We start from the raw sequence: 115,343 nt of genomic DNA, 5'->3' as shown, positions 1-115,343 counted from the left end.
AACAAAAGTAAAAACAGCAACAATCGAAAAAATACCGATAGTTACGCCCAGAAGCGATAAAACAGTACGTAATAAATTAGTTCGAAGGGCTTGCCATGCGAAACGAATACTTTCAAGTAGTTGTCTGAGGAATTTCATACAATGAGATTAATATTTAACAAGATAAATTTAAAACCACAAATTTTGACAAACAACTACGATATGACAAGTGGAGTTTATTAATGGGTTGAATGGCAAAATGTGGGTAAGACTGGAAAAAAGTTTTACTCTTATCATTTTATGGAAGGTGAATACCTTAATTTTACAAGCAAATTACTCTTAACGATATGTCTTCTAAAATTACCATTTCTGATTTTAAGTATTTACAAGAAAGCTTTTCTGGTGAATTATATTATGATAATTCTGCTAGTCATAATGCTCAAAAAATCCTTTACTCTACCGATGCTTCGGTCTATCAAGAAAAACCTTTAGCGGCAGCAATTCCGAAAAATACAACAGATATAAAAGCATTAATTAAGCTTGCCAATGAGTTTGAAATTACTCTAATTCCACGTTCGGCAGGTACTTCTTTAGCTGGGCAAGTGGTTGGAAAAGGTATTGTGGTTGATATTTCAAAATACTTTACTAATGTTTTGGAAATCAATCAAGAAGAGCGTTGGGTGAGAGTACAGCCGGGCGTTATTAGAGATGATTTGAATGTGATTCTCAAACCTTATGGTTTACTTTTCGGGCCAGAAACTTCTACTTCAAACAGAGCGATGATTGGTGGAATGATTGGAAATAATTCTTGTGGATTACATTCAATCGTTTGGGGAACTACTCGTGATCATCTGATTTCAGCCAAAGTATTATTAAGTGATGGTTCGGAAGTAGAATTTGGAGCATTGACAAAAGCCGAATACTTCAAAAAAGTAAATGCTAAAACTTTAGAAGGAAAATTATATGGAGATATTTTTAGAACGCTAAACAATCCATTCAATCAAGAAGCGATTGAAAAAGCTTATCCAAAGAAAACGTTAAAACGCAGAAATACAGGCTATGCTTTGGATATGTTGGTGGATAGTGAATTATTTTTGCCAGAAAGTAACAAAACTTTTAATTTCTGTCAACTATTGGCAGGTTCAGAAGGAACATTAGCTTTTGTAACCGAGGCAAAACTGAATTTACTGCCTTTGCCACCCAAAGAAACGGCTTTGGTTTGCATTCACTGTACTTCCATTCAAGATTCTTTACAAGCAAATTTGGTTGCTCTGAAACATCAACCAATGGCTTCTGAATTGGTGGATAAGTATATTTTAGATTTTACGAAAGGGCATCATGTTTACGAGAGAAATCGCTTTTTCATACAAGGTGACCCAGCGGCGATTTTGATGGTGGAATTTATGGAAGAAAGTGACGAAGTTTTAAATCAAAAAACTTCTACCTTGATTGCCGACCTCCAAAAAGCCAACATCGGTTACGCTTATCCAGTTGTTAAAGGAGCAGAAACCACACCCGCATGGGATGTACGCAAAGCAGGTTTAGGATTAATAAGAAACTTAAAAGGCGATATTCAGCCTGTGAATTTGATTGAAGATTGTGCAGTTGCTCCAGAAGATTTACCAGCTTATATTGGTGATTTGCAGGCACTTTTGAAGAGACATCAGATCAATGCTTCGTATTATGCTCATGCAGGGGCAGGCGAACTGCACGTTGAACCGATGATAAATCTCAAAACGCAAGAAGGGAAAACTTTATTCAGAACAGTGTTGAAAGAAACGGCTGAATTGGTAAAAAAATACAATGGTTCATTGAGTGGCGAACATGGCGACGGGCGATTGAGAGGTGAATTTATCGAAAGCGTTTTGGGCAAGGAAGTTTTTACCTTGCTGAAAGAAGTAAAATCACTTTTCGATCCAAAGAGTATTTTCAATGCCAATAAAATTGTGAATACACCTCCGATGAATGAATTTTTGCGTTACGAAGCGGGCAAAGAAAATCCTACAATTGATACTTATTTTGATTTTAGTAATCAAGAAGGCATTTTGCGTTTGGCAGAAAAATGTTCAGGTTCAGGCGATTGTCGCAAAACGGAAGTAACAGGTGGAACCATGTGTCCGAGTTATATGGCAACTAAAAACGAAAAAGACACGACTCGTGCTAGAGCGAATATTTTACGTCAGTTTTTAACTAATTCTGAACAAGAAAATCGTTTTGACCATCAAGAAATTAAGGAAGTAATGGATTTATGTTTGTCGTGCAAAGGCTGTAAATCTGAATGTCCTTCAAAAGTAGATGTTGGTAAAATGAAAGCAGAGTTTTTGCAACATTATTATGATGTTCATGGCGTACCTTTCCGTACAAAAATGATTGGTAATTTTACCAAATCGCAGGCATTGGCATCGAATTTTCCCGCCTTATATAATTTTATTGTCAAAACACCAATTACCGCCAGCATTACCAAAAAAGTACTGGGATTTGCTCAGGAAAGGTCGATACCAACATTAGGAAAAACTACTTTAAGAGCTTGGAATAAAAAACGAGTTTCGACAAAAACTGACAAAAAAGTATATTTATTCTGCGATGAGTTTACCAATTATAACGATGTAGAAATTGGTAAAACAGCGATTTTATTACTCACAGCTTTGGGTTATGAAGTAATTCTTCCCGAACATTTAGAAAGTGGCAGAACTTATTTGTCAAAAGGTTTGGTAAAAGAAGCCAAGCAAATTGCGATTGAAAACGTAAAAAGTTTATCAAAAATAGTTGATGATAATACACCAATTTTGGGCATTGAACCTTCTGCCATTTTGACTTTAAGAGATGAATACTTAGAATTAGTACCAACAGAATTATTGGCTGATGCGGAAAAAGTAGCACAAAATGCCTTTTTGGTTGATGAATTTATTGCAAAGGAAATTGATAGAAAAGTATTGAGTAAATCATTATTTACTCAGGAAAAGAAACTGATAAAACTACACGGGCATTGTCATCAAAAAGCCTTATCGTCTTTAGTAGCCACAAAAAAAATGCTCTCATTGCCAGCAAATTATGAAGTACAACTGATTCCTTCAGGCTGTTGCGGAATGGCGGGTTCATTTGGCTATGAAGAAGAACATTATGAAGTCTCGATGAAAGTAGGCGAATTAGTACTTTTCCCAACGATTAGGAAACAATCAGCAGAAGTAATTATTGCCGCACCCGGCACAAGTTGTCGTCATCAAATCAAAGACGGCACAGGCAGAATTGCTCAGCATCCCGTAGAAATTTTGTGGGAAGCGTTGGTGAAGAATTAATTAATCATTTGAAAAAAGAAGCCTTCAAAACATCAATTGATTTTGAAGGCTTCTACATTTTAAGAGCTATTTCCTTTCTTTTATTTTCGAAATGTTTCTTTTTTATTCTCCTGTCAATATTATTCTTTGGTAACGAATTAAAGCAGGTTGTCCTCGGTCTTTTCCTTCTACAATAATATGAATCGTTTCTCCAGTTTTTAATCCAGCTGGAATGCTAATATTTGCTGCATTCGGTAAGGTTTGGTCAATATTTGCTTTTTCAGAAGAAGTTCCTGCTTCTTGATATTGCCAGAATTTAAAATCTACCGCATTTCCATCTGGGTCAATTGCCGAAGCTTCTAAAGTAATATTTGTACCCGCTTTTACTTTTTTGATGGTATTACCTTTAACTATAATTTTTGGGGCATGATTCGCTTCTTTAAATGGCTTGATGCACCAATTTGCTCTTGCAGCAAAGTCTAATTGCAAGGCTTCAATCCAACGGGTTTGAGGAAAAGAGGCGTCTTGTTTATTCGTAAAAGGGTTAAAGTCAGTTACATGTTTGCCATCCTCCCAACGATGAGGATTATCTTTTGATTGTACCATTCTTCCTCCCCAACCTCCATATTCTGGATGGTCTTTACTCATTAAACCAACATCCAATAACTGAAAATAAGCAGGAGAATCGCCTTCAGAAATAAAATCATACTGAGTCATTTTATATTTCTGAGCATCTGCCATGTTGCCATGAGTATGTTCTTCATCGCCAGCTTGTTTTTGTCCATCGCCCCAAGCATAATATTTTTCAAGCAAAGGTCCATGTTTTTGAATGATATTTTTTGCCATAAATTCACCACGTAAAAACGCTTGTAATTCATTTGGAACTACTCTTGGCCAAGGATAAGCAAAGCACCAAAATTGGTCTGAATTATAGAAAACCTTTATTTTGGGCCAATTCGGAGCGATATATTTTTTATAAGTAGCGTCTTGGTCGAGTACGGCATAAATAATGGCTTTTTTAGAAACCTTTTCGTAAATCTCTGCCCATTTACTGGTGTTTTTATAAGTATCTTCGATTGACTTTAAAGCACGGGCTACTGTATTGGTTCCACCCCAAATTTGTAAATATATTGGTTGAGGATTATTATCAAGTAATATATTTTTAATCCATTCAGAGCCTTCTGTTTCCTTATCCATTTCACCTTCAAAGTCAATATTACCCACTTTTACTAATTTTCGTAAAGCGGTTGCGCTTGGAAAAGTTTTGTCATGTTGTAATAAATTTGGATGCACTTTTTCATATTCGGCTAATAGTTCTTGTATCCAAGTAGTGCCTGGCCAGCGTAAAGCTGTGCGTTTTCCATACCTTTTGGCAGTATTTTCCATTTCAGAAATAAACATTGTGCCTTTTTCGTCGCCTTTATAATGCCATTGCGAGCTACTGTAAACCAAACCTTCAATCTTAAATTCATTGGCATACAATAACATTCTGATGAAAGAATCAACGTCATCTATTTCTCCATCGGTTGTAATGATGGTACGACTTTTTGTGTTTATATTGCTTTTTTGTGCCTGAATGGGCGAGTAACTCTGTACTACTAAAGAGAAACTAATCAAAAAGAATAGAATTGCTTTTGTTTTCATTTGTTTATTGTATTTTTGTAAATATATGAATAATAGAAGATTGAATTGGTATTAATTTATTTAACAAAGGTAAAAGTAAAATAAATATTTTCGATATTTTTCTTTTGTTTTTGTTTTTGTTTCGTTTAACTTTGTTTCAATATCAAGAATATGTTGCCAAATCAGCGCAGAGAAAAGATTTTAGACCTCTTAAAAGAAGATGGTTTAGCCAAAGTAACTGATCTTGCCAGATTGTTTAAAGTCACCGAAGTGACCATTCGTCAGGATTTAGAAAAGTTGGAAAAAGATGATTTAGTTATCAGAGAACACGGTGGAGCATATTTGAAAAATATTGAAGACCATGTGCGTGAATTTACTGTAGCTCATAATGATTTGAATGTTCAGCAAAAAGAGAAAATTGCTTTGAAATGTTTGGAGTTTATTTCGAGTGGCGATACCATTATTTTAGATTCTGGTTCAACTGTTACTGAAATTGCCAAGAAATTGAAAGGCTTTAGAAATCTGACTGTAATTACGAATGCTTTGAATATTGCCATGATGTTGGGAACTGAGCCAGGCATAGAAGTAATTATGACGGGAGGTGAATTTAAACCGCCAACCTTATCATTAACAGGACAAAAAGCAGCAGATTTTTTTAAAGGAATCAATGTTCAAAAGTTGTTTTTGGCAACGGCTGGAATTTCATTGAAAGCAGGGTTGACGTATCCAAGTATCAGTGATATTGTGGTGAAAAAAGCCATGATTGATGCCGCAGAAACTACTTATTTAGTAGCAGATTCTACCAAATTTGGAAAAAGTGCTTTTGCAAGTTTGGGTGCTTTGTCGCTGATTGATTATATCATTACCGACAACGAAATCAATCAGGATGATAAATTGCATTTCGAGAAAAATGAAATAGAAATTATTATTGCCGAATAGTGAAGTTTGTGAAAGTAAATTGTGAGTTAGTGTTTTTGAGTATTTCAAACACTAACTCGCAATGATTATCCAATACAAAAGCTCAATTTTATTTAAAATTTCAATCAAAAACATAAAAAAGCTTCGCACAAATTACGGATGCTGTCTTTGTCTTACACCACATTGAATACTCAAAATACTTGCTTTCAATTGTTCAATAGCTTAAAAAAGGAGAAAGTATTTCTTAGATTTTAGCATAAAAAACAACGGAACGCCAACATTTACTCGTTATCAGAGGATTATTGCCACATTAGTAAAATCGAAAACCCTTTGTGGATTTCAAAAAATAATAAACATTTTTTATAGAAAAAGATATGTCAAAAGCTGCATTAAGTTTGGGGATTATCATTGGGAATAGAGATTTTTTTCCTGATAGTTTGGTTGAAAAGGCTAGGGTAGAAGTAATTGACCTTTGCCATTCGCTTGGAATAAATCCAATTGTTTTAGACAGTAATACTTCTAAGTTGGGTGGAGTAGAAACTTTTCAAGAAGCCCAAAAATGTGCGAATTTATTCAAACAACATGCGGAAGAAATTATTGGGGTGTGGGTGGTACTTCCCAATTTTGGTGATGAAAAAGGTGTTGCCGATAGTTTGAAATTAGCGAATCTAAATGTTCCTGTTTTAGTACAAGCATATCCAGACGATTTGGATAAATTGGATGTTGCTCGTAGAAGAGATGCTTGGTGTGGTAAAATTTCGGTTTGTAATAATTTGTATCAATACGGTATCAAATACACACTTACGACCAAACACGTAATGCGTCCGAACGATGCAGAATTTATTAAGGATTTACAAGATTTCTTATCAGTTTGTAAAGTAGTTCGTGGTTTGAAAAATGTACGTATAGGGGCTATCGGTGCTAGACCGGGAGCATTCAATACGGTACGTTATAGCGAGAAAATCTTACAAAGAAATGGCATTTCTGTCGTTACTAGCGACCTTTCTGAAATTCTCGGAAATGCCAATAAATTGACAAAAGACGATGCCATCGTTAAAGACCGTTTAGAGAAAATTTTGGCTTACACGCCTATCGGCAAAACGCCAAGCGAAGCCATGATTCAGATTGCGAAATTAGATGCAGTATTGAATAATTTCATGCTAGAACACTCTTTGGATGCTACAGCTATTCAATGTTGGACTTCTCTACAGAAAAATTACGGCTGTAATGTTTGTACAAGTATGAGTATCATGAGCGAAAATATGCTACCAAGTGCTTGCGAAGTAGATGTGACAGGAACGCTCAGTATGTACGCTATGCAGTTGGCTTCGGGCTCGCCAAGTGCATTGGTTGACTGGAATAACAATTATGCAGATGATGACGAAAAATGCGTTTTATTCCACTGTGGAAACTGGGCGAAATCATTCTTACCTGATATTCAAATCAGCAATGCCCCAATATTGGGTACTTCGGTAGGTGTTGAAAATACTTATGGAGCTTTAGACGGACGCACGCCAGCAATGCCTTTGACTTTCGGAAGAATTAGTACAGATGACCCTAAAGGAATTATCAAAGCCTATATTGGTGAAGGTGAATTGACAGATGATGCCTTAAAAACTTTTGGTAATAGAGCTGTAGCGCAAATCAATGATTTACAGGGTTTAATGCAATACGTTTGTAGAAATGGTTTTGAACATCACGTTGTAATGAATGCTTCAAAAACAGCTGGCGTATTGAAAGAAGCATTAAGTAATTACATGGGCTGGGAAGTGTACCAACATTAGTCTAAAACGAAGGATTTGAAATAGTATCATTTGAACAATTTTTCCACATGAGAACAATCGCTATTTATTTTAAAAAATCAATGCTTTTCAGTTTAGTCGTACTGATGACTGTAATTGTTCTTCACAAAGAAGGATTTGCACAGACTTTAAGCAAAGAAAAAAAGCCGAGAATTGTTATTACGGCAGACCCTGAATTAGATGACAACAACTCGTTGATTCGCTTTTTGCTTTATAGTACTGACCTCGAAATAGAAGGCTTGATTTATGCAAGTAGCGGTTTTCACTGGACTGGTGATGGAAAAGGAACAAAATGGTCGGTGCCAAGAAGAGAATACAGTCGTTTTGGTTTAAACCTTTGTCCTTGTGAATCTTGGCGTTGGGCAAAAGACGAACATTTTATTCACGACATTGTGGGAGCTTATGAAAAATCATATCCGAATCTAAAAATTCACAATGCAAATTATCCAACCCCCGAATATCTAAAATCGAAAATTCGATTTGGGAATATTGAATTTGATGGAGATATTTCAAAGGATTCTCCGGGTTCTGAACTTATCAAATCGCTTATTTTGGATGATAAACCGGGTCAGTTATTTATCACTGCTTGGGGTGGACAAAGTACTATTGCTAGAGCATTAAAATCTATTCAGGAGCAATATCAATATACTGTTCAGTGGGAAGCCATTCAAAAAAAAATAGCCAGAAAAGTGGTATTACTTCCTTCTGGTGACCAAGACGATACTTATGCAACTTATATAAAGCCCAATTGGCCCAACATCGAATATCGCCAGTTCAAAAATAGTCCGAATTATGGATATGGTGCTCAATTGAATGCGAAAAAGGAAGACGCTACTTTTCTGACCGCTACTTGGATGAAGGAAAATATTAGTAGTCGTGGTTCATTGGGGAATTTATACAGAGTTTGGGGAGATGGAAAGCAAATGGTAAAAGGTGATATTTTAGATTACTTTGGCTTATCTGGTTATACAAACGAGGAACTAAAAAAGATGGGTTATGCCGTATGGATGCCTGTCCAAGAAAAAGGTTCATGGTTGGGCGAAGGCGACAATCATACTTTTATGAATATGCTTGGGAATGGCTTAAGAGCTTATGAAAATGGTGTTTATGGTGGTTGGGGTGGACGTTCAATTGCACAAAATGACGCTTCAATTTCTTTCTTCTCATTGACAGACACCAGTGCAAATGCGATGGCGAATGTGCTTACTAATGCAAATAATTCGTCTAAAGAAAAGGCATTTTATCCTAATTTTTTCCCACAAGCACAAAAAGATTTTGCGACAAGAATGCAATGGACTGTCACCTCGAAATTTTCAGGTGCAAATCATCAACCGATTGTTAGAGTAGAAGGTCCACTTAGTATCATGGCGGCACCGGGTGAAAAAATTCGATTGAATGGATTTGTTTCAGACCCTGATGGCAATAAAGTAGCTGTAAAATGGTGGCAATTTGAAGGAGGAGCATCGCAGCCTGTGGTGAATATCTTGAATACTAATGCAATTCAAACTGAAGTTCAAATACCCAAAGAAGCTTTGGCAGGACAAACCATTCATTTGATTCTTGAAGCAGTTGACAATGGAACACCAGAATTGACCAGTTATCAAAGAGTAATCATTACCATTAGAAAATAGTATGTGAAAAGGTTTGGATATTGGAAGAATCAAGCTTGATGATAACACAATCGAGCCAGCCAAACTATGCTAAGGTAATATTTTTCATTAAAAAGATTTCTTATGACAACCAAAGAGTTACAACTTAAATCAGTTGAATATCGCAAGAAAATACTGCAATACATTTATCAAGCAAAAGCTGGGCATACAGGTGGTTCACTTTCTTGTATTGATATTTTGAATGTATTGTATAATGATGTACTGAACGTAAATCCAGAGAATTTTAAATCTGGGCTTCGTGATAGATACATTCAAAGTAAAGGACATTGTGTAGAAGCTTTGTATGTCGTTTTAGCCGACAAAGGTTTCTTCCCAGAATCAGCCTTAGAAACACTTTGTCAGTACAAATCTTATTATATAGGTCATCCAACCAAAAAAGTAAATGGCGTTGAGCAAAATACTGGTGCTTTAGGTCACGGACTTTCGATGAGCTGTGGAAATGCCCTAGCTGCTAAATTAGATAATGTTGATTATAAAGTATTTACCCTTTTAGGTGATGGCGAATTGCCCGAAGGAAGTAATTGGGAAGCCGCACTTTCAGCAGCGCATTATAAATTAGATAATTTATGTGCCATTGTTGATTTGAATGGCTTACAAATTACTGCACCAACGCATGAAGTATGTAATACCGAACCACTAGACAAAAAGTTTGAAAGCTTCGGCTGGGCAGTTAGAATTATTGATGGTAATAATATTGAAGCCCTTCAAGAAGCTTTCAATGCTTTACCTTTTGAAGTTGGAAAACCAAGTGTAATTATTGCCAAAACCGTAAAAGGGAAAGGCGTTAGTTACATGGAAAATACCTTGAAATGGCATCATGGAGTACCTTCTCCAGAACAATATCAGCAAGCTATTGAAGAATTGACGAGCGTTCAAGAAAGTCTTTTAGAATTAGCTTAAACCCTTAAATCGCTTAAGAAATTGGGAGCAACAATTGATAATATCGCTACAAAAGATAAAGCCAATTTGGATGTTTTTTCAGAAGTACTCCAAACATTGGCAGAAACCGACAAGAATTTATTGGTAGTAACCAGTGACTCAAGAGGTTCAGGAAAGTTAGTCCCATTCGGACAAAAATATCCGAAACAAATCGTAGAAGTAGGCATTGCCGAACAGCATTTAGTAGGCATGGCGGCAGGTTTGGCTTCATCTGGCAAAAAAGTATTTGCCGTTTCGCCAGCTTGCTTTTTAGCGGCAAGAGCTTTAGAGCAAATCAAAAATGATGTGGCTTATTCCGATAATCCAGTAAAACTTATCGGTATCAGTGCTGGCGTAAGTTATGGCGCTTTAGGAAGTACGCACCACAGTTTGCACGATTTTGCCGTGATGCGTGCCATCAATAATCTTACGGTTGTTGCACCAGCCGATAATTTTGAAACCGCTGAAGCTATCAGCCAAGCTGCTGCAACTGATTCGCCTTTTTACATTCGTTTTGGCAAAAAAGTAATGCCATTGTTAAGCGAAACCAATACCAAATTTGAGTTTGGAAAAGGAAGAGTCATCAAAGAAGGAAAAGATATTGTAATCATTGCCACTGGCGAAGCAGTATATCCAGCTTTGCAAGCCGCAGAACAATTGGCAACTGAAAATATTCATGCCGCCGTGATAAGTATGCACACCATAAAACCACTTGATACAGAATTGATTGCTCAATACGCCCAACAATGTAAAGCAATTATTACGGTAGAAGAACACAGTGTTTATGGTGGTTTGGGCGAAGCTTGTGCTTCTTTTTTACTTCAAAATCAGTTAACTAAGCCTTTTAAAATTATTGGATTACCTGATGAATATACCGTAAGTGGCTCGCAAAATGAGATTTTTAATCATTATGGCATTTCGGGAATCGGAATCAAAAATGAGGCTTTAAAATTATTGAATAATCAGTAGCATTTAAATCATTATCGATTCAAGCGATGAAAGTTCTTTTGAAATATCTTTTAGCTTACTCTTTGTTTTTCTTTATTTTTCATTCAACCAATGCTCAATCAACAATTGAACAATGGGATAGATTTGAACTTACTTTAAAATATCAGTCAAAAGTAAATGCTTTCACGAATGTAAATTTGAAAGCAACATTTACAAGTAAAGATACTTCTTACACAATTGCTGGTTTTTATGATGGTAACGACAATTTTATCATTCGTTTTATGCCACAAAAAACCGGAACATGGAATTACGTTACCCAAAGTAATATTGCAGTTTTGAACAACAAAAAAGGAACGTTCGAGTGTGTAAAAGCGACAGGTAATAATCACGGAATGGTGAAAGTAAGTGATGTTTATGCTTTTAAATATGCCGATGGAAAACAGTATTTTCCGCTAGGAACTACGTCTTACGCTTGGACGCACATGACAAACGAAGTGCAAGAACAGACGCTTAGAACCTTGAAAAATACAGGTTTCAATAAAATCAGGATGGGTGTTTTTTCGAAAAATTATGATTTAGTGAAAGAAGAACCAACACTTTTTCCTTACGAATTGAAAGAAGTAAAAAAAGATGCTAATGGAAAAGAAGTAAAGGTTTGGGATTTTACAAAATTCAATCCAGCGTTTTTCCAACATTTAGAAAAGAGAATTGATAATCTGCGTGATTTAGGCATCGAAACGGATTTAATTATTTTTCATCCTTACGACAAAGGAAGATGGGGATTTGATGAAATGCCAATGGAAGCGAATCTCAATTATATTCAATACTTAACCGCTCGTTTGGCTTCCTTTCGAAATATTTGGTGGTCTTTAGCCAATGAATATGATTATGTGAAAAGTAAAACCGATGCCGATTGGTTGACTTTGACCAAAGCGGTTGTGAAAAATGACCCATATCGTCATTTATGTTCAATTCATGGAAGTACAGCAAAATACTTTGAATATTGGCGACCAGAATTTACGCATGTTTCTGTGCAAGACGAAGCACCAGTGATGAATTGGGGAGCTGCTTCTATCGCCCGAAATATTTACAATAAGCCAATTATTTACGATGAAGTGGGCTACGAAGGAAATTTGAAACAACGTTGGGGACGCTACAGCGGAGAGGAAATGAATCATTTGATTTGGATGGGCATTATCGGCGGTACTTATGTTACTCATGGCGAATCGTACATGTTCAAAGACCACAGAGATACTATTTTTTGGGCAAAAGGCGGAGAGTTTAAAGGGACAAGCTGGAAAAGAGTAGCTTTTCTGAGAACAATTTTAGAAGAAATTAATGCACCACTTGAACCCGCTGATATTAGCAGAGATAGTAAAATCGTCACCAATGGGAAAGGTGTTTATTTGATTTATTTTGGCAAAGAGATCAATCAGCAGTGGCTTTTTAATTTACCCAATAAAAATGCTGAATTTGAAAAACCTAAAAAAGGGAATCGCTACAAAGTTGAAATTATTGATACTTGGGAGATGACCACCAAAGTAGTTCCAAGCACTTTTGAGCTTTCAGAAGTAAATGATTATCGCCTCTACGATAAAGACCTGAAACAAGTAAGACTTCCCTTAAAGCCATATTTAGCTTTAAGAATCACTGAAATTCCTAATTAACATGAAAAAATATCTATCCCTAATGTTGTTGTTTTTGTTGACGATGGCTTGTCAGCAGAAAAAAACTTCGGAAGGTCCAAAGAAAATGGCGATTGTCGTTTCCACCCTAAACAATCCTTGGTTTGTGTTTTTGGCTGAAAATGCCGCTGCAAAAGCCAAAGAATTAGGCTATGAAACCAAAATATTTGATTCGCAAAATAATACTGCTTTGGAATCAGACCATTTCGAAAATGCCATTGTTTCGGGTTATCAAGCAATTTTATTTAATCCAACAGATGCCGACGGAAGTGTGGTGAATGTTCTGAAAGCCAAAGATGCAGGTATTCCAGTTTTTTGTATGGACAGAGAAATTAATTCTGCCAATGCCGCTACTTCACAAATTTTATCGGATAGTTTTTCTGGATGCGTAGCCATTGGAAAATTCTTTGTGCAGCAACTCAACAAAAAAGGCAATTATGTAGAATTACTTGGTTTGGTGGGCGATAACAATACTTGGGCTCGTTCAAAAGGCTTTCATAGTTTGGTCGATAATTACCCAAACCTCAAAATGGTGGCACAACAAAGTGCAGATTTCGACCGCAACAAAGCGATGGAAGTAATGGAATCTATTCTGCAAGCACAACCCAATATTGATGCCGTTTTTTGTGGAAATGATGCGATGGCAATGGGTGCTTATCAAGCCTTGGCGGGTGCTGGAAAAGCCAATAAAGTAAAAGTATTTGGTTTTGACGGAGCAGACGATGTAGTCGGAGCAATCAAAGACGGAAAAGTTGCCGCAACAGGCATGCAATTTCCGAAAGTAATGGCACAAATGGCAGCCGTTTATGCCGATGAATATTTGAAAGGCAAAAGAGATTTTCCTGCCAAAATTCCAGTAGCGGTAGAATTAGTGACCAAAGAAAACATTGCTCATTATACCGCTTTCGGTAAAAAATAATTGAAAATAAATGAATTGATTTTGTGTCAATTCAACCTCAAAATCATTTAAGTAGTCTTTGAAAAAACGACGTGAAGAGTAACTAATTTACGAAAAATAGGACTTTAAGTTCACAACTCATAATTCAAAACCATCACTATGAAAATCGTCAAAATTGTTGTTGCTAGCATTGCAGTACTTTTTATTGGCTATCATTCTATCGAAATAAAAAAACTGGACGAAGTAAAAAAAGCCTCAGCAGAAACCTTTGATGCTTTAGCTTTTGCTCATAACTTTTTAGAAAAAACACTTCCCCCAAGTTTCAGTAAAGCGCCTTCAGTAGCAACACTTTTAGCATTACTTGCTAAAGAACCTAAAAAAGCATTTCAAGAAATGTCAAATGCTGTAGCAATTGGCAATATCAGGTACTTTTTGGTAAAAGGAGAAGGGCAAATTACCAAGATTCAGGACGATGAAATACAAGTTTTGTTGCCCAATCAAACACAGCCAATCAGCGTGAAATTAGCCACAGAATTTATCTACGGAAATGCTATTCGTGATGCCGCTGGTGTGTTTGATATTAAACAATTTACCAATACTTCCGACATCAATAATATTTCTTCTGAAATCAATAAAATCATCAGAACCGAAAGAGTACCCGCTTTTAAAAAGCAAATAAAAGTAGGCGATTCTATTCAATTTGTGGGAGCTTTAGAAATGAACCAAGAGTATTTGAAGCTTCAAAAACTTGAGATTTTACCCATCGAATTCAATAAAATATAAGCAGGCTCAATGATGTTATCAGCGAAAAATATTACTAAAAAATTCTCGGGCGTTACTGCTCTTGATGCCGTTTGTATTGATTTACAGGCTGGCAAAGTAAATGCCATCATCGGTGAAAACGGAGCAGGAAAATCTACTTTAATGAAGATTTTGAGTGGTGTTTATACAGAATATGAAGGGACGATTTACCTACAAAATAAGCCACAAAAATTTGCTAGTACCAAAGAAGCTGAAAATGCTGGAATAGCCATCATTCATCAGGAATTAAACATGATTCCTTATTTGAGTGTAGTAGAAAATATTTTTTTAGGAAGAGAAGTAAGTAATGCTTTTGGGCTGTTGGATAAGGCTTTTATGCTGAAAAAAACGCAAACTTTATTACAGAAATTGCGCTTAAATATCGACCCGAATACGCCAGTAAAAAACCTGAAAGTTGGTCAACAACAACTGATTGAAATTGCCAAAGCTTTGTTAGTTGATGCCAAAGTAATTATCATGGACGAACCAACTTCTGCCATCACAGGTGCTGAAGTAGATGTTTTGTTTGAGATTATCACGGCACTAAAAGCAGAAGGGAAAGCCATAGCCTATATTTCCCATAAACTCGACGAGCTTTTTAAAATCGCTGATACTTATACTGTTTTGCGTGATGGAAAAAGTATAGAATCGGGTGAGATGAGTGCCGTTACTCGTGACAATATCGTTTCAAAAATGGTAGGTCGTGAATTGGTGATGATTCCTAAGAAAAAACAGGAGGGAAGTAAAACAGAATTGTTAAGAGTAAGTCATTTAGGTATCAAACACGAAACTTTGGGAAAAAGTGATTTGCTGAAAGATATTTCATTTGTACTTAATAAAGGCGAAATTCTGGGCATTTTTGGATTGATGGGAGCAGGCCGAACTGAATTGTTTGAAGCCATTTTTGGTTTGGCGCCACGCAAAGTTTCAGGAGAAGTATTGATGGAAGGACAGCGTCTTCATATTCATTCGCCAGCGGATGCAGTGAAAGCGGGTTTGGCTTTGGTGAGTGAAGACCGTAAAAAAGATGGAATTGTACCTGAATTGAGTGTCAAGCAAAATATTTGTATCACCACGCTTCCTGATTTATTGAGCAATGGTGTGCTTGATAACCGCAAAGAAAATAATCTTGCCGATAAGTATATTCAAGAATTGCGGATAAAAACGTCATCATCTGACCAATTGATAAAAAATCTCAGTGGAGGAAATCAGCAAAAAGCCATTTTGGCGAAATGGTTGGCGACGAAACCAAAAGTATTATTGTTGGACGAACCAACCCGTGGAATTGACGTTAATGCCAAAGCAGAAATTTACAAACTCATCAACCAATTAGCAGAATCTGGTTTGGGCATTATCATGATTTCATCTGAATTACCCGAAATTTTTGCTGTAAGCGATAGAGTAATTGTATTGAGTGATGGAAAAGTAACAGGTGATTATAACATTAATGAAGCCTCAGAAGAAATTTTACTAAAAGCAGCGATAGCCTAAGTTGGAAAACGCTAAGAAATTCAAAAAGACATACACATGAATTTGATTATACAAAAAGAGAAATTGTACAAATTGCAATCGCTGATTGCCCTTTTTGTGCTATGTATTATCATCAGTATTTTATCTGATAAATTCTTAACGGTTGCAAATGGCTGGAATGTCCTCCGACAAATCTCCGTAAATATTTGTATTTCTGTCGGCATGACTTTAGTCGTTCTCACCGCAGGAATTGATTTATCTGTAGGTTCGGTCTTGGCATTATGCGGAGCAATTACAGCTGGATTATTAAAAAATGGTATAGAATTGCCCTTACAGAATTTATTCATCGGTTTTACTTTACTGGGAGCAATTATTATAGGATTAGTTTTTGGTGGAGCATTGGGCTTTTTTAATGGTTGGGTAATTACCCGTTTCAAAGTTCCTCCATTTGTTGCTACTTTAGCCATGCTGACAATGGCAAGAGGTTTGACCATGCTTTGGACGAAAGGTTTTCCCATCAGTAATTTAGGCTCAAACTTCGATTATATCGGAACTGGCTGGTTTATTGGCGTACCTGTTCCCGTTTGGATAAGTATTTTCGTCATCATTATCGCAATGGTACTTACTACAAAAACACCGCTAGGTCGCTACATTTATGCCATTGGTGGCAACGAAAATGCCGCTCGATTATCAGGTATTAAGATTCATAAAATTAAATTGATAGTTTATACGCTTGCGGGTGGTTTGGCCGCTTTAGGCGGTTTGATGGTCACTGCCCGATTAGATTCTGCTCAACCCAATGCAGGAACTGGCTACGAATTAGATGCCATTGCCGCAGTTGTAATTGGTGGTACTTCGCTTTCGGGTGGGAGAGGCTCAATTTTAGGAACTGTTCTCGGAGCAATCATCATCGGAGTATTAAATAATGGTTTGGTTTTATTAAATGTATCGCCTTTTTGGCAACAAGTAGTAAAAGGAATGGTGATATTATTAGCGGTAATTATCGACCGTGCTAATGCTAAAAACGATTAATTTCTATGCAATATATTTTGGCAATCGACCAAGGAACAAGTAGTACTAAAGCTTTGATTTTTGATGCAAAAGGTCAGGTGATGGCACGAGCTTCAGAGCCCCTTCAAACACAATATTTGGCAGATGGTTTTGTAGAACAAGACCCAGAAGGCATTTTTGATAATGCTATGACAGCCGTTAAAAATTGTTTAGCCGATTTTCAGGAAAAGGGTTTTGAGTTAACAGCAATAAAAACTTGTGGCATCAGTAATCAAAGAGAGACTTTTATTCTTTGGGATGAAAATGGGAATCCTCTTCATAATGCCGTAGTTTGGCAATGTAAACGTTCGGTACAAGTATGTGAACGTTTGAGTAAAGAAGGTTTAACCGAAAGTATTAAAGAAAAAACAGGTTTAATCATCGACCCTTACTTTTCTGGCACTAAATTGATTTGGTTGTATGAAAACAAACCAACAATCAAGCAAACAATAGACGAAGACAAAGCATTTTTTGGAACAGTTGATACTTGGTTATTGTATAAATTAACGGGTGGAAAAGTATTTGCTACGGATTATACCAATGCTTCAAGAACATTGTTTTTCAACCTTCATACGCTTGAATGGGATAAAGATTTACTTTCAACTTTCAATCTTTCAACACTTAATCTTCCTGAAGTAAAAGCATCTTCCGCCAATTTTGGAACAAGTACTTTTGGCGGAATTTTTACAGAAGCCATCAGTATTTCTGGCATGATTGGCGATAGTCACGCTGCCGCATTTGGAGAAGGTTGCTTTGAAGCAGGAACTGCCAAAGCTACTTTAGGAACTGGCTGTTCAATTTTAATGAACATTGGTAATAAGCCTCAAAAATCACAAAATGGTATGATTACCACCATTTGTTGGAGTACTGAAGGAAGAATAGATTATGCTTTAGAAGGTGCCATTGTAAGTTGCGGAGCTAGTGTAGAATGGGTAAAAAATGAATTAGGTTTATTTGCAGAAAGTAAGCAAACGGAAGGCATGGCAAAATCAGTTCCTGATAACGGAGGTGTTTATTTGATTCCTGCTTTTAGTGGTTTGGGCGCACCTTATTGGGATATGAAACGCAGAGCATCAATCCATGGCTTAACTTTTGGGACAAATAAAAATCATATTGTTCGGGCTACTTTAGAATCCATTCCTTTTCAGATAAAAGATGTTGTTTTGGCAATGGAAGAAGATTCAGAAATCCATTTACAAGAATTAATGGTAAATGGTGGAATGACTTCCAATACTTTTGTATTAAGTACTTTATCTGACTTATTAAATATTCCAGTTGTAAACAAAGGTATGCCAGATGTATCAGCTTTGGGTGTTGCTTTGATGGCTGGTTTAGGAGTACAAATTTTTGAATCGGTAGATTCACTCAAAGCATTGTTTGGACAAGCGCAGGCAGTCTTACCGCAAGAACACAATCAAGTAAAAATTCTTACAGCCTTTAAGGCTTGGAAAAATATTATTCAGGAGAACTCCTAAATCCCTTCCTTTCTCTTCATACATACCTTTATTTCTTAAATAAATCATAGTAATAGGGTATGTATAATATTCCTTTCTCTCTTTTTCTCAAACCAACATCGTTTCATTTTTCAGTATTTAGAAATCACTTTGTTTTCTAAATACGAAAATCTAATTAGCTCTTTTCTCCTTTTATTCAGAAGGGCAGAAGTGAGAGCCTGTGTATAGCAATAACATGAAAAAACTATTCTTTTTTGTAGCAAGTCTTTTAATTGGAAGGCTTGAAGTAAAAGCCCAATCTCATTATCCTGGTCAACACAATGGAAAATTTGCTTTGCAAGATAAATTGCAACCTGCTGTTTATAGCTTTGATTTATCCGCTATTCGTTTGTTAGATGGGCGTTTTAAAGAGAATATGTTACGTGAACAAAGCTGGATTTTATCATTGGATACCAAAAGACTTTTACACAGTTTTCGAAACAATGCGGGTATTTATGATGCGAATGAAGGAGGTTATTTTGACCTTAAAAAATATGGTGGTTGGGAATCGTTAGATTGTGATTTGCGTGGACATTCTACTGGACATTTACTTTCTGGGTTAGCATTAATGTATGCCCAAACGGGCGACGAACGATTTAAAATGAAATCGGATAGCATTGTTTCGGGCTTGGCAGAAGTACAAAAAGTATTGAATCAAGAGGGTTATTTAAGTGCTTATCCGCAAGAATTAATCAATAGAAACATTGGAGGAAAAAGAGTATGGGCACCTTGGTACACTTTGCACAAAATAGTCTCAGGTCTGATTGACCAATACTTGTACTGTAACAATCAGCAAGCTTTGGAAGTCGTTCAAAAAATGGGCGATTGGGCTTATAAAAAGCTTCAACCCATTACTCCTGAGCAAAGAGCGATTATGCTTCGTAATGAATTTGGAGGTATCAATGAATCATTTTATAATCTTTATGCCATTACAGGAAAACCAACATATAAATGGTTAGCGGAGTTTTTTTATCATAACGAAATGCTTGACCCTTTGAAAGAAGGGAAAGATATTTTGGAGAAAAAACACGCCAATACTTATATTCCAAAATTGTTGGGAGTAACTCGTGAATTTGAACTAGAAGGACAAGGAAAAGGCGATGAAATGGCAAGTTTTTTCTGGAATACAGTCATCAATCATCATTCTTTTGCGACAGGAAGTAATAGTGATAAAGAGAAATTCTTTAAAGCTGATGAGCTTTCTCAACATTTAACAGGCTTTACGGGCGAAACTTGCAATGTTTATAATATGCTTAAATTGACTCGCCATTTATTTTCGCATACTGCCGATGTGAAATATGCAGATTATTACGAAAAAGCACTTTTCAATCATATTCTTGGTCAACAAGATCCACAAACGGGAATGGTCGCTTACTTTTTACCGATGATGGCTGGAGCCCACAAAGTTTATAGTACTCCCGAAAACTCTTTTTGGTGCTGTGTGGGAAGTGGTTTTGAGAATCATGCTAAGTATGGTGAAGCCATTTATTATCATAGCAAAGACGCTCTTTTTGTGAATTTATTCATCGCTTCAAGCTTGAATTGGAAAGAAAAAGGCTTTAAAATCAAACAAGAAACTAATTTTCCTGAATCAGGTAAAACGATTTTTACTGTTGAATCTGCCGAGAATCAGTTACTTACTCTAAATCTTCGTTATCCTTCTTGGGCAAGTGCTGTCAATGTTACAGTCAACGGAAAGCCAATGAAAATCAAGCAATCTGCTGGAAGTTATATTGCTATTACTCGTATTTGGAAAGCAAATGACCGTGTAGAAATAAATTTCCCAATGAATTTAACGACTGTGGCGACGAACGATAATCCTGATAAAATAGCCATTTTGTATGGACCAATTGTATTAGCAGGCGAAATGGGAACGGCACAAATGGAAACACCAGCACCTTATTCAAACCCTTCACTTTACAACGATTATTATACTTACAATTATAAAGTTCCAACCGATTTAGTGAAAATTTTGCGTATTGATAAGGTACATCCAGAAAACGACATTAAACCTTTGGCTGGAAAATCGCTCTCTTTCAAGACTTCAAAAGAAGGAATTACACTTCGTCCTTTATACGATATTCATCGTGAACGTTATGTCGTTTATTGGGATTTGAAGTAAGGTTGTGAATACTTTGTAATATTATCTTCTAAAGAATGCTTTTAAATTACTAAAAATAGCGTTTTCCCTTTGACTAATCGCTAATTATTAAAATGAAGTATCGCTTGATACTGAATTTATTGATTAGCGATTTTTATTTCACTTATCCCTTCTTTACGATACATTTCGTCCATCTTGTAGAGCTATTTGCTCAATTGTACACTTTGTTTTTTGCTATTTCTTACTGGTACAAATCTTTTAAGTTATTGATTACAAACCTAGTAAATAACACTGATATGGACAAAGTAGATAAAGAAATGCGTTCTGAATTGAAAGCACAGAAAAGAACGAAAGTAGGGAATATGATTCTCTACACCGTTTTGATTGGTATGGCTTTGATGCTTGCCTCTATCGTTGGTGGTTATTGGGCTACTTCCGATAATGAAGGTCAACACAATATGGGTAAAGTAACTCCACAAGACACATTAATTTTAAATAAATCGGATACGATAAAGTAAGAGTTGTGAATGAAGAGTGATGAATTGTAGATTAAGAGATTGTGATATACAGTATTTTAATTTACACAACAACATCGTTAATTTTATTTAGGAGACTTAAATAATTAAATCATGGAAACTACAAAAGAACAAATCAAGAAAGAAGCAGCTAAACACAAAGCTGAAACATTGGCTAAAAAAGCAGAAGTATTAAAAGCCGAAGCGACAGAGAAAATAGATGAAGCAAAATTAGGAGCTTTAGATTTAGCAGAAAAAGCAGCAGATAAGTTTGAAGAAATAAAAGAGAAAGTAAAGAAAGCACTTTGATGAAAAATGCTTTTCAATATCGAAATTCATTCAACCATCTAAAAAGAATCGGGAGTTTTAATTACAACTGGTTCTATCCTTTAATTATGCAAAATCAATATGAAGTTCTCTTGAAGGCTCTGAATGAGCTGATTGAGATTAATTACAACCGTATTGAAAATTACAAGAAAGCTGAACAAAACATGGATGGAGGCGATTTGAAAAACCTCTTTCATGGTATGTTAAATGAAAGCGAACATTTTGCTGAATCATTGGCTGAGCATGTTGTGAAATTTGGTGGAGAACCAGCACAATCAAGTACACTAATTGGCAAGGCTCATCAAGTTTGGATAGATTTTAAAGTCTCTATCGTATCAAATAATCGTGAAACGATTTTGAATGCTTCTGAATCCGGTGATAAAGCTACCTTAGAAGCTTATGAAGCCGTCTTGGCTTTAGATAAAGTACAAGCTTCGTCAGATTTAACACAATTATTGATGTCTCAAATTGCTTCTATTGCTGAATCATTGAAAATTATTCAATCATTGAAGAAATCAGAACATCATGCCAAAGCTGAACAAGAAGTATTAGAAAACCAATTGCCAGTATAAAAAATCATTTTGAATGGTTGCCTAAAAATGCCATGACGATAGGTTGTGGCATTTTTGTTAAAATCTTTTACTACTCATTTAATTAAATTAATAATAATATGAAAACGACTTCCTTTTTAGCTAATATTCCATGTAAAATGGTATTACTTGTCATGTTGATTAGCACCAATTTTTATTCTTGTAATTCATTTAAAAAATTGAATAATGCCCAAAGAGGTGCTATCATTGGAGTAGGAACTGGAGCTGCAATGGGTGCGGCAATCGGTAGAAAATCTAAAAACCCTGCCATTTATGCCATCGTTGGTTCAGCGGTTGGTGGTATTGCTGGGACATTCGTAGGAAAATACATGGACAAGCAAGCTGAAAAACTAAAGAAAGATTTAGATGTGTTGGCAGATGTAGAAAGAGTAGGAGAGGGCATCAAAATTACGATGAAATCAGGTGTTTTATTTGACTTTAATTCATCTAAGATTAATCCTACCGTCAATGAAAATCTCATTAAATTTTCAGAAACATTAAAGCAATATCCTGACACAGAAATTTTAGTAGCTGGACATACTGATAATGTAGGAACAGAAGCTTATAATATGAAATTATCTCAGCAAAGAGCAGACGCTGTTGCAGCAGTATTGAAAGCTAATAATGTATCAAGAAGTCGTTTGACGGTGCTTGGTTATGGAGAAAAAGATGCCGTGGCAGACAATACTTTAGAATCGGGCAGAGAGCAAAATAGAAGAGTAGAATTTGCCATTGTTGCCAATGACAAATTGAAAAAAGAAGCTACAAAAGCTACTGGCGAAACGAGTTTGAAATAGTAATATCAAAATAAAAATGCTTAGAAAATGAAGTTATTCCATTTTCTAAGCATTTTTGTTTCTTATTGAATCTAAGGAAATTAAGAGTAAAACCAACCTAATTATTTTCTTAGATTAACCAAGATACTTTGGTAATCATTCTCCAGAATCCTCATTTTATCATCTACTAAAACCATAAATGGAACACTGGTTATTTTAAAAGTTTGAGCTGTTTTACTATCAAATCCTCCTTGTAAATCTGCAAGATTTGTCCACCAGTTAATATTATCAGTTTTGATAGCTTTTAACCATTTTTGTTGATCATCATCCAAAGAAATACCAATAATTTTAACTGATTTGTCTTCAAAAAGTCTTTGATTTTTAACCATGTCTTTATGTTTTTCTCTACAAGGACCACACTACGAAGCCCAAAAACTAATAATGGTTTTACCTTTTATTAGCGAACTAAGCATGACAGAATCACCTGTTTGGTTGGGGATTTTAAGGTCTGGGATTCGATTACCAATTGTGTTCTTTCTGTACTTAGCAAGTTTCTCCTTAAAGTATTTACCACTGTCAGACAGTTTTACTTCTTCCGAAAGCCTTTCAAATAAATCTTCTAGGCTAGATAAATCACATTCTCCAAAACTAATTTCGTTTGAAAGATTTTGCAAAGATAAATATGAACCTTTATGCTCATTTACATATTTTTCAAGGGATTGATATACCATCTTTTTTCTTTGAGCATCAGAGAAATTTTTACTTTGCATGGCATTTCTAGGGGCAATTTGAGTGGTAAAGTCTATTGATTCTTGGCTTCCACTAACTTTTTTAGTATGTAAATACAAAGAGCCTGCTTCTCGCTTTTTTACTTCAAAATCAACTTGAATAGTATCATTGACCAGCCAAACTCCAAACTCTTGGCGTATATTATTGGTTGAAATAAGGGCTAAAGTTGGATGTTCTAACCCACCTTCAAAAACAAATTTCTGATTAATAACTTTTGCTTTTTCAGAGGAAATTGTATGTTCCCAAAATATTGAAATATTAACTTCTTTAATAGTATCCGAATTTAATATTGTACCCTCCAAACGGAAAGGTTTCATTGTCGGTTTTTGTGCGAGAGCAGTAATAGAAGCAGAGACTAAAATGAAGAATAGGATTAGTTTTTTCATGAATGTAAAAGAATTTGGAGTTGGTAGATTTATTGATAACACTCATCTAATTCATCTCATAAAATAATCATTGAATGAATTAGAAGCAATACTGGATGTGTAACGAAGAGACTTTTTATTTGTTTTGAGTGAGAACGATAATATATAGTCTTAAATGAAAGATTTTAAAACAGCTCTATTATTTATGTCTCATGAACAATTCACAGGTTTTATTTATCAAATCACATATTCAATAATTCCTTTTCCAGTTTATCAAAGTTTTCTTCGTTTTTGTCAACGACAAAAGGTTTTAGTTTACTACATTCTTCAGCGGTATTGAAAAGCATTTTAAAAACAAGGTTGGTCTTGTTTTCGGGTACTTCTTCAAATGTTGCTACTACTTGAAAAATTGGTTTTGAAAAGCGTTGCCAAGCAATAAGTGATGGATATTCTATTTTGATAAACTCACATTCATTAGCATAATTTCCTTTGTCTGGTCCGTGCATGATAAAACTCCATTTTCCTCCTACACGAAAATCAAATTCATTAAAAGTATTGGTAAAGCCTGCTGGTCCCCACCAAACTTTTAAATGGTTTGGTTCAGCCCAAGCACGATAAACTAATGCTCTTGGTGCATTAAAAATTCTTGAACTTACAATCTCGCAATCGGGAGTTGTTTCGATAATTTCTGTTGCCATTTTTGGTAATCGTGTTCGTTTAGGATGAATTTGCTTTTGATTATTTTAAATTGCAAGCTTATTTTTCTAGTTTAAATTGTTTAATATCATTTTACTAGGGCTGGACTTAAGTCCAGCCCTAGTAAAATAGGATTGTAAAAGCTTTCTTAAAATTTACAATTCTAAGTTAGTTGTTTGTAAGGAAACAAACAACGGCTATAGTTTTTTGCCTAAATCTAGATTCAAATAAATCAATGATAGTTTTCGGCTGCTTTTGAATGTCTATTTATCAATCGTTTGTTGTCTGTCTTTACTATGTTCTTTATTTAAGGGGTTGATTAGTAGTTGTTTGAATTATTTTGAAATTTATGCCTTTGCTTAAATGTGATAAATAGTAGGGAAATGGCGAATAATTTGAATATCTTTTTTCTTGATGTCAGGGGCTTATTTTGTAGTGCAAAAAAGCTATTTTTTGTGCTTTTGGGGATAGTTTTTTTGAATGAAAAATAAAGTTTTTCTATTAAATATTTCATCTCGGTATATTTGTAGAAACGATGCTTTTTTGTTTGTAAAATCCTTTAATTAATTTCATTTTCCTCAAACCCATGTACAAAAAAATCTGTAGTTTTCTACTTTGTTCGGTAGTGCTTTTCAATTGTGTAAAACCTTCTATTGCTCAATCCTCTTCATTAGTTTTTACGAGCTATAAAGTTCTTGAAGATAGCCTTATGCTTTTTGATAAAACTAGGAATAGACAAATTCCTGTTGCTTTGTATTTTCCGCATAGTATTAAAAAACTAAAGAATCAGCCATTGATAATTGTTAGTCATGGGTATTGGCAAAACAAAGGTGGCTCAAATAAAGCTTATACTTTTATTACAAAATACTTGGCTTCCTATGGATATTTTGTAGCCAGTATTCAGCACGAATTACCCAACGATGATTTAATACCAACAACTGGAATTCCACAAATAGTGAGGCGTCCATTTTGGGAAAGAGGGAGTGATAATATTCTCTTTGTGTTGAATGAATTGAAAAAAACTCAGCCTCATTTAGATTTTAAGCATGTAATACTTATTGGGCATTCAAATGGGGGAGATATGTCTATTTTGTTTGCCCATAAACATCCTGAATTGGTAGATAAAGTAATTTCATTGGATAGTAGAAGAATGCCTTTTCCTAGAACTGCCCAACCAAAATTATACTCTTTGCGTTCGAGCGACCAAGTAGCGGATGAAGGTGTTTTGCCAAGCCTTGAAGAACAAAAGAAATACGGAATTACTATCATAAAACTGAATAATACTATCCATAATGATATGGACGACAATGCTAATGAGGTTCAGCGAAAAGAAATCAATGAGTATATTATGCGTTTTTTAAAATGATTAGATTGAACTTATTTCTACAAGGCTTCTACTTGAAAATAGAAGCCTTGTAGTATATTTGCTAAGGTCATCATTCCTAAATCTAACAAATCCATCAAACTAAAATGATTAATTATAACCCTAAAGAATGGTTTACGTTTATTTTCAGAGTTCATAAAAGCGATACTGTTCGTCAGCTGATGCCGATGATAGTAAGTTTGTCTATTTATGTGGCTTTGGTAGCATTTTTAGAAATAGAAGTGTTTAATTTAGGTGATAATAGTCATCTCAAAAACATTACTATTCTGCATGGAATGTTGGGTTTTGTGATTTCATTACTCTTGGTTTTTAGAACCAATACTGCTTATGAACGTTGGTGGGAAGGTAGAAAGCTATGGGGAAGTTTAACCAATACTTCCAGAAACTTAGCGATGAAAATCAATGCGGTGTTGCCTAAAGACGATGTGGTCAACAGAACTTTTTTTAGAGAGCATATTGTAGAATATGCTTTTGCCTTGAAAAGACACCTCAGGGGACATCAACGAGACAGCGAAGTATTTCAGTCTAATGTTATTATCGACCATGAATTACATAAGCCTAATCATATTGCGGCTTTGATGTACACACGTTTAAACGATTTGTACAATCAAAAAATCATTAGTGGTACACAATTACTTTTCTTGAATGAAGAGTTTCGTGCGTTTACTGATATTTGTGGTGCTTGCGAACGCATCAAGAATACGCCGATTCCGTTCTCTTATTCTGTTTTTATTAAGAAGTTTATTTTCTTTTATGTGATGTCGCTTCCGTTCGGTTATGTCTTTAGTTTGGGTTATATCGCTGTGCCAATTGTAGTTTTTGTGTTTTATGTATTGGCAAGTTTAGAAATCATTGCAGAAGAAATTGAAAATCCTTTTGGGGTAGATGACAATGATTTACCATTGACAATGATGTCGAAGAATATCCAGAAACATGTTGCAGAGATTTTGTAGGAGGGGGTGGGTTTTATTTTTTAGCTTTCGGATTTCGGCAATCGGATTTCAGCCTTGTTTTTCATTAATAAAGAGAGTTGATGGCTGAAGTCCGAAAGCTGAAAGCCCACCACTTATTTCAACTCCTCACATCGTCCTTGTAAACCACCAGTATGAACAGCAACGATGATTGAATTTTCTTGGAAATATCCTTTTTGAATTAAATCATAAATTCCAAACATCATTTTACCTGTATAAACTTGTTCAAGCTGAATGTTGGGATTTCTTTCTTCAAAACCTTTGATAAATTGAATCAATTCGGGAGTAGTTTTAGCATAACCGTCGAAATGATATTGTTCGTTGAGTTCAAACTCTTTTTCAAAAGGTAAAATCTTTTCAATTTGTCCTTTCAATAAACCTTTTCCCTTTAGTGAAGCAAAGCCAATAGCTTTTGTTTTTCCTCTAACGCCACTCACTATACCTGCTAAAGTTCCACCAGTACCAACGGCAGAACAAACAAAGTCGGGGTCGATTACTTCATAAATTTCATCAACCATTTCGTTTACGCCTTTTATTGCCAAATGGTTTGTGCCACCTTCTGGCAATACATAAAACTTTTCTCCGTATTGTCTGGTTAATCTATTCCTGAAATTATAATCAAGACGAGTAACAAAAATCAATTCCATTCCGCAATTGTGGGCATATCGTAAAGTATCATTTGAATTAGGCGTTAGTTCATCTCCACGAATAATTCCTACTGTTTTAAACCCAAATTCTTTACCAGCCGCAGCAGTAGCATAAATGTGATTAGAATAAGCACCTCCGAAAGTTAATAGTTGGTCAAATCCTTTTTCTTTCGCTTCTATTAAATTAAATTTTAGTTTTCTCCATTTGTTACCTGTTACTGTTGGGTGGATTAAATCATCTCTTTTAATGTATAATTTTATGTTGTAGGATGCTAGCACAGCATCCTTTATTAACGTTAAAGGAGAATGAGGTAATTGAAACATGGCGGTATTTGATTAATTTTGATTTTTAATGCCAAATATATGCAAGAAATAGAAGACGAAGAAGAAGAATTGTATCAACACCACCGATTTGAGGTTGACAAAGGGCAAAGTATCTTAAGGGTAGATAAGTATCTCATGTCAAGAATGCAAAATGCTTCTAGGAATAAAATTCAAGATGCTATTGAAACGGGTGCAGTCAGAGTAAATGAGGCAATCGTTAAAGCAAACTATAAAGTAAAACCATTAGATGTTATTACGATTTTATTAGCAGAACCGCCTCGTAATACAGAGATTATCCCACAAAATATTCCTTTAGATATTGTTTATGAAGACGATGAATTGCTAGTTGTAAACAAACCTGCGGGTATGGTTGTACATCCTGCACATGGCAATTGGGAAGGTACTTTAGTGAATGCTTTGGTGTATCACTTCCAAAATTTACCGACACATCGCAATGGAGAAATTCGTCCGGGTTTAGTACATCGTATTGATAAAGATACTTCTGGTTTATTAGTAATTGCCAAAACTGAAACAGCGATGACACATTTGGCAAAGCAATTTTTCGATCATAGTATTGAACGTACTTATAATGCTTTAGTTTGGGGAGAACCCAAAGCTGATGAAGGAACTATCACTGGTCATGTAGGAAGAAGTTTGAAAGACCGTAAGATTATGACTGTCTTCCCAGATGGTTCAATGGGAAAAGATGCTACAACGCATTATAAAGTACTGAAGAAATTACGCTATGTTTCAGTCGTTCAATGTAATTTAGAAACTGGAAGAACGCATCAAATTAGAGTACATTTCAAACATATTGGTCATCCATTGTTCAACGATACTACTTATGGTGGCGATAGAATTTTGAGAGGAACAGTATTTTCTAAATACGAACAATTTGTAACGAATTGCTTTAAAATGTGTCCGAGACAAGCATTACATGCAAAGTCATTAGGATTTATTCATCCAAAAACAGGAGAGTTTTTACAATTTGATACAGAGTTACCCGAAGAAATGCAACAAGTAATCCAGAAATGGGATACTTATGTAAATAACGAATAAAATCATTAACCTAACCAATATCCAATGTCAGTTATTATCAGAAAAGGTATTCGTGAAGATGTACCCGTGATGTTTGAGTTAATCAAAGAATTAGCGCTTTACGAAAAAGCTCCAGAACAAGTAACCAATACGGTAGAACAAATGTATGTGGATGGTTTTGGGGATAATCCAATTTTTGGAAGTATTGTCGCAGAAGTAGCAGGTGAAGTAGTAGGATTAGCCTTGTATTATTACAGATATTCTACTTGGAAAGGAAAGCGTTTGTATTTGGAAGATTTAATCGTTTCTGAAAAAATGAGAGGAAAAGGTTTAGGTGAAAAATTATTAGAAGCAACCATTCAACAAGCCAAAGATGATGCTTGTACAGGAGTAATGTGGCAAGTATTAGATTGGAACGAACCAGCCATTAATTTCTACAAAAAATTCGGAACAAGAATGGATGGAGAATGGATTAATGTGCATTTGGATTTTTGAATAGAAGCAAGATGTGAGACACAAGAAGCAAGAAGCAGGACACAAGATTTGAGAAGCAAGAGACAAGACTCAAGAAGTAAGATTTCAGAAATAGGAATAAGCAAAAGATTAAAAAATAATATGTTGTTTCTTTTTTTTGATACTATTCATTAGACTTTGTCATGTGAAAACTTAACAAAAAAGTCTTACTTCTTGTCTCTTGCTTCTTATATCTCAAATCACAAATCTTGTGTCTTGCTTCTTGTGTCTAAAGTCTAAAATCTTGTCTCTTGCTTCTTTTATCTCTAAAAAACAATGCAAAAAAACTACTACATTTCAATAGACACTGGTGGCACATTCACCGATTGTGTTGCATCTGATAGTGATGGGAAACAATATCGCTATAAAATACTTTCTAACAGTTCACTTCGTGGCGAAATTGTATCACAAATCAATCCGCATACTTTTCAATTAAAAGCTTCTTGGTTTTTGAAAAGAGATATTTTAGAAGGATATACTTTTACTTTATTGAATCATGATTTTGAAGCGAAAGTTGTAAGTTTTGATGTAGCCAATAATACTCTAACATTAGACCATTCTTTACCAGTATCATTGCAAAATAAAGTATTAAGTTTTGCATTGACAGCCTTTGAAGAAGCTCCTGTTCTAGGAGCAAGACTAATTACCCAAACAGGATTAAAAGAACAATTTCCAGCGATTCAAATCCGAATAGGTTCTACCAAAGGAACAAATGCACTCTTAGAAATGAAGGGAGCGAAGACAGCCTTTTTCGTAACAGCAGGATTTAAAGATTTGTTAATAATTGGTAATCAGTCACGTCCAGATATTTTTGCCTTGAATATTGTTCGTCCAGAGCCACTTTATAGCGAAGGAATTGAAATAAAAGAACAAATTGATAAAGATGGCAATGTAATTGAAGCAATAGATATTTCAGCAATTGAAGAAGTAGCCAAAAGATTAAAAGAAGCAGGAATTTCAGCAATAGCCATCTGTTTAAAAAATGCTTATCGTAACAATATTCATGAAAAAATATTGAAAGAAATATTACTAAAATACTTTCAATACGTGAATATTTCTACAGAATTAAGTAGGCAAATCAAGTTTTTGAATCGAGCAGAAACAACTGTGGTGAATGCCTATCTTGCTCCAATTATTCATACTTACATCAATAATATCAGTTCACAAATTCCAGATAAACACTTTAAAGTAATGACAAGTGCAGGAAGTTTAGTGAATGCCCATCATTTTCATCCAAAAGATAGTTTACTTTCTGGTCCAGCAGGAGGCGTAGTGGGTGCAGCATATATTGCCGAAGCTTCAGGTTTTCAGAAAATTGTAACTTTCGATATGGGAGGAACAAGTACCGATGTTGCACGTTATGATGGAAATTTTGATTATCAATTCTCGCAAAAAATTGGAAGCGGACAAATTTTTAGTCCTTCATTAGCGATAGAAACTGTAGCAGCTGGCGGAGGTTCAATCTGTTCATTTGATGGATTTAAACTAAGCGTTGGTCCAGAAAGTGCAGGTTCTATGCCAGGTCCAGCTTGTTATGGTGCAGGTGGAGATTTAACCATTACGGATGTCAATTTATTATTAGGTCGCTTAGATATTCAACAATTTAGTATTCCTGTTTTTCCAGAAAAAGCAGAAGCCAAACTGCAAGAATTATTACAGAGCATTGCACAAAAAACAGGTAAAGAACCTGTAAAAGAAGAAATATTAGAAGGATTCAGAACCATCGCCAATGAAAAAATGGCAGATACAGTTCGCAAAATATCTATTGCAAAAGGTTATTCAATCCATGATTATGCACTTGTAGCTTTTGGTGGTGCAGGCGGTTTACATGCTTGTGGAATTGCTAATTTATTGAATATTAATACGATTCTTTTACCAAAAGATGCGGGATTACTTTCAGCTTTTGGCATTGATAAAGCACAAGTAGAACGCTTTTCAGAACGCTCAGTATTAGCGATTTTTGATAAACAATTAGATGCGAAACTAAAAGAATTGTTCACTCAAGCGGAAGATGAAGTTATCAATACTTTAGCAAACGATGGTGTAGCCAGTGAAAACATTTGTTTCAAAAGCCATACTTTATATCTTCGTTTCAAAGGACAAGATTCAACGATAGAAGTAACATGGCAAAGTTTTGAAGAAATGTTAACCACATTCAAAGAAAAATACAATGCCATTTTTGGACATTGGATAGAAAACAGAGCGATAGAATTAGAAAGTATCAGAGTAAATGCTTTTGAGTTTGCTGAAAAAGAAGTGACTCCTGAAACTGAAATAGCTATAGAATACTTTCCAAAAGCAAATCATTCTCTGAAGGCTTTTTTTAATAAACAATGGCAAAGTATTCCAGTTTATTTCAGAAATCAGTTGGAAAATGGCGCTGTCATCAATGGTTTTGGATTGTTACTAGATCCATTCAGCACAACTGTTATCGAACAAGGTTGGACTTTGAAAATTGATAATCAAGGAACAGCCATTATTCAAAAAGTAGCAGAGGAAATTATTGATAATGAAGTAGAAAATCAAGAAACTCAGTTAGAACTTTTCACCAATCGTTTTATGACGATTGCCGAGAATATGGGTTTATTACTTCAAAGAACAGCACTTTCTGTGAATGTAAAAGAGCGACTAGATTTTTCTTGCGCTTTGCTGGATGCAGAAGGAGAATTAATCGCCAATGCGCCACATATTCCAGTGCATTTGGGGAGTTTGGGCGTTTGTGTAAGAAGTGTTTTGAAGCATATTAATATAGGAAAAGGCGATGTTGTGGTAACGAATCATCCCAAATTTGGAGGTTCGCATTTACCTGATATTACTTTAATTTCTTCGGTATATTCCTTTGATGATGAATTGATTGGTTATGTCGTAAATCGGTGCCATCATTCAGAAGTTGGTGGAGTTCGTCCTGCTTCAATGCCACCCTATTCAAAGAATTTAGCAGAAGAAGGCGTTGTGATTTCACCCATGTATTTGGTGAAAAATGGTGAAATGCGCTGGGAGGATATTAAACATTTACTGCTATCAGCAGAGTATCCAACAAGAGCGATTGATGAGAATTTAGCAGATTTAAATGCTGCTTTGGCGGCAAATCGAAATGGAGAAGAAGCTTTACAAAGCTTGGTTCAAGAACATAGTTTGGCGAAAGTTCATTTTTATATGAAGCGTTTGAAGGCTTATTCTGAAAGTAGAATGAGAGAAAAACTTCAAGAATTTGGACAAGGAATATATCGTGCAGAAGAGTTTTTAGATAATGGTGAGCCTTTGAAAGTACAAGTAACAATCACAGAAAACCATTGTACGATTGATTTTACAGGAAGTACAAAAACAGATTCAGGGAATTTAAATGCCAATATTGCGATTGTCAATTCTGTCGTAATTTATGTGCTGAGATTGTTATTGAACGAAAAAATACCATTGAACGATGGCATTTTAAAAGCGGTGGAATTAATCATTCCAGAAAAGTCAATTTTGAATCCAGATTATCCTAAAAATCCAGCAGATTGTCCCGCCGTTGTAGGTGGAAATGTTGAATTAAGTCAAAGATTAACAGATACTTTACTGAAAGCTTTTGGTATTGTGGCTTCATCGCAAGGAACGATGAATAACTTTTTGTTTGGGAATAAAAACTTTGGTTATTACGAAACAATTTGCGGAGGAAGTGGAGCAGGAGATGGTTTTGATGGTACCTCTGGTGTACATACGCACATGACCAACACTAGAATTACCGATGCAGAAATCATGGAGTTGCGTTATCCAGTTTATTTAAATCGTTTTGAAATCCGTAATGATTCTGCTGGTACAGGGAAATTTAAAGGAGGAGAAGGAATTGTGCGTGAAGTAACTTTTTTAGAAGAAGTAGAAGTTTCATTACTTCGTCAGCATATTAGCACACAACCTTATGGTTTAAAAGGCGGAAGAGCTGGAAAATCTGGAAAGCATTTATTAGCTAGACCAGACGAAACATTTACGACAGATAATGAAATCTCCGCTCAAAAAGGAGATAAATTAACAATTTGGACGCCGGGTGGCGGAGGTTTTGGGAATGAATAAGTCAAAGAAAGAGTATTTCCTTACGATTACTGAAAGAAATAGTTGGGAAATACTCTTTAAAAGCAAAATCTATTCACTAATTACCAATTACTAATCACTCTTTCACAAAGATTTTCGCTTAATAAAGTAACTTTTATTAACAAATCTTCCTTTTTGCCGAGAAAGAATCATTTGAGCCGCTCTTTTGCCCATCAATGAAAAATCATTTGAAATTACAGAAACACCCTCTGCCAAGATTTCTTTAATTGGCGTATCATCGTAAGACATTAAACCAATGTCTGTACCTAATTTCCAACCTTTTTTATTCGACCAGTTGATAAATCTTACCAAATCATTTTCACGGAAAACTAAGTAAGCATGGTCTTTTTGAAGATGTTCTTCTTCTTCTAAATCTGAAATAATTTCGTAAGCAATATCATTTTCAAGACAGAAACGTTCAAAACCTTGAATGATGCCCACAGGAGTATATTGAAAGCTTTTACTACTTAAAACCAATGAGAAAGTCTGATACTTTTTAATTAAATCTTTGGCTTCAATTAGTCCAGTATAAGTATTTTTTTGAAAATCTTGACATAAAATAGCGTAATCAGTACCAAAAGTAGGTACGTCAATATCCAAAATTAAGAGCTTTTCTTTGGGTATTTTTTGAAGCACGTTTGTCACATCCTGATTAAAATGTGGCATCACGATATAAAAATTATAAGAACCAAGATGGTTATTAATTGTGTTTTCAAATACTTTTAGATTATGGTGATGAAAGAAGATGTTCAGTGTAACGTTTTCACCCAACTCAGCGACTAAACTGTCATACAAAATTTCTTTGTAAGGAGTTAAAGCATCAAAAAGCACAAAAATATTGAGCTGACTTCTGGTATCAGTATTAGAAACGTAAAACCCTTTGCCATGATGAGAAGTAATAATTCCTTTTTCACGGAGTTCATCATAAGCTTTTGCTACCGTCATTCTTGCCATTCCAAAGTTGTGTGAAACCTCATTAATGGAAGGTAATTGTTGTCCTCTTACTAACTCTCCTTCTTCAATAGCGTTGAGGATATATTCGATTAATTGTTGGAATTTAGGCTTACTTGAGCTGGCATCAATTTGAATGCTGTTTTTCATTGAATGTATTTCTATTTGAGGTAATTATAGCAAATTAACAATATTTTTAATGCTGTGTTAATAAAGTATTGTCTTTTTCCAATTTTGAGTCAAATTATAAGTAAAAAATTTTGAATCGCTGAATTTTTTTTTAAATTTGTAGTGAAATTTACTAGCATAGTATAGCATTGTTTTAGTTTGTGTGCATCCTTAAAACGTGCTTCAATATATAATGTTTCATCTCTTTTTTGAGATGCTACCTTTACAAGTTTTGTTTATAAAAATGGTTAATGGTGTACAGTGTCTGTCGGAGACATAAATTTGTCTCCGCAGGCAATTGTCTTCTAAACAAACTTGATGATTTTGCCTCCTATCTCTGAATATTTAATTATAGAACTACTTGTTTTCAAGTAGTTTTTTCTTTTTTGAAGGATTTTATATTGATTTTTAATTAAAAAATTAAACTTTATTGTGAATTTTTCATTCATTGTGAAATAATTCATATTCAATTGATGTTAATTCGAAGTGAAAGACATAAATTGTCATCATTATCAGTAATGCACTTTCTTGTCAACAAAGAATTCCGGCAATATGAAATTTTTGAAAATATTTTTTTTGTTGTTGCTAGTAAGCTTCAAATTCATTGCTTCGCCAATGAATCTTGGAAATGATGCGCAGAACCAACACATCAAAAGATATTTTTTTAAAACTTCAACTGATACCTCTCGAACTCAATTCTGTGATACAGAAATCAACGAAAGTGAAGAAAGTTCTGAAAATGGTAAAGATTTTGATTTAGCAAAAATCAACTTTACAATCAGTCAATTTTTTACTTTCAAAGCTTTAATATTAAAGCAAACTTACCTTTCTTCTTGGATTTTTAATTCTAAAATTCATTCTTGCTTTCAGCTTTTTGTTTTGTTCCTCAATTTCCGTATTTGACAATCGTTTGTGAAAAGTATCACTCTTGATGCTTTCATTGTTTACAACTTCAACGTAAACAGATTGTTTATTTCAGCGTAATTCTTTTGTAAAAGTTGGTTCAAATTATTGGTCTAATTCTGATAATGTGGCTAAAACTTGTATTGAACTTGATTGTATTGTTTGGTTTGTCAATTGATAAAAATCAAATTTTATATTCTAGTTTTTTGTTATGCTTGATTTTTACTTTCCAGTAAAATATAAGTATGCCTGCGCAATCAACTGTATAAGTCTTGATAAATCTTAAAGTATTTGTATGAAAACACACCATTCATCCTTTAATGAACATGAAATACTTCATGAATTGAAGCATTATTTGCCTGCGCAAGCTCCATTAAAAGACTTTGTTCATCATAATACACTTCATGCTTTTCAGCATCTCAAATTTTATAAAGCCATCAGAAAGGCTTCAAAAATATTTGGGTATAAAGTATTTCTGAGTTTAGATGAATACCGAACGCTTTATCACTCCAATAGAGTAAACATCGCTATTCTTGAAAAAGTGATTGTTGAAAGAATGGGAGAGGAGTACCTTTTAGACTGGAAAGAGAAAGTACTTCAAAAAGAGTATGATACGTTGATTTCTCCGAGAGTAGGTAATTTAAGAGCAAACTGGAAATTGATTCACCACATAGATATGGATTTGTTGGTTCATCCAATTTTATTCAGAATTCTTTGTAGTTTCTTAGATCAAGGGATTTCAATTTGGAGTTTTCCTAATATTCATAAAGGTTTTTTGGCTTCAATTAGAGAAATGGAGCGCAATACCTTTACCAGTTTTTTTAAAACAACAAGAGCGAGAAAACTATTGTTGGAAGGACATTGCAAAATTGAAGATTTGTTGAAAATACTTGTAGGTGATGCTTCACTTTACAAGCAATACCTTTATGACCAACAGTTTGCACATCAAGGTTGGTCGGGAATGGTTTCAGTCGTTGAAGATTTACCACAAACATTATTAGACCATAAGAAAATCTCTACGCATGATTTAATTGTTTTTGAATTGCTTTTGGAGATTGATGCACTTGACTTCAAATTTGGTGAAAACTGGGTAACACTTGGAAGTACAATTAAAGACAAAACAAAAGATATTTTTGCAGAAGTGCCTGAAACTGAATTGAATCAAGTACTTACAATTTGGCAAGATGCTTTTGAATGGACTTATTATGACCAAGTATTGGCAGGGATTGAACTTGGAAATGCGACGAAAAGAGAAGTTGAGGAGAAGAGTTTTCAAGCAATGTTTTGTATTGATGACCGTGAATGTTCGATTCGAAGGTACCTTGAAAAGTTTGATACTGGTTGTGAAACCTTTGGTACGCCCGGTTTTTTTGGTGTTGAGTTTTATTATCAACCAGAACATGCTAATTCATATACAAAGCAATGTCCAGCGCCAGTTAATCCTAAATTCTTGATTAAAGAGTTAGGTTCTAAAAAGAAAGAAGGGAAAGATGCACATTTTACTAAACATACACACTCTTTATTAAGTGGCTGGTTGTTTTCACAGACTCTGGGATTTTGGTCTATATTTCGTTTGTTCTTGAATATTTTCAGACCATCAATGAGCGCCGCTTCAGTTTCTTCATTCAAACACATGGATAAAGAATCTAGCTTAACGATAGAACATGATCATCATCACAGCCATCCAAGAAAAGATGAACTCCAGATTGGTTTTACCGTTGATGAAATGGCTCAACGTATGGAAGGACTGCTAAAAAGTATTGGTTTAGTGAAAGATTTTGCTCCTATCGTATATATAATAGGGCACGGGGCGAGCAGTGTAAACAATACTCATTATGCAGGTTATGACTGTGGAGCTTGTTGTGGAAGACCGGGTTCTGTGAATGCGAGAGTAGCAAGTTATATGTTGAATCATGTTGAAGTAAGAAAAATATTGGCTTCAAAAGGAATTGACATTCCTGAAACGACACAATTTGTGGGTGGCTTACATGATACTACTCGTGATGAGGTTTTGTTTTTTGACGAAAATATACTTTCTGAAAAAAATAAAATTGGTCATCAAAAAAATGAACCACTTTTTGTGAAAGCACTTGATTTCAATGCGAAAGAACGTTCAAGAAGATTTGAATCAATTGATACGAAATTGACGGCAGAAGAAATTCATGATAAAATTCGTACAAGGTCGGTTTCACTTTTTGAACCAAGACCAGAACTTAACCACGCTACTAATGCGATTTGTATTGTTGGAAGAAGAGAACTATCGAAAGATTTATTTTTAGATAGACGTGCCTTTATGAATTCCTACAACTACAAAGTTGATTTAGATGGCAAGTATCTTTTTAATATTTTGAAAGCCGCCGCACCAGTTTGTGGGGGAATTAATCTGGAATATTATTTCTCAAGAGTTGATAATCAAAAATTAGGTGCTGGTTCAAAATTACCACATAATGTAATGGGACTTTTTGGAGTTGCCAATGGTATTGATGGTGATTTAAGACCAGGTCTGCCAAGCCAAATGATTGAAGTTCATGACCCCATTCGTATGCTTTTTATTGTTGAACATTTTCCTGATGTGGTGTTGAATACAATTAAAACAGCTCCAGAAACTTATGAATGGTTCAATAATGAATGGGTGCATTTGGCTGTAGTGAATCCTGAAACCAGAGCGATTTTTAGATTTGAGAATGGTCATTTTGTGCCTTATCAGTCTGTTAATAAACAATTAGACGCTGTTTCTGATATTGAACCCTTGCTTGAATCTCACCAAGAAAATTTTCCAGTTTATTTAATTAAATAAGAATACAAGATGACTTCAATACTTCAAATTTTTATTCTTATACCTATAGTAGGCTTTATAATTAGTTTATTAATTCCTCAAAAAAAGGAAAGTGTTTTGTCATGGGCTGCCTTTTCAACAGTAGGAGTACACTTAATTAGCTTTGTTGTTTTTTTAGTTTACTGGCTTTTGCATGGGCATGAAACACTTAATTTAAAGGAAATTGTACTTTTTAAATCCAAAGATTATGAGTTTCTGATTGATTTTTGTTTTGATAAAATTACAGTTGTTTATCTGTTAGTTGGAGCATTTTTAACGTTTTTAGTAACGATTTACAGCCGTTATTATCTACATAGAGAAAAAGGCTATAAGCGTTTTTTTAATACGATTTTGTTTTTCTATGTAGGTTATAATGTGGCAATTCTAGCTGGAAACTTTGAAACACTTTTTATAGGTTGGGAAATTCTAGGAATTTCATCCTTCTTATTAATTGCCTTTTATCGTGATAGATATTTACCTGTGAAAAATGCCATTAAAGTATTTTCAGTATATCGAATTGGTGATATTGGCTTAATTCTTGCCATGTGGGCGAGCCACCATTTATGGCATGAAAATATTACTTTTTTGAAGTTGAGTAACTATGAATTGGTACATGAACATTTGCAAAGTCATAGTTTTACTGGCGTATTTATTTCGATTATGATTTTGGTTGCTGCAGCTGTTAAGTCTGCCCAATTACCATTTTCATCTTGGTTGCCAAGAGCAATGGAAGGCCCTACGCCTTCAAGTGCTATTTTTTATGGTTCGCTTTCGGTGCATTTGGGTGTTTTTCTTTTAGTAAGAACTTTTCCTTTTTGGGAACATCAAATTTCGGTAAGATTTCTCATTGCTTTACTTGGGCTTTCAACAAGTATCATTGCTTCTTTGATTGCAAGGGTACAATCGTCTGTAAAAAGTCAGATTGCTTATGCTTCGGTAGCACAAATTGGTTTGATTTTCATTGAAGTAGCGGCTGGTTTTGAAAACTTAGCATTATTTCACTTTGCAGGAAATGCTTTCTTGAGAACTTATCAATTACTGGTTTCGCCATCGGTAGTGAGTTATATGATTCGTGAACAGTTTTACAATTTCGTTCCACGTCAGCATACAATTGAAGATTCTTTCCCTAAAAAAGTAGAGTATTCAATTTATGTGATGAGTTTGAAAGAATGGAATTTAGATTTATTCATGGATTATATCGTTTGGAAACCTTTGAAAAATGTAGGTAGAAAATTAGACTTTCTGACGGTAAATAAGCTGTTATTACTTTTTATTCCTACCTATTTTATTGGATTGCTATTACTGTATAATCAGGAAAATCTTGCTGAACAATTGCATGAATATTTACCAGGTTTGTTTTCATTGATTGGATTTATCATGGTGTTAAAATCTTATTCAGAAAGGAAAAGTCCAAGGATGAGTTGGTTATTAATCATCATGAATCATTTCTGGATTGCCTTGGCAATTTCATTCAATGAACACTTCAAAGCAGAAGAAGTGATTTTTTACCTGAGTGGCATCGTAATCATGGGAACTTTGGGATATTTCACATTGAGGAAGCTTACCGCTATTGAAAAAGTACTTGATTTAAATCGTTTTCATGGACACGTTTATGAACATCCAAGATTTGCGATGATGTTTTTAGTTTCATGTTTAGGCTTAACGGGTTTTCCGATTACTTCAACGTTTATCGGCGAAGATTTAATCTTTAGTCACATTCATGAAGACCAAGTTTTCTTAGCATTTTTTATTTCGTCAAGTTTCATTATTGGAGGGATTTCTGTCGTAAGACTTTATGCCAGAATTTTTCTAGGACCACACATTAAAACATATCATGAAGTAGCTTATAAGTCTTCATAAAAAGAAATTATCAGCATTCAGTCTAAAATTTAAGCATTGAATCACGTCCCTAACATCTTTAAAAATATTATTTCGAAATGGAAAATAAAACAAAATTAACTGCTCCACTTGATGGCTTCGCAGGATTAAAAGAAAACTTTTCAACAGATGCTATTTCTGGTTTTATAGTTTTTTTGCTTGCACTTCCTTTGAGCTTGGGAATAGCCAAAGCTTCAGAATTTCCGCCAATTATGGGGTTAATTACCGCTATTATTGGTGGTATTGTGGTCAGTTTTTTGATGGGTTCAAGATTAACAATTAAAGGACCAGCGGCTGGTTTGATTGTAATTGTGGCTGGCGCTGTTAATGAATTTGGTGGAGGCGAAACGGGTTGGCATTTAGCACTTGGAGCAATGGTTGTGGCAGGTATTGTTCAAATATTTTTTGGCGTATTCAAGTTGGGGAAATTAGCCGATTTCTTCCCTTTATCAGCAATTCATGGAATGCTTGCTGCCATTGGTTTGATTATTATTGCAAAACAAATTCCAGTTTTGTTAGATGTAGCACCAGCGCTTACTAAAGGAAAAGGTCCAATTGCTTTGATTGGAGCAATTCCTACATTTATTGCAAATCTTGATCCTAAAGCCAGTTTAATAGGTATAGTTTGTTTAATCATTATGCTAGGCTGGCCTTTTATTAAGAATCCTATTATTAAAAAGATTCCTGCTCCTTTGGTTGTACTGATTGTAGCAATTCCTGCTGAATTGGCAATGGATTTTCAAACTACTGAACCAGCTTATGCGCTAGTTCACATTGGAAATTTGATGGAAAATATCAAAGTAAATGTAGATTTTTCAGGTTTTGCTCAGACGGGAATTTTTATAAAATACGTAGTAATGTTTGCTTTGGTAGGTACTTTAGAGTCATTATTAACGGTAAAAGCAATTGATATGTTAGATCCGTATCGTCGTAAATCGGATACAAATAAAGATTTAATAGCAGTAGGAGTAGGGAATACTTTAGCTGCAATTTTAGGTGGTTTACCAATGATTTCAGAAGTAGCTCGTAGTTCTTCTAATGTTAACAATGGTGCAAAAACTCGTTGGGCAAATTTCTTTCATGGCTTTTTTATCTTGGGTTTTGTTTTGTTGGCTTCACATTTAATTGAATTAATTCCGAACACAGCTTTAGCGGCGATGTTAATTACTGTTGGGATTAAATTAGCTCATCCAAAAGAATTTATTCATACATTCAAAATTGGTAAAGAACAATTATCCATTTTCTTGATTACCATTTTCTTTACTCTATACGAAGATTTATTGGTTGGTATTGCTGCTGGGATTGCCTTGAAAATCATCATTCACTTGGTGAATGGTTTGCCAATTAGTTCTCTTTTCAAAGCGCCAACATTGGTTTCTTTTGAAGGCGATGAATATTTGGTTGAAATTGATAAATCGGCTGTTTTTACAAATTACTTAGGTATCAAAAGTAAATTGGATGCTATTCCTTCTGGTTTTAATGTGACGATAGATTTAACAAATACAAAATTGGTTGACCACTCTGTGATGGAAAATCTTCATCATTTCGAGCATGATTATATAGAAAGAGGTGGCACCGTTAAAATTATAGGTCTTGACAATCACAAGCCTATTTCTGGACATAAATTGGCTGCTAGAAAAGTATAAATTTTAATTCACATAATAGTTATATTTAATACTGAGTGACATTTTGTCGCTCAGTATCTCAAAAAATATTTAATTAATTCTATGAAAAAAATGCTTTTTCTAGTAGTTGGGCTAATGTTATCTTATATCAGCTTTTCTCAAACTTATAAAGAAGGTAAATTATATTTAAATCAAGATGGTTCGCAGTTTTTAAAGATGACATTGTTGAATCAAGTTTGGCTTCGCTACAACGAAAACAATCCGGGTTCAACAACGAATGGTTTTGCAAAATCATCTACAACGGACATTGGTATTCGTCGTTTGAGATTACAATTATTTGGACAAATCACCGACCGTACTTATATCTATTTACAAGTTGGACAAAATAATTTTAATGCACTTTCAGATAGAAAACAAGGTTTTTTCATACATGATGCCGTTGGGGAGTATTCAGTTATTAAAAATAAACTTTCATTAGGTGGAGGTTTGTCGGGTTGGAGTGGTTTAGCACGTTTTGCAGCAGCTTCGGTTGGTGGGCAATTAGGAGTAGATGCACCTCTTTACCAACAAGCAACCAATGATGTAAATGATCAATTTTTACGGAAACTCAGTATTTATGCCAAAGGGAAATTGGGCAGTTTCGATTATAGAATAGCCTTAACTGACCCAATGGCGATTCAGAAATCTGCTGGCTTTAATGCGGCTACAGCTTTAACAAAAAATTCAAACTTTGCCACAACACCACCAAAATTTCAAACGCAGGGATATTTCCAGTACCAGTTTTGGGATAAAGAATCTAACATGAATCCTTACATGGTAGGGACTTATTTAGGAACTAAAAAATTCTTCAATATTGGTGCTGGGTTTATCTATCAACCTGATGCGATGTGGCATTTGGCAGATAATGGGAGAGATACCCTGAAAACATCAATGACCTTATTGGCAGTTGACGCTTTTTATGATGCACCCATTAACAAAGAAAAAGGAACAGCTTTAAGTGCTTATTTAGCTTATTCAGATTATGATTTTGGGAAAAATTATATTCGTCAAAGTGGTCCGCTGAATCCAGCAACAGGAAATTCGAACACCAGTGTGTTAAATGGTGCTGGAAACAATGCCCCATTATATGGAACTGGGCAAACGCTTTATGGACAAATAGGGTATAAAATGGCGAATAATATGTTGGGCAAAGCGGGTACTTTAATGCCCTATGTCAGTGTTCAATATTCAGATTATGAAAAATTAGCTGACCCAATGGTATTTTATGATGCAGGTATTAATTGGCTTTTCTCAGGGCATACTTCTAAGCTGACATTGGCTTATCAGAGTCGTCCAGTTTATACAAGTAATGCTTCTGGAGAATATAACGCAACAGATAGAAAAGGCGGTATTATTATTCAATATCAAGTCTTTTTTAATTAAAGATTACAATATTTTAGTTTGTATGTGGTTTAATGTTAGATTGGGTTATCGATTTCGATAACCCAATTTTGTTTTATTTTTAATCTTTTATGGTTATTAATATAAAACATAGAACTAAAATGTTTTAATTTTGTTCACCCAATTAAACCTCGCTATGAGTACCAGAAGTAAATTACATACAGCCTTTCAGATTTTTTGCTTGGTTTCGACCTTGCATTTTATCGCCTTGAGCGTAGGAGGTATTCATTATTTAAGCTTTTTTTTACCAAAAGAAAAAATTGTAAATATCCAAAACAAGGCTGAAACAGAAAAAAAATCAGATTCAAACGCTACCGATGATATTCCAGAATCTGAAGATATTGATGCTTACAAAGTAGTTTGTATTTTACATAATTATTCAGTTTTTGATAAAGACATTACCTTAAGCGAAAGCATTTATCATTCAGCCCTCACATTATTTTCTTCATATTCTTCCAGAATACTTCGTGGACATTTTGATGTAATTATTCAGCCTCCTCGTGTTTAAATCATTTTAAGCGTTAGTAATGTTGTGTCTATCAAATAATGTTTGATATATTCAATCTTATGCTAAATATTAAGGAATACTCCCTTTTCAAATTTGATTCAAAGCTACTACGTTAAATATATTATGTCGAAAATTAAATATTATCAAAAGTCATTACTAGAAACTGACTGGAAATCAGGAATTTCCGTTTTTTTAGTAGCGTTGCCTCTTTGTTTAGGAATTGCTCTTGCTTCAGGGGCACCACTTTTTGCAGGGTTACTTTCAGGAATTGTAGCTGGAATTGTAGTATCAATTTTATCAGGGTCAGAAATTTCGGTAAGTGGACCTGCGGCTGGCTTAACTGTAATTGTAGCTACTGCTATTAAAGATTTAGGCTCTTATCCAGGTTTTCTTGTAGCGGTTATTTTGGCTGGTTTACTGCAAATTGCTTTAGGTTATTTGAAAGCTGGGAAATTTAGTTCATACTTCCCAGAAAGCGTTATTAAGGGAATGTTGGTTGCTATAGGTTTGGTAATTATTCTTAAACAGATTCCTCATGCTTTAGGAGATGACCAAGACTATGAAGGAGAATTTGAATTTGAACAAGTTGCCGATCACCAAAATACCATTACAGAATTAATACGTTCTTTCATAGATTTTAATTATGGTGCTGTCATTATTTCGTTTTCGTGTTTAGCACTTTTGATTTTTTGGGATTATGCCGCAAAGAAAAACATTAACTTTTTTAAAGTATTCCCTTCTGCTTTAGCGGCGGTGCTTTTAGGCGTTTCAATCAATGAAATATATGCCATTGCGAAACCAGAGTACTTTTTAGGAAATTCGCCAATTCACATGGTGGCAATGCCTATTTTTAATAATTTCCAAGAATTTAAAAACGTACTAATTTTTCCTGATTTCTCATTTTTAAGTAATCCCCATATTTACACAATTGCAATAACATTGGCAATTGTGGCTAGTTTAGAGTCTCTTTTAAGCTTGGAAGCTGGTGATAGTATTGACCCGCAAAAACGTATTTCTTCTTCAGATAAAGAACTTGTTGCGCAAGGAGTAGGAAATACAATTGCAGGTTTATTAGGTGGTCTTCCAGTTACTTCAGTAGTTGTTAGAACTTCAGCAAACGTTTATGCTGGAGCAAAAACAAGAATGTCGTCAATGGTTCATGGAATATTATTATTGGCTTCGGTAGTTTTTATCCCGATGTTGATGAATAGAATTCCTTTATCTGCTTTGGCGGCAATTTTGTTAATGGTAGGTTATAAATTGGCTAATCCAGTTGTATTTAAAAAAGTTTATAAAGAAGGATACGACCAATATATCCCTTTTGCAGCCACTATCGCTATTATTATTTTCAAAGATTTACTTTTTGGTATATTTATTGGAACATTTATAGGGCTTTTATTTGTTGTATTTACCAATTTCCGTTCAGTAATTTCGGTGATTCGTGAAGGGAACAATGTATTAATCAAGTTTAATAAAGATGTTTCCTTTTTGAATAAACCAAGAATTAAAAATATTTTAATGAGTTTGAAGGAAGGCGACGAAGTATTAGTCGATGGAACAAGAGCCAATTTTATCGATCATGATATTTTTACCCTACTTTATACTTTTAAAAGAAGTTCAAAAAGTAAAGGTATTGAAATGATATTCAAGAAAGTAAACCGCAAAATTCAAGGAGATATTAATCATTATCAAGCAGAAACAGAATCGTCACATTAACAATTTATTAAGAGATGAAAGATTATAAACAATTATTATTAGCTAATAAAGCATGGGCAAAGGAGCGTTTAGAATTAGATGAAGATTATTTCAATATCCTTTCTAAAGACCAACAGCCAAAATTTTTATGGATTGGTTGTGCAGATAGTAGAGTACCCGCTGAAGAAATTACTCATGCACAACCTGGCGAAGTATTTGTACATAGAAATGTGGCAAATTTAGTGGTTCATACGGATATTAATCTACTTTCAGTACTTCAATATGCGGTAGAAGTACTCCATGTAAAACATGTTATTGTTTGCGGACATTACGGTTGTGGCGGTGTAAAGGCAGCTATGGGCTCTAGCGATTTAGGACTCATCAATAAATGGCTAAGAAATATTAAAGAAGTTTATGCAAAGCATGATGATGAACTGAAAAGTATTGCTGATGAGGATGCCAGATTTAAGCGTTTGGTAGAATTGAATGTAGAAGAACAAGTAAAGAACCTTGCTAAAACAACAATCATTCAACGTTCTTGGAAAAACTTCCAACTGCCACATATTCACGGTTGGGTTTTTGATATGAAAACAGGGTTGATTAATGAAGTAATGGAAATTGAGGCATGTTCAGCGATTGATCCTATTTTCAAATATGAATTTCATACAGATGAAGTAATTACTAATAGTTCAATTTATTAGGAATTCATAATTAGGGACGATTAATAATTTATTTTTAAGGATTATAAAAAAGCCTGTAATGAGAATACTCAATACAGGCTTTTCTATTTCTATAAATATCATTAACTCAATAATAATCCGTCTTGCATGACTAGCTTTCTGTCAGCCATATTGGCTAAATCTTCATTATGAGTAACGATTACAAATGTTTGATTAAACTGATCTCTTAAATTAAAAAAGAGTTCATGCAATTCTTGTGCATTCTTTGAATCTAAATTCCCAGAAGGTTCATCTGCAAAAATGATTGATGGAGAATTAATCAAAGCACGAGCCACAGCAGTTCTTTGCTGCTCGCCACCCGACATTTGTGAAGGTAAGTTATGAATTCTGTCTTTTAATCCGAGTAATACTAAAAGTTCTTCTGCTCTTTCTTCTATTTTTTTATTTTTACCGCCAATATAAGCAGGCATACAAACATTTTCTAAAGCTGTAAATTCTCCCAAAAGGTTATGAAATTGAAAAATAAAGCCTAATTTTTCATTTCTAAATTTAGCTAAAGAAGTATCCTTTAGATTGGTTATTTCTTGTCCTGCAATAAATACTTGTCCAGTATCAGGTTTATCAAGCGTTCCTGCAATGTGTAAAAGAGTACTTTTCCCGGCACCCGAAGCCCCAACGATAGAGGCTACCTCTCCTTGATGAATCTGTAAATCAATACCTTTCAAAACATTTAAGTTTCCATAGGTCTTTGTAATATTTTTGACTACTAACATTTTTCCTTTTTCAATAAATATTCACTAGAACAAAACAACGATAAAAAATGTGGAATTACTATATTTGCCTTGAATAATTACTTTGTTAGTCGGTCAAAAAAGTTGATAAACTATAAATATTTACCAAATAAAAGCGATTAATTAAATAGTTTGTCAGTAATTTAGCAAACGAATTAATTTCGACATAAAAAACTGTATCAAATGAACATTCACGAGTATCAAGGTAAAGACATTTTGAAAAGTTATGGTGTCCGCATTCAAGAGGGCATCGTAGTCGATACACCAGCATTGGCAGTAGAAGCTGCTAGAGAGTTGTCGGCAAAAACTGGTACACAGTGGCACGTAATTAAAGCCCAAATTCATGCCGGTGGGCGTGGAAAAGGTGGTGGAGTAAAACTTGCTAAAAATTTAGATGAAGTTCGCCAAAAATCAGAACAGATTTTGGGAATGCAATTGATTACTCACCAAACAGGTCCAGAAGGTAAAAAAGTTAATAAGGTCTTGATTGCAGAAGACGTTTATTATCCAGGTCCATCTGAGCCAAAAGAGTATTACATTTCTATTTTGTTAGATAGAGGTCGTGCTTGTAATGTTATCATGGCATCAACAGAAGGTGGTATGGACATTGAAGAAGTAGCAGAACATACTCCTGAAAAAATCATTAAAGAATGGATTGATCCAAGAGTAGGTTTACAAGCATTTCAAGCTCGTAAAATTGCTTTCGCTTTAGGTTTATCAGGCGATGCTTTCAAAGAAATGGTGAAATTCATCAATTCTCTTTATAAGGCTTATGTTGAAACAGATTCTTCGATGTTTGAAATCAACCCTGTGTTGAAAACTTCAGACAACAAAATCTTGGCAGTAGATGCTAAAGTTAACTTAGATGATAACGCATTGTACCGTCATTCAGATTTTATTCCATTACGTGATGTTACTGAAGAAGATCCATTAGAAGTTGAAGCATCTAAAAACGATTTGAACTACGTAAAATTAGATGGTAACGTTGGATGTATGGTGAATGGTGCTGGTTTAGCAATGGCTACGATGGACATCATCAAATTGTCTGGTGGTGAGCCTGCCAACTTCCTAGATGTAGGGGGAGGAGCTAATGCTAAAACGGTTGAAGCTGGTTTCCGTATCATCTTGAAAGATCCAAACGTTAAAGCAATCTTAATTAATATCTTTGGTGGTATTGTTCGTTGCGACCGTGTTGCTACTGGTGTTGTTGAAGCTTACAAAGCTATCGGTGATATTCCTGTACCAATTATCGTTCGTTTACAAGGAACAAATGCTGCTGAAGGAGCTAAAATCATTGATGAATCAGGCTTGAAAGTATTCTCAGCTGTTTTATTGAAAGATGCAGCAACTAAAGTTGAAGAAGTATTAGCAGCAATGTAATCAATACTTAACAATAAAAAAGGCGAAGAATTTAATATTCTTCGCCTTTTTTATTGGAATAGAAAACTTCAAACGATTATATTGTTTAGTTTTTCTTTACGCCTGTTGAAGTAGTTTTTGATGTTTTATAATATTGAGTCGCTTCTGGTAAAAGTCTTTTAATATCTGCAATTCTTTGTTCATCAGATGGGTGAGTTGATAAAAACAATGGTGGTTTCGACGAACCAGCAGATTGTGCAGCCATTCTTCCCCAGAAAGCAACAGCTTCTTCAGGATTGTAGCCAGCCATCGCCATAAAAATCAATCCTAGATGATCTGCTTCCGATTCTTGGTTACGTCCGAAAGCAAGCATACCTAATTGAGCACCCGCAGGAGCCGCAACGCTGAACACAGAATTCCATAAATTTTGGGTAGCACTTGGCTTACTTTGCATCGCTATTCCTAAACCAACTTGTCCGGCCGTCAATAAGCCTTGAGCAATCATTCCTTGGCTCATTCTTTCGCTACCATGTTTTGCAATTGCATGTGATACTTCATGACCCATTACTACAGCTAAACCCGTTTCGTTCTGAGTAATTGGCAAAATACCCGTATAAACAACCATTTTACCACCCGGCATACACCAAGCATTCACTTGACTGTTTTGTACTAATTCTGTTTGCCATTGATAAGCTTTCAAATAATCAGGAGCGTTATTTTGCTCAAAATATGTTTGTGCTGCTTTAGCAATTTTATCACCAACTCTTTTTACCATTGCAGCTTGTTGAGAACTAGCCGCTACAACTTTATTCGTATCTAGAAATTGCTTATAGCTAGTGAACGACATGGCATTCATCTCATCATCAGAAACTAATAATAACTGACTACGACCTGAAATAGGCACTTTTGTACAAGCCCAAATTGACGTTAGGAGAACTGCTCCATAAAAAACGATTTTTTTCATTTTTCTTAAAAGGATTAAGACACATTAAATTTTAATGGTAAAATTAATATTAAATAATCATACCAACACCTTAGTAATAATATAGCAATTTAGAATTTAGATGTAAAAATCTAAAAAAGGTTCTAAATTTCTACATTTTAGGGGTATTTTTGTGAAATAATTCATAAAACTAAGAAATATGAAAATTTTGTGCATCGGTAGAAATTACGCTGAACATATTGCCGAATTAAATAATGAGCGTCCGTCTGAACCAGTCATCTTTATGAAACCTGATACGGCGATACTCAAAGACAATGAGGCGTTTTATCATCCTGATTTTTCAAACGACATTCACCATGAAGTAGAAATCGTATTGAAAATCAACAAGATGGGCAAGAATATTGAAGCTAAATTTGCACATAAATATTACGAAGAAATCGGGATTGGCATTGATTTTACGGCTAGAGATGTTCAATCTAAACTCAAAGAAAAGGGATTGCCTTGGGAAAAAGCCAAAGCTTTTAATGGCTCGGCACCTATTTCTGGCTTCATTGCTAAATCTGATTTTGCTGATTTAAAGAACCTGAATTTCCACTTAGAAATCAATGGAGAGACTCGTCAAACAGGAAATACTTCAATGATGCTTTGGAATTTTGATGAAATTATTGCTGAAATATCAAAATACTTCACGTTAAAAACTGGCGATTTAATTTTTACAGGAACTCCTGCTGGCGTTGGTAAAGTAAAAATTGGTGATAAATTAAGTGCATTTGTTGAAGGCAAAGAAATGCTTTCATTTGACATAAAGTAAATCGTGACGTGGATTTTATGGACATTCTTCTTCCATAAAATCCAGTTACAACAATCTATGAAATTAAAATTCTTTCTTTTTTGTAGTCTTCTTTCATTTCAGAATTTAGCACAAAAAACAAGACTTCTTTATCCGAAAGATTACTTTCTCTTTCCAATTAATCCCAAACAACAAAACTATTTGGCTGGTGGAATGGGTGATTTGCGTGCAGATCATTTCCATGCTGGTATTGATATTAAAACCCAAGGAAGAGAAGGTTTAGCTGTACAAGCCTCGGCTGATGCTTATGTTTCTGAAATTAGAGTACAAACTTCTGGTTATGGAAATGTAGTTTTTTTGACGCATCCAAATGGCTACGTTTCAGTTTATGGACATTTAAGAGAATTTGCAGAGCCTTTGGCTACTTATGTCAAGAAAAAAAGATTAGAAAATCAGACTTTTGAAATTCAATTAAAACCTGCGGTAAATGAGTTTGTTATAAAAAAGGGACAAATTATTGGTTATTCAGGCAATACTGGCGGCTCTGCTGGTCCACATTTGCATTTTGAAATCAGAGATATTAATAATAATATTTTGAATCCTCTGAATTTTGGTTTTACCGAAATCAAAGACAATGTGGCTCCTATTTTCCAACAATTATTTATCAAAACACTTAGTACAGATGCAAGAGTAAATGGAGAATTTGGAAGAAAATCATTTCATCCCATCAAAAAAACCGATGGTACTTATGGCATCAATGCAGAAATTTCAGCAATTGGTGAAATTGGGTTAGAATTGCTAGCGGTTGATAAAATGAACGACACCCATAATTCAAACGGATTAAGTTGTACGGAATTATTCGTTGATGGTAAAGAAGTACATTATTTTCATTTAGAACAATTTCCAAATGCTGTTTCGCATGATATTAATGTGCATACCGATTATGCTTACGAAAAAACAGTAGGACAAAGAATTCAAAAGCTTTTTCAAGATGATGGAAATGATGAATTGCCAGTTTATAAAACCATTTTACAAAAAGGAAAACTGAGTTTTCAAGATGGAAAAACTCATCAAATAACTATCAAAATTTGGGATGCTTACGAAAATGGAAGTACTTTAAACTTTACAATTAAAGGTGAAAAACCTGAAAATTCAGTAACGGCTAGTCCAAGTAAATCACCTTTGTTGATTAACTACAATATTGATGACAATACTTTAGTGATAAAAGCACGCAACTTAAAGACAATCAATTCGATAGCCATTTTAAATTTCGAGAAATCATCGACTGAATTGCCCATAAATTACGTAAAAAACAATGAAGCTGTGTATCTTTGGGACTTAAAAAAGGGTTTACCCAAATCTATACAGATTGATAGTGTAGAAAAGTCTCTAAACTTACAAAAAACTATTCTTCCCAATCAGTCAAGTAGTTTTGTTTCAGATAAACTTTCAATCATTTTTGAAGCGAAAACATTGTATGATACGCTTTATTTAGAAACTAAAGCGGTGCCAAATCAAGTAGAAATTGGACAAACAACTATACCAATCCGAAATCCGATTAGTGTTAGTTTTCAACCAGAAACCAAAGTAAACTTACCGCAAAAAACATCAGTATATTATACTTCCAGAAATCAAAGAAGATTTTTAGGGGGAAAATGGAATACAGATAGAATTGTCTTTAAAGCCGGATTATTGGGTCAGTTTACGCTTTTAACAGATACAATTCCGCCCAAAGCAAGTTTTGTCACGAAAAGCCCGAATCATGTAGCGATTAGAATTTCAGATAATCTTTCGGGAATCAAAAGCTTTAAAACATATCTTAATAATACTTATATTTTAGCTGATTATGATGCAAAAAGAGCTTTATTATGGACAGTTAAATCAGATTCTACTCAAAGTTTTGTAGGTAAACTTCGTTTAGATTTGGAAGATAATCAAGGTAATAAAAGTTCTTATGAAACCGACGTTGATAATCAAACAAAGACTGTAGCTATCAAAAAAGAAAAGACTAAAAAAGCTAAAACTAAAGCGAAGAAAGAAGTAAAATCAAAAAAGAAGAGTAAAAAGAAAAAGAAAAATAAAAAATAGTAAAGAGTATAGTCAAATCTTTCAAAATTGTCTTTATAAAAATATACATAAATGAAATTAGCAATAGGAGAAAAAGCGCCGGATTTTGAACAAAAAGACCAAGATGGAAATTTGGTTAAACTTTCAGACTTTAAAGGTAAAAAAGTGATTTTATACTTTTATCCAAAAGACGATACTCCTGGTTGTACCGCTCAAGCTTGTAATCTGAATGAAAATTTACCTGCTTTACAAGCCAAAGGTTTTGAAATTATTGGTGTAAGTGTTGATGGACCAAAAGCACATCAGAAATTCATCAAAAAATATGATTTGAAATTTACTTTACTCTCAGATGAAAACCATCAGCTAGTAGAAGCTTATGGCGTTTGGGTTGAAAAATCTATGTATGGCAGAACCTACATGGGTACAGCCAGAACAACTTTTATCATTGATGAAAATGGAATAATTACAGATATTATTGAAAAAGTAAAAACGAAAGAGCATACCTCTCAAATACTTTAGAATAGTTAACTATCAAAATAACAAAATCTTACAAAAATTAATCAAGAACAAATGGAAATTACTGAATTACAAAAAGTTGCTTCGCAAGTACGTCGTGACATCGTACGCCAAGTACACGCTTGTCAGTCTGGCCACCCAGGCGGTTCATTAGGCTGTACTGATTTATTGGTAGGTCTTTACTTCGACCAAATGACTTTAAAATCAGATGAAGCTGGAAATAAAGTTTTCGATATGAATGGTATTGGTGAAGACCTTTTCTTTTTATCAAATGGACATATTTCTCCAGTTTTCTATTCAGTATTAGCTCGTGCTGGCTACTTTCCAGCGGCTGAATTAGCAACTTTCCGTAAATTAAATTCACGTCTTCAAGGTCATCCAACTACTCACGAACACCTTGAAGGAATTCGTATTGCTTCTGGTTCATTAGGACAAGGAATGTCGGTAGCCATTGGTGCCGCTCAAGCGAAAAAATTGAACAAAGACAATTCATTAGTATTCGTACTAATGGGTGACGGCGAGCAAAACGAAGGACAAGTTTGGGAAGCAGCTATGTATGCTCCTCACCATAAAGTAGATAATTTAGTAGCTGTAATTGATTACAATGGTCAACAAATTGATGGACCAACAGATAAAGTAATGAACAACCGTGATTTAGGAGCTAAATATGCTGCTTTCGGTTGGAATGTAATGAAAATGAATGGTAACGATATGGCTGATGTAGTGAAAGTATTAGCTGAAGCTCGTGCTTTCTCTGGAAACGGACAACCAACCATGATTTTGATGACCACCGAAATGGGTGCTGGTGTTGATTTCATGATGGGTTCACACAAATGGCATGGGGTTGCTCCAAACGATGAGCAATTAGCAGCAGCATTAGCACAGTTACCTGAAACTTTGGGAGATTATTAATCATTTAGTGAATGAGTGATTTATAGAGTTAGTGAATAAAAAAGCAATTGAGATTAAATTCTTATGACATTGAAAATCAAAAAATTACATATCAAAAATTTTAAATCTATTGCAGATTTAGAAATCATTGAACCAAATCCATTCACGGTCTTTGTTGGGCCAAATGGGTCTGGGAAAAGTAATATTTTTGAGGCTTTGGAGTTTTGGAATCTAGGCTATAAAGGTTATTTCATTGATTTGAATAGCCTCTTTGGAGGAAAGAAAAACATGTTGCACTTTAACAATTTTGAACAAAGTGCTAATGTGTCTGTTGAATTTGCTAACGATAATATCATTGATAGTTATGCAATTGTCTTTCCAACTGACATCGGTAATCAGGTATTACAAAATCAATTTGCTTCAAATTTTGAAGCATTTAAGAAAAGTCCTGACTATCCTCAATTTATCTCTAATTTCTCTAGATTATTCATCAATAGTTCTAAAGGAAACAAATTAAACTTTCAAGATGATAAGCAATTAACTTTTGTTACTGATAATCTGGAAAAAGTTCTAAAAAGAATTTTGAAAGACGAAAGTAAAAAAGAAGAAATTCTTGATTGGTTACGATTATTTATTCCTGAGTTTGATGATGTATTTATCGAATCTTCTGAATTGAGTAGAACTGATACACTAATTGTAAAGGAAAAATATTCAGCTAAGTATTTTACCAAAGATTTAATCTCAGACGGTACATATAATATTCTAGCTCTTTTAACAGCGGTATTTCAATCTGATGAACCTCAGTTTTTATGTATTGAAGAACCTGAAAATGGTTTAAATCCGAGAGTTATAAAAGAATTGGTGGGCTTTTTCAGAAATGCTTGTGAAGAAAAAGGGCATTATATATGGCTCAATACTCATTCTCAAACATTAGTATCTGAATTAACTCCTGATGAAATTATAACTGTTGATAAAGTCAAGGGGGAAACAAAAATCAAACAGTTCAAAGGTGAAGATTTTCATGGATTAAGTATGGATGAAGCATGGTTAACTAATACCCTTGGAGGTGGGTTGCCGTGGTAAAGATTGGATTTATTGTGGAAGGCGAAACCGAAGCTCTTATTCTATATTCTGACAAATTCAGAGCGATTCTTGATGAATTAAACTTAGTTTCTGTAGGGATTATTAATGCGGGCGGTAATAAAAATCTACTACCTCATAATATTCTTATCCATCAAAATAACTTAATCAAAAAGGGAGCTGAAACAATTCTGATTCTGACAGATTTGGATGATGACCAATGTATTACCAAAACAAAAGAACGAATTACAGAAAGAGAAAATCAGATTATTATTGTTGCGATTAAACAAATTGAAGCTTGGTTTTTAGCTGACAGTATTTTACTCTCTAATTTGTTTAATGAATCTTTTACTTTTGATTATCCTGAAAAAGAAAATGTTCCTTTTGATACGTTAAGAGCGTTGTTAATTCAATTTAGAGGTAGAGGACTTCCTAAAAAAGTCCCAATGGCTTTGAAAATGATTAATTCAGGCTTTTCAATTCAAAATGCAGCAAATCATCCTAATTGCCCAAGTGCTAATTATTTTTTAACTAAATTAACGCAATGCGCCTCGACAAATCCAGTCGAGTAAAAATAGAAAAATGAAAAAATATACTTTCACAGAAAAAAAAGATACTCGTTCTGGCTTTGGTGCTGGGATGCAGGTGTTGGGACAAACCAACCCAAATGTTGTAGCCCTTTGTGCTGACTTAATTGGTTCATTGAAATTGGATGCTTTTATCAAAGAAAATCCAGAGCGTTTTTTCCAAACGGGTATTGCTGAGGCAAACATGATTTGTATCGCTGCGGGTTTAACAATTGGTGGAAAAATCCCATTTGCTACTACTTTTGCTAACTTCGGTACTGGTCGTGTGTATGACCAAATCCGTCAATCGGTAGCTTATTCTAACAAAAATGTTAAAATTGCTTGTTCACACGCAGGTTTGACATTGGGCGAAGATGGTGCTACACACCAAATTCTGGAAGATTTAGGAATGATGAAAATGCTTCCGGGCATGACGGTCATCAACCCTTGTGACTATAACCAAACAAAAGCGGCAACTATCGCTGTGGCTGAACACGAAGGACCAGTTTATTTACGTTTTGGTCGTCCGGTTGTACCAATTTTCACCGCTCCAGACCAAGAATTTATCATCGGTAAAGCTTGGACAGTGAACGAAGGAAAAGACGTAAGTATTTTTGCAACAGGACATTTGGTTTGGGAAGCAATTTTAGCAGGCGAAATTTTAGCAGAGAAAGGAATCGATGCTGAAATTATCAATATTCACACGATTAAACCTTTGGACGAAGAAGCTGTCTTAGCTTCAGTTCGCAAGACAGGTTGTGCAGTTTCTGCTGAAGAACACCAAATTGCAGGTGGTTTAGGCGATTCGATAGCACAAGTATTAATCAAAAAACATCTTGCTCCATTAGAATTTGTAGGAGTAGAAGATTCATTTGGTGAATCAGGAACTCCAGCACAATTGATGGAGAAATATGGTTTGAATGCAGCTTCAATCGTAGAAAAAGCATTAAAAGCTATCGCTCGTAAACAAGCGTAGGTTTTAGAAATACATAGAATCTTAGGCAAAAGGCGAACAGAATAAGTAATTAGTGGAATTAAATCCTCTAATTTTTATTCTTTTCATCTTTTGCCTTTTTTATTTTAAGACTTGTGCCTATTTTGCATTTAGCATTCTAAGCCAAATGCCTAAAAATGACAGATAAAGAATTATTAGAAAAATTTGCTAACCCCGAAAGCCGTAATTATGCTTTCAATCTACTGGTACGCCAATATCAGCAGAAAGTATATTGGCATATCCGAAAAATGGTGATTGACCATGAAGATGCCAACGACCTTACTCAAGATACTTTTATTAAAGTCTGGAAAGGACTAGAAAATTTCAAAGGCGATTCTCAATTATTTACTTGGCTTTACAGAATTGCTACTAACGAATGTCTGAATCATTTAGCCAAGAAAAAAAGACGTTTTTTCTTACCGATTAATGATATTACAGAAGAACTTTCAAATAAACTTGAGGACACGAATATGGTTTCTGGAGATGAAATCCAACTAAAATTACAAAAGGCACTCCTGACGCTACCAGATAAGCAACGCTTGGTTTTCAATATGAAATACTATGATGAATTGAAATATGAAGACATTGCTGAAATTACAGGAACTTCTGTAGGCGCATTAAAAGCCTCGTATCATTTAGCTGTAAAAAAAGTAGAAGAGTTTCTAAAAAATACGACATCCTAAAAAACGATAAAAATATCAAAATATATATTTTTATATTAAACCATCATAAGCCAAGACAGTCAAAGCATTGAAAATTATATCAAAATGGAAAACAATAAATTCGATTTAGAAAAGCTAACCAGAGAGAACATTTTCAAAGTACCTGAAAATTATTTTGAAGAACTCCCGATGCTCATACAGTCAAAAACATCGGCTAAAACTAAAGTAATTCCATTGGTTTCATGGTCAATGAAAAGAACTTGGGCAAGTATAGCAGCTTGTGCAGCTATTGCCATTTTGGGATATTTTACTTGGATGCCCAAACAAGACGCTTTGGGTAATGAAGCTCTTTCGGAAGTACAAAACCAAGAAATCATCAATTACTTACTTCAAGAAAACATTAATCAAATTGACCTTGCAGAGCAATTTGAAAATGTTCAAAGTACAAAGGTTGACTTAGAAGAATCCGTAAGTGATTCTGAATTGCTAGATAATTTAAAAATTAACCAACAGGATATTTTACAGAGTATTGATATAGAGAATTTAGAAGAGAGTATTTAAATCAAAAAGTGAAATTCTTTTACCAAAGTATTAACTAAATAGAAATATCGTTTTTATAACGACTTAATTAAACGAATATGAAAAAGTCAGCCATTATTATTAGCTTTATTTGCTTTGTTTTCTCATTGAATGTAAAAGCTCAAGATGAACACCACAAAGGCAAAGAAAAAATAAAAGCAGCTAAAGTAGGTTTAATCACCAATCGCTTGAATTTAACTGAAGAACAGGCAAAAGGTTTCTGGCCAGTATATAACGAGTTTGATAGCAAACGCTGGGAAATCAGAAAAAGTATCAGACAAATTACCGCAGAAAGTAGAAATACCACTAGCTCTGAGGATAAAATATTATCTGATTTAAAAGAAATTTTAAACCTGAAACAAAAAGATGTTGACTTAGAAAAAGAGTACATGTCAAAATTTCTGAAAGTTATCAATGTTCGTCAGGTTTCAGAATTATATAAAACTGAACAGCTTTTCAATGCTATGCTTTTTAATAGATTAAACAAAAAGGACGGCAAAGATGAAAAGATGAAAATGGAAAGACCATAATTGAAAATCCCTCAAACTGTAACAGCTTGAGGGATTTTTCTTGAAAACAAATTAATAAATCTTATTGAATTTCGGTTCCGAATCTTTTATAGTCAACCAATTGCTCTTCTGTAATCACATCATCAGTAATCATTACATCAATATCATTATAAGGACATACTACAAAACTATCAGCAGTATTCAGTTTTTCAGCAGTAATCAAAGCGATTACTTTTGCTGAAACTTCTACCATTTTTTTCTTCACAACGCATTCACCCCAATCTGGAATGGTCACCCCAATTTCAGGATGAATTCCGCAGACACCAATCAATAACACATCGGCTCTAATCTTTGTCAACAATTCAATTACTTCTGTTCCATAAGTATTTTGTGCATCCTTAAATACTCTTCCTCCCAACATGAACAATTCAATATTAGGATGTTCACACAAGATTTGAGCAATGGCAATACTTGTGGTAAACACTGTAGCTTTTAAATTGGGCGACATCATTTTGGCTACTTCCATGTTTGTAGAGCCATTATCAAGAATGATAACTTGTCCATCTTCAAAAAAGCTTTGAGCTTTTTTTGCTAGGATTAATTTTTCTTCATGAGCAATATGAATCCTTTCTTTAAGCTTATAAGGACTAGCAGCTTTGGGAACTGCTCCGCCATGTACTTTTTTTAGCAAACCATCTTCGGCTAATTCATTCAAATCCCGACGAATGGTGTCATCAGAAACATTCAGTATTTCTGCTAATTGAACAGAGGAAACTCTTTGGTTGGTTTCCAACATTTTCAAGATGATTTGTAATCTTTCTTCCCTGAGCATATTTGCGGTTTAATTCGGTTTATTTCGGAATATTACACAAATTTAATAAATTATATTTTGATATGTGCGGTTTATTGCGGTAAATTTGTCAAAACATTAAAAAAACCGCAAGATGAGTATTGAACATATTGCTATTTGGACTATTGATTTAGAAAAAATGAAGTCCTTTTATTGTCGCTTCTTTGGAGCAACAGCTAACCAAAAATATGTCAATCCGAAAACAAATTTTGAATCTTATTTTCTAAGCTTTGCAAAAGGTGCACGTTTAGAAATTATGTATTCGCCAACGGTTGTAGATATTCCCAAAGATATATTACTTAAAACAAAAGGACTAATACACTTTGCAATATCAGTTGGAAGTATTGAAAAAGTAAACCAATTAACAGAAACGTTAGCCAAAGAAGGCTTTACAGTTATTGGGAAACCAAGAACAACTGGTGATGGCTATTATGAAAGTGTAGTATTAGACCCAGAAAATAACAGCATTGAAATTACAGTATAAACTAAAACAGTATTATTATTTATGAGAATCTTAATCGATATGGATGATGTCTTGGCAGACACAAGTTTGAAAATATTAAATGAAACCAATAAAAGACTTGGTACCAATTTCACTCGTGAGCAACTAAATACTAGTCCAGAAATTTACAAAGAATATTATGAAAAGTATTCAACCGTCAGAGGAATGCTTTGGGAAAAAGGTTTTTTTGCTGATATTCCTTTAATTCAAGATGCACAAGAAGTAGTTCAAAAACTTCATGCAAAGCATGAAATTTTTATTGTTTCAGCAGCGACCGAATTTCCTTTGTCAATGGATGAAAAATTAGAATGGCTTGATAAATACTTTCCTTACATTGGCTGGTCGCACACTGTTTTTTGTGGACATAAATGGATGATTAAAGCAGATTATATCATTGATGACCACGAAAAAAACCTTATCAACTTTGAAGGAAAAGGTTTATTATTCAATGCAACTCATAATCAACACGTTAAAGAATTTACAAGAGTACATTCTTGGAAAGAGATTGAAGCTATATTATTATAAGAAAGCTAATCTGTTTTTTGCTCAGTAAGTTCATTAAAAATTCGATTTCAACAATCGTAAACTATTTTGGAAACTACTATTATTCAAACAAATATTGGTAAAAATGCACGCATTGCTACCAATGCTTTATTCTTTTTGTGTGGAATTAGCTTTGCCTCATGGGCATCAAGAATTCCAGATATGAAAGAATTACTTCAATTAAGTGACGCTGCCTTGGGAACTGTTTTATTTGCCATGCCAATTGGCAGCTTAACGGCTCTTCCTATTGCTGGAGTAATTATTCACAAATTTGGCAGTAAAAGAATAACTTTTCTTGCCGTTTTAGTGTATTTCATTGCCTTGCCTTTATTAGGGCTCTCGGCTAGTCCAGTTACTTTAGCCATTTCCTTATTCATTTTTGGCTTCGGAAGTGATTTACTGAATATAGCGATGAACGTCCAAGCTGTTGGTGTAGAAAAAATCCAAAAGCGTTCTATCATGTCTTCCTTTCACGCAGTATTTAGTATTGGGTTTATGCTTGGAGCAGCATTGGGTGGTCTTATTGCCAAACAAGGCATTTCTACTTTTCATCATTTAGTTGCGATTGGTAGTCTCGATTTACTGATTGGTATTGTTTCTTTTTCATACTTATTGCAACATGACCATAAGTCGGATGAGAACCAGCCTCTTTTTGCGATTCCAGATAAATCCTTGATAATTCTTGGCGTTATTTGTTTCTGTGGAATGCTTTGCGAAGGTGCAATGGCAGATTGGAGCGTACTTTATTACAAGCAAGTCATGAATAATCCTAATGGTTTTGCCACAGCAGGATTCACAGCATTTTCTGTTTTGATGGTAGTAGGTAGAATTTTTGGCGATAGAATTTTACAGCATTTTGGATTAAGAAAAACACTTTTAATCAATTGTTTACTGGTTTTTGTAGGAATGAGCATTGCCATTTTAATCAGTTTACCTGTAGCAGTTGTGATAGGTTTTGGAATTACAGGCTTGGGACTTTCAACCATCGTCCCACTTATTTATAGCGAAGCAGGACATTCAAAAACAATGGCGGCTGGTGTAGCTTTAGCAGCTATTTCAACCTTGGGAATAGCAGGCTTTTTGATTGGTCCAGTAATGATAGGCTATCTTTCTGAATTCTTTTCATTAAAAATAGCCCTCTCTTCCCTGATTTTATTAGGTTTATTAGGAAGTTTTTTAACAACAAAAATTTCAAATCAATAGATGGAAGGTTTAAAAAGAGTAGCAGTAATATGTGTACTTAGAAATGGTTCAAATTTCTTGTTACTCAAACGTTTTAATGAACCTAATAAAGATACTTATGTTCCAGTAGGTGGAAAAGTAGATGCTTTCGAGAATCCTTATGACGCAGCTATTCGTGAAGTTTGGGAAGAAGCAGGAATAAAAGTACCCACTATGCGATTTTGTGGTACCTTGGTTGAAACGTCACCAGTAAAATATAATTGGATGAGTTTTATTTACGAAGCTGAAATTGAAGTATTTGAGCCACCAATTTGTAACGAAGGCATTTTAGAATGGCATAATTTCGAGCATATCGAAAATTTTCCAACACCCAAAACAGACTTCTTTATATACGATTATATTTTACAGAAAAAGCATTTTGCCTTTAATGCCATTTATGACAAAGAGGTAAAATTACTTTTTATGAATGAAGAAATGGAAAACAAAGTAGTTTTTGAACAATGAAAATTAAAATCTGCTGTATTTCTTCCCAAGAAGAAGCCCAAATAGCCATATCTTCAGGCGCTGATGTATTAGGATTAGTAGCCAAAATGCCAAGTGGCCCCGGTACAATTGATGATTTTTTAATTCAAGATATAGTAACTATTATTCCTAAACACATTGATAGTTTTTTACTTACACCTAAAACAAATCCTCATGATATTATTGAACATCAGCGTTTTACAGGAACAAATTGTATTCAATTAGTAGATGCAGTTGCGATTGAGGATTATCCTATTCTAAGAGCGCATTTACCCAATGTTAAACTGATTCAAGTAATACATGTGACGGGTGAAGAGTCAATCCCTGAAGCAAAAAAATACGAAAATTTTGCCGATATGATTTTATTAGATTCTGGAAACCCGAATTTAGCCATTAAAGAATTAGGGGGAACAGGTAGAAAACACGATTGGGAAATTAGTAGAAAAATCGTTGAAAGTGTTTCTATTCCAGTTTTCTTGGCAGGTGGACTCAATCCAGACAATATTCATGAAGCAATTGAAGCCGTAAATCCTTATGGATTAGACATTTGTAGTGGTGTAAGGAGTAATGGAAAATTAGATTTTGAAAAATTATCTTATTTAATCAAAGCTATTCAAAATAGAAAATGAGCGATAGCTAATAAAAAAGCGGTCGAAATTAGTTTTTCGACCGCTTTTTGTATTTGGTTCAATCCGTAAATTATTCCGAAACTACTTCATGATGAAACTCCTTAACTAAGCCTTTTAAATAGTTTATCAATTCGTCTAATTCCAAACTTGCACCATTACTTGCATAAGCTTCATAATTTGCCATACCCAAAGCAAGTGTCTGTTCAGGAAGTAAATCAAGCATCAAACCAAAACAGACTCCAGCATTAAAATTATCTCTTTCGCCAGTAGATATTCTTTTATGAATAGTACGATTCCCTTTTACTTCATAAATATGATTTTTTTGAACAAGAAAAGCATCTTGATTAGTATGTACAAAAATCTGTTTGATATGATATTTTGATAATAAGTTTTGTGTCACCAAGGTCAAATCTGGCTCTTCGTGGTCGTTTGTCAGTTCAAAAATATATCTTGCTTCATCTTCATTCATGCTTAAACTTACTCTTCCATATTGAGCATATTTACTGATAAGTTCAAGCACTTCAATGATTTCCTCTTTAGTTCTTTTGCTAATTTTGGCGAGGTCGAAAAAGAAGTTTTTATGACGCATTCCAAAAACATCATCGTCGGGCTGTTGGAATTTATTTCTTGAAAAGTATTTAGTGGAAGCATTTGCTTCAATGGGTGCAAGGTTTACAACAATATTTTCCAGAATACCTTTCCAAATATCAGTGCCATGTTTGATGTTCGCCCAATTGACAAAGGCTAATAAAGAACTTTCATAAACCCAACGACTAAGATTATCTAAACCTGTCAGTGCTGCTACATACGACCATGTGAGTTGTTCAAAAGTACTCTCTTCGGTAAAGATTAATTTACCATCATTGAATTCAAGGATGTTTATTTTAGCGGGAGAGGCGATAGAAATCAATTCACAATTGCGGTGAATTTCTTCAAAAACACTATTGACGACTGGATAGCCCATTGTGGCAATACAGACGTTTTTGATAGATAAAGCACCTAAAGAATTGGCAAGAATAGGAGCATTGCCACTCATTCTTACTTCTAAAGGACGAAGTTGTACTTTAGTGTTTTTGCCAGAAAGCGTACTTAGTTGTGTGGCTACTTCACTAATTGTTTCAAAATAAACTGTTTGATTTTGTTCTTTCGTCTTGATGATTTTTTGAACAGTATCAATATAAGCATCAAAGCCAACAATAGCTTTTAAAGACTTTCCAGCGGATTGATGTTTCTCTAGGGCTTTGATTAAGTTTGGTAATGCTTTTTTCAAGGTTAATATAGTTGTGCTTTTATAAAGTTTTGAAAGAATCTAACAATACTACTCAAGTAAATTTATATAATTTTAAGAAATAATTGTTTAATAAAAGTATTTTTATTCTGAGAAAACTATTGCCAAGTACCAAACTTTCCTTGTTGATAGTCTGTATAAGCCTGATAAATTTCTTCTTGTGTATTCATCACAAAAGGTCCTTGTGCTACCATTGGCTCATTAAATGGTACAGCATGACCAAAAATTATTAAAGAATCACTTTCAGTTTTGATGTTGATACTTTCATCATCATTTTGGAATTCTACTAATTGTCTGGCTTCAACAGTTTTTCCGTTTACTGTCATTGAACCTCTGATGACGTAAAAGAAAATGTTGCTTTCTTTGGCTACATCAACGTTCAATTCGGCATTGGCTTTAAATGCAATTGTACTTAAAAAGACGTCTGTTTTTGATTTAAATGCACCTACTGTTTCTCCCCATTTTCCTGAAATTAAATTGACTTGGATTGAATCATTTGCTAGACTAATCGTCGGAATTTCATCTTTTTGTAAACCTAAATAAAAAGGTTTCGTCATTTTCAATCTGGCAGGCAAGTTTAGCCAAAGTTGAAGTATTTCTAAATCACCTCCTTCTTTTTTGAATTGTTCAGAAGAAACTTCTGCATGAATTAATCCGCTACCTGCTGTCATCCATTGCACGCCACCACCGTAAATAATACTCTCATGTCCGCTAGAATCCTTGTGCATAATATCGCCTTCAATGATAAAAGTAACCGTTTCCATTCCTCTATGCGGATGCGGTCCGAAAGGTAAGCCTCTATTATTGGCAGGATAATGTTGGAAACCATGATGATTTAAGAAAATGAAAGGATCTACTTGTGATAAAGTACGAGTAGGCAAAGGAGAATAAGTAATTAAATCGGCAATAGGTCTGTATTCTGCTTGGTGAATTTTTTTAATTGTTCTCATTAGAAGATGTTTTGTTGATAATGTTGAATGCACTGATTTAACGATTCTCAATTAGCTTTGGTTTTACAACTAAAACTATTTTATACGAAAGTTCTTGTACCAGAGTGATTTTCTCTGAATTCTTTCGGCGTGCAACCATGTTTTTTCTTGAAAATTCTATTGAAGTATGAAAGATTATTGTAACCACATTTAGATGAAATCTCAGCAATGGATAGACGAGTATCAATTAACAAACGAGAAGCATGACCAAGGCGAATATCATTTAAGCTGTCAATAAATGTTTTTCCAGTTCTTTTTTTAATAAACCTGCTAAAACTTACAACAGTCATATTTACGATTTTGGAAATGTCCTCAAGCGAAATATCCTTATCATAATTGTTTCTCATATATACAAAAGCCTTTTCAATTCTTCGGCTATCATAAGTAGCGGTTTCATTTGCAAAAGTCACTGTCGTTAAGGTTTTCATATTTCTCGAAACCGACAAATCATGTAAAATAGACATCAATTCCATTACCGAACAGAAACCATTGGTTTGTGTGAGTCCGATTAAGCGAGGTTTAATTGCCTGAATGGTTTCTTGTGAAAAGGAAATTCCTCTAGCCGAACGTTCTAGCATCGAGCGGATAAAGCTCATTTGATTTCTTTTTAAGAATTTTTCATCAAATAAATCTTTGTGAAATTGTATCGTAATTTCATGAATATTCTCCATTTCAGATTCTTGTGAAAACCAACCATGTGGTACATTGGAACCTATCAAAATCAATTCTTGAGTTGAAATCACTTCGGTGTGGTCGCCGATTACTCTTTTCACACCTTCTGCATTTTCGATAAAATTCAACTCAAATTCTTCATGATAATGCAAAGGGAAATCGAATTTACTCTTAGTTCTGGCAAAAACCATGAAGCAATCATTTGAAGTAAGTGGCGTAATTTCTCGATAAATTTTTGTCATCTTAGATAATAAGGGTTAAAATAATACAAATAATTATGTAGTTAAAGTATCATAGGTGTAGTGGAGAATTTATACAGTAAAATTGCAATTTATTGTCAATATTGCAACAAATAGTCTATAAGATATACTAAAATCAAGGGTTTTCCCTTAGTTTTTTATAGCCAATTTTACATTGGTTTAATCTTTTGGTAGAATTTGTATCATAAGTAATGGCTTTTTGTTTTTAAGCCCAAAAATATTTTTGAAAAGACATGAGTGAAAAAAAACAAAAATATTTGCCTTGAATTCAATTTTTATACTTTACATTTGTTTCAAACTTTAGGGGTGCCTTAAATATAACGGGCTGAGATTATACCCTCAAAACCTGAACGGCGTAATTGCTGCGTAGGAAAAAGTAAGGCAGATTTTTCAATTCAAATTCGATGCAAGTATTTCATCATCGTTTCTAAAATTTCACTGCTTTTCTTGGTTAGCTTTAAAATGATAGATTGATTTTTCATTCTTGTTTTTTGGTGGATGACACATTTTGTGGATAATTAGGTGTACAACTAATATATCACAAAAGTTTTCCCAAAGCTTGCTCGTACACGCTCACAATTTCTTCTTGGTTTCCGTTAAAGTTCATTTGTTTTTATTTAAATAAATTCATGAAATGACAGTCTTTGTTAACGACGAAACATTTGAGTTTTCAGAAAATCCTACTTTAATCGAAGTGCTGAATCAACAAGGTATTAACGAACTCCATGGATTGGCTTTGGCTATCAACGAAGAAGTAATTCCTCGTGCAGAATGGTCTGCTATCAAGCTTGAAAGTAATGACCGATTAATGCTCATTCGTGCTACGCAAGGCGGTTAAAGATTGTTATTGAATCCTCCAAAAACTAATGAAAAACATGAAGAAAACAGAAAAAACTCCTCAGACTGAAACCATCAGTAGAGCGCCATTTCCTGCATCAAAAAAAGTATATGTTCAGGGAGAAATACATGATATTCAAGTAGCAATGCGTGAAATCTCTTTGTCGGATACTTTAGTAAATGGCAAAGTAATGTCCAAAAACGCACCTGTTACGGTGTATGATACCAGTGGACCATTTACTGACCCCAATATTGATATTGATGTAAGAAAAGGTTTGCCAAGATTACGCCAATCATGGATTGTAAATCGTGGTGACGTAGAAGAATTAGAAGGTATTTCTTCAAATTATGGTCGTGAACGTTTGGCAAATCCAGCTTTGGATTCACTTCGTTTTGAACATTTGAAGAAGCCATTAAGAGCGAAAGCAGGGCAAAATGTTTCGCAATTGCATTATGCCAAAAAAGGAATTATTACGCCAGAAATGGAGTACATTGCCATTCGTGAAAACCAGAAAATTGATGCTTTGAAAAGTATCGGACACCAACACGAAGGACATAGTTTCGGAGCAAATACACCAAAGGGTTTAATAACGCCAGAGTTTGTACGTTCGGAAGTGGCAATGGGTAGAGCTGTTATTCCTAATAATATTAATCACCCAGAAAGTGAACCAATGATTATTGGGCGTAACTTTTTGGTGAAAGTAAATGCCAATATTGGTAATTCTGCGGTTTCGTCGAACATCGAAGAAGAAGTAGAAAAAACCGTTTGGGCTTGTCGTTGGGGCGCTGATACCATCATGGATTTATCAACAGGTAAAAATATTCACGAAACTCGTGAGTGGATTATCCGCAATTCTCCAGTACCAATTGGCACAGTACCGATTTATCAAGCTTTGGAAAAAGTAGGAGGAAAAGCAGAAGATTTAACTTGGGAGATTTTCAGAGATACGTTAATTGAACAGGCAGAGCAAGGTGTTGATTACTTTACGATTCATGCAGGTGTATTGTTAAGATACGTGCCGATGACAGCAAAAAGAGTAACAGGTATTGTTTCTCGTGGAGGCAGTATCATGGCAAAATGGTGTTTGGCTCATCATAAAGAGAATTTCCTTTATACACATTTTGAAGAAATCTGCGAAATCATGAAAGCTTATGATGTCGCTTTTTCTTTGGGAGATGGACTTCGTCCTGGAAGTATTGCCGATGCCAATGATGCCGCTCAATTTGCTGAATTAGAAACTTTGGGTGAATTGACGAAAATCGCTTGGAAACACGATGTACAAACCATCATCGAAGGACCGGGTCACGTGCCGATGCACTTGATTAAAGAAAATATGGACAAGCAATTGAAAGAATGTCACGAAGCCCCTTTTTACACACTTGGACCATTGACGACAGATATTGCTCCAGCTTATGACCATATTACTTCAGGAATCGGTGCAGCCATGATTGGCTGGTTTGGTTGTGCGATGCTTTGTTATGTTACACCAAAAGAACATTTAGGTTTGCCAAACAAAGAAGATGTAAAAGTAGGAGTAATCACTTATAAAATTGCGGCACATGCTGCCGACCTTGCCAAAGGACATTATGGTGCGCAAATTCGTGATAATGCTTTAAGTAAAGCTCGTTTTGAATTCCGTTGGGAAGATCAATTCAATTTAGCACTTGATCCAGATACTGCTCGTGAATATCACGACGAAACTTTACCTGCTGAAGGTGCAAAAATTGCTCACTTCTGTTCGATGTGTGGTCCAAATTTCTGCTCAATGAAAATCACGCAAGAAGTACGTGATTATGCTGATAATATGGGTGTAGAGGAACAAGAAGCTTTGGCAAAAGGCATGGCAGAAAGAGCTAAAGTATTCGTTGAAAACGGTGCGGAGGTGTATATTTAATTGTGAATGAGTGATTTAGTGTATTGAGATTATTAAATTACACCCTTACTCATTTCTAATTAGAGAAGATTAATCACTAAATCACAACCGTAGTGACTTAGAGCATTGTTAGTCGGAAATGGTTTATTATCGACTAACAATAGAGCATTGTTATACGGAAATGGTTTATTATCGACTAACAATAGAGCATTGTTATACGGAAATAGTTTATTATCGACTAACAATAGAGCATTGTTATACGGAAATGGTTTATTATCGACTAACAATGTAGCATTGTTAATCGGAAATAGTTTATTATCGACTAACAATGTAGCATTGTTACACGGAAATGGTTTATTATCGACTAACAATGTAGCATTGTTATACGGAAATGGTTTATTATTGACTAACAATGTAGCATTGTTACACGGAAATGGTTTATTATCGACTAACAACAGAGCATTATTAAACGGAAATGGTTTATTATCGATTAACAATAAAGGATTGCTCACTCATTCACTAATTAAAGTAAATATGCAAAAAGTAATTCTATCAAATCCGACTGATTTTGACGGTGAAATCGCCATCATTGAGCAATTATTGATGGAGGAATCATTGATTTTTCACCTTAGAAAACCTGATAAAAACTTGAAACAGTTAGAGGATTTTTTAAGAAGTATTCCTGCAAAGTTTTACAAGAAAATTGTATTGCATTCGCATCATGAGTTGATTAAAAAGTATAATCTAAGAGGAATTCATATTACCGAAGCAATCCGACAAAATATGGATGAAACCGTAATGTCAAACATGATTAAGCTTTTCAGAAATAGAGGACTTAGCGTTAGTTTTTCATTACATACTTTAAATGCCATCGAGAATTTAAGTTTTAAAGCTGATTATGTTTTTTTAAGTCCCATTCTAAAAAGTATTTCTAAAACAGACTATATCGGTGCTTTTACGATGGATGAATTACAGTTTTTCTTTCAAGTTCGTAAAAGTAAAACGCCTGTTTATGCTTTAGGAGGAATTCGAGAAGAAAATAAAGATTTTTTACAAAGAATTGGTTTTCAGGGTTTTGCTTTGATGGGTGCTATTTGGGGACCTTATATTCAAGAAGAAAAATAAAATGAATGAAAGAGCTTTCGTATTAAGTATTGCAGGATTTGACCCAAGTGCAGGTGCTGGAATTTTGGCAGATATTAAAACTTTTGAACAGCAAGAAACCTATGGTTTGGGTGTTTGCTCTGCCATTACTTTTCAACACGAAAGCTATTTTGAAAGCGTAAATTGGCTTGATAACCAACAAATTATTCATCAAGCTAAATTACTTTTTGATAAGTACTCCATTGATTTTGTAAAAATTGGTTTGATTCAATCTTTACAAGATTTAGATGAAATAATCAACACACTTTTAGACTGGAATCCAAATCTGAAAATCATTTGGGATCCAATTCTAAAAGCCAGTGCAGGTTTTGATTTTCATTCAGGTATCAATGCCATTTTATTGGAAAAAATCTTGAAAAAGATTTATCTCATTACGCCTAATTTACCCGAAGTAAAGCAATTAATACAAGGAGATTTTTCAGATGAAGAAAAGGCTCATAAACTCAGCAGGTTTTGTCATGTCTATTTAAAAGGCGGTCATTCTGAAAATAAGCTTTGTGAAGATATTTTATTCTTTGACAATCAAACATTTCATTTTAAAGCTGAAAGAATTCCAAACGGAGAAAAACATGGTTCTGGCTGTGTACTTTCTTCGGCAATCACTGCTAATCTGGCAAAATCTCTTCCTATTCAGCAAGCTTGCGAAAATGCCAAGCAGTACATGAATCAAATTTTAAAGAGTAATCCCAATTTATTGGCTTACCATTTTCAAGCATGAAGATTTCAAAATTACATTATATCACACAAGATTTAGCCCAGATTCCGCATTGGGAACAAGCTCGTTTGGCTTGTGAAGGTGGAGCAGATTGGGTGCAACTCCGAGTAAAAAATCAAGATTTTGATGCTTGGAAACAAACAGCTTTGAAAACACAAGCAATTTGTAAGGCTTTCGGAGCAACTTTGATTATTAACGACAATGTACAAATTGCCAAAGAGATTCAAGCTGATGGCGTGCATTTGGGAAAAACGGATGCTTCACCAATTGAAGCAAGAGCTATTTTAGGCGAAAATTTTATCATCGGCGGTACTTCTAATACTTTTGAAGACCTCGCTTTTTTGCATGAAGCCAAAGTAAATTATATCGGTTTAGGGCCATTTCGCTTTACCAAAACCAAACAAAATTTAAGTCCGATTTTGGGTTTAGAAAAGTATCAAAGTCTTTTGACAAAATGTAAAATAGCAGGTTTGAATTTACCGATTGTAGGAATTGGAGGCGTTTTGTTGAGTGATGTTGAAGATTTATTGTTGGCTGGTTTGCATGGAATAGCGGTTTCGTCGGTCATTAATTTAGCTGAAAAACCTTCGGAAGTGACAAGTGATTTTATGAAAGCTTTAAATGAAAAATACCATGTTGAGCATTGCAAATAAAGAATTTTCATCCAGACTTTTTACAGGTACTGGCAAGTTTTCTTCGTTGACTTTGATGGAAGAAAGTTTGTTGGCATCTGGTTCAGAATTAGTGACAGTGGCTCTAAAAAGAGTGCATTTGCATGAGCAAACGGATGATATTTTGAGTCATTTAACGAATCCGCAGTTTAATTTATTACCCAATACTTCGGGTGTGAGAAATGCCAAAGAAGCGGTTTTTGCAGCACAATTAGCCAGAGAAGCTTTGGAAACTAATTGGTTGAAATTAGAAATTCATCCCGACCCCAAATATCTTTTACCCGATGCCATTGAAACCTTAAAAGCAGCGGAAGAATTGGTGAAATTGGGTTTTGTGGTATTGCCTTATATTCATGCCGACCCAGTTTTATGCAAGCGTTTGGAAGAAGTTGGAGTAGCGGCTGTGATGCCTTTGGGTTCGCCAATTGGAACGAATAAAGGTTTGAAAACAATAGATTTTCTAGAAATTATTATCGAACAAAGTAATGTGCCTGTGGTGGTGGATGCTGGCATTGGCTCGCCTTCTGATGCTGCTAAAGCGATGGAATTGGGTGCGGATGCGGTGTTGGTGAATACGGCGATTGCGGTTTCAGAAAATCCAGTTCAAATGGCAAAAGCTTTTAAAATGGCTGTTGAAGCAGGAAGAATGGCTTATGAAGCCCGACTTGCTCCAAAAACAAATCATGCCATTGCCAGTAGCCCGCTGACGGGATTTCTTTCAATTGTGAATTAGTGATTGAGGAAGTGATTTTTTAATTTTAGATAGTTATTTTATTGGTAATGATGTGGTTGTCTTTAGTTGAAAACTAAAATAAATTAGTTTTTCGGGGAATTTATCATCGTAAAATTACAATTGAACTCACTCAATCACTAATTCACTAACTCATTCAATAAATATCCATGAATTTCTTTCAAAATATTTTTCAACAATACTCTTGGGCGGAGGTTCAGCAGAGTATTTTGTCGAAAACTGCTGATGATGTAGGACGAGCTTTAAATACTTCTCGAAGAAATTTAGAAGATTTCAAAGCTTTGATTTCGCCTGCCGCTATGCCATTTTTGGAAGAAATGGCAAACGTAAGTCAGCAATTGACACAAAAACGTTTTGGTAAAACCATTCAAATGTACGTTCCTTTGTATTTATCGAATGAATGTCAGAATATTTGTACTTATTGCGGTTTTAGTTTTGATAATAAAATCAAAAGAAAAACGCTGACAGATAAGGAGATTTTAGCAGAAGTAGCCATGCTAAAATCCATGAATTACGACCATGTTCTATTGGTAACTGGCGAAGCAAATCAGACCGTTGGCGTGCCTTATTTGAAAAATGTTATCAAATTAATTCGTCCTTTTTTCTCGCATATTTCAATGGAAGTACAACCTTTGGATGAAACAGATTATACCGAATTAATTGCCGAAGGTTTGAATACGGTGTTGGTTTATCAAGAAACGTATCATCAAGAAGATTATAAATTACATCATCCAAAAGGGAAAAAGTCTAATTTTGAGTACAGAATTCAAACGCCCGACCGCTTAGGAAAAGCAGGAATTCATAAAATGGGTTTAGGTGTTTTAATTGGTTTAGAAGATTGGCGGACAGATTCTTTCTTCACAGCTTTGCATTTAGATTATTTAGAAAAACATTATTGGCAAACGAAATATTCTATTTCTTTTCCGAGATTACGACCATTTTCAGGAGGATTAGAGCCTAAAGTGGTAATGTCTGATGCGGAATTGGTGCAGTTGATTTGTGCGTACAGAATTTTTAAGGAAGAAGTAGAACTTTCTATTTCAACAAGAGAGAACGAAATTTTTAGAAATAACATTATTAAATTGGGGATTACTGCCATGAGTGCGGGTTCAAAAACTAATCCAGGTGGTTATGTCGTTGAGCCAGAATCTTTAGAACAATTTGAAATTTCAGACGAAAGAAGTCCTGAAACGATTGCCAAAATGATTGAACAACAAGGCTACGAGCCTGTTTGGAAGGATTGGGAGATGTTTAGTGAATGAGTGAATTGTGAATTAGTGATTTTACAAAAATTAAATTAATTTTTGGGAACTCAAATTTGATGAATCTACTTTCCAATCACTAAATCACTAAATCACTAAATCACTAAATCACTAAATCACTAAATCACTAAATCACTAAATCACTAAATCACTAAATCACTAAATCACTAAATCACTAAATGAATTTTCAGCGTTATAATCGCCAAATAATTTTACCAGAAATTGGTTTAGAAGGTCAGCAAAAACTGAATGATGCACGAGTATTGGTCATTGGTGCAGGTGGTTTGGGTTGTCCGATTTTGCAGTATTTAGTTGCTGCTGGCGTTGGGAATTTAGGCATTGTAGATGCTGATACGGTTTCTATTTCTAATCTTCAAAGACAAATTCTTTATACCACTTCTGACCTCAATAAAAAGAAAGTAGCAGTAGCCAAAGAGCGTTTATTAGCCATTAATCCCAATGTAAATATTGAGATTTTCCCTGTTAATCTTCATACAGAAAATGCTCTTGACCTCTTTGGAAAATACGATATTATTGTAGATGGTTCTGATAATTTTGCCACTCGTTATTTGGTCAATGATGCCTCGGTGATGTTGAATAAACCTTTTGTATCAGGCTCGATTTTTAAATTTGAAGGACAAGTATCTGTTTTTAATTATCAAAATGGACCAACTTATCGTTGCTTATATGCTGAAGCACCAACGGCTGGAAGTGTTCCGAATTGCTCTGAAATAGGTGTAATTGGTACTTTGGCAGGTATAATCGGAACAATTCAAGCGGCAGAAGTGATTAAAATGATTACCGGTGCAGGCGAAGTATTGTCGGGTAAATTATTAGTTTTTGATATGCTTTCTATGCGTTCGCAAATTATTAAATTTAAGGCAGTTGCTGAAAATAAAGCCATTGTAGAATTGCTTGATTATCAAGTGATATGTGGCGATTTTCCGATTGAAAATACTGATACAATTGACAAAGAAAGCGTAGAAAAATGGTTGGAAGAAGAAAAAGATTTTCAACTAATTGATGTTAGAAATCCATACGAATTTGAGCGTGATAATATCGGCGGTCTTAATATTCCTTTAGATGATTTATTGGAAAGTATTCACGAGCTTGATATAGATAAGGAAATTGTTTTTTGTTGTCAAACAGGTTTGCGAAGTGCCAAAGCTATTGAATTATTGAAATCAGCAGGAGTAGAGGGAAGGTTTTTAAACTTGGCTGGTGGAATTTGAAAAGCTGTTATCTGTGTAACTGTTAACGGTTATCAGTTTTTTAATTTCATTAATTTAGAAGTATTCAGTAAGTACAATACGGATAACAAATTTCGAATAACTGATAACAGTTTTCCAGAAAACAAAAAAGCCGAAACCAAATTAGCTTCGACTTTAAACATTAACCATTTTTATATTCTTATCATTCCTATTAAGGAATTAATTATTATCTGCCTTTGTAAGCTAAGAGTAAAAAATCTTGCAAATATACTTATTTTAAGTACTTAATTTTGCAAGTCTATCATAAACTTCTCAATAAGTACGAATATCGTAACAAGAATATTGTCTAAGCTTTTATTTAAGTAAGTACGCAAAAAATATTGGTTATAATCTATTATGCTTTTTTAGGGTGTAAAATCTGTTGGTACTATTTCAAAACTTGACTTTTACGACAGTACCAACACACATTTTTCTGTTAGTATAATTCTATTACTTAAACTTATCTTGTGCAATTTAGGATTTATAGCCTAATCGAGAAACAAATAAAACCCTTTCAAGGTATATAAATGTACCTGAAAGGGTTTTATTTTCAAACAATAAAAATCTCAAAGCTCATCACTCAAGGCTGAAAGCTATTCAAATTTATTATTGATAGTTATGCCTTGCCAAGTATCCGTTCTGAATGAATTGGCTGGTAAGCCTTCTGAATTAAATAAATTGGCATCCATTGGCGAATCTGCCCAAGCGTATCTTACAGCAACAGCTTTCAATCCTTTTGGATGATAAACCACTACTTTATTATCTACAATTTCAGCTTTAGCATAATAGAATACTTTGTCTTCTCCAGCAATTTCAAAGCCTTTTAAGTAACCAAACTTATCGTTTACTTGTAAGCCTTTGGCAATGTGTTTGAAACTAACAGTAGCTTTGGCATTATCAAAAGCAACAGCGTCAAACATTGGAGAACTGTATTCAATGTTTTGTCCGAAATCTTTTTTCAAAGCATTTATCGCTAAACGATGTCCAACGTCTTGTTTGTTTGTTGGGTGAATATCATAAGGATTTCCAATGTCTGTAATTACTGCCATACCTGTTTTAGGCAGAGAAAGTGTCATTGTTTGTGCTTCTCGCAATTCTGCCCAATTACTTCCTTGATTACTGTTTTGGTAACCTCCATAATTGGCTAATTGAACAAAGTAAAAAGAGAAATCATCATTCCATTTTTTACGCCAATCTTCAATCATCAATGGAAAACTTTGGCGATATTGATAAGCTCTTCCCGCATTAGTTTCTCCTTGATACCATAATGAACCACGAATGGCAAAAGGTACAATCGGTGCAATCATGGCATTGTAAATTGTAGTACCAATATTATTACTTGAATGTGCATATTCATGTGGTTCAGCAAAAGCAGGCATTAATCGCCAGCCGTTGGCAATGTTAATTTTTTGATTGCCCGTTTCAGCATATAAATCATTGGCAGAACCTTGTAAACCTAAACCATACCAAGGCAAACTAATCATTTTTCCGAATTTAACAACGAGTTGATTCGTTCCCGCTTTCCAAGTATTGACTGGAACGGTAATTTTACGAATACCTTTAATAATACCAGCCGATACTAATTTTCCATTGATATAAATCTCATTATAACTATCGTTTTCAGCCAAAGCTAAAGTTGATTGTTGGCTCACAAATTCTGCTGGCACATCAATATAACGAGCCATATAACCTGAACCACGATAAGCCCAAATTCCTTTCCAGTCCCATTGTCCCATTGGACTATCCGTATAATGCCATTTTGAAATATCATAATTAGCTTCCAAATACTTCTTTTCGTCGGCTACAGTTGGATTGATATTCGTTCCTAAAAGTTGTTTCTGCACTTTTTGGTCATGGAAATGGTCAGCATCTTTCCAATTGTTTGGTAAGTTTTGAGCATAACTTTTTAGTTCGTTATTACTCAACATTCCTTCTTTACTAATCCAACCTTCTACTTGCGAACCACCCCAAGAAGAATGAACCAAACCAATAGGTATATTTAGTTTTTGATATAATTCACGAGCAAAGAAGAAACCAACCGCTGTAAAATCACCAATGGTTTCAGCAGAAGCTACTTTCCACTCACCCGTTTTTAAATCAGCTTGTGGCGTCATGGTTACTTCATGCTCTACGAAGAAATGTCTTATTTTGGGATAATCAGCATTCTTCTTTTCTTCTTGAAAATTATTGGCTTGCGAGGTTCTCCATTCCATGTTCGACTGCCCCGAACATAACCAAACTTCTCCAATCAAAATATCGTTTACACTAACATTCCCAGATTTAGCAGTTGCCGTCATTTTATAAGGCCCGCCAGCTTCTAAAGGAGCAAACTTAACCATCCATTTTCCAGAAGCATCAGCTTGTGTACTTTGTGTTTGTCCCGCCAAAGAAACACTTACTTTTTCATTAGCATTTGCCCAACCCCAAACAGGAATCGGTTTTTGTCTTTGTAAAACTACGTGGTCGGAGAAAAGCCTAGCCAATTTTACTTGTGCAAAGCTTGTTGTAGCGATAAATGTTAAGCAGATAAAAAGGATTTTTTTCATAATGGAGAGCGACAGATTTATGTTTCACCGAAATTACAAGAAAGGCTTTATAAAATTGCAGGTTGTTGTTGGGATTGGTTGAAATTGTTGAGGTTTAGATATGACTCGTTTTGCGTATTTACTCATGGCATGACTGACGGTATTATTAATAAAATCCAAGGTTAATTTTTATACTTTCTGAGTAACTTCTTCCCGAAGTAATATTTGTATTTTTAGTATCATTCAGCGTAATGATGTATTTACTGTTGAAATATTTTTGGGCTTCTTTGATATAATCTTTGTTAAGAATTATTCCTCTATGAATGCGTAAAAAATTATCTGGCAATTTGTTTTCTAAGCTTGCAATCGTTTCTGTACTTAAGAACGTTCCCATTTCTGAATGGATGGTTGTATAATTACTATCAGCTTCAAAATAGGATACTTCTTCCAGTTTTATAAAAATGATTTTATCGTTTTTTTTAACCGTGATAGAAGTCATTCTTTTTTGTTCTTTTCGATTAGTAATCTCTTTTAAAACTTTTAGAAACTCATCGGAAGAACTTTTAATATGAAAATTTTTTAATTTCAGAACGGTTTTTTCAATACGTTCTGATTTAACAGGTTTAACTAAATAATCGATACTGTTGGTTTCAAAAGCCTCTAAAGAATATTGGTCGTAAGCCGTACAAAAAATAACCATTGGGATAGTTTTTAATCGTGCCAATAATTCAAAACCAGTACAACCGGGCATCTCAATATCTAAAAAAATAATGTCAGGATTTAATGCTTCAATTTTTTGCTGTGCCTCCGTTCCGTTTTGAGCTGTGTCAATAACATCAAACGTTTCAGGGAATTCTTTTAGTAAATTAAGCAAACCTAGTCTAGCAGGTGCTTCATCGTCAATAATAATAGTGGAATACCTCTTATTCATTTTACAAAGTTTCTGGAATTGTAATAATAATCATTTTTTCGGGTGTATTTGTCCAATTTAAAGTGGCTTTGTCTCCATAGGTTAATCGCAACAAATCAAAAACAGTTTGTAAGCCGTGACCACTTAATAAACCTTCTGGAAAATCAGGGCCATTATCACTTACCGAAATCTTAATCTCATTTTGTTCTTTTGCAATTTGTAAATCAATTTTGCCAATGCCTTCGTTTCTTGAAATTCCATGTTTCACCGCATTTTCCACTAATGGCTGAATTAAAAATAAAGGGATTTCATGGTTTTCTAAATCTTTATCTACTGTTACGGTAAATTGTAACCGCTCGCCAAAACGAATTTTCTCGATGTCTAAATAGGTTTTCACCATTTCAACTTCATCATGAACAGTACTTGTTTTTTTATCTTTTCTGTTGATGGAATATTTAAACAAATCCGATAAGGAATGAGCCATTTGTTGAGTTTTCTGAGCATCAACAGGTGCTAAACTGGCAATGGAGTTTAAAGAATTGTACAGGAAATGGGGATTTATTTGGGATTGTAACGATTTTAATTCGGCTTTCGCTTTTAGTTCTCTTAAATTGGCAAGCTTTGTTTCATTTTCTATAATCAAATGTCGTTCTTTAAAAATAAAGTAGCCTATTAATGCTCTGAGCGATGCAATTGCCATTAATAGTAAAAATATTTGAGATAAAGCTAAATAATCTTGTTGGTAATTAAGTTCATTTTTCAAGATAAAAAATAAAATAGACAAACATCCAAAAGGCAAAAAACCCGTTGATAAAAAGATTAATCCAGTCTTTGCCAATAGGTTTTTTACGGTTTTTTGAATTTTCAACTCAATAAAACGAAACAAATAGAGAAAAGGAAATAAAATTGCCAGTAATAAAGTGGTTGATGAGAGTGAATTTCTTCTGTATATGTGAGTATAATCAGAATCATCTGATATCGTTAAAAAATCATAAAAAGAGATACAGAACACAATTATTATATCTACAAATAGCAACGCTATTACAGCTACAATACCAAACTGAAGCCAATCTTTCTTTATTTTAACACTTACTGATTGATAAATTTTATTAATAAAAAACAGACCTAGTAATACAAAAATCAGTGCAGGTAAAAATATAACAGCAACTGGGTTCTTTACCCACCATAAAGAAGTATCTCTACTTGAAATTTTAGCGTCCTCTATTTTTTTTATTACACTTTCTTTAAATTGGATTTCTGCTTTTACCAGTCTTTCTTTGAATCCTTTTCTATAAACTTCTCTAATAATTGCCTTGTCTTCGTCATTCAAAGGAATATTTTCATTTGAAAAGTCAGAAAATGGATTAAAAATACTGTTCCTTATTTCTCTTGCTCGAACATAAGTAAACCCAGATCCAACTAATGAACGTGCTATTCGTGATTCTAAAGTTTTTCTAATTTCTAAATCTGTTTTGTCTATTTTATAAATGTAAAGTTCTCCATTGCTATAACCATTACCATTTATACTGCTTAAACGACTATTTAAAACATGATGTTTCCCTGGTTCTTCATATACATTAGTATCTGAAAATTTAATGATAAAATTGGGGTTTTCTGATGTTGAAAATTGGATTGATATAGTTTCGGTTAAAGCATCTAACTTTTTTAAGATGTTACCGATAGCGATAGAATCACTTTTAGTATAGTTTCCTTCTAAACGAACACAAATATCGATTTCCCATTTTTCTAAAGTATTGTTTAAAGTAGATTTCATTTCAACAATTTCTTCCCAAGGTTTTGCAGGAAGTTTTTCATGGTCTTGAGAAAAACAAGTCGTTCCCCAAATAAGGAAGATAAATAAGTAGCGTAATTTTTTCATGGTTGTAAATTTAAATGTTTATACCACAAATGAACTATAATAGTTGTTTGGCAAAAACAAGTTTCTTGTAAACTGCACAATAGAGATGTAAACTGCATTTAAATGGCTACATAGTAGTTGTGAAGATTATTATGGCGATAGAAAAGGAGCGATAGATTTAGTGTTTATAGAATAATTGTAGTGTTTTAGAGCGAGACGCTCTTTTTTCTTTTGAGTCGTAGGAGAATCTACTCTCATGGCATGACTGACAGCAGATTGCTTTTACTCAAAATAATTTGATATTCATGCCAGAGTATATATAATACAGAGCCTTGGATTCTTTGTAAGAGATTTTTAATGTTGGTTCAAAATACTCCTATCCTTGGGAATATCCTTTGGTTGGTTAATAAAAAAGCCGTTTGAATTTTGATTCAGCCGGCTTTTTTTATGATTTGTGTATTGTTCAACACAAGCTAACCAAACTTAACTGATTTATTTCCTGAATCCTGAAGCTTTACTTCGAACAGAGACTACATTATTTTGTTTAATATGGAAGGACTTGAATCGGCGAGTGTGATATTAATTACTCAAAGTCTAACCATATTCTTCTAATTTCAGAAAACTCATTTTTATCAATACAGCTTTCTTTCCATTCATGTATATATTTCGGTATTAAATCTTTATTTTGGTTGAAATACTTAGCTAATGTAACTGTCAATTTTGCTCCACTGGTCTTTAGAACAAGCTTTTCATCAATATCTTTAGGAATATCTTTAGGTAATAACTTTAATGAACCAAGAAGATTCGATAGACCTATTTCGAGACTATTCAAATGTTCTATTTTAATCATTTCAGGGTGTTCTTGAATAATATGTCTAACTGCTAATAGATTATTTTTTAAATCAACTTTACTTTGACATTTGATATTATCACAAATTGCTGAAATGTATATACTTCCATCAATCTTTGGGTTTTCAATCAAAAACTGTAATCCATTTAAAACATCTAAAAGCTCTTCTTTGGAGTCAGAAAAAATACCTCTATAAAAATCTTTTTTTATTTCTTCTTTTTCTATCTCTGGGAAGTATTCAAATAATGCAGCCTTAGCAACATAATCAAACATTTTGTATTCTTGTAATTCATTGACTATCCTAAATATGTTATCAGATTGTACTTTATCAACTAAAATAAAATTAGGAGCAATAACTCTTGATATTATTGAAATAAGATTGGAAAATCTACTTTTAAACTCTTTCTGAGTTGAAAAAAGAGGCTCATCCAAATCCTCTTTCAATAAATATTTTTTATCTGTATCCCACCAATCTGTTAACTTAACTATTAGTAGATTAAAATCTTCTGTATTCCACTGAAAATCAACAACATGATATGTTCCTGTAATATTTTCCCATGAATCGTGTAATCCAGAAGTTTTGGCAAATTTTTTGTTATCGCCCTGAATGAGAAGTTCTATGTTTTTGATAAATAATCTTAACAGTTCTATAGGGTTTATATCATTTGGATAAGGATAATTGGCATAAGTAAAATTAGAGAATAATGAGTCTGAAGGGAAACCTGATTCTTTATCACGATAATACCAGATTACTTCTCCTAACATCTCTACTTGCTCTTGATTTAATAGATTCAATTCATGTAAAAAAATTAGACGATGTAATGCTGCTTTACGACACTCCCCGTCCCCTCTTTTTTTACTTATTTCAAATAATAAATCAATTTTACTTTTATTAAGAACAACGTCATTCACTTTTTTCAACTCATATATATCCAAGAAATAGAAAGGATCTATAACATTGACTTCTCCATTTACTAAAATATTAGTTTCCATAAATTGAGGTATTAATATCACTTGTTCTTTTGCTGAGAATGACATAATTAATCTCTCAATTAATTTTTTCATACCATCATTGTAACTCCATATTTTTGTATTAGATAAAGATTGAACAAACAATAATAATTGAATTTTAACATCATAACTGCTCTTTACACACAATCTTGACAATACTTCTGGAAGTATTGTATTAAAAGTTTTTGCATAATTATCTAATCTCTCATTATTTATTTGTTCAAGTATTTCTAAATATTTTTTCACCAAATTATCGATAGAATCATTACTCATTTCAGCAATTGATTTTCGACCAAAAATACTTTCTATCGATTTCTTATCTCCTAATCTTATAGAACATGCTAAAGCCCAATAAGGAGAATAATTAGCAATTTGTATGAGAGCATGGCTCAAAAGCTCTGCATTAAAAGTAATATCATTAATTCTATATGGAAAACCAGTTTCTTCCATAAACCTTAGTAACGTATAACATTTTAATGTATAAGGTTCTGTTTGCCCAAACCGTTTTGTAATTGTGGTTCTGCCTATGTCAAAAGTATAATTTATCTCACTTGTAGAGCTTCTTGGATTAACTTTAAGATAAGCACCAAACAACTTGAATTCAAGGTCTGGGTCACAATTATATTGCCTAAATTTACTCCAACGTTCTAAAAACTCATTTGAGCTCTTAGAGTTATTTAGTTCAATAAAAAACAAATGCCTTAAAATATATGCTTCTTGGGAAATAGCTGAGTAGTCATCTATTATTGGAGAAAGGCTAAGCTTTTTTCTAATAGTTCTTAGGGATGTTTCTAAAATATTTTTAGCATTTTCAATATCTCCAAATTCTGCATACATCCCTGCTCTTTTAGCTTCCCAAAAAGGCAATGATGATTCAGCTTGCCATTTATCTAACTCTTTTTTAAACTCAACGATGTCAAGTGAGAATAAATGATACAGACATCTTTCATATGAAAGATTTGATTTTTGTTCCAAATTAAGTCTTTCTTGAATTTTTACGAGACGCTCATTTATAATATTCCATTGCTCAATCCTTCCTTCTTCTCTGTAAAATCGTAAGATAGACAATTGTATTTCTATCCAATTGTTTGTAATGATACCCCATATAAAATTAGGTTTATCTTGAGGTGTTTGAGCATGGACATCTTCTTTGAGTAAATCTGAAAAGGGATTATAACTATTACTTATACTTTCATAATAATGAATCCAATCATTTGGTATTGGCATCAAAGATTTTTTTAGTCTCCAATCTAATTCAAATAAAAACATTATATCATTAGGTGAGCTAACATCATTTAATTTGCTTACAGCAGTAAAAATTGAAGAGTAAATTGTATTATCTAAAAATTTATTTCTCCTGCTTTCTGGCAATACGATCCAATTTGGATAGTGTTGCCTTACATTTTTCCACCTTTCAGTCAAAACAATAATCTGATTTTCAATTTCTCCAGGATTACTGGCATCAAAATCATTTTTAACATCATCTAATGGCCAGTTTATACTTCTATCAACACGTTTTTCTTCCGATAAAAAATTAACAAAAAAATCAATTGCTTTTTTATGGTCATTATTGACATCAGGGCAAATGGATAAATCAATTGATATGATATTTCTTTTTCTTAAAATATTTTGCTCCCCAATCGAAAGATTCAAAATACCAATAAGATAAATTTTAGGGGAATTTTCTTCACCAAGGTTATCTCTAATCCAACCAATCCATTTTAAAAAATTAGGGTCATCTCCTGAGAATCCCACTAAACAAAGAGTATTTTCAAGTAATGATTGTTGAACTGTATTTACAAATGCAGCAAATTTTAGTGGATAGGTTCTATAGTCTTCTTCTGTAATAATGAATGGTCTTGTCGAAGGGAAACTACCATGAAGTTTAATAATTCGTGGTTTTGTGGACAGTACTAAATCCTCGGTATTCACAACTGTCTCATATCTTTGAGATAATATTGTTTCAGCAGCTCTTTCTAATAAAGTATCATAATTAGTTGTAAAGACATCATTCCATGGTAATGCTAGGATTTTTTCATGTAATGAAGAAGGTCTATATTCTTTATCAGGAATTTCTTGTTTTAAAATTTGATAGAGTGTATTTCTATCAAATCCAGCTTCAACTTCCTCTGCTAATTTTAATACATTTAAATATTTTTTATTTTGAGAATTATCTTCACCATTCAATTTTTTATAAAATATATCTCCTAATTCATTCCAATTTGGAAATCTCTTATGAGTTGCCTCATTTGGCTCAGCATTTTTACTGAACCCTGCACCTATCATAACAACTGCATGATTAGCATATAGACGATGAGCAATTTCTTCTAAATAAGGAAGAACACTTTTGGGAATTGTCTCTTTATTCATATTTAATGTATAGAATTATTTGCAAGAGTTAAAATGTATAATTTTAACAAATTACCAATTTTAAAATCAATAACAAAGTGTAGAAATAGTATTTCTAAAAATCAAATCAAGTGGTTATAGCAACTTTCAAAAGCGATTTTGTACATTTATACAAAACCAATAGCTTTGTATTATTTGCCCTTGTTGAATATAAATTAAATAAAGATAAATGTTACCGTAAAATAAGTTTCTGGAAAAATGTTGAGTTTTATTTTGTTTTTGTAATTGTTTATTTTTTAAATTTAACTATCTAACAATCAGTTGATAATATTTTAGCTGATACACCACTATAATTGGTTCAACATATATTAATTACTTTATTATTGAGTAATTACCTTTTATCCATTGTTTTATCAACCTTAAACAAATATGCTCATGGCAAATCTACAAGACGGTGGCAACGCTGCAAACATCGCAAATTTCGAAAATCTTATTACTTATTGTTCCAATTTGGGCGCTACTTATAATCCCTCCAGAGATGCCCTCAAATCTCCACAATTACAAACTTTATTGAGCGAAGCACAAACGGTAATGGCTGAAATTATGGCACTCATTGCTGTATATGATATAGCTTTAGAGAACCGAAAAAAACTTTTTAGTAATGTTCGTCCTTTAACTAACCAAGTGTTTAATACTTTGTCGATTTCTGGGGTAGATGATGCGGTATTGGAAGGGGCAAAATCTTTTAAACGTAAGATTCATGGAAAAAGAGCCTCTGAAAAACCTGAACCAATAATGATTGATGGTGTGGCTACAGTACCTAAAACAAATTCTTCTTCTCAGACAAGTTTTAATTATTTGATTGAACATTTTGGTGCTTTGGTGGCTGTAGTGGCTAATCATCCTGAGTATAATCCTAATGAGGAGGAGCTAAAAGTGGTTAATCTTACACAATATATTAATCAATTAAAACAGGCAAACACAAGTGTAATTAATAGTCATGTTGCCTTGGATTTGGCAAGGGGCAAAAGACATCAAGTATTATACGGCGAGAAAACAGGTTTAGTAGATATTGCGATGGATGTGAAAACTTATATTAAAATAGCTTTTGGTATTAATAGTTTGGAGTACAATAAAATAAAAGGAATTTCTTTTAAACGTTTTGTTTAACTTTATTGGCAAGCCCCTTCAATACAGAGAAAGAAGGGGCTTTTTTATGCCTTAATTTTATAAGTAGTTTAATGTGTTTAAAGAAAACCTCATCCCCCAGCCCCTTCTCCTGTAGAGAAGGGGAGCAAACTTTAGGGTCGAAAGCTCCCCTCTCTGAAGGAGAGGGGTTGGGGGTGAGGTTGCTACATGTTTTGTCAATTGAAAACTTTCAATATCAATTTGAACATAGATAATAGTAATTTGTGCATAAACAGTTGCAGCGTGAATAAAGATAGTAGTGATTAGTCCGAAGCCGATAGTTAATTGGTAAAGTGCCGTAGTGATTGGTGTAAAGGTGATAGTTAACTGGTAAAATGCCGTAGTGGTTGGTATAAAGGCGATAGTTAATTGGTAAAGTGCCGTAGTGATTGGTGTAAAGGTGATAGTTAATTGGTAAAGTGCCGTAGTGATTGGTGTAAAGGTGATAGTTAATTGGTAAAGTGCTGTAGTGATTGGTGTAAAGGTGATAGTTAATTGGTAAAGTGCCGTAGTGATTGGTGTAAAGGTGATAGTTAATTGGTAAAGTGCTGTAGTGATTGGTGTAAAGGTGGTAGTTAATTGGTAAAGTGTCGTAGTGATTGGTGTAAAGGTGATAGTTAATTGGTAAAGTGTCGTAGTGATTGGTGTAAAGGTGGTAGTTAATTGGTAAAGTGTCGTAGTGATTGGTGTAAAGGCGATAGTTAATTGGTAAAATGCTGTAGTAAAGTGATATTGGTCAGTAGTCAACAAAAATCCCCAAAGTTGAATAAGATTTCAGCTTTGGGGATTTTTAATTATTGGAGATAAATATCAGTTGACTATTATCTTATTTTACAGAAAACTTATAAACTGTAGTAGTTTGATACGTTTCGTTTGGTTTTAATACCGTACTTGGGAAAGCTGATTGATTTGGAGAATCAGGATAGTGCTGAGTTTCTAAACATAAACCAGAACGGTGTTTATAAATAATTCCGTTTTTGCCTTTGATTGTTCCATCCAAGAAGTTTCCTGTATAGAATTGAATCGCTGGCTCTGTTGTTAATACCTCTAATACTCTACCACTTTTTGGTTCATAAACTGTTGCCGCAGATTTCAACGTTTTAGTTGAATCTGTCAATACCCAACAGTGGTCATAACCGCCTCCAGCTTTGATTTGCGTATCAGTAGTATCGTTAATACCAGCACTGATTTTTTTAGATTTCAAGAAATCGAATACATTTCCTGCTACAGGTTTTAATTCTCCTGTAGGAATCAAAGTTTTATCTACTGGTAAGAATTTATCAGCATTTAATGTTACTTCGTGCTCAAGAATGTCGCTATCTAAATTACCATTCAAATTGAAGTAAGTATGGTTTGTTAAGTTAACAACCGTTGTTTTATCAGTCGTTGCTTTGTAGTCGATTTTCAAAGAATTATCTTTTTGTAAAGTATAAACTACTTCAACAGATAAGTTTCCAGGATAACCTTCTTCGCCGTCTTTAGCAGTATAGGTTAATTTTAAACCTGGCTCTTCACCTTCAATTGGCGTAGCTGTCCAAAGTACTTTATCAAAACCTTTTAAGCCACCATGCAAAGCATTTACGCCATTGTTTTGAGCTAAAGAATATTCTTTGCCTTCAAGCGTGAATTTTCCGTTGGCAATTCTGTTGCCATACCTACCGATTAAAGCACCGAAATATGGAACGCCTTTTAAATAACCTGATACTGAATCACAACCAAGAATTACATCTTCATATACTCCTTTGTTGTTTGGGGCTGTCCATGAAACAACTGTTCCACCAAAGTTTGAAATTTTTACTTCCATACCTGAAGCATTTTTCAAGGTATAAAGTTCTGTTTCTTGTCCGTCAGGTAATTTACCAAAGCTTACTTTTTCAATCATATTATTGTTGTTTTCTTTTTTTGAGGTATTGCAAGATGTCATACTAACACAAGCTAATAAAAACAAAACAGCAGCTGTTTTTACTTGTTTTTTCATTGTTAAATATTGTTTTTGAGTGATTTTGTTTAAAAGTATGGTAAATAATACATAAGACTGTTATGGGTAACCATGTTGTTCGCAAACTTATAAAGTATCATTTAAAAACATCATGCTCATTGTTTCATAATGTATTCAAAAACGTCATCAATTGCTAAATATTAATGACGCTTTTGAAAAATGCTGAATTAGGAGTGAGGACAATATTTTTTACTCCTCATTCAAAACTCAGCACTCCTCACTCTTATAAACCCGCAGATTTTTTATGGTCAGCTAAGAATTTCGCTAAACCGCTGTCTGTCAATGGATGATTCAGTAAGGCTAAAATTGCTGAAAGTGGTGCAGTAATAACATCCGAACCTATTTCAGCACATTTCAAGATATGAATTGGATTACGCACTGATGCCGCTAAAATTTCAGTTTCAAAGCCGTAATTATCAAAAATCAAACGGATTTGTTCGATTAATTTCATACCGTCCATTGAAATATCATCCAAACGACCTACGAATGGAGAAACATAAGTAGCACCAGCTTTGGCAGCTAATAATGCTTGTCCAGCCGAGAAGATTAATGTACAGTTGGTTTTAATACCGATGCTTGAAAAATATTTGATAGCCTTAATACCATCTTTAATCATTGGAATTTTCACAACGATATTCGGGTGAAGTGCTGCTAAAGCAAGTCCTTCAGTAATCATTCCCTCATAGTCTGTTGCAATAACTTCGGCAGAAATATCGCCATCAACAATATCACAAATTGCTTTGTAATGGTTGATTACGTTTTCTTGTCCGCTAATATTTTCTTTAGCCATTAAAGATGGATTGGTAGTTACGCCATCTAAAACGCCTAAATCGTATGCTTCTTTAATTTCTGCAAGGTTTGCAGTATCGATAAAAAATTTCATTTGTCTATTGTTAAAGGTTGAAAGTTAGTTTTGAGCTAAAAGCTGTGAGCAATGAGCTTTGAGTTTTTAGCTTTATAACTTATACTTAAAATGTTCACTTAAAAAGCTAAAAGCTCACGGCTCGTAGCTCATAGCTTGTTACTTCAAATCAAGAAGAAAGATTGATACCTCTCAATGAGAGGTACCAATACAAAAACCCAATTTTATTTATCTTCTATAAAACATTGAATTCCAACGCAATTCATTTTTGAATTGGTATAAATCTGTTTTATCATTAATCAATACGTATTCGATGCCAGCAATTTCAGCGAAATCTGCATAGAATTCTTGTGTAAGTGCTTGTGAATAAACAGTATGGTGTGCACCACCTGCCAAAATCCACATTTGTGCTGCGGTTTTCAAATCAGGTTTAGTTTTCCATAAAACACGAGCAACAGGTAATTTTGGTAATTCAGCAGCAGGTTCAATGGCTTCTACTTCGTTAACAATTAAACGGAAACGTCCGCCCATATCAACCATTGAAGCATTTAAAGCTGGACCAGCAGGAGAGTTGAATACCAAACGAACTGGGTCTGCTTTGCCACCAATACCTAATGGATGGATTTCGCAAGTTGGTTTTCCTGAAGCAATAGTAGGACAGATTTCCAACATGTGTGAACCTAATACTTGGTTATTGTTTGGCGAGAAGTGGTAAGTATAATCTTCCATAAACGAAGTTCCACCTGCCAAACCAGCTGCCATTACTTTAGATGTACGTACCAATACAGAAGTTTTCCAGTCGCCTTCGCCACCGTAACCGTAGCCGTCCGCCATCAAACGTTGAGAAGCAATACCTGGTAATTGAACCATTCCGTGCAAATCTTCAAAAGTGTTTGTATAACCTTTGAAATTTCCTTGTGTTAAGAAAGAACGCAAACCAGCTTCAATTCTAGCAATTTCAACTAAGCTACTTCTTTGGCTACCATTTACTTTCAATGAATCCATCAAAGTATATTGTGCTTCGTATTGCTCAATCATAGCGTTAATATCAGCATCTGAAATAGCATTGATGATGCCGACTAAATCGCCTACTGGATGAGTATTTACTGAATAACCAAATTTGATTTCAGCTTCTACTTTATCGCCTTCTGTAACGGCAACAAAACGCATATTATCGCCAAAACGAGCAAATTTAGCACCTTGTAAATCGTTCCAACCAGAAGCCACTCTACTCCAAACATTGATTCTTTCGTGAACCTCCTCATCTTGCCAGTGACCAACCACTACTTTACGAGCAATACCCATTCTTGCACCAATGAAACCGAATTCACGGTCGCCATGAGCAGATTGGTTCAAGTTCATGAAATCCATGTCAATATCTGCATAAGGAATTTCAGCATTGAACTGAGTATGTAAATGACAAAGTGGTTTACGTAAGATTTTCAAGCCATTAATCCACATTTTTGATGGCGAGAAAGTGTGCATCCAGCAAATCAAACCGATACATTTTGCATCAGAATTTGCTTGGATAGCCATATTGTAGATTTCCTCTGGCGTTTTTAAAACTGGTTTAAATACAACAGTTACTGGAATTTTTGAAGACTTGTTTAAAGCGTCTGCAATAATTTTAGAGTGGTCATCTACTTGTTTAAGTGTTTCCTCTCCGTAAAGATGTTGGCTACCTGTGATGAACCAAACTTCGTTTTGTTTTAAATCAATCATTTTAATAAATATAAAATTGGTGAACGCAAGAATGCTGTTTTGAAATTTATTTTAATTCTAATACTGCTACTGAGAAAGCAGGTAATTTTACTTTCAACTGATTACCAGAAATAGTTGCTCCAGAAAATGCTTTTGGTTGAATTTTATTAGGATTTTCAAAAGAATTGTAGTCTCTTAATTTTTCAGCAGTTAAAATTCTTCCTGCAACTGAAACATATTTAGCACCTTTTAAATCAATCGTGATTTCTTGAGGATTTTTCGGGTCAACATTTGTTAAAGAAATATGTGTTAAACCTTTAGCATCTTTTGAAGCCGAAACTGAAACTGCAGGTAATTTTTCTCCTTCAAATTCAAAAGTATTCGTTTTTACTTTGATTGGAAGTAGCGTAGCATCTTGGTGAACATTGTACATTTCCATGACGTGATAAGTAGGAGTGAGCAACATTTTTTCTTCTTTTGTAAGAATTACTGCTTGTAAAACATTCACTACTTGTGCCAAATTAGCCATTCTAACACGATCAGCGTGGTTATTGAAAATATTCAAAGTAGCTCCAGCAATCATGGCATCTCTCATGGTATTTTGTTGAAATAAGAAACCCGGATTTGTACCGTTTTCTACATTATACCAACCGCCCCATTCGTCAACTACTAAAGCAACTTTCTTTTTCGGGTCGTACTTATCCATTACTTCTGAATGTTTTGTTACCAATTCATCCATCAACAAAGCTTGTTGCATTGTTTTGAAATACTCTTTATCAGTATATTCCGTAGCAGAAGTTTTTTTACCTTCGCCCCAGCTTAACACTGAATAATGGTGAATAGCTACACCTTCAAGCATTTGATGAGGAATATTTTTCATCAATGTTTCTGTCCATTTATAATCTGCATCACTTGCACCAGAAGCAACTCTGAAAAGTCCTTTTTTATCTGCTCCAGCCATGAAAGTAGCATACTGACGATAGATGTTAGCATAATAATCAGCAGTCATATTTCCACCACAACCCCAAGCTTCGTTACCAACACCCCAGATTGCAACATTCCAAGGTTTTTCACGACCATTTTGCTCACGTAATTTTGACATTGGACTTGTTCCAGCACCCAAATTGATATACTGAGTCCAGTCTTTCAATTCTTGTACAGTTCCGCTACCAACATTGCCAGAAATATATGGTTCAGTACCTAATAGCTCGCACATATTTAAGAAATCGTGTGTTCCAAAAGAATTATCTTCAGTAACGCCACCCCACCAAGTATTAACCATCGCTGGGCGTTGAGCTTTTGGTCCGATACCATCTTTCCAGTGATAAGTATCCGCAAAGCAACCACCTGGCCAACGTAGGTTAGGGATTTTTAATTTTTTAAGGGCATCAACAATGTCTAATCTTACACCGTCTTTATTAGGAATTTTAGTGTTGTTTTCACCCACGTAAAAACCACCATAAATACAAGTGCCTAAGTGTTCGGCAAAATGTCCGTAAATGTGTTTGTTAATGGTTACTTTTCCTGAATCAGCTTGCAATGTTGCTGTATTTTGAGCATTTCCTACGAAAGAAAGCCCTACAAATGCCATTGCCAATAGTTGTTTTTTCATTGAGTTTTGAGGATTTAATTGGAATAATATATAATTGTGAATGAGTGAGTTATGAGTTAGTGAATGGTGAGTTGTAAATGTAAGCATATTCTAAGAGTTAAATTGAACTCCACATTCCGCACTCAAAACTCATCACTCACTAACATCCTTGACCGTAATATGCACTTTTGCCATGTTTACGCTCATAATGTTTTTCGATAAGCGTATCTTTCAAGCGGTTTACTCTTGGGTTTAACGTGCAAGTCAAATAAGCCATTTGTGCCACAGCTTCTAAAACACCAGCATTATAGACGGCTTTTTCAGCATTTTTTCCCCAAGTAAACGGAGCGTGATTTCCCAAAAGTACCATTTCTACTTCTTTGTAAGAGAAACCTTTTTTCTCGAAATGATTCATGATTTGGAAGCCCGTTTCATATTCGTAATCTCCTTTAATCATTTCATCACTCATCGGCGGAGCGCAAGGAACATCAACTGTCAAGTGATCAGCATGAGTAGTTCCTAAAATTGGAATATCCATTTGTGCCTGAGCAAATGAAGTAGCATAAGTAGAATGAGTATGAACGATTGAACCGATTTCTGTCCAATGTTTATACAATACAGCATGCGTTTTGGTATCAGAAGAAGGGCGGAAAGTCCCTTCAACCACTTTAGCATCAAAATCGCAAATTACGATTTGGTCAGCCTGCAAAGACTCATAAGGAACGCCACTTGGTTTAATAGCAAAAACACCTTTTTCTCTATCAACCACACTTACATTTCCAAAAGTAAAAACAACTAAACCTAATTTAGGAAGTTGCATATTAGCCTCAAAACAGGCTTGTTTAATATCTTGATACATATTGTTAAATATGAAATAGTAATTATGAATTGTTATTGAGAGAGACAAGAAGCAAGAGAACAGAAACAAGATTGATGGCAAACTCCAAATTCCTAAAGTCTTGTTTCTTGCTTCTTGTCTCTTTAATCTTACAAAGTCTGTGATTCAACAAATGCACCTAAAGCCTCATATTTTTCGTAAAGCTTTGCATACAGCTCAACGTTTTCTGAAATAGGGAAGTACGTTTTATCAAAACCGTTACCCATCGCCGAAACAGCAATATTTACATCTGGATAAATTCCAGCGGCAACTGCCGCATACATAGCAGCACCCAACGCAGGAGCTTGTTCAGAAGTAGCGATTTTAACAGGCATATCTAATACATCAGAAAGTGTTTGCATCACAAAATCTGATTTCTTAGCTACTCCACCCATACCTACAATTTGCTTAATGTCAACACCTTCATTTTTGAAACGGTCAACAATCGCTTTTGAACCAAAACAGATTGCTTCAACCATCGCACGGAAAATAGCAGGAGCATCTGAACCCATTCCTAAACCCATAATAGCACCTTTCAAGGCTTGGTTTGCATCTGGTGTTCTTCTACCATTTACCCAGTCTAACGCAACAACGTTCTTTTCAGAAATTGGTATCGCCGCCGCCGCTTTTGAAAGACTTACAATGATAGAATCTTCAATTTGTTGTTTAATTTCTGGAGCAATATCAGCGTTTTGTACCGACCACATTGTTAGATTTTTGAACCAAGCCAATAAATCTCCAAAAGCAGATTGACCAGCTTCTAAACCTAACATACCCGGAATAATTGAGCCATCAACCTGTCCACAAATACCACGAACGAGCTTATCGCCAATTTCATCAAAAGGAGCAACCATCATGTCGCAAGTAGAAGTACCCATTACTTTTACCAAAGTAGCAGATTCAATTTCAACACCTACTGCACCAGCGTGTGCATCAAAAGTTCCTACAGAAATGATAGTATCAGTAGTTAATCCTAATTTATCAGCCCAAGCTTGACATAAATTGCCCATTGAAACATCGGCTGTATAAGTATCTTCAAATAGTCGTGAACGCAATGCTGCCAAACGACTATCAAATTTTCCTAAATATTCTTCTGAAGGTAAACCTCCCCACGACTCATGCCACATCGCTTTATGACCAGCCGCACATCTACTTCTTTTTACTGCATCAACATCGTTGCTTCCAATTAAAACCGAAGGAATCCAGTCGCAATGTTCCATCCACGAATAAGCCCCGTTAGCAATACTTTCATCTTCACGAGTGATGTGTAAAATTTTTGCCCAAAACCATTCTGATGAGTAAATTCCTCCTTCAAATTGCGTATAATCAACGCCACCCCAAGTACGTGAAACCTTATTGATTTCTGCCGCTTCATTTACAGAAGTATGGTCTTTCCAAAGTACAAACATTGCATTTGGATTTTCCTCAAAACCTGCTGTTAATGCTAATGGTTTACCTGTTTTATCAACAGCCACTGGTGTTGAACCTGTGGTGTCAACTGAAATTCCTTTCACAGAAGCAGGATTTACTTCGGGAGCTTTCGCTAAACAATCTTTAATTGTACCTTCCAAACCTTCAAGATAATCTAAAGGATGTTGACGGAATTGATTTTTGGCAGGAACACAATATTTTCCAGCTTTCCATCTTGGATAATAAAAAACAGATTGGCTGATTTCTTTGCCGTTTGAAGTATCAATGAGTACTGAGCGAACAGAATCTGTTCCATAATCAACACCGATGACGTATTGGTTTTTCATTGGTTAAATAATTTTTCGTGTCATCATGACACAATTAATTGTAATAAGATTGATTTTAGTTTTTTTGATAAAAAATAGAAAATAACCGAAATGTGAGATTAATTTTCATGGTATTTTACCATTTAAAGTCAGAAATAAAGTTGTGGAAATCGTTGAAATTATTTTTGTATTTTTCAGCGTCAAGTTGATAGAGCATTGCCTTTTTTGTTGCAGAATTTTCATTTTTCTCACCAGTATCAATTAATAATCCTGTTGAAATAATTTTTCTGCTAAAATTTCTACGATCCAAGTGCATATCATAAATTGCTTCATACAATTTTTGCAGTTGTGGAATCGTGAATTTCTCTGGCAATAATTCAAAACCAAGTGGGTGTAGGGCAGCTTTATAGCGTAACTGAGAAAGCGCCATATTGACCATTTTATTGTGGTCAAAAATTAAATCAGGTTTATCTTTAAAATTAAACCAATATCCATTCATCGAACGTGATAACTCAGAATCATGGGCATGAATATTAATCAAAGCAAAAAAACAAACTGAAACAGTACGCTCTACAGGGTCACGAGTGATTTCCCCGAAGGCTTGAAGCTGCTCCATATACACATTTTCAAGACCTGTTAATTCATTCAATACTCTTTTGGCTCCTTCCTCTAGATCCTCAGTTTCATTTAAAAATCCTCCCATCAATGACCATTTACCTTTTTCAGGCTCAAAGTTTCGTTTAATTAAGAGTAATTTCAATTCTTCACCATCAAAACCAAAAATAATGCAGTCGATGGCTAACAGAATCCGAGTATCATGTGTGTATTTTTGAAGCATAATTAAGAGTAATAAATTGTGTAAATGTAACACAATTTATTTAATACAACAAATTCTTTTAAAAAGAAAATTATCATACAAATGTAATAAATTGATTTTTAAAAAATTAGACTTGAATTTTAATTTGGGCTTTAATAAAAAAGACTCACATTCGAATAAAAATTATTCGAATGTGAGTCTTTAACTTAAAAGATTAATGATGAAAATTAAACTTTTAAAGTTTTAGAATTTTGATCTACACTATTATCCTTTGTTTGAACGATAAAGAAGTTTGCGTTACAACTTGGACATTTGTAGTATTTCAGGTCAGAAAAGTAAGATAGAAATAATTTTATGTGAAAAGGTCTTTTTACCCTGTCACAGTGGAGGTTTCCACAGCTAGGGCATTTGTTGACATTTGTCTTTCTTAAAGAATAGAATAAAAGAAAGAATGCCTGCAAAGCTATTATTGCCAAAACCGACAATAACAGTGGATTGTTAAGTAAACTTGTCATAATTTTTTGTGTGTGTTAATGGGCGGTAGTCAAATCGAAATACTTGCTTACCTGTTTTAAAAATTAAATTTAAGTGGCAGTTATGTTAAAGACAAAAGTTGTCATGTGTTACTCATATATTTCATCAACAATGAAATATTAAATAAATTATGTTGTCGGAAATGAGTAAAAATCAACAGTTTATACTCAAACTTATATGATTAACAATAACTTCTTGTCCTTTGATTTTTTGCTAAGTTCTATATTTTTTTTTTAAATGCAATATTGAATCGTTGAATTTTTGACTTAAAAGCCCTAAAAAGTACAAGAATTTATTAGCTGGTACTTTTTTGCAATAAACCGCTTTGTAAAGTGTTAATATATCTTGGATTTGTTTTATTTAAGAATGAAGGGTAGATTGAATATTCAAAGAAATGTTTTTGAGGGCTTGAATTTTAGTGCAAAACTAAGCTAATATTTTGACTCGGAGGTTAAGGAATTAATAAGATAATATAAGATAAAATACTTAGGATATTGCTTATGTTGGGCTGAGGCGATAGAAGAAATGCTTAGTTGGGTGATTTAATCCAAAATAATGGTAATTTGATTTTTCTAAGAAATCAAATTACTCCAAATGGAATTGAAAGGACTCTTTACTGAGTGTTTTTGAAGAATAAACAGCAGAAACAGTAGTCGCAATAAAGTTTGCAAGGGCTTCTATAGCTATATTGTTATTAGCGGGACGTTCTGTGAAAAAATTAACATTACTTTCGGTAGGAGTGTTCCAACCAATTTGTTTCAACTTCGCCAATTGTTCATCAGTTAGCTTACTTTCTTTCGATAAATACTGATTAGAAACTGCTTCACAAAATACATCTTCAGCTCCTTTAGAGCTTGCTGCTTGTATATAATAGTCTTTTGTAATATCAATGACAAAATAATTACTATCACCACCTTCTTTGAGAATTTTATTGATAGCTGTTTTAATGAGTGCTGTGTTCATATTTTTAACTTTTTGCCAAAGTTAAGTCGAATACAAGAATATTGGTATAACCTAAAGCCCCAAAACTTTTTCAAGCAATGAAAAAATTTTGGGGCTTTATGCTGAATTTGAAAGTATGCTAGTTGCTCTTTTTATTTTGAGCATCAATAATTGCACCTGTTCCTGCACCAACGCCAGCACCGATAACACCACCAATTAATGCACCTTTCAATGGTTTGTTGTTTCTTGAAATAATTGCACCCGATACTGCACCAACACCGCCACCAATCAAAGCACCTTTTACGGCTCCGCTCATTTTTTTCTTTTTGGCTACCGTAGGAGCAGAGGCTACTGTATTATTGCTAGTACTTGTACTTCCGCCTGCTGACACTTTGCTTGGAGTGCTTCTATTATTCGCAGTTACATTAAGTGCATTCAAGGAATCAATACTTGCTTGTTTTTGCGCTTCTAGTTTCATTGAGTCAATCACCATTTGTTTAGCTTCTAAAGCTGCTTGGTTTTTCATTGAATCAATCGCCATTTGTTTGGCTTGCTCTACTTCTGTTTTAGAATTTTGGTTACAAGAAACCATGATGAAGAAAGCAGATAAGATAATTAGGGTATTTTTCATATTATATTTTTGTTTAAGAATAATCTGTAATGATTCCTCAAAAAATTATTCCATGCTTTACTTGATAGCGTATTTTAATTTTTCTGGGAAAATGTGAGGAAATTATTCCACATTCAATAATATTTTTTTAATTAAAAATTTGATAAATTGAAGCCTAAACAAAATTTGCTATGGACAAAAGAATACATTCAATAGACTTTGTAAGAGGTTTGGTAATGATTATTATGGCGATAGACCATGTAAGAGATTTAATGCACATCTCTTCATTATCCGATGACCCTACCAATTTAGTTACTACCACTCCTTTTTTGTTTTTTACTCGTTTCATCACACATTTTTGTGCGCCAACTTTTGTTTTTTTATCAGGTACTTCTGCGTACTTGTCTTTTAAAAAACAATTAGATGTTAAGGCGAATCAAAAGTTCTTATTAAGTCGAGGATTATGGTTGATTCTTTTGGAATATACCATTGTTAATTTTGGTATTTGGTTCAATATTCATTTTAGTATCATTATGTCGCAAGTGATTGGTGCAATTGGCTTTAGTTTTATCATACTCGCCGCTTTATTAAGACTATCGCCCAAAAACATTGGTATTATCGGCTTAATTATTGTCTTAGGGCATGATTTAGTGATACAACTGCCTTTTGCTATCGAGAACCCTGTTTTGAAATTCATTACCTCATACCTTTTTGCCTCTAATCTTTTTCAGGTTACTCCCAATTTTGCTTTCTTAATATCTTATCCAATTATTCCTTGGTTAGGAATTATGTTGTTAGGTTATGCAAGTGGATTAATCTTTGAACTTTCAGCTGAAAAAAGAAGAAAATTATTATTTCAGATAGGGATTTCAATGCTAGTACTCTTTACTGCATTGAGATGGATAGATATTTATGGAGATGGAGCAAAATGGTCGGTTCAGAAAGATGCTGTATTTACGTTTTTGTCATTCATTAATCTTAGTAAGTATCCACCTTCATTATTTTATACTTTGGTGACTTTAGGTGTGATGATGTTAGTTTTAGCAAGTGTAGATAGCTTGAAAAACAAGTTTGTCCAAATCATTACTGTCTATGGGAAAGTACCTTTGTTTTATTACTTAATTCATTGGTATTTAGTACACATTACAATGATTATTGTAATGTTTTTGCAGGGCTTTACTTGGGAAGAAATGGACTTTGGTCCATTTGCTTTTGGCAGACCTAAAGGAATTTCAGGCGTAGAATTACCCATGATTTACCTTATCTGGTTATTGATAGTCATCGTATTATTTCCACTTTGTAAATGGTACGGAGATTATAAAATGGCACACAAAGAAAATAAATGGCTTCGCTATTTATAACAATAGCTTCCTTGTGATGAGATAATCTCATCACAAGGAAGCTAAACAATCTTATTTTGTCGGATTATCTTTGCTTTTAAGCCTTTTGGCATCTTTTAGGCTTTTGTTCAGCATCCATTCAATTTGCCCATTTACACTTCTGAATTCATCTGCTGCCCATTTTTCAATGGCTTTCATCATGTCAGCATCTATGCGTAAGGCAAAAGATTTCTTTTCAGCCATAACTTATTGATTTAAAGTGCCAGTATTAATCACAGGCTTTGTTTCACTATCACCACTTAGTACAACCATTAAGTTGCTTACCATTGTAGCTTTTTTATCATCATCAAAAGTGATGATATTCTTTGAACTTAGTAAAGCTAAAGCACTTTCTACCATTCCTACAGCTCCTTCCACAATTTTGTGGCGTGCTGCTACTACGGCAGAGGCTTGTTGTCTTCTAAGCATTGAGTGTGCAATTTCTGGTGCATAAGCCAAATAAGCAATTCTAGACTCGATTACTTTGATACCAGCAATTTCTAATCTTTCGCTTACTTCATTTTCTAGGGCAGCATTAATGTCATCAAAATTGGTACTCAATGTAATTGTTGCTTTCTCATCTTCAAAATGATCATAAGGAAAAGAACCTGCAAGTTTTCTTACTGCCGAATCTGTCTGAATCTTGATAAAACCAGTATAATTGTCAACTTCAAAAATAGCCTTAAATGTATCTTCTACACGCCATACTAAGATTACACTGATTAGTATCGGGTTTCCCATCTTATCATTCACCTTTACTTTGTCGCTTTCAAAATTGCGTGCTTTCATTGATAGACTTGTACGGCTAAAGAAAGGATTTATCCAGAACAAACCGTTTTGTTTGATAGTCCCTTTATATTCACCAAAGAGCAAAAGTACTTTTGCGCTATTAGGACTAATAATGATAAAGCCTTTTAAAATTAAACAAATCAGTACTGCAGCAAGAATAGCATCGAAAGGATGGTTTTCAATAATGCCAAAAAATAAGAAGGCAATACTTAATAGTAAAGCAATAATAGCAAGATATCCATTGATTGGATTAATGTGTTTTTCAGTTTTCATAGAAGTGATTTTTTGATATTAAAATGATATTACAATAATACCATAAAGTTGAACAATAACCTCCACGTTATAAGCCTAATATCCTAAAAAAATGATGAATGGTTTTAGTGAATGATTGGTGTGTGTAGTAAAATAGAATAGCCTCAAAAACCAAGATTTTTGAGGCTATTCTATTATGTAATAATTCAATTACTTCACTAGATACTTAGAGCTAATCCAACCTTCTATATCGTTTAGCCCATGCACGGTGTCTAATACTTCTACAAAGCTCCAATTACCTTCACGCTTTAACACAGTTACTTTGGTATTGGCTGGTAACATTTTGGTTACGGTCTCAAATTGTGTACCTGCACCTTTTCTGATATTTACTTCGGTACTGGTTTTGTAGAGGTCAAGCGTTTCATCTTTTCTACCCATTGCTTTTGACTTAAAGCTACCCATCGGAAAAGCAGGGCCTGGGTCACTTTTGCGGAAAGGGGCAATGTCTTCATGTCCTATTACATCTTTCAAAGCATAAGTCTTCACTAACAAAGTAGCCACATCTATTGCTACGGCTAATTGTTTTTCTGAATATTCATGCCAAGCCGCTTCTGTATTTTCGTTTTTATGTTTAGCAATAATCACATCATCTTCTGGTACAGTAGTTTTATCTACAGGACATACCCATTTGCCTCCTTGTCTTGCCAATCTTCCGCCATTTACTAACTCAATCCCAATCGAATAGCTATTTAATCCGTTCAAACCATTCCACTGACTAACACCTGCATGCCACGTAACAATATTAAATGGGGCAAACTGTGTGATGGTGCCATCTCTGTCAATCACCAAATGTGCCGAAGCTTTTGCTTCTGGCTTCAAAAACCATGCAATAGACCCCGCCGCTTTTGTAGCAGCCGTATAGTGCATTACTAAGTAAGTGGGCGTGTATTTGCTACCCTTGTTGGGTGTAGCACGGTAGCTCACTTGTTTGCCATCATCGGCAAAAAGTAAATGATTTAAAATTTTCATTAGCATTTTTAGTTTTGAGTAATAATGGTAAGCTTATTGCTATTTTAAGGTTTAGCCATATCTGGGTTTACTTTCTTCCCTTTTTTAGGAGCTTCTAGTAAATTAAAATTAAATAAGGAGGTACATTTTTCTACATCTGCCGGAAACATCAGTGCTATGCTATGAATTGTTTTTAATAGCTCTAATTCAAGTACTTTCCTATTGCTTGAACGTTCTACACGACTTTCACCTACTGTTCCCTTTTGTAATAATTGTGCATTACGGGTATCATGAAACTGACTATTAAATGCTTTTAATTCATTCCTGATTTCGTCACCAATTTGATTAGCATACAAATCTGCGGCATTACTTATTTGGATTAATAAGGCTGGTAATTTTGTTTGGGTTGCCGTAGAATATTCACTAATACCTTGCGGATAAAATGCTTGATAGGCAGCAGTATTTGTACAACCTACCGCTCTGGCAATTACACCATGATTTAAACTCATATAGGTCTTGAAGTTTTTAATGACTTCGTTCAAACCTAATGTTTTACCCTTCTGCAAAGCTAGGGCTGTTTTAATGACACCAACTTCATCACCAAGTGCATTTGCGGCAGGACTCAAAGCATTAATAAAGTCATTAAATTGATTGTTGACATTAGCTGCTTGCAGTTTAGCAATAACATCAATTGTAAATTCATAGAGACGAGGAGAAGTAATCTTTCTGTCTCCAAAAAAGTTTTCGAAAATTTTTAAAGGTTGTAGCATTGGCAAATAAAATTTAAAGTGTTATTGATTTATTTAATTATTGTTTATTACTATAGAATTGTCTTTAATCTTTTTTGTAGTCTATTTTTTAAGGCGACTATATATAATTTTTTATTTTAGGTCTATGTCTGAAATCGTCCATACATGAAATTCAATTTTTAGGTCTATGTCTGAAATCGTCCATACATGAAATTCAATTTTTAGGTCTATGTCTGAAATCGTCCATACATAAAATTCAATTTTTAGGTCTATGTCTGAAATCGTACATATATGAAATTCAATTTTTAGGTATGTGTCTGAAATCGTACATATATGAAATTCAAATTTTAGGTCTATGTTTGAAATCGTACATATATGAAATTCAAATTTTAGGTCTATGTTTGAAATCGTACATATATGAAATTCAAATTTTAGGTCTATGTCTGAAATCGTACATACATGAAATTTAATTTTTAGGTCTATGTCTGAAATCGTACATATATGAAATTCAATTTTTAGGTCTATGTCTGAAATCGTACATACATGAAATTCAAATTTTAGGTATGTGTCTGAAATCGTGCATATATAAAATTCAAATTTTAGGTCTATGTCTGAATTTGTACATATATAAAATTCGAATTTTAGACATATCACATTACTTGTAAATACAGATGATGAATTTTTAAATTAATAACTCATTTGTTTCTAAGTACTTAGTCGTGAATTACCCCTTGGAAGCTAACTTCTAATTCAATATTATTATTAGCATCTCCTATAATCTGAGATGGAAGTACCAACTTCCCATTGGCGATTTGCCAATCAAAAACAATTTTATCAAGGTCATTGCTAAAAAATCGCCATTCGTAAACACCATTATTATTCCTAATCTCTAGCCAATAGGTTTGTTGAGCAATATAATCAGTAGAATTGGCAGCAATTAGCTTCCCAATTTTTTGAACTAAGGGATACAATTCCTCCGCAACCCTTACCCACGGAGCGTTACCGATAGAAGTATAGGACATCGTATTAGTAATAGCTTTAATCATCTTGTTTTCATCAGAGAAGAAGCCTAATACATCTTGTAAAGCCTTATCACTATCCTCAGAAGCATCCTCCCAAGTTTTGATTAGATGTTTTAGCAAATCATTAGAATACAAAGCCCTTACTTTCTTAGTACTTTTTGCATTATCAGACTCCCAAAAATGAAAGTCAATCTGAAATTGCATTGGAGCATCGTCAGTAGCCATTTTGGGTAAAGAAAAAGAAATAGTAGGGTCAAAAAGGTTTTGTCGGGAATCACCTTTTCTGAATCTAACACCATTCTCATATCCTCCAGTAGTACTAAAACCACTACGAGTCATATAAACAGGAGGTTCATTAGAAGGCACTAAACTCTGAGTAGCATGTATCTGCCAAGTTTGAAATACTTCAATATCTCTATCGAAAGGATTAAAACTATTATCGCTAATTTTTAAGGCTTTGATACCTCTTAACTGAAATTGAAAGTACATTTTAGGAGAAAGTTAAATGGTTTATCAGATAGCGTATTGCTTAATATCAGGAAAATCAAGTAAAGAAAAATGTAGTACTATTATGCTTGATTATCAGTATATTAAAGCTGAGTAAATCTAAATATTTATCTAATTCAGGTCAAATAAAAGACAAAATATCTACACCAATTTTTATTAAACGGTAAATGGAGGGAATTGTGGAGGGGGATTTTGTAAAGAAAATAGGGGAGGAGGGAAAAAGAAAGGAAATATCATTAATCATTAGCGAGGTAATTATGTGCCTCGCTAATGATTAAGTTTTAATGATTTTGTAAATCTAATTCAAAATATAGCGTTCAATCACTTCTGCTACTCCATCATTATTATTAGAAGCTACAATTACATCTGCTTTATGGCGAATTTCTGGTGTTACATTGTCCACCCAAACACCTAAGCCAGCATATTCTATCATGGTTAAGTCATTATTGGCATTTCCTACGGCAATAATTTCAGCAGGATGAATGTTGAGTCTTTCGGCTAATCTCGCTAAACTTGCGGCTTTATCAATACCTTTTTGCATTACTTCCAAGAAAAAAGGCTTAGAGGTTGTAATACTTTTATGGTCGATATGCGCTTTTAGTTTATCACTCACTGTTGCCAAATAGTCAGGTTCTTCTAACATGATACACTTAATGGAAGGCTTATTAATTGCCTCTTTAAAGCTTTCAACCTTTCGTAAAGGCATACCAGTCAGATAGGCTTCAAGGTCAATATATTTTGATTCCGATTCAGTAATGATAGCACCGTCGAGATAGGCTAAAATATGTACATTGTGTGCTACACTAAAATCATATAATTCATGGAGATGTTCAGTACTAATACTTTGTTCAAAGAGTACTTCTTCGTTGGTCATATCTACAATCTCACCACCGTTGTAGGCAACAATATAAGAACCAAAGCTATGCAGGGATAAATCTTTGGCATAATGCGTCATGGCAGGAGTAGGTCTTCCAGAAGCAAGTACTACATAAACGCCCTTTTCTTGGGCATTCAAAATCATCTCTTTATTCTTCTCAGAAATCTGATGGTCGTCGTTAAGAAGGGTGTCGTCCATATCCAACACCAGCATTTTATATTTCATTCGTAAGGATTTTTTCTGCAAATTACGATTGAAGTATTGAAGACTAGCCATAATCTCAAAAAGATTATATACTTTCCTGATATTGATAGATTATCAATCAGTTATTGTTTATATTTCATGAAAAGAAAAATATCATAAAAAAGAAAAAACCTTATCAACCATTTCATCTAATATTATGAAAAATCCTATTTATCTATTACTCTTTGGTGCATTATTAGTAAGTTCTTGCGGAAATAATGCCGAAGTAAAAACATTGAGACAAGAAAACGAAGCACTAATTGCTGAGTTAAAAGCCTTGAAGGCAAATGGCGTGGCGAATGCACCCAAGTATATTTTGAAGATACGTTTAAAGCAATCACATTTTTCATTAAGTATCAAGAAGCATATTAAAGATGCTGTGAACGCTGTAGAATTTGAGTTGCCTGTAGATAAAGAGTTTTTTGATTCTGTCTCAGAAGGCACAGAGCTAGTTGATAAATTCAGATTTGGTTCTTTTGTTTTGTATGGTAGTTTTGGCGATTGGGAGATGACTGTGAAAGAAAAAGAAGTGAGGGAAGGGAAGCCTTGAGGTTGGTGTCTAAAAGTGAAAACAGGTTATTTTTTTAATTTTAAGTCTATTTCCCTACATTTCTATTAGACGGTGAATTAATTCACCGTCTAATAGAAAAATGTTTAATCTATTTTGAATTTAACCTAATTAATCTATTATAGACAACATCTGTTAAATAAAAGGCGTCATTTAGGGGCGTAAAATATTGTAAATCAAAATTTTAAATTCACAGTTCATCACTCACAATTCACAACTATTAATTTAACCCTTCATTTCTCTAAAAAAGCTTGTAATTTGCCAACAAATTTAAAATCCCTTGATGCGCAAATATTCTATTATCATTCCTGTTTATAATCGTCCCGACGAAGTGGAGGAATTACTTCAATGTCTTGTAAGGCAGACTTACTCTTTTTTTGAGGTAGTAATTATTGAAGATGGTTCTGTCAACAAATGTGAGGAGGTAGTAAATTCTTTTAAAGATAGCTTAGACATTCATTATTATTATCAACAAAACACAGGACAAGGCTTTGCCCGAAATACAGGTTTTAGCAAAGCGACCGGAGAGTACTTTATCATTTTAGATTCTGATGCTTTGATAGAAAATGATTATTTGGCGATTGTTGAGCAACAGCTAAATACTGAATTTTTAGACCTATATGGTGGTCCCGACCGTGACCATCCTAATTTTACGCCCATCCAAAAAGCCATTAGTTACTCTATGACTTCGGTATTTACTACAGGCGGAATCAGAGGAAGTAAAAAGAATTTAGGAGGGACATTCCATCCAAGAAGTTTTAATATGGGACTTTCCAGAGCAGTCTATGAAAAAACTAAAGGTTTTATCATTACCAGAATGGGAGAGGACATAGAATTTAGTATTAGGGCTATTTCTTTAGGTTTTAAATCGGGCTTAATTCCAGAAGCCTTTATTTATCATAAACGCAGAACCAGTTTTGTACAGTTTTATCGTCAGTTGAGATTTTTTGGCAAAGCAAGAATTAATATTAGCCGTTATTTTCCCAAAGAGTTAAAACTAGTACATACTTTTCCAATGATTTTTACGCTGGGGTGCTTCTCGATTCCGATTTGGTACTTCATTTTTACGCCATTCTTCAATCTGGGAATTGTACTGTTAGGTATTTATGTTTTACTGAACTTCCTAGATTCAACGATAAAAAATAAAAGTATTGAAGTAGGCTTGCTGAGTATTGTGGCAGTATTTGTGCAATTAATTGGTTATGGTATCGGTTTTATCACAGAAGGCTGGAAGAAATTATTTGAAGAAAAGGGTTTTAAACAGACGGGAGAAAAGATAGAATATCCTTCGTGAGTAATAGTTGTGAATTGTGAGTTAATAAGTACGAATTAACCTAAAGTAGCGGCAACCCTTGCGGTTGCCTTTTCATGCGTGGCAACCGCAAGGGTTGCCACTACCACGAATTATTGGTTAATAAACAAAAAGACCAGATTGAAATTTCAATCTGGTCTTTTTGTTTATGTTTGCTCATTGCTCAAAACTCAAAGCTGATAGCTACTAATAATATTTCTCAGCGACTAAATAGTTTTGTACATAGTCGTTCACGCCTTCTTCTAATGTTGTAAAGTTTTTATCATATCCTATTGATTGTAGTTTCGACATATTTGCTTCTGTAAAGTATTGGTATTTATCTCTGATATCTTCAGGAGTATCGATAAATGAAATGTTTTCTGGAACATCCAATGCTTTGAAAGTATTTTTCACTAAATCCAAGAAAGTGCGGGCTGTACCTGAACCAAGATTATAAATACCAGAATTGCGACGATGGTGCATTAAATAAATACATACTTCCACTACATCTTTCACGTAAATAAAATCACGCATTTGTTCACCGTCTTTGTAGTCATCATTGTGCGAGCGGAAAAGCTTCATCTCACCAGTATTTTTGATTTGGTTAACAGTATGCCAAATCACAGATGCCATTCTACCTTTATGAAATTCGTTTGGTCCATACACATTGAAGAATTTTAAGCCAGCCCAAAAGAAAGGTTGCTCTTCTTGTTTCAATGCCCAAATGTCAAAATCATTTTTAGATTCGCCATAAGGATTCAAAGGCTTTAATTGTGGAATTAAAGACTCGTTATCATCATAGCCAAATTCACCCAACCCATAAGTAGCAGCCGACGAAGCATACACTAATGGAATTTGGTAATCGTGACACTTCTTCCAGATTTTCTTTGAGTAATTCAAATTCAATTTATTGAAAATATCAATATTGAATTCAGTAGTATCTGTTCTCGCACCGATGTGAAAACAAAACTCAACTTCCTGATAATTTGCGTCTAGCCACTCAAAAAAGTGTTCTCTATCAACTCTTTCCTGAATTTTTTTACCATCAAGATTTTTATTTTTCTGTTCGTCAGAAAAATCATCAACGGCGATGATATAATTGAAATTATCTTGATTCAAACGCTGAATCAAGCAACTTCCAATAAATCCTGCGGCACCCGTAACAATAATCATAGAGTAGCAATTATTAAAATTGTATTTATACGTGTTAGGTAATTTTAAAAAACTATCAAAATTAAAATTAAGTTTCCATTTAAACTATACACTGATTTTGGAAAAAATATAATCTTTCCAAGATTTGTGTGAGTTTTTTACTTTTATAATTAAGTTCTTTACTGATTTTGTTCAAAATCGCTAAGTAAAAATGCTTATTGACGAAGATTGAATTTATTCATGAAAAGCGCATATTCTTTGATTTAATTTTTTTGAGAATAAATTCATCGTAATTTTGCATCCTATTCATATTTATAGGTACTTATTGCTACTGTTTTCCCAATAATACCTTCACTTGTAAACACTGAAAACAATGGTTTATGTAAGTCGTAAAGAGCATTTTAATGCTGCGCACAGATTGTATAATTTGAGTTGGTCTGAGGAGAAAAATCGTGAAGTTTTCGGACCTTGTGCTAATGTTAATTGGCATGGTCATAATTTTGAATTAATTGTTACAGTAAAAGGTAAACCAGACCCAGATACTGGTTTTGTGATTGATTTAAAAGTATTAGGCGATATTATCAAACAAGAAGTCATTGAAAAAGTAGATCATAAAAACCTGAATCTTGATGTAGATTTTATGCAAGGTAAAATGGCAAGTTGTGAAATTTTTGTGATGGAAATCTGGAAAATATTAGCACCAAAAGTATTAGAAGCTTCGGCTACAGCTAAATTGCATAGTCTTCAATTATACGAAACACAAAAGAATTTTGTAGAGTACTTCGGTGAAGAGTAATGATACTATTGATTTTGGATTTCGGAAATACGAAATTCGATGTATTTTGGGAAAAGTTCCGAAGTCCAAAATCCGAAATCCAAAATCAAATGAAATATTATATCATTGCTGGTGAACGTTCGGGAGATTTACACGGCTCGAATTTGATTAAAGGTATTCGAAAGCACGATGAATCTGCAGAAATCCGTGCTTGGGGTGGCGATATGATGCAACATGCTGGTGCAGAAATCGTAAAACATTATAGAGACCTTGCCTTTATGGGCTTCTTCGAGGTCGTAAAAAATCTTCCAACCATTTTAGGATTTCTTTCTTTTTGCAAAAAAGATATTTTGCAATTTCAACCCGATGTTGTGATTCTGATTGATTATGCAGGATTTAACATGCGAGTTGCCAAATTTGCGAAGCTCAAAGGCATCAAAACATTCTATTATATTTCTCCAAAAGTGTGGGCTTGGAATCAATCAAGAGCCTTGAATTTGAAAAAGTATGTCGATAAATTATTCGTCATCTTTCCTTTTGAAAAAGACTTTTTTAAAAAGTATGATTATGAAGTAGATTATGTTGGCAATCCGTTATTTGATGCCATTGCAGATTTTACACCAGCCAAAGATTTTAGAAAAGAAGCAAGATTAGGACAAAAACCAATCATTGCCTTATTGCCAGGAAGTAGAAAACAAGAAATAGAAGGAATGTTGGCGATGATGCTAACACAAGTATATCAATTCCCTGAATATCAGTTTGTGATTGCGGCAGTATCTAATTTGCCCAAGGAATTATATGCCCGTTGGCAATCTATCTTCCCAGTGAAAATTGTTGTGGATGATGCTTATAATTTACTATCTGTAGCTGATGCCGCTTTGGTTACTTCTGGCACTGCAACCTTAGAAACAGCATTGTTTAATGTGCCACAAGTAGTTTGTTATCGAGGAGGTTGGGCGGCTTATCAAGTTTATAAAAGAGTGATTAGAGTACCTTTTGTTTCTTTAGTGAATTTGATTGCAGGTAGAAAAGTGGTTACTGAATTACTCCAATATGATTTGACGAAAGAAAATCTTCAAACAGAATTGACAAAAATCACAATTGATAAAGAAAGTAGAGAAGAACAATTGAAAGGCTACGAAGAAATCAGAAATCTACTTGGCACCAAAGGCGCATCCGAAAAAGCTGGCGCTTTGATGGTGAATTATCTGAAACAGTAATCTTCAAACAAAAAAGGCTTCACAGAAATGAAGCCTTTTTTGTTTTAGTATTTTAAGTAATTGCTCACCCAAGTTTTTTTGTAGCCACCTATTTTATCGAAAAATAGCGCAATTTGTTTTAAATCAGCATGAGAATCAGTGCTTGTATAAAAAGGTTCACTGATTACAATTCCTTTAATAGAGTAATCAAAACCAATCATTATAATTGGGATTTCTGAGTTTTTTGCAATAAAGTAAAAGCCCATTTTTAATTTATCGACATCTTTTCTTGTTCCTTCTGGTGCAATTACTAAATGTAATTCCTCTTTAGAATTGTATAAAGTAGTCACAGCTTTTACTACTTGATTATTACTTGAACGATCGACAGGATAACCACCAAGCCAACGGAACATCCAACCAAACGGACCTTCAAATAATTCTTTTTTGCCAAGAAAGCTCATTTTTACACCAATCGCAGCACGAGCGCCAATTCCTACTGGAAAATCAACTGATTGTGCATGTGGAGCAACAATCAAAATACTTTTTTTAATATGTTTGGGAAACTCACCAACTAATTTCCAGCCAGCTAGTTTGAAAAGAAATTTGAATAAAAAATTAAACATTTTAATATGAATTGAAAATTAATATTTGTGTTCAATAACGATTGGCTATGTTTTGAAATTAATGCTTTCAAAACCAATAGTCAATTATTTAGCAGAAAAATCAATTTGCATAAATGGATAAGGTGTGAAGCAAAGAATAAAAATAATCAATGAAAGCCAACCTAATAATTGTCTTTTGAAATCTAATGGTTCATCAATTTCAACTTCTGGATGATAAATTCCTAAAAATCGACCAAGTAAAAATAAAAATGGCAAAAAGCCTGAAAAACCTTGTATGCTTGCAACAGATGGTATGTAAGTTAACAATAATTGACCAACAACTACGCTTAAACTTAATACCCAAGAAGTAAGTTGATTATCGGAAATTCTTGAAAAACAAATTCTTAGGAAAAGTACATAAGCCAATAGCCAAGTAAAAAAATCTGACTCAGATTGATAATAACCTGTTGCTCCGATGTTTTTAATGTCTTCAATCGTGAACAATCCAAAACCTGCAAAAAAGGCAAAAGCGATAAAAATAACTGGAGAAACGATATTGAAATTCTTTTTACCAATTAATCCATACAAAATATGTCCGCCATCTAATTGTCCGATTGGAAACAAATTCAATGCTGTAAAAAACAATGATAAATATCCAGCCCAAATCAAAGGATAGTGCATGATTTCAAAATTAGGAGGCAAAAGGTTGGGGTCGGCAACGTAATTTTTAAAGAATTTGAAGAGTAAATTATCGCCCAAGACTAATTGTCCATTCATAAATTTGGGGATTCTCATTACTTCACTTGGATAGTTTTTCCCAAATTGTTGATATTCTGGATGTACTGTAAAGATGTGTTCAAATGGAGGAAGATGTGTAAATCCATAGTACAAAACAACCAAAGCCACCACAAAACCTGCTAATGGCCCAGCGATTCCAATATCAAAATACTGTTTTCTTGAACGAGTTTTCCCTGTAATGCGAATGACAGCTCCTAAAGTACCAATACTTGTTGACAAAGCACTGAGCCACATTGGAATATAATAAGGAAGCGATGTTTTAATTTTATAATATCTTGCCGTGAAATAATGACCAAATTCATGACAAGTAAGAATGCCTAAGAAGGGTAAAGAGAAATTTAATCCTTGCCAGAAATCGTCCGGAAAATGAAGGAGGTAGGGCTCTGGTACAAAGAAAAAAGCCTTGGCAGTCATTGCTTCTGCGCCTGCCAAGGTTGTTGTGATTAAAGTAACGATGAAAAGAACCGCTTGAATAATCTCTTTTTTATACTTCATTTGAAAATAAATCTAAAATCGTAAATTCTTGGGGAACAATTTGCTTGGTTTGAATACCTAAAGTAGCTGCTCCTTCTAAATTTGCTAACAGGTCATCCAAGAATAAGGTTTCAGAAGCAACAAGGTTTGCTTGTTTGAGTACCTCTTCATAAATATCCACTTCAGGTTTTAGTTTTCCCATCTCATAAGATAGAAAAACATGATCAAAAATTTCACTGAAGTGTTTTACGCCTGCACAACGTTCTAAAATTCTTTCAACTTCCAAAAAATGGATATGACTAGTATTTGAAAGGATATAAATTTTATATTTTGTTGCTAATTTTTTGATGAGTTCAATTCTCGCAGGGTCGATGTTCATCAATAAACCGCAAAAAGCAGTATCAATTTGTTCATCACTTGCACTGATTTTGAGTTCTTCACGAATCTCCGCTCTGAATTCAGCATCAGTCAATTGCCCTTTTTCGTATCTCGACCAGATTTGTTTTTCTTTCAAAATTCTTTCACTTTCTCGCCAATTTACATTTTCAGAGATTTCAGTAAAAGCTTTGAATGTTCTTTCAAAGTCAATGTCGATAATGACGTTTCCTAAATCGAAGATGATATTTTTCACTAATTGTATGCACCCATGCCACCGAATTTATCAACTCTTTGGTTGATTCTTTCGATTGGACTAAGTTTTTGAAGTTCAGAAATAGTATTTAGAATTACTTTTTTAACGGTTTGTGTGGCAGTTGCATAGTCAAGATGTGCGCCGCCAAGTGGTTCAGGAATAATTCCATCGACTAAACCATTGTTTAACATATCCGTTGCTGTTAGTTTCAATGCTTCTGCTGCTTGTTCTTTGAAATCCCAAGAACGCCATAAAATTGAAGAACAAGATTCTGGAGAAATTACAGAATACCAAGTATTTTCTAACATCAATACTCTGTCGCCAATGGCAATACCTAATGCACCACCCGAAGCACCTTCACCAATAATAATACAAATTACAGGTACTTTCAACATGAACATATCACGGATATTTCTTGCGATTGCTTCACCTTGACCACGTTCTTCGGCTTCTAAGCCAGGAAAAGCACCCGGAGTATCAATTAAAGTAACGATAGGTTTTCCAAATTTTTCCGCCATTTTCATTAAGCGAAGTGCTTTACGATAACCTTCAGGATTTGGCATTCCGAAATTACGTAATTGACGTTGTTTGGTATTTCTACCTTTTTGCTGACCGATAATCATGACCGTTTCGCCATCAATTTTACCAAAACCACCAACCATTGCTTTATCGTCTCCAACGTTTCTATCGCCATAAATTTCGATAAATTCATCACAGATATTTTCGATATAATCTAAAGTGTAAGGGCGTTCTGGATGACGAGAAAGCTGTACTCTTTGCCAGCGGGTTAGATTTGTAAAAGTTTCTTTTTTTAATTGTTCGATGTTTGCTTCCAATTGCGAAGCCGCAACAGTAACATCAACATTATTATCAATTGCCAATTTTTTCATTTCAGCTAGTTTCGACTCTAGCTCGGCAATGGGTTTTTCAAAATCTAATAAAGTACGCATATTTAGTTTTTTACGGTTATAAAATTATCCGTTGACTATTTTTAGGAAAGGTAAATTTCAGTGATTTTAACTGAAGTTTAAAAAATATTCTCGCAAAATTAGACAAATATCAACCTAAAAGAAAAGACTGACCAAATTTTTGAGATTTGAGCAGTCTTTTCTTTTACTATAAAATATATTCTTGTCCCATTTCTGGAATTTCGATATCAGAATATCCTTCGTCTTCAAGCAAAGCTTTGAAAGTATTCATACTTTCTTCTTCGCCATGAATTAAAAATACTTTTTTAAGCTTTTTAGGCGATTGTTTTTTGACAAAATTAAGTAAATCTGTTTGGTCTCCATGACCCGAAAAAATATCTATTTTCTCAACATTTGCTAGTACTGGGTATTCTACATCCTTGATTTTTAGGGATTTCTGTCCGTTCATTAAACGCCAACCTAAAGTGCCTTCAGAAGAATAACCTACCAATAAAATAGTACAATATACATTGTTGATATTGGCTGCAATGTGTTGTTCTACTCTACCACCAGAAATCATTCCTGAAGCCGAAATAATAATACAAGGCTCGGCATAATTCGAAATGGCTTTACTAGATTTTTCACTTTGAATGTATTGTAAATTTTCAAAATCAAATAAAGAATCATTTTCTTCTTGAAAATCTCTGGCTTCTTTGTTGAGTTGCTTGATGTTTTTCTGATAAACTTTAGTAGAAGCATAAGCTAAAGGGCTATCACTGAATACTTTAATAGGAGTAAAGCCTTTTTCAGAATACAATCTGTTTAAAGTATAAAGTAACGCTTGCGTTCTACCAATTGAAAAAGCTGGGATAATTAATCTTCCCGGAATATCAATACAAGTTCGTTGAATAATTTCCGCTAAAGCATCTTCTGGCGTTTTTTTATCTTCGTGCAATCTGCCACCATAAGTAGTTTCACAGAGTAAATAATCTACTTCTGGAATTTCAGTAGAAGGGTCAATATGAAGTGGATAATCTTTTCTACCAATGTCTCCAGAAAAACAGATACTTTTCATTTCACCATTTTCTTGCACTTCAACGATAATGTGTGCTGCACCAAGTAAATGTCCAGCAGGAATAAAGGTCACCCAAGCATTATCAGCAACTCTGAAACGTCTATGAAATTGAAGTGTGACAAAATTTGCCATGGCATCTTCAACATCTTTTTGTAGATATAAATCGCCCTTGATGAGCAATCTATCCATCTTTTTTTTCTTCTTCTTGCTATCTCCTTCGGCTTGTTTTACTTTTTTTAAGTTTAAGTTAGCCGCATCGTATAATAAAAGACTAGTTAAATCAGCGGTTGCTGAAGTACAAAGTACTTGCCCTTCATAACCTTCACGATATAACATGGGTATATTTCCAGAATGATCTATATGTGCGTGTGTAAGTAGAACTAAATTTACTTGAGAGGCCTCAAAAGGGAAAAATGCTTTATTGGTAACAGGTTGTGTATAATCAACTTCTCGCCCCATATTTCTTCCACAATCAATTAGAATCTTAAACTCATCATCTAATTCAAGTAAATACATACTACCCGTCACCTGCCTCGTAGCTCCCCAAAAAGTTAATTTCATTATATGTATTTTATGTTTTAAATCCTTGTTGGTAATTAGTGCAATCCTACAAAGATATTAAAAAGAGCTTCAAAAGTCATGGATGTATTTTCTCAAAATTGAAAATATAACCGAAAGTATTTGTCAATCTGTGATTTATCCTCCAAAATTTTGTGTGATTCTACTAAAAGGACTGTTTTCAGTTTTGTATGGATTTTTACTAAGACGAATGGCGCATCCCATTACTTTATAATTTTTGTTTAAAAGATTGGCACGATGTCCGGGCGAACTCATCCATTCGTTTACAATATTGGTTGCCAGTTCTTTATAGGTTTGCATTGGGATTGGTCTTTCTGTGTTGCAATCAATATATTGAAAATCTCCACCTTTTCTTTTGGGTTCAATAATACAAAAAGTATCGTACTTCGACTGGATGATGTCAAATTCCGCAATATTTTCAGCCATTTGAGAAAACTCATTGGTTTGGCTCAATACTCTTTTCGATAAATTTCTATTGTTTTTACTGTAAGGATTCTCGTGGCTATAGAAATTCTTGGAAATCATTGCTTCTGAGTGTTCACTAGCGATACGGTGTAATATCGGAGAATATGAAAAGAGCGGGAGACGATATTTCTTTCTTTGCAAATTACTAGCCTGAAATAGAGCAGCATCTAATAATTCATAATTCGGATTTCGAGCATCAATGACTTGATTGGCAATTGCAGATTTCAGAAAAGCGTCGGCATTGCTTTCATAAAGAGAAGAATCTGATTGGAAAAAGATACTTTCAACACAGATTGCGATTAAAAAAAGATACTTCATACCTATTAAATGTTTTATTATTTAAACGTATGAAGTATCTATGATAGTCTATTTTGCAAAATCAGCCGCTAATTTATTTAATGTTTCATCAGAAGCTTTTCCAGAAGTAATCACGGTGCGATAACGGAAAGTAACCGATTGTTTTGGCGCTAAAGTAAAATTTAATTCTTTTTTATCTTTGCTGAAAACTTTTTCACCCAAAGGATTGGCAGCAAAAAGACCATAACCACGAGCATGCCAAAATGTAGGATAATTTACATTTTTTGGATGGTCGATAATAGCGATAGAAATATCCTCATCTTTGATTTTTCCAGCTAAGTTTGTCCACTTTCCACGTGTACTCCAAACATTTTCACCTTCGATGCCTTCGCTACTTCTGTAATTACCAGTAATGCCCGTATTGTCTAATTTATCAACTTTGGTTTCAATACCACTTGCATCAACAAAAACATCAGGTTTATCAGATGGATGTTCTAATTCACGAGCTACTCTGATGGCAAAAAAGCCATCTTTTACGTCTTTGAAAACAACTTCTTTATCTTGTGCCGTTAAAGTTGTAATTCTATCAATAATACGTTGGTCACCTTTTGAATGGAAAACATAAATAGTTTTTTCTTTCAATAATAAATTTCCTTTTCCGTCATTATCAATCCAATCTGCCGTAACAGCTAAACTAGCTTTGCCATTTCCACCTTTACTTTCTACGATGCCAGTATGTTTAATTGTTCCATATTTAGAGCGGTCTTTGATTGCTGTAGAGTTATTCCAAAAATCGAATCCATTTACAGATTCATAATTAAGCCACATACCAACATGATGCGGGTGGTCAACTCTTTCACCAGCACGAGTAGCAAAAGGATAGCCACGTGTAATGGTCGTGCCTTTCGATGTGAGAATAGGAAACAATACTGGTTTTTTTAGAATAGCATCACTTGGATAGAAATAAGAAGTAAAAGGTTTGTTATCTACCAATACATCTACTTTGTTTTCAGCTTCTTTAACAACAAGTTTGATTTGGTCTTTTTTCTGTTGAGCCATTCCGAATTGATAACCAAATAAAAGTGAACAAAGCAATAAAACGTTTTTTTTCATGTGTATTTTGTTTGAGAGTTATTTCATTTAATTGTTTTATGCTATGGAAAGCAAAAAATGCTTTTTTTTTACTTGAAAGAGTCAAAACTTCCTTTATTTCTGATTATCAAATTCAACCAATATAATACTCCAATGAAAATAATAATTTCAAAAGCGTATTCTAAGGTGAAACGGATTTCAGCGAAATCTTTAAATTGAAGGAAAGGTTTGCCCGTTCTGAACCAT

General features: G+C 34.1%; 100 protein-coding genes, 1 pseudogene and 1 riboswitch (2 of these 102 cut by a window edge). Of the genes and pseudogenes, 59 read left to right on the top strand and 42 right to left on the bottom strand.

Translation table 11 applies throughout. The features are described 5' to 3' along the window. On the bottom strand, nt 1–138 hold the 5' portion of the coding sequence (locus VB798_RS19335) for an ABC transporter permease (RefSeq protein WP_323688879.1). It extends 1,104 nt beyond the left edge of the window; 138 of the gene's 1,242 nt are visible here — the first part of the coding sequence; the start codon lies at nt 136–138; its stop codon lies beyond the left edge, outside the window. Between the two features lie 188 nt (nt 139–326). Between VB798_RS19335 and VB798_RS19330 the strand changes: the two genes are divergently transcribed. After that, entirely contained in the window at nt 327–3,275 is a 2,949-nt protein-coding gene (locus VB798_RS19330; protein ID WP_323688878.1) for an FAD-binding and (Fe-S)-binding domain-containing protein, read from the top strand. A gap of 102 nt (nt 3,276–3,377) precedes the next feature. Here the strand turns inward: VB798_RS19330 and VB798_RS19325 are convergent, their stop codons facing one another. Beyond that, nucleotides 3,378–4,898, bottom strand: a complete 1,521-nt coding sequence (locus tag VB798_RS19325) for a DUF1593 domain-containing protein (protein ID WP_323688877.1) — start codon at nt 4,896–4,898, stop codon at nt 3,378–3,380. 150 nt (nt 4,899–5,048) lie between these two features. Here VB798_RS19325 and VB798_RS19320 point away from each other — a divergent pair, with 150 nt between their 5' ends. The 16 genes from VB798_RS19320 to VB798_RS19245 all read left to right on the top strand — a co-directional run bounded on the left by VB798_RS19320 (nt 5,049) and on the right by VB798_RS19245 (nt 22,860). After that, complete coding sequence (locus tag VB798_RS19320; RefSeq protein WP_323688876.1) at nt 5,049–5,816, top strand: DeoR/GlpR family DNA-binding transcription regulator; 768 nt, start codon at nt 5,049–5,051, stop codon at nt 5,814–5,816. A 353-nt stretch (nt 5,817–6,169) separates the two neighbouring features. Next, nucleotides 6,170–7,579: an L-fucose/L-arabinose isomerase family protein gene (locus VB798_RS19315; protein ID WP_323688875.1), complete on the top strand. Its 1,410-nt coding sequence runs from the start codon at nt 6,170–6,172 to the stop codon at nt 7,577–7,579. Nucleotides 7,580–7,626: 47 nt separating this feature from the next. Next, nucleotides 7,627–9,228: a DUF1593 domain-containing protein gene (locus tag VB798_RS19310; protein WP_323261353.1), complete on the top strand. Its 1,602-nt coding sequence runs from the start codon at nt 7,627–7,629 to the stop codon at nt 9,226–9,228. A gap of 102 nt (nt 9,229–9,330) precedes the next feature. After that, nucleotides 9,331–10,167, top strand: coding sequence for a transketolase (locus tag VB798_RS19305; RefSeq protein ID WP_323261351.1), 837 nt, complete (start codon nt 9,331–9,333; stop codon nt 10,165–10,167). A gap of 21 nt (nt 10,168–10,188) precedes the next feature. Then, entirely contained in the window at nt 10,189–11,154 is a 966-nt protein-coding gene (locus VB798_RS19300) for a transketolase family protein (protein ID WP_323261349.1), read from the top strand. 26 nt (nt 11,155–11,180) lie between these two features. Beyond that, nucleotides 11,181–12,800 carry a DUF5060 domain-containing protein gene (locus VB798_RS19295; RefSeq protein WP_323261347.1) on the top strand — a complete coding sequence of 540 codons (1,620 nt, stop codon included), beginning with the start codon at nt 11,181–11,183 and terminating at the stop codon, nt 12,798–12,800. Between the two features lies 1 nt (nt 12,801). Beyond that, nucleotides 12,802–13,737 carry a D-ribose ABC transporter substrate-binding protein gene (locus VB798_RS19290; protein ID WP_323261345.1) on the top strand — a complete coding sequence of 312 codons (936 nt, stop codon included), beginning with the start codon at nt 12,802–12,804 and terminating at the stop codon, nt 13,735–13,737. A gap of 138 nt (nt 13,738–13,875) precedes the next feature. Next, the gene (locus VB798_RS19285; RefSeq protein ID WP_323261343.1) at nt 13,876–14,499 is read left to right on the top strand and encodes a DUF2291 domain-containing protein; all 624 of its coding nucleotides are present in this window, start codon (nt 13,876–13,878) and stop codon (nt 14,497–14,499) included. 9 nt (nt 14,500–14,508) lie between these two features. Next, on the top strand, nt 14,509–16,008 hold the full coding sequence (locus VB798_RS19280; protein ID WP_323261341.1) for a sugar ABC transporter ATP-binding protein: 1,500 nt from the start codon (nt 14,509–14,511) through the stop codon (nt 16,006–16,008). A gap of 36 nt (nt 16,009–16,044) precedes the next feature. Further along, complete coding sequence (locus VB798_RS19275) at nt 16,045–17,019, top strand: ABC transporter permease (protein WP_323261340.1); 975 nt, start codon at nt 16,045–16,047, stop codon at nt 17,017–17,019. A gap of 5 nt (nt 17,020–17,024) precedes the next feature. Continuing rightward, on the top strand, nt 17,025–18,512 hold the full coding sequence (locus tag VB798_RS19270; protein WP_323261338.1) for an FGGY family carbohydrate kinase: 1,488 nt from the start codon (nt 17,025–17,027) through the stop codon (nt 18,510–18,512). Between the two features lie 214 nt (nt 18,513–18,726). Then, entirely contained in the window at nt 18,727–20,652 is a 1,926-nt protein-coding gene (locus tag VB798_RS19265) for a glycoside hydrolase family 127 protein (RefSeq protein WP_323261336.1), read from the top strand. 275 nt (nt 20,653–20,927) lie between these two features. Continuing rightward, nucleotides 20,928–21,149 carry a hypothetical protein gene (locus VB798_RS19260; protein WP_323261334.1) on the top strand — a complete coding sequence of 74 codons (222 nt, stop codon included), beginning with the start codon at nt 20,928–20,930 and terminating at the stop codon, nt 21,147–21,149. A gap of 111 nt (nt 21,150–21,260) precedes the next feature. Further along, nucleotides 21,261–21,455, top strand: a complete 195-nt coding sequence (locus VB798_RS19255) for a hypothetical protein (RefSeq protein ID WP_323261332.1) — start codon at nt 21,261–21,263, stop codon at nt 21,453–21,455. A gap of 86 nt (nt 21,456–21,541) precedes the next feature. Beyond that, complete coding sequence (locus VB798_RS19250) at nt 21,542–22,045, top strand: ferritin-like domain-containing protein (protein ID WP_323261330.1); 504 nt, start codon at nt 21,542–21,544, stop codon at nt 22,043–22,045. A 98-nt stretch (nt 22,046–22,143) separates the two neighbouring features. Further along, the gene (locus tag VB798_RS19245; RefSeq protein ID WP_323261327.1) at nt 22,144–22,860 is read left to right on the top strand and encodes an OmpA family protein; all 717 of its coding nucleotides are present in this window, start codon (nt 22,144–22,146) and stop codon (nt 22,858–22,860) included. Between the two features lie 101 nt (nt 22,861–22,961). On the opposite strand, the pseudogene VB798_RS19240 reads toward VB798_RS19245, so the two are convergent. The 3 genes and pseudogenes from VB798_RS19240 to VB798_RS19230 form a co-directional block, all read right to left on the bottom strand. Beyond that, nucleotides 22,962–23,246, bottom strand: a pseudogene (locus VB798_RS19240) (peroxiredoxin family protein); the annotation flags it as partial. Between the two features lie 12 nt (nt 23,247–23,258). Continuing rightward, nucleotides 23,259–24,014, bottom strand: coding sequence for a DUF4369 domain-containing protein (locus tag VB798_RS19235; protein WP_323261326.1), 756 nt, complete (start codon nt 24,012–24,014; stop codon nt 23,259–23,261). 221 nt (nt 24,015–24,235) lie between these two features. After that, the gene (locus tag VB798_RS19230; protein ID WP_323261323.1) at nt 24,236–24,691 is read right to left on the bottom strand and encodes an SRPBCC family protein; all 456 of its coding nucleotides are present in this window, start codon (nt 24,689–24,691) and stop codon (nt 24,236–24,238) included. Between the two features lie 584 nt (nt 24,692–25,275). Between VB798_RS19230 and VB798_RS19225 the strand changes: the two genes are divergently transcribed. After that, complete coding sequence (locus VB798_RS19225; protein WP_323261321.1) at nt 25,276–26,055, top strand: alpha/beta fold hydrolase; 780 nt, start codon at nt 25,276–25,278, stop codon at nt 26,053–26,055. 104 nt (nt 26,056–26,159) lie between these two features. Then, on the top strand, nt 26,160–27,026 hold the full coding sequence (locus VB798_RS19220) for a bestrophin family protein (protein WP_323261320.1): 867 nt from the start codon (nt 26,160–26,162) through the stop codon (nt 27,024–27,026). A gap of 113 nt (nt 27,027–27,139) precedes the next feature. Here VB798_RS19220 and VB798_RS19215 read toward each other — a convergent pair whose 3' ends face one another. After that, nucleotides 27,140–28,015 (bottom strand): 1-aminocyclopropane-1-carboxylate deaminase/D-cysteine desulfhydrase, encoded by an 876-nt coding sequence (locus VB798_RS19215; RefSeq protein WP_323261318.1) that lies wholly within the window; start codon nt 28,013–28,015, stop codon nt 27,140–27,142. 39 nt (nt 28,016–28,054) lie between these two features. On the opposite strand from VB798_RS19215, the gene VB798_RS19210 reads away from it, so the two are divergent. From VB798_RS19210 to VB798_RS19200, 3 genes are all read left to right on the top strand, one after another. Then, nucleotides 28,055–29,074 (top strand): RluA family pseudouridine synthase, encoded by a 1,020-nt coding sequence (locus VB798_RS19210; RefSeq protein WP_323261316.1) that lies wholly within the window; start codon nt 28,055–28,057, stop codon nt 29,072–29,074. Between the two features lie 24 nt (nt 29,075–29,098). After that, nucleotides 29,099–29,548 (top strand): GNAT family N-acetyltransferase, encoded by a 450-nt coding sequence (locus tag VB798_RS19205; protein WP_323261315.1) that lies wholly within the window; start codon nt 29,099–29,101, stop codon nt 29,546–29,548. Nucleotides 29,549–29,842: 294 nt separating this feature from the next. Then, a complete protein-coding gene (locus VB798_RS19200) occupies nt 29,843–33,616 on the top strand; it encodes a hydantoinase B/oxoprolinase family protein (protein WP_323261313.1) in 3,774 nt (1,257 codons plus the stop codon). 102 nt (nt 33,617–33,718) lie between these two features. Here the strand turns inward: VB798_RS19200 and VB798_RS19195 are convergent, their stop codons facing one another. Further along, nucleotides 33,719–34,735 (bottom strand): GntR family transcriptional regulator, encoded by a 1,017-nt coding sequence (locus VB798_RS19195; RefSeq protein ID WP_323261312.1) that lies wholly within the window; start codon nt 34,733–34,735, stop codon nt 33,719–33,721. 1,216 nt (nt 34,736–35,951) lie between these two features. On the opposite strand from VB798_RS19195, the gene VB798_RS19190 reads away from it, so the two are divergent. The 7 genes from VB798_RS19190 to can all read left to right on the top strand — a co-directional run bounded on the left by VB798_RS19190 (nt 35,952) and on the right by can (nt 46,318). Beyond that, the gene (locus tag VB798_RS19190; RefSeq protein ID WP_323261311.1) at nt 35,952–38,453 is read left to right on the top strand and encodes a YbcC family protein; all 2,502 of its coding nucleotides are present in this window, start codon (nt 35,952–35,954) and stop codon (nt 38,451–38,453) included. A 9-nt stretch (nt 38,454–38,462) separates the two neighbouring features. Next, complete coding sequence (locus VB798_RS19185; protein WP_323261309.1) at nt 38,463–40,331, top strand: proton-conducting transporter transmembrane domain-containing protein; 1,869 nt, start codon at nt 38,463–38,465, stop codon at nt 40,329–40,331. A gap of 77 nt (nt 40,332–40,408) precedes the next feature. Further along, entirely contained in the window at nt 40,409–41,995 is a 1,587-nt protein-coding gene (locus VB798_RS19180) for a SulP family inorganic anion transporter (protein WP_323261307.1), read from the top strand. 90 nt (nt 41,996–42,085) lie between these two features. Then, nucleotides 42,086–43,396 carry a hypothetical protein gene (locus tag VB798_RS19175; protein WP_323261305.1) on the top strand — a complete coding sequence of 437 codons (1,311 nt, stop codon included), beginning with the start codon at nt 42,086–42,088 and terminating at the stop codon, nt 43,394–43,396. A gap of 154 nt (nt 43,397–43,550) precedes the next feature. Then, entirely contained in the window at nt 43,551–43,922 is a 372-nt protein-coding gene (locus VB798_RS19170; RefSeq protein WP_323261303.1) for a hypothetical protein, read from the top strand. 123 nt (nt 43,923–44,045) lie between these two features. Continuing rightward, nucleotides 44,046–45,638 carry a SulP family inorganic anion transporter gene (locus VB798_RS19165; RefSeq protein ID WP_323261301.1) on the top strand — a complete coding sequence of 531 codons (1,593 nt, stop codon included), beginning with the start codon at nt 44,046–44,048 and terminating at the stop codon, nt 45,636–45,638. A 14-nt stretch (nt 45,639–45,652) separates the two neighbouring features. Next, nucleotides 45,653–46,318 (top strand): carbonate dehydratase, encoded by a 666-nt coding sequence (can, locus tag VB798_RS19160; protein ID WP_323261299.1) that lies wholly within the window; start codon nt 45,653–45,655, stop codon nt 46,316–46,318. A 101-nt stretch (nt 46,319–46,419) separates the two neighbouring features. On the opposite strand, the gene VB798_RS19155 is transcribed toward can, so the two are convergent. Beyond that, nucleotides 46,420–47,070 (bottom strand): ABC transporter ATP-binding protein, encoded by a 651-nt coding sequence (locus VB798_RS19155; RefSeq protein ID WP_323261297.1) that lies wholly within the window; start codon nt 47,068–47,070, stop codon nt 46,420–46,422. 201 nt (nt 47,071–47,271) lie between these two features. Here VB798_RS19155 and sucC point away from each other — a divergent pair, with 201 nt between their 5' ends. Beyond that, nucleotides 47,272–48,468 (top strand): ADP-forming succinate--CoA ligase subunit beta, encoded by a 1,197-nt coding sequence (gene sucC, locus VB798_RS19150; RefSeq protein WP_323261295.1) that lies wholly within the window; start codon nt 47,272–47,274, stop codon nt 48,466–48,468. An 85-nt stretch (nt 48,469–48,553) separates the two neighbouring features. Here sucC and VB798_RS19145 read toward each other — a convergent pair whose 3' ends face one another. Continuing rightward, entirely contained in the window at nt 48,554–49,411 is an 858-nt protein-coding gene (locus VB798_RS19145; protein ID WP_323261293.1) for a M48 family metallopeptidase, read from the bottom strand. Between the two features lie 178 nt (nt 49,412–49,589). Here VB798_RS19145 and VB798_RS19140 point away from each other — a divergent pair, with 178 nt between their 5' ends. The 10 genes from VB798_RS19140 (at nt 49,590) to VB798_RS19095 (ending at nt 58,065) form a co-directional block, all read left to right on the top strand. After that, the gene (locus tag VB798_RS19140; protein WP_323261292.1) at nt 49,590–50,201 is read left to right on the top strand and encodes a fumarylacetoacetate hydrolase family protein; all 612 of its coding nucleotides are present in this window, start codon (nt 49,590–49,592) and stop codon (nt 50,199–50,201) included. A 57-nt stretch (nt 50,202–50,258) separates the two neighbouring features. Beyond that, complete coding sequence (locus tag VB798_RS19135) at nt 50,259–52,268, top strand: M23 family metallopeptidase (protein WP_323261290.1); 2,010 nt, start codon at nt 50,259–50,261, stop codon at nt 52,266–52,268. Between the two features lie 51 nt (nt 52,269–52,319). Then, on the top strand, nt 52,320–52,766 hold the full coding sequence (bcp, locus tag VB798_RS19130) for a thioredoxin-dependent thiol peroxidase (protein WP_323261288.1): 447 nt from the start codon (nt 52,320–52,322) through the stop codon (nt 52,764–52,766). Nucleotides 52,767–52,817: 51 nt separating this feature from the next. Beyond that, nucleotides 52,818–53,675 carry a transketolase gene (locus tag VB798_RS19125; protein WP_323261286.1) on the top strand — a complete coding sequence of 286 codons (858 nt, stop codon included), beginning with the start codon at nt 52,818–52,820 and terminating at the stop codon, nt 53,673–53,675. Nucleotides 53,676–53,744: 69 nt separating this feature from the next. Continuing rightward, a complete protein-coding gene (locus tag VB798_RS19120; protein ID WP_323261284.1) occupies nt 53,745–54,737 on the top strand; it encodes an AAA family ATPase in 993 nt (330 codons plus the stop codon). After that, nucleotides 54,731–55,306, top strand: coding sequence for a hypothetical protein (locus tag VB798_RS19115; RefSeq protein WP_323261282.1), 576 nt, complete (start codon nt 54,731–54,733; stop codon nt 55,304–55,306). The genes VB798_RS19120 and VB798_RS19115 overlap by 7 nt, the downstream gene beginning before the upstream one ends. A gap of 10 nt (nt 55,307–55,316) precedes the next feature. Further along, nucleotides 55,317–56,276 (top strand): transketolase family protein, encoded by a 960-nt coding sequence (locus tag VB798_RS19110; protein WP_323259810.1) that lies wholly within the window; start codon nt 55,317–55,319, stop codon nt 56,274–56,276. A 155-nt stretch (nt 56,277–56,431) separates the two neighbouring features. Beyond that, nucleotides 56,432–56,977, top strand: coding sequence for an RNA polymerase sigma factor (locus VB798_RS19105; protein ID WP_323261280.1), 546 nt, complete (start codon nt 56,432–56,434; stop codon nt 56,975–56,977). An 84-nt stretch (nt 56,978–57,061) separates the two neighbouring features. Further along, a complete protein-coding gene (locus VB798_RS19100) occupies nt 57,062–57,517 on the top strand; it encodes a hypothetical protein (RefSeq protein WP_323261278.1) in 456 nt (151 codons plus the stop codon). 77 nt (nt 57,518–57,594) lie between these two features. After that, nucleotides 57,595–58,065: a hypothetical protein gene (locus tag VB798_RS19095; protein ID WP_323261277.1), complete on the top strand. Its 471-nt coding sequence runs from the start codon at nt 57,595–57,597 to the stop codon at nt 58,063–58,065. A gap of 61 nt (nt 58,066–58,126) precedes the next feature. Here VB798_RS19095 and VB798_RS19090 read toward each other — a convergent pair whose 3' ends face one another. After that, nucleotides 58,127–58,876: a DeoR/GlpR family DNA-binding transcription regulator gene (locus VB798_RS19090; protein WP_323261275.1), complete on the bottom strand. Its 750-nt coding sequence runs from the start codon at nt 58,874–58,876 to the stop codon at nt 58,127–58,129. 112 nt (nt 58,877–58,988) lie between these two features. Between VB798_RS19090 and VB798_RS19085 the strand changes: the two genes are divergently transcribed. The 5 genes from VB798_RS19085 to VB798_RS19065 all read left to right on the top strand — a co-directional run bounded on the left by VB798_RS19085 (nt 58,989) and on the right by VB798_RS19065 (nt 62,272). Then, nucleotides 58,989–59,378, top strand: coding sequence for a VOC family protein (locus VB798_RS19085; RefSeq protein WP_323261273.1), 390 nt, complete (start codon nt 58,989–58,991; stop codon nt 59,376–59,378). Nucleotides 59,379–59,399: 21 nt separating this feature from the next. Then, the gene (locus tag VB798_RS19080; RefSeq protein WP_323261271.1) at nt 59,400–59,921 is read left to right on the top strand and encodes a 5' nucleotidase, NT5C type; all 522 of its coding nucleotides are present in this window, start codon (nt 59,400–59,402) and stop codon (nt 59,919–59,921) included. A 66-nt stretch (nt 59,922–59,987) separates the two neighbouring features. Then, the gene (locus tag VB798_RS19075) at nt 59,988–61,142 is read left to right on the top strand and encodes an MFS transporter (protein WP_323261269.1); all 1,155 of its coding nucleotides are present in this window, start codon (nt 59,988–59,990) and stop codon (nt 61,140–61,142) included. Then, entirely contained in the window at nt 61,143–61,625 is a 483-nt protein-coding gene (locus VB798_RS19070; RefSeq protein ID WP_323261267.1) for an NUDIX domain-containing protein, read from the top strand. It begins immediately after the preceding gene. Further along, a complete protein-coding gene (locus VB798_RS19065) occupies nt 61,622–62,272 on the top strand; it encodes a phosphoribosylanthranilate isomerase (RefSeq protein ID WP_323261265.1) in 651 nt (216 codons plus the stop codon). Before VB798_RS19070 ends, VB798_RS19065 begins: the two co-directional genes overlap by 4 nt. Before the next feature lie 70 nt (nt 62,273–62,342). Here VB798_RS19065 and VB798_RS19060 read toward each other — a convergent pair whose 3' ends face one another. The 3 genes from VB798_RS19060 to VB798_RS19050 all read right to left on the bottom strand — a co-directional run bounded on the left by VB798_RS19060 (nt 62,343) and on the right by VB798_RS19050 (nt 65,463). Then, the gene (locus tag VB798_RS19060) at nt 62,343–63,542 is read right to left on the bottom strand and encodes a hypothetical protein (protein WP_323261263.1); all 1,200 of its coding nucleotides are present in this window, start codon (nt 63,540–63,542) and stop codon (nt 62,343–62,345) included. A gap of 116 nt (nt 63,543–63,658) precedes the next feature. After that, nucleotides 63,659–64,510, bottom strand: coding sequence for a pirin family protein (locus tag VB798_RS19055; RefSeq protein ID WP_323261261.1), 852 nt, complete (start codon nt 64,508–64,510; stop codon nt 63,659–63,661). Between the two features lie 80 nt (nt 64,511–64,590). Beyond that, nucleotides 64,591–65,463, bottom strand: a complete 873-nt coding sequence (locus tag VB798_RS19050) for an AraC family transcriptional regulator (protein WP_323261259.1) — start codon at nt 65,461–65,463, stop codon at nt 64,591–64,593. Between the two features lie 310 nt (nt 65,464–65,773). After that, nucleotides 65,774–65,871, top strand: a riboswitch (TPP riboswitch). 244 nt (nt 65,872–66,115) lie between these two features. On the opposite strand from VB798_RS19050, the gene thiS reads away from it, so the two are divergent. From thiS to moeB, 8 genes are all read left to right on the top strand, one after another. Beyond that, a complete protein-coding gene (gene thiS, locus VB798_RS19045; RefSeq protein WP_323261257.1) occupies nt 66,116–66,319 on the top strand; it encodes a sulfur carrier protein ThiS in 204 nt (67 codons plus the stop codon). 37 nt (nt 66,320–66,356) lie between these two features. Beyond that, on the top strand, nt 66,357–68,213 hold the full coding sequence (gene thiC, locus VB798_RS19040) for a phosphomethylpyrimidine synthase ThiC (RefSeq protein WP_323261255.1): 1,857 nt from the start codon (nt 66,357–66,359) through the stop codon (nt 68,211–68,213). A 105-nt stretch (nt 68,214–68,318) separates the two neighbouring features. Further along, nucleotides 68,319–69,317: a thiamine phosphate synthase gene (locus VB798_RS19035; RefSeq protein ID WP_323261253.1), complete on the top strand. Its 999-nt coding sequence runs from the start codon at nt 68,319–68,321 to the stop codon at nt 69,315–69,317. 1 nt (nt 69,318) lies between these two features. After that, entirely contained in the window at nt 69,319–70,074 is a 756-nt protein-coding gene (locus VB798_RS19030) for a hydroxymethylpyrimidine/phosphomethylpyrimidine kinase (RefSeq protein ID WP_323261252.1), read from the top strand. Beyond that, nucleotides 70,071–70,724, top strand: a complete 654-nt coding sequence (locus VB798_RS19025; protein WP_323261250.1) for a thiamine phosphate synthase — start codon at nt 70,071–70,073, stop codon at nt 70,722–70,724. The genes VB798_RS19030 and VB798_RS19025 overlap by 4 nt, the downstream gene beginning before the upstream one ends. Then, nucleotides 70,705–71,475 carry a thiazole synthase gene (locus VB798_RS19020; protein WP_323688921.1) on the top strand — a complete coding sequence of 257 codons (771 nt, stop codon included), beginning with the start codon at nt 70,705–70,707 and terminating at the stop codon, nt 71,473–71,475. Before VB798_RS19025 ends, VB798_RS19020 begins: the two co-directional genes overlap by 20 nt. A gap of 167 nt (nt 71,476–71,642) precedes the next feature. Next, nucleotides 71,643–72,755 (top strand): 2-iminoacetate synthase ThiH, encoded by a 1,113-nt coding sequence (gene thiH, locus VB798_RS19015; protein WP_323261247.1) that lies wholly within the window; start codon nt 71,643–71,645, stop codon nt 72,753–72,755. 179 nt (nt 72,756–72,934) lie between these two features. Continuing rightward, the gene (gene moeB, locus VB798_RS19010; protein WP_323261245.1) at nt 72,935–73,987 is read left to right on the top strand and encodes a molybdopterin-synthase adenylyltransferase MoeB; all 1,053 of its coding nucleotides are present in this window, start codon (nt 72,935–72,937) and stop codon (nt 73,985–73,987) included. Nucleotides 73,988–74,598: 611 nt separating this feature from the next. Here the strand turns inward: moeB and VB798_RS19005 are convergent. The 4 genes from VB798_RS19005 to VB798_RS18990 all read right to left on the bottom strand — a co-directional run bounded on the left by VB798_RS19005 (nt 74,599) and on the right by VB798_RS18990 (nt 83,529). Continuing rightward, on the bottom strand, nt 74,599–76,551 hold the full coding sequence (locus VB798_RS19005) for a sialate O-acetylesterase (protein ID WP_323261243.1): 1,953 nt from the start codon (nt 76,549–76,551) through the stop codon (nt 74,599–74,601). Nucleotides 76,552–76,696: 145 nt separating this feature from the next. After that, on the bottom strand, nt 76,697–77,461 hold the full coding sequence (locus VB798_RS19000) for a LytR/AlgR family response regulator transcription factor (protein ID WP_323261241.1): 765 nt from the start codon (nt 77,459–77,461) through the stop codon (nt 76,697–76,699). A 1-nt stretch (nt 77,462) separates the two neighbouring features. Next, on the bottom strand, nt 77,463–79,319 hold the full coding sequence (locus VB798_RS18995; RefSeq protein WP_323261240.1) for a histidine kinase: 1,857 nt from the start codon (nt 79,317–79,319) through the stop codon (nt 77,463–77,465). A gap of 562 nt (nt 79,320–79,881) precedes the next feature. Next, nucleotides 79,882–83,529 carry an SIR2 family protein gene (locus VB798_RS18990; RefSeq protein WP_323261238.1) on the bottom strand — a complete coding sequence of 1,216 codons (3,648 nt, stop codon included), beginning with the start codon at nt 83,527–83,529 and terminating at the stop codon, nt 79,882–79,884. A 414-nt stretch (nt 83,530–83,943) separates the two neighbouring features. Between VB798_RS18990 and VB798_RS18985 the strand changes: the two genes are divergently transcribed. After that, a complete protein-coding gene (locus VB798_RS18985) occupies nt 83,944–84,678 on the top strand; it encodes a hypothetical protein (protein ID WP_323261236.1) in 735 nt (244 codons plus the stop codon). A 57-nt stretch (nt 84,679–84,735) separates the two neighbouring features. Here VB798_RS18985 and VB798_RS18980 read toward each other — a convergent pair whose 3' ends face one another. The 10 genes from VB798_RS18980 to VB798_RS18935 all read right to left on the bottom strand — a co-directional run bounded on the left by VB798_RS18980 (nt 84,736) and on the right by VB798_RS18935 (nt 96,386). Next, nucleotides 84,736–85,446, bottom strand: a complete 711-nt coding sequence (locus VB798_RS18980) for a hypothetical protein (protein WP_323261234.1) — start codon at nt 85,444–85,446, stop codon at nt 84,736–84,738. A gap of 76 nt (nt 85,447–85,522) precedes the next feature. Continuing rightward, nucleotides 85,523–86,674: an aldose epimerase family protein gene (locus VB798_RS18975; RefSeq protein WP_323261232.1), complete on the bottom strand. Its 1,152-nt coding sequence runs from the start codon at nt 86,672–86,674 to the stop codon at nt 85,523–85,525. Nucleotides 86,675–86,918: 244 nt separating this feature from the next. Next, nucleotides 86,919–87,578: a fructose-6-phosphate aldolase gene (fsa, locus tag VB798_RS18970; RefSeq protein WP_323261230.1), complete on the bottom strand. Its 660-nt coding sequence runs from the start codon at nt 87,576–87,578 to the stop codon at nt 86,919–86,921. 207 nt (nt 87,579–87,785) lie between these two features. Continuing rightward, nucleotides 87,786–89,279: an L-arabinose isomerase gene (araA, locus tag VB798_RS18965; RefSeq protein WP_323261228.1), complete on the bottom strand. Its 1,494-nt coding sequence runs from the start codon at nt 89,277–89,279 to the stop codon at nt 87,786–87,788. A gap of 46 nt (nt 89,280–89,325) precedes the next feature. After that, nucleotides 89,326–90,870 carry an alpha-N-arabinofuranosidase gene (locus VB798_RS18960; protein ID WP_323261226.1) on the bottom strand — a complete coding sequence of 515 codons (1,545 nt, stop codon included), beginning with the start codon at nt 90,868–90,870 and terminating at the stop codon, nt 89,326–89,328. Nucleotides 90,871–91,009: 139 nt separating this feature from the next. Continuing rightward, entirely contained in the window at nt 91,010–91,708 is a 699-nt protein-coding gene (locus VB798_RS18955) for an L-ribulose-5-phosphate 4-epimerase (protein ID WP_323261224.1), read from the bottom strand. A gap of 128 nt (nt 91,709–91,836) precedes the next feature. After that, nucleotides 91,837–93,483: a ribulokinase gene (locus VB798_RS18950; protein ID WP_323261223.1), complete on the bottom strand. Its 1,647-nt coding sequence runs from the start codon at nt 93,481–93,483 to the stop codon at nt 91,837–91,839. Between the two features lie 115 nt (nt 93,484–93,598). Next, nucleotides 93,599–94,300, bottom strand: a complete 702-nt coding sequence (locus tag VB798_RS18945; RefSeq protein ID WP_323261221.1) for an NUDIX hydrolase — start codon at nt 94,298–94,300, stop codon at nt 93,599–93,601. 1,098 nt (nt 94,301–95,398) lie between these two features. Further along, nucleotides 95,399–95,776: a TY-Chap domain-containing protein gene (locus VB798_RS18940; RefSeq protein WP_323261219.1), complete on the bottom strand. Its 378-nt coding sequence runs from the start codon at nt 95,774–95,776 to the stop codon at nt 95,399–95,401. Between the two features lie 118 nt (nt 95,777–95,894). After that, nucleotides 95,895–96,386, bottom strand: a complete 492-nt coding sequence (locus VB798_RS18935) for a YMGG-like glycine zipper-containing protein (RefSeq protein WP_323261218.1) — start codon at nt 96,384–96,386, stop codon at nt 95,895–95,897. A gap of 170 nt (nt 96,387–96,556) precedes the next feature. Here VB798_RS18935 and VB798_RS18930 point away from each other — a divergent pair, with 170 nt between their 5' ends. Further along, nucleotides 96,557–97,726: a DUF1624 domain-containing protein gene (locus VB798_RS18930; RefSeq protein ID WP_323261216.1), complete on the top strand. Its 1,170-nt coding sequence runs from the start codon at nt 96,557–96,559 to the stop codon at nt 97,724–97,726. Nucleotides 97,727–97,777: 51 nt separating this feature from the next. On the opposite strand, the gene VB798_RS18925 is transcribed toward VB798_RS18930, so the two are convergent. From VB798_RS18925 to VB798_RS18900, 6 genes are all read right to left on the bottom strand, one after another. Then, nucleotides 97,778–97,948, bottom strand: a complete 171-nt coding sequence (locus VB798_RS18925; RefSeq protein WP_184137473.1) for an Arc family DNA binding domain-containing protein — start codon at nt 97,946–97,948, stop codon at nt 97,778–97,780. Between the two features lie 3 nt (nt 97,949–97,951). After that, nucleotides 97,952–98,806, bottom strand: a complete 855-nt coding sequence (locus tag VB798_RS18920; protein WP_323261213.1) for an SPFH domain-containing protein — start codon at nt 98,804–98,806, stop codon at nt 97,952–97,954. Nucleotides 98,807–98,995: 189 nt separating this feature from the next. Next, nucleotides 98,996–99,814, bottom strand: coding sequence for an N-acetylmuramoyl-L-alanine amidase (locus VB798_RS18915; RefSeq protein ID WP_323261211.1), 819 nt, complete (start codon nt 99,812–99,814; stop codon nt 98,996–98,998). A gap of 44 nt (nt 99,815–99,858) precedes the next feature. Then, nucleotides 99,859–100,563: a hypothetical protein gene (locus tag VB798_RS18910; RefSeq protein ID WP_323261209.1), complete on the bottom strand. Its 705-nt coding sequence runs from the start codon at nt 100,561–100,563 to the stop codon at nt 99,859–99,861. 692 nt (nt 100,564–101,255) lie between these two features. Further along, nucleotides 101,256–102,053 carry a hypothetical protein gene (locus tag VB798_RS18905; protein WP_323261207.1) on the bottom strand — a complete coding sequence of 266 codons (798 nt, stop codon included), beginning with the start codon at nt 102,051–102,053 and terminating at the stop codon, nt 101,256–101,258. A 316-nt stretch (nt 102,054–102,369) separates the two neighbouring features. After that, nucleotides 102,370–103,173: a Cof-type HAD-IIB family hydrolase gene (locus VB798_RS18900; protein ID WP_323261205.1), complete on the bottom strand. Its 804-nt coding sequence runs from the start codon at nt 103,171–103,173 to the stop codon at nt 102,370–102,372. A 175-nt stretch (nt 103,174–103,348) separates the two neighbouring features. On the opposite strand from VB798_RS18900, the gene VB798_RS18895 reads away from it, so the two are divergent. Continuing rightward, nucleotides 103,349–103,741 (top strand): hypothetical protein, encoded by a 393-nt coding sequence (locus tag VB798_RS18895; protein ID WP_323261203.1) that lies wholly within the window; start codon nt 103,349–103,351, stop codon nt 103,739–103,741. A gap of 301 nt (nt 103,742–104,042) precedes the next feature. Then, nucleotides 104,043–105,053 carry a glycosyltransferase gene (locus VB798_RS18890; RefSeq protein WP_323261201.1) on the top strand — a complete coding sequence of 337 codons (1,011 nt, stop codon included), beginning with the start codon at nt 104,043–104,045 and terminating at the stop codon, nt 105,051–105,053. Nucleotides 105,054–105,257: 204 nt separating this feature from the next. Here the strand turns inward: VB798_RS18890 and rfaD are convergent, their stop codons facing one another. Beyond that, nucleotides 105,258–106,223 carry an ADP-glyceromanno-heptose 6-epimerase gene (rfaD, locus tag VB798_RS18885; RefSeq protein WP_323261199.1) on the bottom strand — a complete coding sequence of 322 codons (966 nt, stop codon included), beginning with the start codon at nt 106,221–106,223 and terminating at the stop codon, nt 105,258–105,260. 352 nt (nt 106,224–106,575) lie between these two features. Here rfaD and VB798_RS18880 point away from each other — a divergent pair, with 352 nt between their 5' ends. Then, nucleotides 106,576–106,998: a 6-pyruvoyl trahydropterin synthase family protein gene (locus VB798_RS18880; protein WP_323261197.1), complete on the top strand. Its 423-nt coding sequence runs from the start codon at nt 106,576–106,578 to the stop codon at nt 106,996–106,998. A gap of 89 nt (nt 106,999–107,087) precedes the next feature. Further along, nucleotides 107,088–108,197: a lipid-A-disaccharide synthase gene (gene lpxB / locus VB798_RS18875; RefSeq protein WP_323261196.1), complete on the top strand. Its 1,110-nt coding sequence runs from the start codon at nt 107,088–107,090 to the stop codon at nt 108,195–108,197. A 44-nt stretch (nt 108,198–108,241) separates the two neighbouring features. Here lpxB and VB798_RS18870 read toward each other — a convergent pair whose 3' ends face one another. The 8 genes from VB798_RS18870 to VB798_RS18835 form a co-directional block, all read right to left on the bottom strand. Next, on the bottom strand, nt 108,242–108,799 hold the full coding sequence (locus VB798_RS18870) for a 1-acyl-sn-glycerol-3-phosphate acyltransferase (protein WP_323261194.1): 558 nt from the start codon (nt 108,797–108,799) through the stop codon (nt 108,242–108,244). Between the two features lie 84 nt (nt 108,800–108,883). Then, the gene (locus tag VB798_RS18865; protein WP_323261192.1) at nt 108,884–110,071 is read right to left on the bottom strand and encodes a site-2 protease family protein; all 1,188 of its coding nucleotides are present in this window, start codon (nt 110,069–110,071) and stop codon (nt 108,884–108,886) included. Next, on the bottom strand, nt 110,061–110,681 hold the full coding sequence (locus tag VB798_RS18860) for an HAD family hydrolase (RefSeq protein ID WP_323261190.1): 621 nt from the start codon (nt 110,679–110,681) through the stop codon (nt 110,061–110,063). The genes VB798_RS18865 and VB798_RS18860 overlap by 11 nt, the downstream gene beginning before the upstream one ends. Further along, nucleotides 110,681–111,631: an acetyl-CoA carboxylase carboxyltransferase subunit alpha gene (locus VB798_RS18855; protein ID WP_323261188.1), complete on the bottom strand. Its 951-nt coding sequence runs from the start codon at nt 111,629–111,631 to the stop codon at nt 110,681–110,683. Before VB798_RS18855 ends, VB798_RS18860 begins: the two co-directional genes overlap by 1 nt. A 166-nt stretch (nt 111,632–111,797) precedes the next feature. Further along, nucleotides 111,798–113,225 (bottom strand): MBL fold metallo-hydrolase, encoded by a 1,428-nt coding sequence (locus tag VB798_RS18850; RefSeq protein WP_323261186.1) that lies wholly within the window; start codon nt 113,223–113,225, stop codon nt 111,798–111,800. A gap of 135 nt (nt 113,226–113,360) precedes the next feature. Continuing rightward, a complete protein-coding gene (locus tag VB798_RS18845; protein ID WP_323261184.1) occupies nt 113,361–114,026 on the bottom strand; it encodes a CAP domain-containing protein in 666 nt (221 codons plus the stop codon). 48 nt (nt 114,027–114,074) lie between these two features. Next, nucleotides 114,075–115,118, bottom strand: a complete 1,044-nt coding sequence (locus tag VB798_RS18840; protein ID WP_407654173.1) for a DUF6807 domain-containing protein — start codon at nt 115,116–115,118, stop codon at nt 114,075–114,077. Nucleotides 115,119–115,186: 68 nt separating this feature from the next. Beyond that, nucleotides 115,187–115,343 carry the 3' portion of a hypothetical protein gene (locus tag VB798_RS18835; RefSeq protein WP_323261182.1) on the bottom strand. 1,109 nt of this gene lie beyond the right edge of the window, so the window shows 157 of its 1,266 coding nt (coding positions 1,110–1,266); its start codon lies off the right edge, out of view; it ends in the stop codon at nt 115,187–115,189.

Origin of the sequence: Arcicella lustrica (assembly GCF_034930985.1) — a bacterium.
Classification (GTDB): domain Bacteria; phylum Bacteroidota; class Bacteroidia; order Cytophagales; family Spirosomataceae; genus Arcicella; species Arcicella lustrica.
This window is presented reverse-complemented; position numbering and strand designations above follow the sequence as displayed.

What these genes read in the sequence shown, in the direction of transcription:
- VB798_RS19215 (WP_323261318.1), bottom strand. Translation starts at nt 28,015, where the DNA reads ATGTTTCAATTACCTCATTCTCCTTTAACGTTAATAAAGGATGCTGTG.
- VB798_RS19175 (WP_323261305.1), top strand. Translation starts at nt 42,086, where the DNA reads ATGCTTTTTCTAGTAGTTGGGCTAATGTTATCTTATATCAGCTTTTCT.
- VB798_RS18915 (WP_323261211.1), bottom strand. Translation starts at nt 99,814, where the DNA reads ATGAAAATTTTAAATCATTTACTTTTTGCCGATGATGGCAAACAAGTG.
- VB798_RS18850 (WP_323261186.1), bottom strand. Translation starts at nt 113,225, where the DNA reads ATGAAATTAACTTTTTGGGGAGCTACGAGGCAGGTGACGGGTAGTATG.
- VB798_RS19310 (WP_323261353.1), top strand. Translation starts at nt 7,627, where the DNA reads ATGAGAACAATCGCTATTTATTTTAAAAAATCAATGCTTTTCAGTTTA.
- bcp (WP_323261288.1), top strand. Translation starts at nt 52,320, where the DNA reads ATGAAATTAGCAATAGGAGAAAAAGCGCCGGATTTTGAACAAAAAGAC.
- VB798_RS19255 (WP_323261332.1), top strand. Translation starts at nt 21,261, where the DNA reads ATGGAAACTACAAAAGAACAAATCAAGAAAGAAGCAGCTAAACACAAA.
- VB798_RS19020 (WP_323688921.1), top strand. Translation starts at nt 70,705, where the DNA reads ATGTTGAGCATTGCAAATAAAGAATTTTCATCCAGACTTTTTACAGGT.
- VB798_RS19315 (WP_323688875.1), top strand. Translation starts at nt 6,170, where the DNA reads ATGTCAAAAGCTGCATTAAGTTTGGGGATTATCATTGGGAATAGAGAT.
- VB798_RS19185 (WP_323261309.1), top strand. Translation starts at nt 38,463, where the DNA reads ATGACTTCAATACTTCAAATTTTTATTCTTATACCTATAGTAGGCTTT.
- lpxB (WP_323261196.1), top strand. Translation starts at nt 107,088, where the DNA reads ATGAAATATTATATCATTGCTGGTGAACGTTCGGGAGATTTACACGGC.
- VB798_RS19320 (WP_323688876.1), top strand. Translation starts at nt 5,049, where the DNA reads ATGTTGCCAAATCAGCGCAGAGAAAAGATTTTAGACCTCTTAAAAGAA.
- thiS (WP_323261257.1), top strand. Translation starts at nt 66,116, where the DNA reads ATGACAGTCTTTGTTAACGACGAAACATTTGAGTTTTCAGAAAATCCT.
- VB798_RS18890 (WP_323261201.1), top strand. Translation starts at nt 104,043, where the DNA reads ATGCGCAAATATTCTATTATCATTCCTGTTTATAATCGTCCCGACGAA.
- VB798_RS19110 (WP_323259810.1), top strand. Translation starts at nt 55,317, where the DNA reads ATGAAAAAATATACTTTCACAGAAAAAAAAGATACTCGTTCTGGCTTT.
- rfaD (WP_323261199.1), bottom strand. Translation starts at nt 106,223, where the DNA reads ATGATTATTGTTACGGGTGCCGCAGGATTTATTGGAAGTTGCTTGATT.
- VB798_RS18905 (WP_323261207.1), bottom strand. Translation starts at nt 102,053, where the DNA reads ATGTACTTTCAATTTCAGTTAAGAGGTATCAAAGCCTTAAAAATTAGC.
- VB798_RS18870 (WP_323261194.1), bottom strand. Translation starts at nt 108,799, where the DNA reads ATGTTTAATTTTTTATTCAAATTTCTTTTCAAACTAGCTGGCTGGAAA.
- VB798_RS18955 (WP_323261224.1), bottom strand. Translation starts at nt 91,708, where the DNA reads ATGTATCAAGATATTAAACAAGCCTGTTTTGAGGCTAATATGCAACTT.
- VB798_RS18930 (WP_323261216.1), top strand. Translation starts at nt 96,557, where the DNA reads ATGGACAAAAGAATACATTCAATAGACTTTGTAAGAGGTTTGGTAATG.
- VB798_RS19005 (WP_323261243.1), bottom strand. Translation starts at nt 76,551, where the DNA reads ATGAAAAAAATCCTTTTTATCTGCTTAACATTTATCGCTACAACAAGC.
- VB798_RS19165 (WP_323261301.1), top strand. Translation starts at nt 44,046, where the DNA reads ATGTCGAAAATTAAATATTATCAAAAGTCATTACTAGAAACTGACTGG.
- VB798_RS19170 (WP_323261303.1), top strand. Translation starts at nt 43,551, where the DNA reads ATGAGTACCAGAAGTAAATTACATACAGCCTTTCAGATTTTTTGCTTG.
- VB798_RS19085 (WP_323261273.1), top strand. Translation starts at nt 58,989, where the DNA reads ATGAGTATTGAACATATTGCTATTTGGACTATTGATTTAGAAAAAATG.
- moeB (WP_323261245.1), top strand. Translation starts at nt 72,935, where the DNA reads ATGAATTTTCAGCGTTATAATCGCCAAATAATTTTACCAGAAATTGGT.
- VB798_RS19135 (WP_323261290.1), top strand. Translation starts at nt 50,259, where the DNA reads ATGAAATTAAAATTCTTTCTTTTTTGTAGTCTTCTTTCATTTCAGAAT.
- VB798_RS19200 (WP_323261313.1), top strand. Translation starts at nt 29,843, where the DNA reads ATGCAAAAAAACTACTACATTTCAATAGACACTGGTGGCACATTCACC.
- VB798_RS19025 (WP_323261250.1), top strand. Translation starts at nt 70,071, where the DNA reads ATGAAGATTTCAAAATTACATTATATCACACAAGATTTAGCCCAGATT.
- VB798_RS19305 (WP_323261351.1), top strand. Translation starts at nt 9,331, where the DNA reads ATGACAACCAAAGAGTTACAACTTAAATCAGTTGAATATCGCAAGAAA.
- VB798_RS19105 (WP_323261280.1), top strand. Translation starts at nt 56,432, where the DNA reads ATGACAGATAAAGAATTATTAGAAAAATTTGCTAACCCCGAAAGCCGT.
- VB798_RS19070 (WP_323261267.1), top strand. Translation starts at nt 61,143, where the DNA reads ATGGAAGGTTTAAAAAGAGTAGCAGTAATATGTGTACTTAGAAATGGT.
- VB798_RS18995 (WP_323261240.1), bottom strand. Translation starts at nt 79,319, where the DNA reads ATGAAAAAATTACGCTACTTATTTATCTTCCTTATTTGGGGAACGACT.
- VB798_RS19140 (WP_323261292.1), top strand. Translation starts at nt 49,590, where the DNA reads ATGAAAATTTTGTGCATCGGTAGAAATTACGCTGAACATATTGCCGAA.
- thiC (WP_323261255.1), top strand. Translation starts at nt 66,357, where the DNA reads ATGAAGAAAACAGAAAAAACTCCTCAGACTGAAACCATCAGTAGAGCG.
- VB798_RS18895 (WP_323261203.1), top strand. Translation starts at nt 103,349, where the DNA reads ATGAAAAATCCTATTTATCTATTACTCTTTGGTGCATTATTAGTAAGT.
- VB798_RS19275 (WP_323261340.1), top strand. Translation starts at nt 16,045, where the DNA reads ATGAATTTGATTATACAAAAAGAGAAATTGTACAAATTGCAATCGCTG.
- VB798_RS19245 (WP_323261327.1), top strand. Translation starts at nt 22,144, where the DNA reads ATGAAAACGACTTCCTTTTTAGCTAATATTCCATGTAAAATGGTATTA.
- VB798_RS19190 (WP_323261311.1), top strand. Translation starts at nt 35,952, where the DNA reads ATGAAAACACACCATTCATCCTTTAATGAACATGAAATACTTCATGAA.
- VB798_RS19325 (WP_323688877.1), bottom strand. Translation starts at nt 4,898, where the DNA reads ATGAAAACAAAAGCAATTCTATTCTTTTTGATTAGTTTCTCTTTAGTA.
- VB798_RS19195 (WP_323261312.1), bottom strand. Translation starts at nt 34,735, where the DNA reads ATGAAAAACAGCATTCAAATTGATGCCAGCTCAAGTAAGCCTAAATTC.
- VB798_RS19250 (WP_323261330.1), top strand. Translation starts at nt 21,542, where the DNA reads ATGCAAAATCAATATGAAGTTCTCTTGAAGGCTCTGAATGAGCTGATT.
- VB798_RS19230 (WP_323261323.1), bottom strand. Translation starts at nt 24,691, where the DNA reads ATGGCAACAGAAATTATCGAAACAACTCCCGATTGCGAGATTGTAAGT.
- VB798_RS18845 (WP_323261184.1), bottom strand. Translation starts at nt 114,026, where the DNA reads ATGAAGTATCTTTTTTTAATCGCAATCTGTGTTGAAAGTATCTTTTTC.
- VB798_RS18935 (WP_323261218.1), bottom strand. Translation starts at nt 96,386, where the DNA reads ATGAAAAATACCCTAATTATCTTATCTGCTTTCTTCATCATGGTTTCT.
- VB798_RS19155 (WP_323261297.1), bottom strand. Translation starts at nt 47,070, where the DNA reads ATGTTAGTAGTCAAAAATATTACAAAGACCTATGGAAACTTAAATGTT.
- VB798_RS19100 (WP_323261278.1), top strand. Translation starts at nt 57,062, where the DNA reads ATGGAAAACAATAAATTCGATTTAGAAAAGCTAACCAGAGAGAACATT.
- VB798_RS18985 (WP_323261236.1), top strand. Translation starts at nt 83,944, where the DNA reads ATGGCAAATCTACAAGACGGTGGCAACGCTGCAAACATCGCAAATTTC.
- VB798_RS18910 (WP_323261209.1), bottom strand. Translation starts at nt 100,563, where the DNA reads ATGCTACAACCTTTAAAAATTTTCGAAAACTTTTTTGGAGACAGAAAG.
- VB798_RS19080 (WP_323261271.1), top strand. Translation starts at nt 59,400, where the DNA reads ATGAGAATCTTAATCGATATGGATGATGTCTTGGCAGACACAAGTTTG.
- VB798_RS18975 (WP_323261232.1), bottom strand. Translation starts at nt 86,674, where the DNA reads ATGAAAAAACAAGTAAAAACAGCTGCTGTTTTGTTTTTATTAGCTTGT.
- VB798_RS19090 (WP_323261275.1), bottom strand. Translation starts at nt 58,876, where the DNA reads ATGCTCAGGGAAGAAAGATTACAAATCATCTTGAAAATGTTGGAAACC.
- VB798_RS18880 (WP_323261197.1), top strand. Translation starts at nt 106,576, where the DNA reads ATGGTTTATGTAAGTCGTAAAGAGCATTTTAATGCTGCGCACAGATTG.
- VB798_RS19295 (WP_323261347.1), top strand. Translation starts at nt 11,181, where the DNA reads ATGAAAGTTCTTTTGAAATATCTTTTAGCTTACTCTTTGTTTTTCTTT.
- araA (WP_323261228.1), bottom strand. Translation starts at nt 89,279, where the DNA reads ATGATTGATTTAAAACAAAACGAAGTTTGGTTCATCACAGGTAGCCAA.
- VB798_RS19050 (WP_323261259.1), bottom strand. Translation starts at nt 65,463, where the DNA reads ATGACAAAAATTTATCGAGAAATTACGCCACTTACTTCAAATGATTGC.
- VB798_RS18990 (WP_323261238.1), bottom strand. Translation starts at nt 83,529, where the DNA reads ATGAATAAAGAGACAATTCCCAAAAGTGTTCTTCCTTATTTAGAAGAA.
- VB798_RS19280 (WP_323261341.1), top strand. Translation starts at nt 14,509, where the DNA reads ATGATGTTATCAGCGAAAAATATTACTAAAAAATTCTCGGGCGTTACT.
- VB798_RS19220 (WP_323261320.1), top strand. Translation starts at nt 26,160, where the DNA reads ATGATTAATTATAACCCTAAAGAATGGTTTACGTTTATTTTCAGAGTT.
- VB798_RS18920 (WP_323261213.1), bottom strand. Translation starts at nt 98,806, where the DNA reads ATGAAAACTGAAAAACACATTAATCCAATCAATGGATATCTTGCTATT.
- VB798_RS19000 (WP_323261241.1), bottom strand. Translation starts at nt 77,461, where the DNA reads ATGAATAAGAGGTATTCCACTATTATTATTGACGATGAAGCACCTGCT.
- VB798_RS19065 (WP_323261265.1), top strand. Translation starts at nt 61,622, where the DNA reads ATGAAAATTAAAATCTGCTGTATTTCTTCCCAAGAAGAAGCCCAAATA.
- VB798_RS19030 (WP_323261252.1), top strand. Translation starts at nt 69,319, where the DNA reads ATGAATGAAAGAGCTTTCGTATTAAGTATTGCAGGATTTGACCCAAGT.
- VB798_RS18855 (WP_323261188.1), bottom strand. Translation starts at nt 111,631, where the DNA reads ATGCGTACTTTATTAGATTTTGAAAAACCCATTGCCGAGCTAGAGTCG.
- VB798_RS18945 (WP_323261221.1), bottom strand. Translation starts at nt 94,300, where the DNA reads ATGCTTCAAAAATACACACATGATACTCGGATTCTGTTAGCCATCGAC.
- VB798_RS19330 (WP_323688878.1), top strand. Translation starts at nt 327, where the DNA reads ATGTCTTCTAAAATTACCATTTCTGATTTTAAGTATTTACAAGAAAGC.
- VB798_RS19055 (WP_323261261.1), bottom strand. Translation starts at nt 64,510, where the DNA reads ATGAGAACAATTAAAAAAATTCACCAAGCAGAATACAGACCTATTGCC.
- fsa (WP_323261230.1), bottom strand. Translation starts at nt 87,578, where the DNA reads ATGAAATTTTTTATCGATACTGCAAACCTTGCAGAAATTAAAGAAGCA.
- VB798_RS18940 (WP_323261219.1), bottom strand. Translation starts at nt 95,776, where the DNA reads ATGAACACAGCACTCATTAAAACAGCTATCAATAAAATTCTCAAAGAA.
- VB798_RS19260 (WP_323261334.1), top strand. Translation starts at nt 20,928, where the DNA reads ATGGACAAAGTAGATAAAGAAATGCGTTCTGAATTGAAAGCACAGAAA.
- thiH (WP_323261247.1), top strand. Translation starts at nt 71,643, where the DNA reads ATGAATTTCTTTCAAAATATTTTTCAACAATACTCTTGGGCGGAGGTT.
- VB798_RS18900 (WP_323261205.1), bottom strand. Translation starts at nt 103,173, where the DNA reads ATGAAATATAAAATGCTGGTGTTGGATATGGACGACACCCTTCTTAAC.
- can (WP_323261299.1), top strand. Translation starts at nt 45,653, where the DNA reads ATGAAAGATTATAAACAATTATTATTAGCTAATAAAGCATGGGCAAAG.
- VB798_RS19290 (WP_323261345.1), top strand. Translation starts at nt 12,802, where the DNA reads ATGAAAAAATATCTATCCCTAATGTTGTTGTTTTTGTTGACGATGGCT.
- sucC (WP_323261295.1), top strand. Translation starts at nt 47,272, where the DNA reads ATGAACATTCACGAGTATCAAGGTAAAGACATTTTGAAAAGTTATGGT.
- VB798_RS18925 (WP_184137473.1), bottom strand. Translation starts at nt 97,948, where the DNA reads ATGGCTGAAAAGAAATCTTTTGCCTTACGCATAGATGCTGACATGATG.
- VB798_RS19210 (WP_323261316.1), top strand. Translation starts at nt 28,055, where the DNA reads ATGCAAGAAATAGAAGACGAAGAAGAAGAATTGTATCAACACCACCGA.
- VB798_RS18950 (WP_323261223.1), bottom strand. Translation starts at nt 93,483, where the DNA reads ATGAAAAACCAATACGTCATCGGTGTTGATTATGGAACAGATTCTGTT.
- VB798_RS18865 (WP_323261192.1), bottom strand. Translation starts at nt 110,071, where the DNA reads ATGAAGTATAAAAAAGAGATTATTCAAGCGGTTCTTTTCATCGTTACT.
- VB798_RS19285 (WP_323261343.1), top strand. Translation starts at nt 13,876, where the DNA reads ATGAAAATCGTCAAAATTGTTGTTGCTAGCATTGCAGTACTTTTTATT.
- VB798_RS19270 (WP_323261338.1), top strand. Translation starts at nt 17,025, where the DNA reads ATGCAATATATTTTGGCAATCGACCAAGGAACAAGTAGTACTAAAGCT.
- VB798_RS19125 (WP_323261286.1), top strand. Translation starts at nt 52,818, where the DNA reads ATGGAAATTACTGAATTACAAAAAGTTGCTTCGCAAGTACGTCGTGAC.
- VB798_RS19145 (WP_323261293.1), bottom strand. Translation starts at nt 49,411, where the DNA reads ATGAAAAAAATCGTTTTTTATGGAGCAGTTCTCCTAACGTCAATTTGG.
- VB798_RS19095 (WP_323261277.1), top strand. Translation starts at nt 57,595, where the DNA reads ATGAAAAAGTCAGCCATTATTATTAGCTTTATTTGCTTTGTTTTCTCA.
- VB798_RS19180 (WP_323261307.1), top strand. Translation starts at nt 40,409, where the DNA reads ATGGAAAATAAAACAAAATTAACTGCTCCACTTGATGGCTTCGCAGGA.
- VB798_RS19235 (WP_323261326.1), bottom strand. Translation starts at nt 24,014, where the DNA reads ATGAAAAAACTAATCCTATTCTTCATTTTAGTCTCTGCTTCTATTACT.
- VB798_RS19205 (WP_323261315.1), top strand. Translation starts at nt 29,099, where the DNA reads ATGTCAGTTATTATCAGAAAAGGTATTCGTGAAGATGTACCCGTGATG.
- VB798_RS18960 (WP_323261226.1), bottom strand. Translation starts at nt 90,870, where the DNA reads ATGAAAAAACAACTATTGGCAATGGCATTTGTAGGGCTTTCTTTCGTA.
- VB798_RS18840 (WP_407654173.1), bottom strand. Translation starts at nt 115,118, where the DNA reads ATGAAAAAAAACGTTTTATTGCTTTGTTCACTTTTATTTGGTTATCAA.
- VB798_RS19265 (WP_323261336.1), top strand. Translation starts at nt 18,727, where the DNA reads ATGAAAAAACTATTCTTTTTTGTAGCAAGTCTTTTAATTGGAAGGCTT.
- VB798_RS19225 (WP_323261321.1), top strand. Translation starts at nt 25,276, where the DNA reads ATGTACAAAAAAATCTGTAGTTTTCTACTTTGTTCGGTAGTGCTTTTC.